The organism is Stenotrophomonas sp. Marseille-Q5258 (assembly GCF_946900935.1).
Lineage (GTDB): Bacteria > Pseudomonadota > Gammaproteobacteria > Xanthomonadales > Xanthomonadaceae > Stenotrophomonas > Stenotrophomonas nematodicola.
This window is the reverse complement of record NZ_CAMPPN010000019.1, coordinates 1-92,249: the sequence shown is the minus strand read 5'-3', so window position 1 is coordinate 92,249 and position 92,249 is coordinate 1. Positions and strand designations below refer to the sequence as shown.

General features: G+C 68.1%; 82 protein-coding genes. 34 read left to right on the top strand and 48 right to left on the bottom strand.

The window, feature by feature from the left end:
* Positions 1-849: 849 nt before the first annotated feature.
* From OC534_RS14040 to dnaA, 17 genes are all read right to left on the bottom strand, one after another.
* Positions 850-1,317 carry a hypothetical protein gene (locus tag OC534_RS14040; protein WP_166472390.1) on the bottom strand — a complete coding sequence of 156 codons (468 nt, stop codon included), beginning with the start codon at positions 1,315-1,317 and terminating at the stop codon, positions 850-852.
* A complete protein-coding gene (locus OC534_RS14035) occupies positions 1,314-2,090 on the bottom strand; it encodes an RHS repeat-associated core domain-containing protein (protein WP_262071997.1) in 777 nt (258 codons plus the stop codon). The genes OC534_RS14040 and OC534_RS14035 overlap by 4 nt, the downstream gene beginning before the upstream one ends.
* Before the next feature lie 157 nt (positions 2,091-2,247).
* Positions 2,248-3,339, bottom strand: coding sequence for a PA0069 family radical SAM protein (locus tag OC534_RS14030; protein WP_262071996.1), 1,092 nt, complete (start codon positions 3,337-3,339; stop codon positions 2,248-2,250).
* A gap of 217 nt (positions 3,340-3,556) precedes the next feature.
* Complete coding sequence (locus OC534_RS14025; protein ID WP_136005788.1) at positions 3,557-4,300, bottom strand: pyridoxine 5'-phosphate synthase; 744 nt, start codon at positions 4,298-4,300, stop codon at positions 3,557-3,559.
* Between the two features lie 4 nt (positions 4,301-4,304).
* Positions 4,305-4,562: a hypothetical protein gene (locus OC534_RS14020; RefSeq protein ID WP_017356927.1), complete on the bottom strand. Its 258-nt coding sequence runs from the start codon at positions 4,560-4,562 to the stop codon at positions 4,305-4,307.
* A 67-nt stretch (positions 4,563-4,629) separates the two neighbouring features.
* Positions 4,630-6,090 carry a cardiolipin synthase gene (gene cls, locus OC534_RS14015; protein ID WP_017356926.1) on the bottom strand — a complete coding sequence of 487 codons (1,461 nt, stop codon included), beginning with the start codon at positions 6,088-6,090 and terminating at the stop codon, positions 4,630-4,632.
* 101 nt (positions 6,091-6,191) lie between these two features.
* Positions 6,192-6,605 (bottom strand): biopolymer transporter ExbD, encoded by a 414-nt coding sequence (locus tag OC534_RS14010; RefSeq protein ID WP_017356925.1) that lies wholly within the window; start codon positions 6,603-6,605, stop codon positions 6,192-6,194.
* A 3-nt stretch (positions 6,606-6,608) separates the two neighbouring features.
* On the bottom strand, positions 6,609-7,034 hold the full coding sequence (locus tag OC534_RS14005) for a biopolymer transporter ExbD (protein ID WP_017356924.1): 426 nt from the start codon (positions 7,032-7,034) through the stop codon (positions 6,609-6,611).
* 58 nt (positions 7,035-7,092) lie between these two features.
* The gene (gene exbB / locus OC534_RS14000) at positions 7,093-7,854 is read right to left on the bottom strand and encodes a TonB-system energizer ExbB (RefSeq protein WP_017356923.1); all 762 of its coding nucleotides are present in this window, start codon (positions 7,852-7,854) and stop codon (positions 7,093-7,095) included.
* A gap of 85 nt (positions 7,855-7,939) precedes the next feature.
* Positions 7,940-8,560: an energy transducer TonB gene (locus OC534_RS13995; RefSeq protein ID WP_262071995.1), complete on the bottom strand. Its 621-nt coding sequence runs from the start codon at positions 8,558-8,560 to the stop codon at positions 7,940-7,942.
* A 146-nt stretch (positions 8,561-8,706) separates the two neighbouring features.
* A complete protein-coding gene (locus OC534_RS13990; protein WP_136005793.1) occupies positions 8,707-9,900 on the bottom strand; it encodes a tetratricopeptide repeat protein in 1,194 nt (397 codons plus the stop codon).
* Positions 9,901-10,033: 133 nt separating this feature from the next.
* The gene (locus OC534_RS13985; RefSeq protein WP_017357102.1) at positions 10,034-10,840 is read right to left on the bottom strand and encodes a M48 family metallopeptidase; all 807 of its coding nucleotides are present in this window, start codon (positions 10,838-10,840) and stop codon (positions 10,034-10,036) included.
* A 73-nt stretch (positions 10,841-10,913) separates the two neighbouring features.
* Positions 10,914-11,765 carry a CPBP family intramembrane glutamic endopeptidase gene (locus tag OC534_RS13980; protein ID WP_017357101.1) on the bottom strand — a complete coding sequence of 284 codons (852 nt, stop codon included), beginning with the start codon at positions 11,763-11,765 and terminating at the stop codon, positions 10,914-10,916.
* A 73-nt stretch (positions 11,766-11,838) separates the two neighbouring features.
* Positions 11,839-14,298 carry a DNA topoisomerase (ATP-hydrolyzing) subunit B gene (gene gyrB / locus OC534_RS13975; protein WP_136005795.1) on the bottom strand — a complete coding sequence of 820 codons (2,460 nt, stop codon included), beginning with the start codon at positions 14,296-14,298 and terminating at the stop codon, positions 11,839-11,841.
* Positions 14,299-14,411: 113 nt separating this feature from the next.
* Complete coding sequence (gene recF / locus OC534_RS13970) at positions 14,412-15,509, bottom strand: DNA replication/repair protein RecF (RefSeq protein WP_262071994.1); 1,098 nt, start codon at positions 15,507-15,509, stop codon at positions 14,412-14,414.
* Positions 15,510-16,338: 829 nt separating this feature from the next.
* On the bottom strand, positions 16,339-17,439 hold the full coding sequence (gene dnaN / locus OC534_RS13965; RefSeq protein ID WP_019184048.1) for a DNA polymerase III subunit beta: 1,101 nt from the start codon (positions 17,437-17,439) through the stop codon (positions 16,339-16,341).
* 276 nt (positions 17,440-17,715) lie between these two features.
* Complete coding sequence (dnaA, locus tag OC534_RS13960) at positions 17,716-19,050, bottom strand: chromosomal replication initiator protein DnaA (RefSeq protein ID WP_017357097.1); 1,335 nt, start codon at positions 19,048-19,050, stop codon at positions 17,716-17,718.
* 252 nt (positions 19,051-19,302) lie between these two features.
* Here dnaA and rpmH point away from each other — a divergent pair, with 252 nt between their 5' ends.
* The 5 genes from rpmH to OC534_RS13935 all read left to right on the top strand — a co-directional run bounded on the left by rpmH (position 19,303) and on the right by OC534_RS13935 (position 24,285).
* Complete coding sequence (gene rpmH / locus OC534_RS13955; RefSeq protein ID WP_006404565.1) at positions 19,303-19,443, top strand: 50S ribosomal protein L34; 141 nt, start codon at positions 19,303-19,305, stop codon at positions 19,441-19,443.
* Between the two features lie 5 nt (positions 19,444-19,448).
* Positions 19,449-19,940 (top strand): ribonuclease P protein component, encoded by a 492-nt coding sequence (gene rnpA, locus OC534_RS13950; protein ID WP_017357096.1) that lies wholly within the window; start codon positions 19,449-19,451, stop codon positions 19,938-19,940.
* Positions 19,940-21,634 carry a membrane protein insertase YidC gene (yidC, locus tag OC534_RS13945; protein WP_136005798.1) on the top strand — a complete coding sequence of 565 codons (1,695 nt, stop codon included), beginning with the start codon at positions 19,940-19,942 and terminating at the stop codon, positions 21,632-21,634. Before rnpA ends, yidC begins: the two co-directional genes overlap by 1 nt.
* Before the next feature lie 113 nt (positions 21,635-21,747).
* Positions 21,748-23,091 (top strand): tRNA uridine-5-carboxymethylaminomethyl(34) synthesis GTPase MnmE, encoded by a 1,344-nt coding sequence (mnmE, locus tag OC534_RS13940; RefSeq protein WP_136005800.1) that lies wholly within the window; start codon positions 21,748-21,750, stop codon positions 23,089-23,091.
* Between the two features lie 159 nt (positions 23,092-23,250).
* Positions 23,251-24,285, top strand: coding sequence for a glycerophosphodiester phosphodiesterase (locus OC534_RS13935; protein ID WP_051008647.1), 1,035 nt, complete (start codon positions 23,251-23,253; stop codon positions 24,283-24,285).
* A gap of 12 nt (positions 24,286-24,297) precedes the next feature.
* On the opposite strand, the gene OC534_RS13930 is transcribed toward OC534_RS13935, so the two are convergent.
* Both OC534_RS13930 and OC534_RS13925 read right to left on the bottom strand, forming a co-directional pair.
* Entirely contained in the window at positions 24,298-25,071 is a 774-nt protein-coding gene (locus OC534_RS13930; RefSeq protein WP_136005802.1) for a rhomboid family intramembrane serine protease, read from the bottom strand.
* A gap of 97 nt (positions 25,072-25,168) precedes the next feature.
* Entirely contained in the window at positions 25,169-26,128 is a 960-nt protein-coding gene (locus tag OC534_RS13925) for a TerC family protein (protein ID WP_262071993.1), read from the bottom strand.
* A gap of 280 nt (positions 26,129-26,408) precedes the next feature.
* On the opposite strand from OC534_RS13925, the gene OC534_RS13920 reads away from it, so the two are divergent.
* Positions 26,409-27,581: a class I SAM-dependent rRNA methyltransferase gene (locus OC534_RS13920; protein WP_017356972.1), complete on the top strand. Its 1,173-nt coding sequence runs from the start codon at positions 26,409-26,411 to the stop codon at positions 27,579-27,581.
* A 129-nt stretch (positions 27,582-27,710) separates the two neighbouring features.
* The gene (locus tag OC534_RS13915) at positions 27,711-28,955 is read left to right on the top strand and encodes a dipeptidase (RefSeq protein WP_262071992.1); all 1,245 of its coding nucleotides are present in this window, start codon (positions 27,711-27,713) and stop codon (positions 28,953-28,955) included.
* Between the two features lie 589 nt (positions 28,956-29,544).
* On the opposite strand, the gene OC534_RS13910 is transcribed toward OC534_RS13915, so the two are convergent.
* Both OC534_RS13910 and OC534_RS13905 read right to left on the bottom strand, forming a co-directional pair.
* Entirely contained in the window at positions 29,545-30,957 is a 1,413-nt protein-coding gene (locus OC534_RS13910) for an amino acid permease (RefSeq protein ID WP_017355178.1), read from the bottom strand.
* A 182-nt stretch (positions 30,958-31,139) separates the two neighbouring features.
* Positions 31,140-32,135, bottom strand: a complete 996-nt coding sequence (locus OC534_RS13905; RefSeq protein WP_017355179.1) for an aldo/keto reductase — start codon at positions 32,133-32,135, stop codon at positions 31,140-31,142.
* A gap of 120 nt (positions 32,136-32,255) precedes the next feature.
* Between OC534_RS13905 and OC534_RS13900 the strand changes: the two genes are divergently transcribed.
* Positions 32,256-33,158 carry a LysR family transcriptional regulator gene (locus tag OC534_RS13900; RefSeq protein ID WP_262071991.1) on the top strand — a complete coding sequence of 301 codons (903 nt, stop codon included), beginning with the start codon at positions 32,256-32,258 and terminating at the stop codon, positions 33,156-33,158.
* Between the two features lie 12 nt (positions 33,159-33,170).
* Here OC534_RS13900 and OC534_RS13895 read toward each other — a convergent pair whose 3' ends face one another.
* The 3 genes from OC534_RS13895 to OC534_RS13885 form a co-directional block, all read right to left on the bottom strand.
* The gene (locus tag OC534_RS13895) at positions 33,171-33,536 is read right to left on the bottom strand and encodes a hypothetical protein (RefSeq protein ID WP_262071990.1); all 366 of its coding nucleotides are present in this window, start codon (positions 33,534-33,536) and stop codon (positions 33,171-33,173) included.
* A gap of 189 nt (positions 33,537-33,725) precedes the next feature.
* Positions 33,726-34,352 (bottom strand): leucine efflux protein LeuE, encoded by a 627-nt coding sequence (leuE, locus tag OC534_RS13890; protein ID WP_017355182.1) that lies wholly within the window; start codon positions 34,350-34,352, stop codon positions 33,726-33,728.
* 60 nt (positions 34,353-34,412) lie between these two features.
* Positions 34,413-35,336 (bottom strand): LysR substrate-binding domain-containing protein, encoded by a 924-nt coding sequence (locus OC534_RS13885; RefSeq protein WP_316044085.1) that lies wholly within the window; start codon positions 35,334-35,336, stop codon positions 34,413-34,415.
* A gap of 92 nt (positions 35,337-35,428) precedes the next feature.
* Here OC534_RS13885 and OC534_RS13880 point away from each other — a divergent pair, with 92 nt between their 5' ends.
* The 6 genes from OC534_RS13880 to OC534_RS13855 all read left to right on the top strand — a co-directional run bounded on the left by OC534_RS13880 (position 35,429) and on the right by OC534_RS13855 (position 40,214).
* Positions 35,429-36,436, top strand: a complete 1,008-nt coding sequence (locus OC534_RS13880) for a zinc-binding alcohol dehydrogenase family protein (protein WP_136006829.1) — start codon at positions 35,429-35,431, stop codon at positions 36,434-36,436.
* A gap of 35 nt (positions 36,437-36,471) precedes the next feature.
* Positions 36,472-37,125 carry an oxygen-insensitive NAD(P)H nitroreductase gene (nfsB, locus tag OC534_RS13875; RefSeq protein WP_262071988.1) on the top strand — a complete coding sequence of 218 codons (654 nt, stop codon included), beginning with the start codon at positions 36,472-36,474 and terminating at the stop codon, positions 37,123-37,125.
* 91 nt (positions 37,126-37,216) lie between these two features.
* Entirely contained in the window at positions 37,217-38,800 is a 1,584-nt protein-coding gene (gene rmuC, locus OC534_RS13870; protein ID WP_017355186.1) for a DNA recombination protein RmuC, read from the top strand.
* Positions 38,801-38,811: 11 nt separating this feature from the next.
* A complete protein-coding gene (locus OC534_RS13865) occupies positions 38,812-39,195 on the top strand; it encodes a hypothetical protein (protein WP_136006830.1) in 384 nt (127 codons plus the stop codon).
* Between the two features lie 55 nt (positions 39,196-39,250).
* Positions 39,251-39,811 carry a glutathione peroxidase gene (locus OC534_RS13860; protein WP_017355188.1) on the top strand — a complete coding sequence of 187 codons (561 nt, stop codon included), beginning with the start codon at positions 39,251-39,253 and terminating at the stop codon, positions 39,809-39,811.
* Between the two features lie 112 nt (positions 39,812-39,923).
* Positions 39,924-40,214, top strand: coding sequence for a hypothetical protein (locus tag OC534_RS13855; protein WP_017355189.1), 291 nt, complete (start codon positions 39,924-39,926; stop codon positions 40,212-40,214).
* Here the strand turns inward: OC534_RS13855 and OC534_RS13850 are convergent.
* The 4 genes from OC534_RS13850 to OC534_RS13835 are packed head-to-tail and all read right to left on the bottom strand — an operon-like array spanning position 40,207 to position 42,412.
* Positions 40,207-40,758 carry a GNAT family N-acetyltransferase gene (locus OC534_RS13850; protein WP_262071987.1) on the bottom strand — a complete coding sequence of 184 codons (552 nt, stop codon included), beginning with the start codon at positions 40,756-40,758 and terminating at the stop codon, positions 40,207-40,209. The two genes, OC534_RS13855 and OC534_RS13850, sit on opposite strands and share 8 nt — an antisense overlap.
* The gene (locus OC534_RS13845) at positions 40,755-41,288 is read right to left on the bottom strand and encodes a tail fiber protein (RefSeq protein ID WP_153165521.1); all 534 of its coding nucleotides are present in this window, start codon (positions 41,286-41,288) and stop codon (positions 40,755-40,757) included. Before OC534_RS13845 ends, OC534_RS13850 begins: the two co-directional genes overlap by 4 nt.
* 32 nt (positions 41,289-41,320) lie before the next feature.
* Positions 41,321-41,851 (bottom strand): tail fiber protein, encoded by a 531-nt coding sequence (locus OC534_RS13840; protein ID WP_017355192.1) that lies wholly within the window; start codon positions 41,849-41,851, stop codon positions 41,321-41,323.
* 21 nt (positions 41,852-41,872) lie between these two features.
* Positions 41,873-42,412 carry a tail fiber protein gene (locus tag OC534_RS13835; protein ID WP_136006839.1) on the bottom strand — a complete coding sequence of 180 codons (540 nt, stop codon included), beginning with the start codon at positions 42,410-42,412 and terminating at the stop codon, positions 41,873-41,875.
* Between the two features lie 291 nt (positions 42,413-42,703).
* Between OC534_RS13835 and OC534_RS13830 the strand changes: the two genes are divergently transcribed.
* Entirely contained in the window at positions 42,704-49,339 is a 6,636-nt protein-coding gene (locus tag OC534_RS13830) for a putative Ig domain-containing protein (RefSeq protein ID WP_262071986.1), read from the top strand.
* A 45-nt stretch (positions 49,340-49,384) separates the two neighbouring features.
* Here OC534_RS13830 and OC534_RS13825 read toward each other — a convergent pair whose 3' ends face one another.
* The 6 genes from OC534_RS13825 to OC534_RS13800 all read right to left on the bottom strand — a co-directional run bounded on the left by OC534_RS13825 (position 49,385) and on the right by OC534_RS13800 (position 53,529).
* The gene (locus OC534_RS13825; RefSeq protein ID WP_136006845.1) at positions 49,385-50,401 is read right to left on the bottom strand and encodes a VacJ family lipoprotein; all 1,017 of its coding nucleotides are present in this window, start codon (positions 50,399-50,401) and stop codon (positions 49,385-49,387) included.
* Between the two features lies 1 nt (position 50,402).
* Complete coding sequence (locus OC534_RS13820) at positions 50,403-50,714, bottom strand: STAS domain-containing protein (protein WP_136006848.1); 312 nt, start codon at positions 50,712-50,714, stop codon at positions 50,403-50,405.
* Positions 50,704-51,366 carry an ABC transporter substrate-binding protein gene (locus OC534_RS13815; protein WP_136006851.1) on the bottom strand — a complete coding sequence of 221 codons (663 nt, stop codon included), beginning with the start codon at positions 51,364-51,366 and terminating at the stop codon, positions 50,704-50,706. The genes OC534_RS13820 and OC534_RS13815 overlap by 11 nt, the downstream gene beginning before the upstream one ends.
* Entirely contained in the window at positions 51,363-51,890 is a 528-nt protein-coding gene (gene mlaD, locus OC534_RS13810) for an outer membrane lipid asymmetry maintenance protein MlaD (RefSeq protein WP_136006853.1), read from the bottom strand. The genes OC534_RS13815 and mlaD overlap by 4 nt, the downstream gene beginning before the upstream one ends.
* Positions 51,891-51,991: 101 nt before the next feature.
* Positions 51,992-52,741, bottom strand: coding sequence for an MlaE family lipid ABC transporter permease subunit (locus OC534_RS13805; protein WP_262071985.1), 750 nt, complete (start codon positions 52,739-52,741; stop codon positions 51,992-51,994).
* Complete coding sequence (locus tag OC534_RS13800; RefSeq protein WP_136006856.1) at positions 52,741-53,529, bottom strand: ATP-binding cassette domain-containing protein; 789 nt, start codon at positions 53,527-53,529, stop codon at positions 52,741-52,743. Before OC534_RS13800 ends, OC534_RS13805 begins: the two co-directional genes overlap by 1 nt.
* Before the next feature lie 222 nt (positions 53,530-53,751).
* Here OC534_RS13800 and recC point away from each other — a divergent pair, with 222 nt between their 5' ends.
* From recC to recD, 3 genes are read left to right on the top strand one after another with little or no spacing between them, the layout of a single operon-like run.
* Entirely contained in the window at positions 53,752-57,099 is a 3,348-nt protein-coding gene (gene recC / locus OC534_RS13795) for an exodeoxyribonuclease V subunit gamma (RefSeq protein WP_262071984.1), read from the top strand.
* Positions 57,096-60,740, top strand: coding sequence for an exodeoxyribonuclease V subunit beta (gene recB / locus OC534_RS13790; protein WP_262071983.1), 3,645 nt, complete (start codon positions 57,096-57,098; stop codon positions 60,738-60,740). Before recC ends, recB begins: the two co-directional genes overlap by 4 nt.
* On the top strand, positions 60,737-62,644 hold the full coding sequence (gene recD / locus OC534_RS13785; protein WP_262071982.1) for an exodeoxyribonuclease V subunit alpha: 1,908 nt from the start codon (positions 60,737-60,739) through the stop codon (positions 62,642-62,644). Before recB ends, recD begins: the two co-directional genes overlap by 4 nt.
* A gap of 9 nt (positions 62,645-62,653) precedes the next feature.
* Here recD and OC534_RS13780 read toward each other — a convergent pair whose 3' ends face one another.
* Positions 62,654-63,049 (bottom strand): hypothetical protein, encoded by a 396-nt coding sequence (locus OC534_RS13780; RefSeq protein WP_262071981.1) that lies wholly within the window; start codon positions 63,047-63,049, stop codon positions 62,654-62,656.
* 479 nt (positions 63,050-63,528) lie between these two features.
* Between OC534_RS13780 and OC534_RS13775 the strand changes: the two genes are divergently transcribed.
* The 7 genes from OC534_RS13775 (at position 63,529) to OC534_RS13745 (ending at position 67,146) form a co-directional block, all read left to right on the top strand.
* Entirely contained in the window at positions 63,529-64,116 is a 588-nt protein-coding gene (locus OC534_RS13775) for an AraC family transcriptional regulator (RefSeq protein WP_017355686.1), read from the top strand.
* A gap of 120 nt (positions 64,117-64,236) precedes the next feature.
* Positions 64,237-64,743, top strand: a complete 507-nt coding sequence (locus OC534_RS13770; protein WP_026070722.1) for a DUF2589 domain-containing protein — start codon at positions 64,237-64,239, stop codon at positions 64,741-64,743.
* 32 nt (positions 64,744-64,775) lie between these two features.
* On the top strand, positions 64,776-65,408 hold the full coding sequence (locus OC534_RS13765) for a DUF2589 domain-containing protein (protein WP_017355688.1): 633 nt from the start codon (positions 64,776-64,778) through the stop codon (positions 65,406-65,408).
* Between the two features lie 89 nt (positions 65,409-65,497).
* Positions 65,498-65,755, top strand: a complete 258-nt coding sequence (locus OC534_RS13760; protein ID WP_017355689.1) for a hypothetical protein — start codon at positions 65,498-65,500, stop codon at positions 65,753-65,755.
* Between the two features lie 19 nt (positions 65,756-65,774).
* The gene (locus OC534_RS13755; RefSeq protein ID WP_037591072.1) at positions 65,775-66,197 is read left to right on the top strand and encodes a hypothetical protein; all 423 of its coding nucleotides are present in this window, start codon (positions 65,775-65,777) and stop codon (positions 66,195-66,197) included.
* A 2-nt stretch (positions 66,198-66,199) separates the two neighbouring features.
* The gene (locus OC534_RS13750) at positions 66,200-66,379 is read left to right on the top strand and encodes a hypothetical protein (RefSeq protein ID WP_136006864.1); all 180 of its coding nucleotides are present in this window, start codon (positions 66,200-66,202) and stop codon (positions 66,377-66,379) included.
* Between the two features lie 29 nt (positions 66,380-66,408).
* Positions 66,409-67,146 (top strand): hypothetical protein, encoded by a 738-nt coding sequence (locus tag OC534_RS13745; protein WP_262071980.1) that lies wholly within the window; start codon positions 66,409-66,411, stop codon positions 67,144-67,146.
* A gap of 48 nt (positions 67,147-67,194) precedes the next feature.
* On the opposite strand, the gene OC534_RS13740 is transcribed toward OC534_RS13745, so the two are convergent.
* From OC534_RS13740 to OC534_RS13700, 9 genes are all read right to left on the bottom strand, one after another.
* Positions 67,195-67,695 carry a lysozyme gene (locus OC534_RS13740; protein ID WP_017357512.1) on the bottom strand — a complete coding sequence of 167 codons (501 nt, stop codon included), beginning with the start codon at positions 67,693-67,695 and terminating at the stop codon, positions 67,195-67,197.
* A gap of 61 nt (positions 67,696-67,756) precedes the next feature.
* On the bottom strand, positions 67,757-68,842 hold the full coding sequence (locus OC534_RS13735; protein ID WP_037591828.1) for a hypothetical protein: 1,086 nt from the start codon (positions 68,840-68,842) through the stop codon (positions 67,757-67,759).
* Positions 68,843-68,934: 92 nt separating this feature from the next.
* Positions 68,935-69,750, bottom strand: a complete 816-nt coding sequence (locus OC534_RS13730; RefSeq protein ID WP_153165512.1) for a hypothetical protein — start codon at positions 69,748-69,750, stop codon at positions 68,935-68,937.
* On the bottom strand, positions 69,747-70,658 hold the full coding sequence (locus OC534_RS13725; RefSeq protein ID WP_051008663.1) for a 2OG-Fe dioxygenase family protein: 912 nt from the start codon (positions 70,656-70,658) through the stop codon (positions 69,747-69,749). Before OC534_RS13725 ends, OC534_RS13730 begins: the two co-directional genes overlap by 4 nt.
* A gap of 135 nt (positions 70,659-70,793) precedes the next feature.
* On the bottom strand, positions 70,794-72,839 hold the full coding sequence (locus OC534_RS13720; RefSeq protein WP_262071979.1) for an FUSC family protein: 2,046 nt from the start codon (positions 72,837-72,839) through the stop codon (positions 70,794-70,796).
* A gap of 3 nt (positions 72,840-72,842) precedes the next feature.
* Positions 72,843-74,312 (bottom strand): efflux transporter outer membrane subunit, encoded by a 1,470-nt coding sequence (locus OC534_RS13715; protein ID WP_262071978.1) that lies wholly within the window; start codon positions 74,310-74,312, stop codon positions 72,843-72,845.
* Positions 74,309-75,217 (bottom strand): HlyD family secretion protein, encoded by a 909-nt coding sequence (locus tag OC534_RS13710; RefSeq protein ID WP_017354741.1) that lies wholly within the window; start codon positions 75,215-75,217, stop codon positions 74,309-74,311. Before OC534_RS13710 ends, OC534_RS13715 begins: the two co-directional genes overlap by 4 nt.
* Positions 75,214-75,423, bottom strand: coding sequence for a DUF1656 domain-containing protein (locus OC534_RS13705; protein WP_017354740.1), 210 nt, complete (start codon positions 75,421-75,423; stop codon positions 75,214-75,216). Before OC534_RS13705 ends, OC534_RS13710 begins: the two co-directional genes overlap by 4 nt.
* Positions 75,424-75,508: 85 nt before the next feature.
* Positions 75,509-75,964, bottom strand: a complete 456-nt coding sequence (locus OC534_RS13700; RefSeq protein ID WP_017354739.1) for a MarR family transcriptional regulator — start codon at positions 75,962-75,964, stop codon at positions 75,509-75,511.
* Between the two features lie 160 nt (positions 75,965-76,124).
* Here OC534_RS13700 and folE point away from each other — a divergent pair, with 160 nt between their 5' ends.
* From folE to OC534_RS13680, 4 genes are all read left to right on the top strand, one after another.
* Entirely contained in the window at positions 76,125-76,727 is a 603-nt protein-coding gene (folE, locus tag OC534_RS13695) for a GTP cyclohydrolase I FolE (RefSeq protein ID WP_017354738.1), read from the top strand.
* Between the two features lie 94 nt (positions 76,728-76,821).
* Positions 76,822-78,291, top strand: coding sequence for a DUF3375 domain-containing protein (locus OC534_RS13690; RefSeq protein ID WP_017354737.1), 1,470 nt, complete (start codon positions 76,822-76,824; stop codon positions 78,289-78,291).
* Positions 78,278-78,979, top strand: coding sequence for a DUF4194 domain-containing protein (locus OC534_RS13685; RefSeq protein WP_017354736.1), 702 nt, complete (start codon positions 78,278-78,280; stop codon positions 78,977-78,979). The genes OC534_RS13690 and OC534_RS13685 overlap by 14 nt, the downstream gene beginning before the upstream one ends.
* Before the next feature lie 18 nt (positions 78,980-78,997).
* Positions 78,998-82,369 carry an SbcC/MukB-like Walker B domain-containing protein gene (locus OC534_RS13680; protein WP_017354735.1) on the top strand — a complete coding sequence of 1,124 codons (3,372 nt, stop codon included), beginning with the start codon at positions 78,998-79,000 and terminating at the stop codon, positions 82,367-82,369.
* 79 nt (positions 82,370-82,448) lie between these two features.
* Here the strand turns inward: OC534_RS13680 and OC534_RS13675 are convergent, their stop codons facing one another.
* Complete coding sequence (locus OC534_RS13675) at positions 82,449-83,225, bottom strand: TSUP family transporter (RefSeq protein ID WP_136006881.1); 777 nt, start codon at positions 83,223-83,225, stop codon at positions 82,449-82,451.
* A 130-nt stretch (positions 83,226-83,355) separates the two neighbouring features.
* Here OC534_RS13675 and OC534_RS13670 point away from each other — a divergent pair, with 130 nt between their 5' ends.
* A complete protein-coding gene (locus tag OC534_RS13670) occupies positions 83,356-83,745 on the top strand; it encodes a YchJ family metal-binding protein (protein ID WP_017354733.1) in 390 nt (129 codons plus the stop codon).
* On the opposite strand, the gene OC534_RS13665 is transcribed toward OC534_RS13670, so the two are convergent.
* The gene (locus tag OC534_RS13665; protein WP_262071977.1) at positions 83,724-85,031 is read right to left on the bottom strand and encodes a GGDEF domain-containing protein; all 1,308 of its coding nucleotides are present in this window, start codon (positions 85,029-85,031) and stop codon (positions 83,724-83,726) included. The genes OC534_RS13670 and OC534_RS13665 overlap by 22 nt on opposite strands.
* 170 nt (positions 85,032-85,201) lie before the next feature.
* Here OC534_RS13665 and egtB point away from each other — a divergent pair, with 170 nt between their 5' ends.
* From egtB to OC534_RS13645, 4 genes are all read left to right on the top strand, one after another.
* Positions 85,202-86,485 (top strand): ergothioneine biosynthesis protein EgtB, encoded by a 1,284-nt coding sequence (gene egtB / locus OC534_RS13660; RefSeq protein WP_262071976.1) that lies wholly within the window; start codon positions 85,202-85,204, stop codon positions 86,483-86,485.
* Positions 86,482-87,456 carry an L-histidine N(alpha)-methyltransferase gene (gene egtD, locus OC534_RS13655; RefSeq protein ID WP_153165505.1) on the top strand — a complete coding sequence of 325 codons (975 nt, stop codon included), beginning with the start codon at positions 86,482-86,484 and terminating at the stop codon, positions 87,454-87,456. Before egtB ends, egtD begins: the two co-directional genes overlap by 4 nt.
* Positions 87,457-87,543: 87 nt before the next feature.
* Positions 87,544-89,691, top strand: a complete 2,148-nt coding sequence (locus OC534_RS13650) for a lytic murein transglycosylase (RefSeq protein ID WP_262071998.1) — start codon at positions 87,544-87,546, stop codon at positions 89,689-89,691.
* Positions 89,692-89,747: 56 nt separating this feature from the next.
* Complete coding sequence (locus OC534_RS13645) at positions 89,748-90,494, top strand: GYF domain-containing protein (protein WP_262071975.1); 747 nt, start codon at positions 89,748-89,750, stop codon at positions 90,492-90,494.
* Positions 90,495-90,500: 6 nt separating this feature from the next.
* Here OC534_RS13645 and OC534_RS13640 read toward each other — a convergent pair whose 3' ends face one another.
* Together OC534_RS13640 and OC534_RS13635 are read right to left on the bottom strand one after the other, a co-directional pair.
* The gene (locus tag OC534_RS13640; protein ID WP_262071974.1) at positions 90,501-91,691 is read right to left on the bottom strand and encodes a benzoate/H(+) symporter BenE family transporter; all 1,191 of its coding nucleotides are present in this window, start codon (positions 91,689-91,691) and stop codon (positions 90,501-90,503) included.
* A 32-nt stretch (positions 91,692-91,723) separates the two neighbouring features.
* Positions 91,724-92,249 (bottom strand): hypothetical protein (locus tag OC534_RS13635; protein ID WP_262071973.1); only part of this gene is annotated, 526 nt, incomplete at its 5' end.

The following is a 92,249-nucleotide window of genomic DNA, read 5'->3' as shown; positions in this document are numbered from 1 at the left end:
CCTTGATCGGCATGCCGGCCTCCGCCTCGCGCAGGAAGCCGATGATCTGTTCTTCGGAAAAGCGCTTCTTCACGTCCAATCTCCTTGTCGTTGAGGATTGGACTCCAAACCGTCGTGCTACTCAATCCCGGGGGGACGTCGCAGCTTCAACGTCCGCTCCCCCCCAGTAGTCGCTGCATCCCACCATGACGGTTGCGACAACGATCGCGCAGATCCAGTGTGCCCACGTCCGCGACAACGGAAACGCAGAGGGGTTGCCTCAACGCGAGCCAGGTGTTGAGCATGCCGGCACCATCAACTGCAGTAGGTGCCGGCTCGCGCCGCGGTGCAGGGCGCGCCACCGCTTCCCCCTGACATAGGCATAGGCCAGCCCCTACATATAAGGACGCACACGCTCAAACGTGTGCGAACACTTCATGATGATGTACTCGGCGCCTCCCCCCTTCACCGTGCCTCCCGGATACGCCGAGGGCGTGAAACGAATAGTGTAGTGGTCCCCTTCAAGGCTGATTCTTATCTGATAGTTCTCCGTGCGAGCAAGAAATCCCCTTAGACCTTCTTGCGCCCCCACACGCATCGTCTTCGACAGATCCTGATCAAAGTGCTCACAGGCGACCCTATGAGCTGAAGAAGCGTCCGCACCATCTCCTCCAGCACATGTCTTTTCAGCACTGGCAAATGGGATAACCCCCATGAGAAGCGCAGCGAAACCAAGACAGTAAACTCTATGCATCCCTGTGCCCTCCCGGCTACTTGCATCCACATCTATCGCCCGGCTTCGGCTCGACCAGTGGCATGCCAGTCGACCTATACCAACTTGATGCAGCGGCTGAAAGACTCGAACGGCTTCTAGAGTTCCTTCTTCCACACATGGGAGAAAGTGCCGAATTCAATCTCGATCTCACCTGAGTGATCAAGCACGATTCGGTGCCTGAAGCGGCCAGGCGAAACGATTGAGAACTCGTGAACCAACACGTCCGCATGCAGATGTGTATCTGAGTCTGTTTCCTTGAAGAGGTACGAAGAGACATCGCCGTACCGCAATGTGGTTTTTCCTTGGAACATCTGATCAATGAAGCTCAGCTCGACGGACGAAACAACATTTGAGTACTTCCCGTCGTACTTCTTGTCAAGAATCGCTGACAGCAGCCTGGCGTCATGGAGTGTCTTGGTTCCACTAAGGGCATAGGATTCCCAATCAGTCGAATAGTCTCCAAGCGGCTGCGGCATCAGGTGCGCAACACTTCTGATGTACTCAAAATACTCGGAAAAATCCCAAGTTGTTCCGTCGAAATGGATTCTATCCAGCTTTATCACATCGCCTCACATCCAGGATACCCTGGAATATTCTCGCAAACTCTGTCTGGGCTCGGGGCAGTCATTTCAATCAGGGGCCCTATAAGTGGCCATCCTTTGAAGAATGATTTAAGTCGTGAAGCTCTCTGCGATGCTCTTCTAGCGGTTATTGCAGCCCGACGGGAGTAGTCGTCCGAGATAGTCTTACATTGAGCTTCCACACCATCGGGAAGACCATTGGGAGCGCCCTTGTGCCCATGCTTATTGAGCCATCCATCAGGTCCATATACGCCAGCCTCTACGCCTTTTGAATTGTAGACATGAATCTCAAATGAAGCGTTCCCGCCATAGTTAAAGGTATCGACTCGCCCCCAGAAGCCGTTACCGAGATCCACTGTAGCCAGATCCAACGAATCAACGGAGTTAATCGGATTGCCCATAACATCCGCATAGCTATTGAGGCCACCGCTTAACCCAATCGGATCGCTCTGCACATACCTCGCAATGCTCGCATCGTAGTCGCGGAAGCCGTTGTACCAAAGCCCCGACTCCGCATCGTGGTACTGTCCGGGGAAGCCGATGTTCAGTCCGCCAATATCATCCTGCTGAACACTTCGTCCATATGCATAGTTGTATGCCTTCCAGACCGTCTGCCGCCCTGCGTTGGTCACGAAGTCCGGCCGGCCAAGGTGATCGGTATGGACGAAGTTCAACTGTCCGTTTCGCGCCAGGCCCACCAGCTCGCCATCGAACCAAAGGTAGTTGGTCCAGGTGCTGTCGGTCAGCTCGGACATCAACTGGTTCTAGTCGGCATAGTAGTAGCGGCTGGTGGCGTTGACGGCGGTGGTAACCGCCGTAGTGGCACCGATGTTCATGTCCTTTCCCCTGGAACGCCCCTCATGGGCGACAGCGGATTGTTGGCGTAGGCCGGCCGGGTGTCCAGCCGCCGACCTAGAACAGCGATCCCTGCGGCGAATCCTCGCGCGGCGGCAAGGGGCGCTGGAAGCGGCTGCAGTCCAGGCGTGACCAGTGGCTGTTCTGCGCATCGAAGCCCAGCCGCCGGCGCGCGAGTTTGAAACGATTGGAGAGCAGGTCGGCGTAGACGCCTTCGCCGCGCATGCGGGTGCCAAAGGCGCTGTTGTAGTCCTTGCCGCCGCGCAGCTGGTTGATGGTGCTCATCACGTGGGCGGCGCGGTCGGGGTGATGGGTGTCGAGCCAGTCTCGGAACAGCGGGGCCACTTCCAGCGGCAGGCGCAGCAGCACGTAACCGGCGGTGGAGGCGCCGGCGTCGTGGGCGGCCTCGAGCACGGCCTCCAGTTCGGCGTCGTTGATCCACGGAATCACCGGAGCCACCATCACACCCACCGGGATGCCGGCGTCGTGCAGCCGCCGCATCGCGCGCAGGCGGGCGTGCGGGGCCGAGGCACGCGGTTCGAGCCGGGCCGACAGATGGGGGTCCAGCGAGGTCACCGAGAAGTGCACGCTCACCAGGTTCTTCTCGGCCAGCGGCGCGAGCAGGTCGATGTCGCGCTCCACCAGCGCGTTCTTGGTGATCAGCGAGAACGGGTGCTGGGTTTCCAGCATCACCTCGATCAGCTGCCGGGTGAGCTTGAGCTTGCGCTCGATCGGCTGGTAGGCATCGGTGTTGATGCCGAGGGCAATCGGTTGCGGCACGTAGCCGGGGCGAGAGAGTTCCTTGCGCAGCAGCTGGGCGGCGTTGGTCTTGGCGAACAGCTTGGTTTCGAAGTCCAGGCCGGGCGACAGGTTGAGGTAGGCATGCGAGGGCCGCGCGAAGCAGTACGAGCAGCCATGCTCGCAACCGCGGTACGGATTGACCGATTGGCTGAAGCCGACGTCGGGCGACTTGTTGCGGCTGATGATGCTGCGCGCAGTCTCCGCACGCACTTCGGTGCGCAGGCGCGGAGTAGCGAATTCGTCGCTGTCGTCCGGCTCCCAGCCGTCGTCCACGGCTTCGCTGACGGTGACCTCGAAACGGCCCGCCAGGTGCGTCGTGGAACCTCGGCCTTTGATCGCGATACCCATGATCACAGGCTAGCCGGACGGGGTCTCAGCGATTGAGACCCCGCAGCCAGGCGAGGGGCTGGCAACGGCGTGTGCATGGTTAGCAGTATTACTAACCACAACCCAAAAGGGAAGCAGAACCCTTGTGCCTGCTGGGTTTGCGGGCCCTGGGCGCGGGTTGATCCCCAATGTTGTCCACAGGCCACGCTGACGGGTCACGCCACGTCAGCGATGGGTCTCAGAGCAGCGCCAGGTAGCCTTTCACTGTGGCGTCGAGGCCGTCGTACAGGGCTTCGCTGATCAGCGCATGGCCGATCGAGACTTCCAGCACGTCAGGGACGGCGCGCAGGAAGTCGGCGAGGTTGTCCTGCGACAGGTCGTGCCCGGCGTTGACCCCCAGGCCCACCGCCTGGGCCCGGCGGGCAGCGTCGGCGAACAGGGCCAGCATGGCGGTGGCATCGCCGGCGGCGTGGGCCTCGGCATAGGGGCCGGTGTAGAGCTCGATGCGGTCGGCGCCGATGGCAGCAGCCTGGGCCAGGTCCGGGTTGCCGGCATCGACGAACAGGCTGACCCGGCACCCGTAGGACTTCAGTGCGGCGATCAGCGGGCGCAGGCGCTCGGCGTCACGGGCGAAGTCGAAGCCGTGGTCGGAGGTGAGCTGGCCGTCGCCATCGGGCACCAGCGTTGCCTGCGCGGGGCGGGTCTGCTCGCACAGCGGCAGCAGGCCCGGATAGCCCTCGCGCGGCGGGGCGAAAGGATTGCCTTCGATGTTGAACTCGATGCCACGCGCGGTGGTCAGCGCCGACAGCGCCAGCACATCCTCGGCGTGGATATGCCGGCGGTCCGGGCGCGGGTGCACCGTGATGCCATGCGCGCCAGCGTCCAGGCAGGCGCGGGCGGCCTGCAGGACATCCGGATCGGTGCCGCCGCGCGAGTTGCGCAGGACGGCGATCTTGTTCACGTTGACGCTGAGCTGGGTCATGGGACTACAGGGGGTCGGGGTCGTCGGTAGCCGGCTGCTGGCGGGCCTGGGCCTGCTCGCGCAACCGGCGCAGTTCGAGGGGATCGATAAGCTGGCTGGTATCGCGCTGCAACCCACCGAAGCGGGCAACGTACAGACCGCGCACCCAGGCCAGCAGGAACAGCAGCGTGCCGGCCAGTGCCAGCATCATCCATCCCATCTGGGATGCCTTGAGCGCGAGGGCGAAGCAGCCCAGCGCGAGCAGCAGGAACAACCAGTACATGTCAGCACTCCCCGTTTGACCCGGCCAGTGTAGCGCCGAGGCCAAGCGCGGTTCCACGCAGCCGGTCTCAGAGCAGCGGCGAGGCCAGGCGGGCGAAGGCTTCGGGCACCCGGTGACGCCACAGGGCGCGCTGGCGGTCGTTGCGCACCGGCACAGCGGCGTCGAACTCGGCACTGAGCAGGGCGGCGAGGGCCGCCACGCGGTCGGCGTCGCCGAGCATCATCGACAGCTCGAAGTTGAGGCGGAAGCTGCGGTGATCGAAGTTGGCGCTGCCGACGATGCAGACATCGTCGTCGGCGATGAAAGCCTTGGTATGCAGCATGCGCGGGCCGTACTCGTAGATCTTGACGCCGGCCTGCAGCAGCTCGTCGAAGTACGAGCGCGCAGCCTGGGTGACGAACCAGGAGTCGCTCATCTTCGGCACCAGCAGGCGCACGTCCAGACCACCGAGCGCGGCCGAGGTCAGCGCCATGCGGGCGGCCTCACCGGGGACGAAGTACGGGGTGACCAGCCAGACCCGTTCGCGCGCCTCGTGGATGGCGGCCACATGCAGGCGGTGGATCGTTTCCCAGGACGAATCCGGGCCGGATACCAGCACCTGCGCATTGATGCGGCCATCGCCCCGACTGGGCATGTCGTTGGGCCACAGTTGGGCGATGTCGAAGCGCTCGGGCGGTTCGCCGCTGGCGTAGATCCAGTCTTCGATGAAGACAAGCTGGAGGCTGCGCACGACGTGGCCGCGAAGGCGCATGTGCAGGTCGCGGTACGCATCGGCGCGGCGGCTCTCATCTTCCTCGTCGGTGATGTTGATGCCGCCGGTGAAGGCTTCGCGGCCGTCGATGATGACCAGCTTGCGGTGCGTGCGCATGTTGAGCCCTGGCCGCTTGAACGGCTTGAGCAGCTGCCGTGGATGGAACCACACCACCTCGGCGCCTGCCTCGCGCAGCGGCGCCAGGAAGCGTTTGCGGATCGCCGAGGAGCCCACCGCATCGAGCAGAAGCCGCACGCGTACGCCGGCGCGGGCGCGCTCCACCAGTGCGTCGCGCAGGGCGGTGCCGGCGTGGTCGGGGTTGAAGATGTAGTACTCCAGGTGCAGGTGGTCACGCGCCTGCGCGATGGCCGCCAGCAGGGCCCGGTAGGTGGCCGCGCCATCCACCAGCCATTCGACCTCGGTAGCCGAGCTGGGGGCCAGGCCGGTGGTGGCCTGGGCGATCTTGGCCAGCTCGGTGCAGTCGGCATCGGGCGGACACACGCTGCTGTAATGCTCCATGCCTGACCGCGAGCGCCCGCGGCGCAGGCGCTGGCGCTTCACCTTCTGCGGGCCGAGCAGGTAGTAGATGAAGAGGCCGAGGTAGGGCAGGGCGGCCAGCGACAGGATCCAGCTCAGCGTGGCCACCGGCTCGCGCTTCTGCAGCATGATCCAGCCGGTCAGCCAGAGCAGGTACAGCACGTAGGCCACGGCAAGCAGCGGGCCCAGGTGGGGAATGCCCGCGATCCAGTCGCGGAGGGTATGGAAGGTGGCGAGCATGTGCGGATGATAGCGGGCTGTGCCTCCAGCGCGGCGCCAAAAAAAAACGCCCCTGTCTCCAGGGGCGTTTTCCAGTCGCGTCATGACTGTGGTCTTGCGTATTACTGCTGTACGAAACCGATCTTCTTCATCTGAGCATTCTTCGCGGCAGCCAACACCTTGGCCATCACGTCGTACTCGGAGTCCGGGCTGGCGTCGATGCGCAATTCCGGCTGGTTCGTCGGGTCCTTCTGGACCTCCTGCTCCATGCGCTGCTGCAGCTCGTGCACGGGAACCGGACTGTTGTTCCACGTCACCTGGTTGCTGGCATCCACCTTCAGCTCGATCGGCGGCGGCGGCTCGACCAGCTGCGGCGGTGGGTTGAGCACACGCTGCGGCAGGTCCACGGCGATCGGGTAGGTCATGATCGGCGCGGTGACGATGAAGATGATCAGCAGCACCAGCATCACGTCCACGAGGGGCGTGACGTTGATGTCGGCCATTGGGCCCTTGTTACCACCGGTACTGAATGCCATGACTTACTGCCCCTTCTCTTTGGTGGCAACGAAGCCAACATCGAGCATGCCCTGTTCCTGCGCAACCTTGGTCATCTCGTTGATGACGCGCATCTTGGTGGTGCGGTCACCACGCAGGTTGAGCGGCGGCTGCGGGGTCTGCTGGGCGGCGGTCGCCAGGCGAGACTCGAGGGTCTGCTTGTCGATTTCCTCGTCGTTCCAGTAGATCGAGCCGTCTTCCTTGACTGCCAGGGTGATCGGGCCCGAACGCTTTTCAGCGTCTTCCGGGTTCTGCACCAGGTTGGCCTCCGGCAGATCCACCTTGACCTTGTGGGACATCAGGGGCGCCGTGATGATGAAGATGATCAGCAGCACCAGCATCACGTCCACGAGGGGCGTAACGTTGATGTCGGCCATGGGGCCGCCGCTGTTACCACTACTGAAAGCCATAACGGGCTCCGTCTAGATCGTGTTGACTACGTTCTCGCCTGGGTACAGCGCGTCGCAATTAGCGGACGCGCGAACCGGTGGCGAAGAAGTCGTGCAGGTCGTGAGCGAACGTATCGAACTTGCTGATCGTGGCGCTGTTGATCTTGCTGAAGAAGTTGAAGGCGAACACGGCCGGGATTGCCACGAACAGACCGATGGCGGTCATGATCAGGGCTTCACCCACCGGGCCGGCAACGGCGTCGATGGAGGCCGAACCGGTTGCACCGATCTTGATCAGCGCGCCGTAGATGCCCCACACGGTACCCAGCAGACCCACGAACGGAGCGGTTGCGCCGACGGTGGCCAGCAGGGTCATGCCCGACTGCAGGTTGTTGCTTTCGCGGGTCACGGCCTGACGCAGGGCGCGGTCGACGAACTCCGAACGGCTCAGGTTCTCACCCAGGCCACCGGTGGCGCCGCCTTCGGCACGCTGGTGGTGGGCAGCGGCCTGCGCAGCGTCCAGGGCGATCTTCGAGAAGGGCTCGGAAGCCGGCTGCTCTTCCATCGCACGGATGGCGTCCTGGGCGTTCGGGGTATCCCAGAACAGGCTCACGACCTTGTCAGCAGCGCTCTTCAGGCGGGTAGCGCGGAAGATGTTGATGACGGTCCAGTACCAGGACATGGCGGACATGATGACCAGGGTCAGCAGCACGACCCAGGAGACGGCGAAGTCGCCCGGCTTGGTGGTCATTTCGTGGATCAGGTGCTCGAAGCCCATCTGCGAGAGGGCGTTCGACGAGTTGCCCCCGGCAGCAGCGGCGATGAAAATTTCCTGCAGCATGACGCTTACCTTTGTTGTGTGTGGTGATAAAGGGTGTGGCTAGAAACAACCGATGGAACGGTGGCCGGCGGGCCACCGGCGACCATCAGTTCAGCGCAAAGTTGACCGGGACGCGAACGCGACCTGCGACCTTCTTCCCGCCCGACTCCGCAGCACGGAAGCTCCACTTGCGAGCTGCTTCCATCGCGGCGCGGTCAAGGTCACGGTTACGGCTGGACTTCTCGACCGAGACATTGGTGACGTTGCCGTTGGCATCGACATCAATGATCAGGATGACTTCACCCTGGATACCTGCGCGGAACGCGGCCGGCGGGTAGCGCGGGGGGTTCATGTTCTTCGACGAGATGTCGACGCTTGCCTCGATCGACGTCGGCGGAGCCGGCGGCGAGGGGGGCGACGGCGGCGTGACGATGTCGTTCGGACGCGGTTCCGGGACGTCGACCACAGGCGCCTGCGGCGGCGGCGGCACCGGCGAGGGCTTCGGCGGCGACAGGTTCTTCCCCGGCGGCGGCGGAGCGTCGACCAGGGTCACCATGATGTTGCGTTCCTTCTCCGCAGCGGCCTTGGGAGCCACAGCCGGGATCAGAAGCATCATGAAGGCGGCGAGATGCAGTGCGATTACAAAAGCGATACCCACGATACGCGGCCAGCTGAAGCCGGTGTCATCGCGTTGTTCGTACCTGTGAACGACTAGTTGTTCCGTCATGCGCCAAGAGCTCATTAGTGGGGCCGGGATACCCGGGGACAGGTAGCCCATGATCAGCGGTGCATGACACCGCAGGAACCTCCAAGCTTATACCAATCCTGAGCGCCTGCGCATCAATCGCGCGGGCGTTCAGGCGTTATTCCTACTTACTTCAGGTTGATGATTTTCTTGGCATCCGCCTGGTTCTTCACACCCTTTGCCAGCGCCTGCTGGGCGGCCTGCTTGGCCTCCGGGATGCGACCTTCACTGTGCAAAACACGTGCCAGATTCAGGTAGGTTTCACCGTCCTTGGAAAGCGGGGCGGCCTTCTGCCACGCCTCGATGGCCTGCGGCACCTGGTCGGAGTAGTAGTAGGACTGGGCCAGCGCCAGGTACACCTGGTAGTCCGGCTTCAGGATGCCCTTCTGCAACCCTTCGTTGATGACCGCGATGACGTCCTTTTCCTTGTTGTCGGTGTTGGCATAGATCGAGTACAGCTGCTTGTACTCACGCTCTTCGGTGAGCTGGCCGGAGGCGCGCAGCTTGTCCATCACCGAGGCGGCCTTGTCCATCTGGTCGGCCTGCATGTACATGCTGGCCAGGTTCAGCTGGGCTTTCTTGTCGTTCGGGTTGCGGGCGGCCAGCGCTTCGGCCTGCTTGACCGCTTCACCGGTCTGGCCGGCTTCGGACATGGCGGCCATCAGCAGCTGGTTCCAGCTGTCCTTCGGTTCGGTGGCACCGGCGATGGCCTGCTGCAGCACCGGGATGGCATCGGCGTAGCGCTGCATCTGGTACAGGGCCTGGCCCTTGATCACCAGTTCTTCCGGCTTGGCCGACTTGCTCTCGGCGAAGTACTTGTCCAGCGTGGCCAGGCCTTCCTGGAGCTGGTCGTCCTGCAGCTGCAGCTGGCCGAGCATCAGCATCGACTGGAAGTAGCCGTTGTTGTCCAGGCCGTTGAAGTCCAGCGCCTGCTGCAGATACTTCTTGGCCGCTGCGTTGTCTTCGGTCTGGTAGGCGGCCTGCGAGGCCAGCTGCGCAGCCAGCGACTTGTCGTAGGCATTGGCGTCGGCGTTGGCGAGGATCTCGTCAGCCTGGGCGCGGGTTTCCGGGAACTTCTGCTTGTTGTAGTTGTCTACCAGCTTCTGCAGCTTGCTGCCCATCTTGGCAGAGGCCTTGACGGTCGGCTCCTGGCGGGTCGCGTTCGGGAAAAGCACTTCGGCCTTGGCCTGCTTTCCACCGCGGCGATCACTGGAACGATCGGTCGAACGCGTCTGGGCGACGGCATCGGTGACGACCACGCCACCGAGTGCGGTCGCGATGAGGACGGAAAGCACGGCTTGCTTGTGGTTGCTGAAAATCATCTTTCACCTCGATCGGAACCGCCGTGGCGGCATCAAAACGGACTGTCAGAAAAATCTGAGCCGCCAAACGTATCAGAAACCGATGGCGTGAGAAATCGTTTCCGATGCTGCAATACAGCATCCTTTGGTCGAATCATCCGCACCGTGGACGCCGCCCGGCCGCCTGGGCCTGCTGGTACACGTCTGCGAGGGCGGGCGCGTCGCGCTGCAGTTCCCGGATCCGGTTGCTGGGATCGGGGTGGGTGGACATCCACTGCGGTGAGCGCCCGCTGCTGGCCGCCATCATGTTCTGCCACAGATTGACCGCCTGCGCCGGATCGAAACCGGCCTCGGCCATCAGGCGCTGGCCCAGCACGTCCGCTTCGGATTCCTGGGTGCGCGAGCCGGGCAGCAGGAAGGCGGTCTGCGCGGTCATGCCGCCGAGCTGGTTGACCGTACTGGCCGCAGCATCGCCGTACGCAGCGCCGGCGAGCATGCCGAGCACGCTCAGGCCGGTCTGCGCGCCCATCTGGCGGGTGATGCGCTCCTCGTGGTGGCGGGCGATCACGTGCCCGATCTCGTGCCCGATCACGGCGGCGAGCTGGTCCTGGTTTTTGGCGACGGTGAGGATGCCCGAGTTCACCCCGACCTTGCCGCCGGGCAGGGCGAACGCGTTGGGTTCGCTGTCGACGAACACGGCCGTTTCCCACCGTACGCCACGGTACTGAGGCGGCAACTGTGCGACCAGCGCATCGACCACGCACTGCACGTAGGAATTCTGCCGGCCGTCAGTGCTGACTTTTTCCTTCTGCTTGGTCTGGGCGAACGCCTGGGCGCCGAGCTGGTCCAGCTCGGCCTGGGACACGCCGCCCACCATCTGACGCCGACCGGTCGGCGAGGTGGTGGTCGCGCATGCGCTGACCAGCAGCGCGATCGCAAGTCCCAACAGAACTGGTTTCATCAATGCGTCCCCCGTGTTCATGTCCGCAGTGTCGTATGTGACGGCTTAATTTTTCGTCAATCGGCCCAGCGGTTCAGTGCAGGCCGAGGAATACCAGCGCTGCCAGGGCGATCGCGTTGTTCAGGCCGTGCGCGACGATCGGTGCCCACAGGGTGCCGGTCTTCTGGTACAGCCAGGCGAAGGCCGCACCCATGCCACCGTAGACCAGCCACAGCTGCGCGATTTCCAGCGGGCCGTTGGCGCTGGTGCCGGGAATCTCATGAACCAGGGCGAAGGCCAGGCTGCTCAGCAGCATGCCGAGCAGCGGCCGGCCGGCCTGCCACAGGCGCCCGAACAGGACCCGGCGGAACAGCAGTTCTTCATAGGCCGGCGCAAGCACGACAGCAAACAGCGCCAGGAAGAGCGGAAAGCGCGACAGCGCCTGTTCCATCAGGCCAAGGTTGGTCGGGACCGGCTCGATGCCGGCCTGCTTGGCCAGGAAGGCAATGCCGTTGCTGCCGATCACGACGCCGGCAGCGACGAGGACGGTCCAGCCCCAGGTGCCGGGGCGGCGGGCGGCGCTGCGCGACGCGGCCTGTTCCACGGGGGTGGCGCGACGGCGCCAGAAGTACAGCAGCAGGGCGGCACCGCCGGTGGCGATGAGCGCCATCAGAATCTGGGCGAGTGCGCCGGGTTGGCCCAACTGTGCGGTGAGGTCGGCGGCCGAACCCACCGTATCGCCACTCTTGGCGGCGGCATAGCCGACCATGATGCCGCGATACACGCCCCAGACCAGGCCGGCCATCAGGCTCAACCCGAACAGTACGATCGCGGCGATGCCCAGATCGATGAAGAAACCGGCCAACGGGGAGCCGGGTTTGCTGGTCGCCGGCGGAACCGTCGGCGGCAGGGGAGGCGTCATGGACGCCGGGGCGGTAGCGGACATCGGATTCCTGGCATCGGGAGACGATGGCCGGCCAGGGTGCAGGTCGCACCCGGCCGGCCTTGCCCCGATTGTGTCAGATATCCAGGTTGGCGACCTTCAGCGCGTTGTCTTCGATGAAGTCACGGCGCGGCTCGACCACATCGCCCATCAGGGTGCTGAAGATCTGGTCGGCGGCGACCGCGTCTTCGATGCGCACCTGCAGCAGGCGACGGGTATCCGGATTGACCGTGGTGTCCCACAGCTGTTCCGGATTCATTTCGCCCAGGCCCTTGAAGCGCTGGATCTGGCGGCCCTTCTTGGCTTCGTCCAGCAGCCAGTCGCGTGCCTGCGAGAAACTCTCGACCTCCACCGACTTGGCGCCACGGCTGATCTTCGCGCCAGCACGGACCAGGCCGTGCAGCAGCAGCGAGGACTGGTGCAGGGCGCGCAGTTCGCCGGTTTCGAAGGCACTCAACGGCAGTACCTGGATCAGCTCTTCGCCCATGTGGCGACGCGTGACCAGCACGGCCGCCGGACGCTCGTCGGTGGGTTCCTGCAGCTGCAGGCTGTACCGCGGCGAGCCCAGGCTGCCCTGGTTGAGGCGGGTGGCCAGCGCGGCCAGGCCTTCTTCGGCACCGGCCTTGCGCAGGTGTTCCAGGTCCATCGGGGTGAAGTCGATCAGGGCTTCGAGCAGCTGGCGATCGTAGCGATGGGCATTGCGGCTGATCGCGTCCTGCGCCGCAGCGTAGGTGAGCAGCAGCTTTTCCAGACCCACGCCTTCGATGCCGGGCTCGCCATCGGCCGGCACCAGCGATGCGTTCTCCACGGCGCTGCTGGCCAGGTAGGCGTCCAGCGCAGGATCGTCCTTCAGGTACAGCTCCTGCTTGCCCTGCTTGATCTTGTACAGCGGCGGCAGACCGATGTAGACGTGACCGCGCTCGATCAGCTCCGGCATCTGACGGTAGAAGAACGTCAGCAGCAGCGTGCGGATGTGCGCGCCGTCGACGTCGGCGTCGGTCATGATGATGATGCGGTGGTAACGCAGCTTGTCCGGGTTGTACTCGTCCCGGCCAATGCCGGTGCCGAGCGCGGTGATCAGCGTACCGACCTGGTCGGAGGCGAGCATGCGATCGAAGCGGGCGCGTTCCACGTTGAGGATCTTGCCGCGCAGCGGCAGCACCGCCTGGTTCTTGCGGTTGCGGCCCTGCTTGGCCGAGCCACCTGCCGAGTCACCCTCGACAATGAACAGTTCGGACAGCGCCGGGTCCTTTTCCTGGCAGTCGGCGAGCTTGCCCGGCAGGCCGGCGATGTCCAGCGCGCCCTTGCGGCGGGTCAGGTCGCGGGCCTTGCGGGCGGCTTCGCGCGCACGGGCGGCGTCGACGATCTTGCCGGCGATCGCCTTGGCTTCGTTCGGGTTTTCCTGCAGGAACTCTTCCAGCCGCTGGCCGAACGCGCTTTCCACGGCCGGACGCACATCCGAGCTGACCAGCTTTTCCTTGGTCTGGCTGGAGAAGCTCGGATCGGGCACCTTCACCGACAGCACCGCGATCATGCCTTCGCGCATGTCGTCGCCGGTCAGGTTGATCTTGGCCTGCTTGGCGATGCCGTTCTGCTCGATGTAGTTGTTGAGCACACGGGTCAGCGCACCGCGGAAACCGGCCAGGTGGGTACCGCCGTCCTTCTGCGGGATATTGTTGGTGAAGCAGTACATCGTTTCCTGGTAGGAATCGGTCCACTGCAACGCCACTTCCACGGTGATGCCGTTGGACTCGCCGGTCACCGAGATCACGTTCGGGTGCAGCGGGGTCTTCAACTGGGCCAGATGCTCCACGAAGCTGCGGATGCCGCCTTCGTAGTGGAAGTCGTCGCGCCGGCCATCGCCGCGCTCATCGATCAGGACGATCTTGACGCCGGAGTTGAGGAACGACAGTTCGCGCAGACGACGGGCCAGGATCTCGTAGTGGAATTCCACGTTGTCGTGGAACGCCTTCACCGACGGCCAGAAGCGCAGGGTGGTGCCGCGCTTGCTGCTGGGCTCCACCTGCGTGAGCGGGACCAGCGCCGCACCGTCGCTGTATTCCTGCTGGTAGTGGAAGCCGCCCTGATAAATGTCCAGCAGCAGCTTCTGCGACAGCGCGTTGACCACGCTGACACCGACACCGTGCAGACCGCCGGACACCTTGTAGCTGTTGTCGTCGAACTTGCCGCCGGCGTGCAGCACGGTCATCACGACTTCCGCCGCGGAGACCTCGCGATCGAGCTTCTTGCTCATCTGCTCGTGCTTGCCGGTCGGGATACCGCGACCGTTGTCGGACACCGACACCGACCCATCGGCGTGAATCGTCACCGCCACGTGATCGGCATGGCCGGCCAAGGCTTCGTCGATGGAGTTGTCGACCACCTCGAACACCATGTGGTGCAGACCGGTGCCGTCATGGACGTCACCGATGTACATGCCGGGACGCTTGCGGACTGCCTCCAGGCCTTCCAGGGCGGTGATGCTGTTGGCGTCGTAATTGCCGGTAGTTGCCGGGGTGTTCTGTTCTTCAGTCATTGCGCTTGCCGTAGGCTCCGCAGGTCGGGCCACCGCCGTGAGGCAGGGCGCCGAGAGATAAGGGGTTGCAACAGCAATTATACCAGTCGGGGGACGGGGCCCCTTGCCGACCACTATGGCACAGGCTGGACCTGCCCATGTTCCACGTGGAACCGGGCGATGTCGCTGACATCCGCCAACGCCGCCGGCGTCTCCGTGGCAGTGATGAATATCTGGGCGGGCCCGGCGCGCAGGCGATCCAGCACCCGCGCCTGATGGGTGCGATCCAGCTCCGAAGCCAGGTCATCCAAGGCGATCACCGGCCATTCGCCGCGCTGCTCGGCATAGTCTTCGGCCTGCGCCAGCAGGCAGGTGAGCGCGGTGAGCTTGGCCTGGCCGCGCGACAGTGCATCGCGCCCGGGAATGCTGGCAAAGCCCACACTCCAGTCGGCACGATGCGGTCCCACCGAGGTGTAGCCGGCCATGCGGTCACGTTCCCGCGCCAGCAGCAGCGCATCGGACAGCGACAGGTCCTGCTTGCGCCAGCCGGGGTTGAGACTCAGCGACTGGATGCCGAGGTTCGGCGCCAACGCGTGCGCCAGCTCGATCGTACGGTCCTGCAGCCGCTCCAGGTAGTGCTGGCGCCGCGTGGTCAGCGGCTCACCCGCCTCGGCCAGCTCGTGGTCCCAGGCATCGAGGGCATTGGTATGCCCACCTTGCTTGAGCAGGGCGTTGCGCTGCTTCAGGGCCCGCGAATAGCGCCGCCACAGCGCCAGAAAGTCGGGTTCCACGTGGAACAAGCCCCAATCGAGGAACCGACGGCGTGGTTCGCCCCCGCCGCTGACCAGCGCGTGGCTGCCCGGCTCGAAGGTCACCACCGCCAGGGCGGCACACAGGTTGCCGAGCTGGGCGACGTCTTCGCCATCCAGTCGACCCCTCCATTCCTGGCCACTGTGGCGAAGCCCGGCCTTTCGCCGCGTCGGCGCCACGGCACCGCGGCGCTGCTCGTCCCATTCGACGAATACATCCAGCGCTTCCTGCCCCTGACGCACCAGGCCGTCGCGAACGCGACCGCGGAAGCTGCGGCCGTATGCCATCACGTGCAACGCCTCGAGCACGCTGGTTTTGCCCGCGCCGTTGTCGCCAGTGATCAGATTGATGCCCGGTTGCGGTGCCAGGTCCACGCTGTCGAAGCGGCGGATCTGGTGCAGGGACAAACGACGGATGTGCATACGGACGATCTGGGCCGACGGCCGGGAAGGGTAGGGGTAATCAGTCAGCTTACTGCATCGGGCAGGTTCCACGGCCCCGTACCCACTCGGGTCCACCGGACACTCGATCCGGCCGCATCGACCACGTGGAACGTCCTCGAATTCGTTGAAATCTGCGCCGGCATCTGGGGTGCAGCCGTGCAGATTTCAAGAATTTCGGGCCATGTGGGGGCGTTGATTTCTTGAAATCTGAGGGACCGCCCAAGGGTTCGGTGAGCAGATCGCAAGGGATTCACGGGTACCGGCATTGGCTGTCCACAGGGCCTCTGTATGACTTATGCACAATCTCTGCGCAACCTGTGGATAAAAAAGGTCCCTCCGGGTGCCCTTAAAGATATCCACAGGTTCAACCCCAGGCTCAGGGCCTGTTTTACCGGGGGTTTCGAGGTCCATTTCCCCTTTACTTTCAATGAGATAAGGTACTTTTCAACCAAATCTGGCCCTACCATCACCACCTAGCTTTAGATTTATATACAGTTTTTAAAGCATAGAGCTGTGATCCAGACGCTGGAAGAACCACTCCTACGGCAGCGTCAAATCTGCTGCCGCGTGAATCGAGAAGAACGTTGAATCGCGCCGTCCCGACGCCGCCGGATGTGCTCACCTCTGCCCGCGCTCGCGCTGCCGTCCTCGAGAGGGTCGTGTGGAACTCGGAGTGAACTGGAGCCGTGTTGCCGATGCAGATACGGTTCGCGAATGCTCCACGTGGAACAACACTGCAGCCAAAAGAAAACCCGGCGCTCGGCCGGGTGTTCCTGATCAGTCTGTTCCACGTGGAACCGTGCATCGGTCAGAGGCGAAGCGGCATCACCACATGGCGCGACTTCTCGCTGCTGGCTTCACGCACCAGCGCCGACGAGTTGGAATCGCGCAGCTGGATCACGACGTGCTCGTCGCGCAGGGCCGACAGTGCATCCAGCAGATAGTTCACGTTGAAGCCGATGGCCAGATCGCTGACCGTGGTGTCGGCCTCGATCTCTTCCTGGGCTTCTTCCTGCTCGGGGTTGTGCGCGCTGATCTTGAGGTTGCCCGGCGAAACTTCGACGCGGATGCCGCGGTACTTCTCGTTGGACAGGATCGCGGCGCGCTGCAGCGAGGCACGCAGCGCTTCGCGATCAACCTTCACTTCGCGGTCGGCGCCAATCGGGATCACGGCCTCGTAATCCGGGAAGCGGCCGTCGATCAGCTTGGAGGTGAACGTCACATCGTCGCGCTTGACCCGCACGTGGCTGCGGCCGACTTCCAGCTCGATCTCGCGATCGCCGCTTTCCAGCAGCCGCTGCAGTTCGGTCACGCCCTTGCGCGGCACGATGATCTGACGCTTGGCACCACTGGCTTTTTCCAGTTCGGTTTCGCACAGCGCCAGACGGTGACCGTCGGTTGCCACGGTCCGCAGGGCATCGCCGCGCAGGTCGAACAACAGGCCGTTGAGGTAGTAGCGCACGTCCTGCTGGGCCATCGCGAATGCAGTGCGCTCGATCAGCTCCTTCAGGGTGGCTTCGCCGATGGCGACACGCTCGGTGGCTTCGACTTCGTCGACAGACGGGAAGTCGTTGGCCGGCAGCGTTGCCAGGGTGAAGCGGCTGCGGCCTGCCTGCACGGTGATCTTGTCACCGGTCTGCGAGACGGTGATCCGGCTGCCGTCGGGCAGGGCGCGGATGATCTCGAACAGCTTGCGGGCGGGGATGGTGGTCTCGCCGTCCTGGGCATCTTCCACCGCGATCCGCGACACCATCTCCACTTCCAGGTCCGTGCCGGTCAGCGAAAGCTGTCCGTTCTGGACCTGGACCAGGAAATTTGCCAGAACCGGCAGGGTCTGGCGGCGTTCGACCACGTTGACGACTTGTGCCAACGGCTTGAGAAAGGCTTCGCGCTGCAGTGTGAAACGCATGTGGTTCCGTGCCCCTATGCTTTAAAAAAATGTGGAATAAATCAAAAGCCTGGTGGTGCTGGTAGCGCCAGAATCGCTGGAAAACACAGCTAAGTCTTTGTAAATAAAAGAGTTTCCGACCGCGAAACCCTCTGCATTACTGCCCCTCAAGGGGTGGGGAAAGCTGTGGATAATTCTGCCGCAGATTCAGCGGGCTTTTTTATCCACAGCCTGTCCCGTGCTTGCTACCGGATTCTGCACCGTTTTATGCGATGACGCCTCAGCGGCGTACATGCATCATTCGCTCAACTTCCGGATCAGCTTGTCCCAGTCTTCCCTCAACTTGCCGTCGGTCTCCATCAGCGTGCGGATCTGGCGGCAGGCATGCAGCACCGTGGTGTGGTCCCGGCCGGCAAACGCGTCGCCGATTTCCGGCAGGCTGTGCTCGGTCAGTTCCTTGGTCAGCGCCATCGCCACCTGGCGGGGACGGGCCAACGACCGGGTCCGGCGCTTGGACAGCAGATCCTTGATCTGCAGCCCGTAGTAGTCGGCAACGGTTTTCTGGATGTTGGGAATGCTGATGGCCTGCTGCTGGGCACGCAGCAGATCGCGCAGGGTTTCCTGGGCGAAGTCGGTGGTGATCGCACGGCCGGTGAAATTGGCGCGGGCGGTCAACGTATTCAGCGCACCCTCGAGGTCGCGAACATTGGAGCGCATCTTCTTGGCAATCAGAAACGCCACATCGTCGGGGATCTCAGCACCGCGCTCGCGGGCCTTGGCGAGCACGATGGCCGCGCGGGTCTCGAAGTCCGGTGGCTCGATGGCCACCGACAGGCCCCAGGCCAGCCGCGACTTCAGCCGTGCTTCCAGGCCCTCGACTTCGCGCGGGTACCGGTCGCAGGTCAGGATGATCTGCTGCTTGCCGTCGAACAGGGCGTTGAACGTGTGGAAGAACTCTTCCTGGGTCCGATCCTTGCCGGCGAAAAACTGGATGTCATCGATCAGCAGCGCGTCCACCTGCTGGAACTGGCGCTTGAACTGATCCATGGTCTTTTCCTGCAACGCACGGATCATCGCGCTGAAGAACTGTTCCGAACGCAGGTAGAGCACCTTGGCGGCCGGGTTGGCCTGGCGCATCGCATTGCCGGCCGCGAACATCAGGTGGGTCTTGCCCAGACCGGTGCCGCCGTACAGCAACAACGGGTTATGGGCGCGATCGCCGGGTTTCTGCGCCGCCTGGAACGCCGCGGCCAGACCCAGCTGGTTGCTGCGGCCTTCCACGAAGTTGGCGAAGGTGTAGTGCGAATCCAGGTTGCCGGCGAACGGTACCAGCGGCTCGGCCGGCACCACCGGGGCGGTGAAGCCCGAAATCGGCGCAATCTGCGGCTCCACCGGGCGCGGACGCGAGCCGATTTCAAGAAAAACGTCGCCGAAACCGGCGAAGTGCGTCAGCAGTTCCTTGATGCGTGCCAGGTACAGCTCGCGCACCTGGTCGACGATGAAGGCGTTTGGCGCATAAAGCACCAGGCTGTCCGCGCGCAGATCTGCCTGCAGCGGCTTCAACCAGGTGTGAACATCCTCAGGCGGAAACTCCGCTTCAAGGCGTTCGAGACAACGGGACCAGGCATCCATCGGCAATAATCGTCTGGGGCCAGCGCATAGGCGTAAAAAACCGCCGCACCGCAGGCCGGAAGGGGGAAGAATGGATGGCGCAGACTACCACCGACGAGGGAGGCCGGGAATGGTTGTCCCGAAGTTATTCACAAAATGATCCACAGCTATTGCACAGGCCGATGAAATCCCGTAGTGGGCAGGACTTGACGGCACCGCAGCCAGGTCTATAGAATTTCCGGTTCTTTCCGTCCCCTTCATATAGAGGCCCGCATGGCCACCAAGCGCACTTTCCAACCCAGCAACCTCAAGCGTAAGCGCGACCATGGCTTCCGTGCCCGTATGAAGACCGCTGACGGCCGCAAGATCCTGTCGCGTCGCCGCGCCAAGGGCCGCAAAGTCCTGAGCGCTTGATTGCAATGCCGCTTCCCGCGGCAGACGCAATCCAGACTGTGAGCAGTTCCGACCCGCGCAAGCGATTTCCTCGCTCTGCGCGGGTTCGTACGCGTGCCGAATATACAACGGTCTTCAACGGCGCCCGCCGTGTGTCCGATCCGCTGATGACCCTGCACTGGCTGAAGAGCGATTCTCCGGCCAGGCTGGGTCTTGCGGTGTCGCGCAAAGTCGATCCCCGAGCCGTGGGTCGCAACCGAGTGAAGCGTGTGCTGCGCGATGCCACACGCCATCTACGGCCGTGGATGAGTGCCGGCGATTACGTCGTCGTCGCCCGTAGCGCTGCCCGTACCGCCAGCAATGCCGAGATCCGCCAGGCCTTCGAGCGCCTGTTGCGCCGCCTTGGCACATTGCCCATGCCGGGCGCGGACGGCACAATGCCGCCGCCCCTGGGCGTTGCATCCCTTTCCCAGTCCGAGCCGGCATCGCGTGCCGGCCACGCCGAGCCTCCACGCTGATGAACCAGACCCGCGTTTTCCTGATCTTTGCCTGGCTGATGGTGGCCGTGTTGCTGTGGATGGAGTGGGGCCGCGACAAGGCCGCCCCGGCGACCGCGCCGGTGGCCGCCCAGACCCAGGGCCCGGTGCCCGCCGCCGGCGCCGTACCGGGCGCCACGGTGCCGCACGCGCCGGGCAGCGCCCCGGCCCCGGCGACCGCCCAGGCTGCCGCCGGCGCCCCGCGCGTCACCGTTACCACCGACGTGCTGCGTCTGGTGCTGGATGGCGGCACGGTGCTGGACGCCGAGCTGCTGCAGTTCCCGCAGACCAAGGACGATGGCAGCCCGCCGGTGCGCCTGCTGACCGAAGAGGCCACCCACCCGTATCGCGCGGTGAGTGGCTGGACCAGCCAGGACAAGAGCATGCCGGTGCCGGAAGCCAACGGCTTCACCCTGGTCGGCGACGCCAGGACCTTCGAACTGGCCAAGGGCCAGAACGAACTGCAGATCCCGTTCGTGTGGAATGGCCCGAATGGCGTCAGCATCCGCCGTACGTATACGGTCAGCCGCAACGAGTACGCGGTGAAGATCAAGGATGAAGTGATCAACGCCGGCACCACCCCGTGGAACGGCTACGTCTACCGCACCCTGGACCGCACCCCGACGATCCTGTCGCGCAGCATGACCAACCCGGACTCGTTCAGCTTCAACGGCGCGACCTGGTTCGATGCCGAGAAGAAGTACCAGCGCCGCGCCTTCAAGGATTATCTGGAAGACGGCCCGCTGAACCAGCAGGTCACCGGTGGCTGGATCGCCATGCTGCAGCACCACTTCTTCACCGCGTGGATCCCGCAGGCAGATCAGGCCGCGAACTACGCGCTGTCCCAGCATGACGGCCGCGACCAGATCCAGGCCACCGGCCCGGCCTTCACCGTCGCACCGGGCCAGCAGGTCAGCTCCGAGGCACGCCTGTGGGTGGGCCCGAAGCTGGTCAACCAGATCGCCAAGGAAGACGTGCCGGGCCTGGACCGCGTGGTCGACTACAGCCGCTTCTCGCTGATGGCCATCATCGGCCAGGGCCTGTTCTGGGTCCTGAACCAGGTGCACAAGGTCGTCAACAACTGGGGCTGGGCGATTGTCGGCCTGGTGATCCTGCTGAAGCTGGTGCTGTACCCGCTGTCGGCCGCGCAGTACAAGAGCGGCGCCAAGATGCGTCGCTTCCAGCCGCGCATCGCGCAGCTGAAGGAACGCTATGGCGATGACCGCCAGAAGTTCCAGACCGCGATGATGGAGCTGTACAAGAAGGAGAAGATCAATCCGATGGGCGGCTGTCTGCCGATCCTCATCCAGATGCCGATCTTCTTCGCGCTGTACTGGGTGCTGGTGGAGTCGGTGGAACTGCGCCAGGCACCGTGGTTCGGCTGGATCCAGGATCTGACCGCACGCGACCCGTACTTCATCCTGCCGGTGATCAACGTGGCGGTGATGTGGGCCACGCAGAAGCTGACCCCCGCGCCGGGCATGGACCCGATGCAGGCCAAGATGATGCAGATGATGCCGCTGATCTTCGGCGTCATGATGGCCTTCATGCCGTCCGGTCTGGTGCTGTACTGGGTGGTCAACGGTGGCCTGGGCCTGCTGCAGCAGTGGTGGATGACCAAGCGCCACGGCAGCGACCCGGTGCCCGCCACCGCCGCACCCGCCAACAAGAAGTAACCGGGCAACCGGACCCGGGAAACCCGCCGCAAGGCGGGTTTCCCGCATCTGCGGCCCGCGCACCGGTGTGATCCGTAGAATGCCCCGATCCACCGCACACAGCAGCCCGCCCCATGTCCGCAGCCCCCGACACCATCGTGGCCATCGCCACCGCACCCGGCGCCGGTGGCGTGGGCATGCTGCGCCTGTCCGGCCCCCACGCAGCGACCATCGCCCAGGCGATCGGGGTGCGCGCGCTGCGCCCACGGCACGCGCATTACGCGCGCTTCCGCGATGCACAGGGGGAGGTGATCGACGACGGCATCGCGCTGTGGTTCCCGGCACCGCACAGCTTCACCGGCGAGGACGTGGTGGAGCTGCAGGGGCATGGCAGCCCGGTGGTGCTGCAGCAGCTGGTCGCGCGCTGCATCGCGCTGGGCGCGCGGCAGGCGCGGCCCGGGGAGTTCAGCGAGCGGGCGTTCCTCAACGGCAAGCTCGACCTGGCCCAGGCCGAGGCCATCGCCGATCTGATCGCCGCCGGCGATACCCGCGCAGCGCGCGCGGCCCGGCGCTCGCTGGACGGGGTGTTCTCGCGCCGCGTGGAGGAGGTCGCAGAACAGCTTGTTCTGCTGCGCATCCATGTGGAAGCGGCCATCGACTTCGCCGACGAACCGCTGGATACCCTCGGTGGCGAGCAGGTGCGCGGCGGCCTGGGCGAGGCGCTGCGCGCGATGGGGCGGCTGCGCGACGACGCCGAACGCGGCCGCAAACTGCGCGACGGCCTGCACGCGGTGCTGGTCGGACCGCCAAACGCCGGCAAGAGCTCACTGCTCAATGCGCTGGCCGGCAGCGAACGTGCCATCGTCACCGACATCGCCGGCACCACCCGCGACACTCTGCGCGAAACCATCCGCATTGACGGGCTGGAACTGACCCTGGTCGATACCGCCGGCCTGCGCGACGGCGGTGACGCGATCGAACGCGAAGGCATGCGCCGCGCGCGCGCGGAGATGCAGCGCACCGACCTGGCGATCATCGTGCTGGATGCGCGCGATCCGCAGGCCGGACGTGTCGCCATCGGCGATGCCGTCGATGCGGTGCCGCAGCAGCTGTGGATCCACAACAAGAGTGACCTGCTGGCCCAATGGCCCGCTGATGCAGCGCCGGATGTGGTGCACGTGTCGGCAGCCACGGGTATGGGGCTGGACCGCCTGCACGCGCGGCTGCGCGAGCTGGCCAGCGGCGGTGCCGGCGAGAGCGTGGACGGCGAGTTCTCCGCGCGCGCGCGGCATGTGGAGGCCATCGTCCAGGCCATCGGCCATGCCGGGCGCGCCGAGGCCGAGCTGGTGCATGAGCACCTGGAACTGGCCGCCGAGGAACTGCGCCTGGCCCACGAGGCGCTGGGGGAGATCACCGGGCGGATGAGTGCGGACGATCTGCTGGGACGCATCTTCTCCAGCTTCTGCATCGGCAAGTAGCCGCGTACTTCCCGCTGTCACACCGCATCGCCACACTACGCCCGTCCTTTCCACGCCCCGCCGCGCTGGCGCGGGCCGCATCAACAGGGGTTTGCGGTGTCGAAGTCGTTGTGGGGTTGTGCGTTGCTCTTGTCGCTGGCCGTGGCACCATCGGTGGCCATGAGCGCTGAATCCTCTCCCGCGCCGCTCAAGGCGGCCGTGTACGGCCACCGCGGTGCGAGCGCGCTGTTGCCCGAGCACACCCTGGCGTCGTACGCCCAGGCCATCGCCGATGGTGCGGACTACATCGAGCCGGACCTGGTGATGACCAAGGACGGCGTGCTGGTGTCGCGGCACGAGAACGAGATCGGCGGCACCACCGATGTCGCCGCACACCCGGAGTTCGCCAGCCGCAGGACGGTCAAGACCATCGACGGCGAGCGCATCGAGGGCTGGTTCACCGAAGACTTCACCCTGGCCGAGCTGAAGACGCTGTACGCCCGCGAGCGGCTGCCGCAGCTGCGCAGCACCGCGTTCGACGGGCAGTTCCGCATCGCCACGCTGGACGAGATCATCGCCTTCCTGGTGCAGCAGGCCGGCCGCGCCAACCGCGGCATCGGGCTGGTGCCGGAGATCAAGCACGGCACCTACTTCGCGAGCATCGGCCTGCCGATGGAAGACTCGGTGCTGGCCGCGCTGCAGGGCAATGCCTACACCCGCGTGGCGCCGGTGACGATCCAGTCCTTCGAGGTCGGCAACCTGCGCTACCTGCGTGGCAGGATCGGCCGCGCGTCGAACATCCGCCTGCTGCAACTGCTGGGCGACCCGGCGCAGCAGCCCGGCGATGTGCTGGCCGCCAAGGGCAGCCAACGCTATGCAGACCTGATCACACCGGCGGGCCTGCGCGAAGTGGCGACCTATGCCGACGGCATCGGACCGAACCTGCGCATGGTGATTCCGCTGGATGCGGCCGGGAAGCTGGGCACGCCGACCGCGCTGGTGCGCGACGCGCATGCGGCCGGGTTGATGGTGATCCCGTATACCTTCCGACCGGAGAACGCCTTCCAGGCCGCCGACTTCCGCACCGGCGATACCACTGCGCGCAACGCCGCCGGGTCCGTGGCCGAGATGCGTGCCTACCTGGCGACCGGCATCGATGCGTTCTTCACCGATGACCCGGCGCTGGGCCGCCAAGCGGTCGACACCGAACGCTAGTCATTGCCGGCACTACCGTCGATCTTCGGGTCTACGGAACGGGATCACGACGTAGTCCTGGCCTTCGCGCGGCTGCCACAGCACCGGCACGCCTTGCGGGGAGGGAGGTTCCAGGTCGTTGTCGCGCATGGGGGCGAGGTCGTCTTCGTCCTCGTCCTCCCAGCTGTAGCGCTTGCGCGGCGCCATCGGGTCGGACAGGCGGAACAGCAGGGCGCCAACGATGCCGGCAAAGGCACCGCCCATGTGCGACTGCCAGGACACGCCCGGCTCGTGCGGAAGAATGGTCAGCAGCATGCTGCCGTAGAACAGGAAGGCGATCAGGCCGGCGGCGATGGCGGGCCGGTCGCGGCGCAGCAGGCCGAGGACGAACACCAGAAACATCAGGCCGTGGGTGATGCCGCTGGCACCGAGATGGCGGCTGCCGATGTCGCCGAGCAGCCAGGCGCCCAGGCCCGAACCGATCCACAGCAGCGGGAATGCGCGCAGGGTTGCCTTGGGATAGACGCTGCCGGCGAGGGTGCCGAGGATCAGCAGGGCTGCCGCGTTGGCGCCCAGGTGCTGGACCGAACCGTGCAGCAACGGCGCGCCAAGAATGCCGAGCAGGCCGGCCTTGTCCAGCGGGGCGACTGCCCACGGGCGCCAGTCGAAATGACCTTGGGCGGTGAACACCGCCACCAGCACCAGCACGAAGGCCAGGCTGAGGTTGAAGGCCCGCATCACACGACCGCGGTCGGTACGGGACGGAGCCGGCGGCTCGCCGGCAGGCAGGGGCAGGTTGGCGTTCATACCCTTAGGGATTGCGTCGCCCGGGCTGAACACAAGGGCAACGCGATGGGAGAGAGAGGTGCCGCCTGCGGGACAATCCCGCAGGCGGCAACCGGGGTCAGGCGTGGCCGTCCTGCTTGGGCGGGTTCTTCAGGCTCAGCACCACCGTGGCGGCGATGATGACGGCCACCACGCCCAGCGAGATCGGGGTGGGGATCTTGAAGATGTCGATCAGCATCATCTTGGCGCCGATGAAGGCCAGCACCAGGGCCAGACCGTAGGGCAGCAGGTGGAAGCGATCGGCCATGCCGGCCAACAGGAAGAACATCGCGCGCAGGCCCAGCACCGCGAACACGTTCGAGGTCAGCACGATGAACGGGTCGGTGGTGATGGCGAAGATGGCCGGGATGCTGTCCACGGCGAAGATCACGTCGGTGACGGCAATCAGGATCAGCACCACGAACAGCGGGGTGTACCAGCGTTTGCCGTCGCGCATCACGCTCATGGCATTGCCGGCATAGTCGGGCAGCAGGCGCAGGTGCCTGCGCATCCAGCGCAGGGCAGGGTTGGTCTCCAGGTCCGGCTCCTGGCCGGCGGAGAACCACATCTTCCAGCCGGTGAACAGCAGGAACGCGCCGAACACATAGAGCAGCCAATGGAACTTGGTGAGCAGCACGCTGCCGGCGAAGATCATGATCGTACGCAGCACGATCGCGCCCAGGATGCCGATGATCAACACCTTCTGGCGCTGTTCTTCCAGCACCGCGAAGTAGCCCATGATCATCAGGAAGACAAAGATGTTGTCCACCGCCAAGGCCTTCTCGACCAGGTAACCGGTCAGGAACTCCAGGCCGACCTTGTTGGCCACGACCTGGCCCGCGGTCTCGTTCAGGTAGTACCAGAGGCCACCGTTGAAGGCCAGGGCCAGGGCGACCCAGCCGATGGACCACCACAGGGCCTCCTTGAAGGTGACCTTGTGCGGGCCGCCGTGGCGCATCAATACCAGGTCGACCAGCAGCGCGATGACCACCACCGCGCCGAAGCCGCCCCACAACCACAAATTACCGATCGTCTGCATGGGTTTATCCGTTGGGAAAAGAAAAAAGCCTCAAGCCGGACGGCGAGGATCTGCAACGGAGGATCGGGGGGATCCGGGGACAGAGCTTCGCCATGCGGCGAAGGTCTCGCTCGCAGTCCCGATGGGTGGGACTGCCGTTGCACCGGAGCCTGCGGGCTCGAATTGACGGCGACAACGTCTGGGAGCTACTCCCCTTCTGGCGCCGATTCTGCGGGCTGTTCGGGCCGGCGTCAAATCGCCGGCCTGCCGGGCCGGGGCGGCGCCCGTTTACAATAGGCCGATGAACAATGCCCCCGCCCCCGTAGTCCGCCTCAAGAACGCCTGGCGCTCCAGCCACCCGTGGATCTTCCAGAAACTGGTCGAAAAGCCTGCCGTCCGGCCCAAGCCCGGTGCCATCGTCGATGTGGTCGGCGTGGATGGGGAGTGGATCGGCCGGGGGTTCTACAACGGTCATTCGCGCATTGCCGTGCGTATCCTGGAAACCGATCAGCGCATCCCGGTGGACGCTGGCTGGTTCTCGCGCAAGATCGCCCAGGCGGTGTCGCTGCGTCGTGACGTGCTCAAGCTGGATGATGTCTCCAACGCCTGGCGCGTGGTGCACAGCGAAGGCGATGGCCTGTCCGGCCTGGTGGTGGACCGCTATGGCGACCTGGTGGTGGTGGAGTTCTTCGCCGCCGGCATGTTCCGCCACCGCGAATGGATCTACGAGGCGCTGCGCGAGCAGTTCCCGGGCTGCCGCTTCCACAGCTTCGCCGACGAACACGTGCAGAAGCAGGAGAGCTTCGACTTCCACGGCAACACCACCACCGAAGCGTCGGTGATCACCGAGTACGGGGTGAAGTTCCGTGCCGATCCGGCCGGGGCGCACAAGACCGGGTTCTTCGCCGACCAGCGCGAGAACCGCGAGTGGCTGAGCCGGCAGGTGGAAGGCAAATCCGTGCTGGACCTGTGCTGCAACACCGGCGGCTTTGCGGTATATGCCGCGGTGCGCGGCGCGTCCGAGGTGGTCGGCATCGACATCGACGAGGATGTGATCGACATCGCCAAGGGCAACTCGCGCCTCAACAATGTGCGCCCGAAGTTCGTGCAGTCCGACATCTTCCCGTGGCTGCGCGATGCGGCCAACCGCGGTGAGCAGTACGACGTGGTGATCCTGGACCCGGCCAAGATGACCCGTGACCGCGACCAGGTGATCACCGCCCTGAAGAAGTACCTGGACATGAACAAGCTGGCGCTGGGTGTGGTCAAGCCCGGTGGCCTGTTCGCCACGTTCTCGTGCACCGGCCTGGTGGCCGAGGACCAGTTCCTGGACATGCTGCGCCGCGCGGCCTTCTATTCCGGCCGCACCATCCAGATCCTCAAGGTAGCTGGCGCCGGTCCCGACCATCCGTTCATGGCCCACGTGCAGGAATCGCGCTACCTCAAGGCCGTGTTCTGCCGCGTCCTCGACTGACGCAGGGCCGGCGGCAGGTCGGCTCTTTGGGCACCACCGGGGATTGCAGGTGCCGGCCAGCGGCCGGCACTACCGTTCCCTGTGCCTGCGGCGCTATGGTCTGACGCTTCCCGAATGTTGAGAGGCGTCATGACGTTGCGCAGTCTGTCCCTGCTGGTGTCGCTGGCGTTGTGCACGCCGTTGGCCGCCCACGCGATCGAGTTCACTCCGCAGGAACTGGCCCGGGCCTCGGCGCTGCAGCGCACGCTGCTGACGCTGGACAGCCACCTGGATACGCCGGCCAACTTCCACCGCGAGGGCTTCGACATCGCCCAGCGCCATGACCACAACGCGTTGTCGCAGGTGGATTACCCGCGCATGGTCGAAGGTGGGCTGGATGGCGGTTTCTGGGCGATCTACACCGACCAGGGCGACCGCAGTGCGGCCGCTCACCAGCAGGACCGCGACGCCGGTCTGCTGCGGTTGATGGAGATCCGCGAAATGCTCGCCGCACAGCCGGAGACCTTCCAGCTCGCGCTGACCGCTGCCGATGCCGCCAGGATCAAGGCGGCCGGCAAGCGCGTGGTCTACATCAGCATGGAGAACGGCAGCCCGCTGGTGGATGACCCGACGCTGCTCGGTTTCTATCACCGTGCCGGGCTGCGCCTGCTCAGCACGGTGCACTTCGCCAACAACGAGTTCGCCGATTCGGCCACCGATCCCAAGGGCGCCGAGTGGAAGGGGTTGAGTCCGGCCGGCAAGGCGCTGGTCGACGAGGCGGTGCGGCTGGGCATCGTGATCGATCAGTCGCATGCCTCCGACGCGGTGTTCGACGACCTGATCGAGCGCATGCCGGTGCCGTTCGTGCTGTCGCACAGCTCGGCCAAGGCGATCTACGACCACCCGCGCAACCTGGACGATGCGCGTCTGAAGCGTCTGGCCAAGGCCGGCGGCGTGATCCAGGTCAACGCCTACAGCGGGTATCTGATCGACATCGGCAAGAACGAACCCCGCGCGCTGGCCGAGAAGACCGCGATCGACCAATGGGGGGGCTACGATGCCCTGAGCATGGCGCAGGGCGTCAAGCTGGCCCAGGTCCAGGCCGAACTGGACCGCCTGCATCCGGTGCGCAAGGCCACGCTTGACGACTTCTTCGCCCACTTCGAGCACATCCTGACGGTGGTCGGCCCCGATCACGTGGGCATCGGCCTGGACTGGGATGGCGGTGGCGGCCTGGCCGATCTGCAGGACGTGAGCGAACTGCCGAAGATCACCGCGTGGCTGCTGCGCAAGGGCTACACCCGGCAGCAGATCGCCGCCATCTGGGGCGGCAACCTGCTGCGCGTGATGCAGCAGGCGCAGGACCACGCCACCGCACTGGCCGCAGCCCCGTAGAGCCGGGTTCTACCCGGCTTGGTACCGGCGCCGATGGTCTCACGGTCAGGCACAAGCAGCCCGCCGTAGAGCCGGGTTCTACCCGGCTTGGTTCCGGCGCCGGTGGTCTCACGGTCAGGCGAAAGCAGCCCGCCGTAGAGCCGGGTTCTACCCGGCTTGGTTCCGGCGCCGATGGTCTCACGGTCAGGCACAAGCAGCCGGGCAGAGCCCGGCTCTACGGGTGGCTTGGTTCCGGCGCCGCGGACCTCATCGGCAGGCAAAAGCAGCCCCGCCGTAGAGCCGGGTTCTACCCGGCTTGGTTCCGCAGCCGATGGTCTCACGGTCCGGCACAAGCAGCCGGGCAGAGCCCGGCTCTACGGGTGGCTTGGCTCCGGCGCCGTGGACCTCATCGGCAGGCAAAAGCAGCCCGTCGTAGAGCCGGGTTCTACCCGGCTTGGTACCGGCGCCGGTGGGCTCACGGTCAGGCACAAGCAGCCCGCCGTAGAGCCGGGTTCTACCCGGCTTGGTTCCGGAGCAGGTGGGCTCACGGTCAGGCACAAGCAGCCGGGCAGCGCCCGGCGCTACGGGATGTGGGCACGCCGTTTGCCTGTCAGGCGTTGCCCAGTACTGCGTTGCGGCGGCCGTAGGCGAAGTAGGCGATCAGGCCCAGGATGTTCCAGCCCAGGAAGTACAGCTGGGTGGTGGTCGGCAGGCTGAAGAACAGGTACACGCAGCCGATCACCGCCAGCGGGCCGACGACCCAGGCCAGCGGCGTGCGGAACTTGCGCTCGCGGTTGGGCTCGCGTGCGCGCAGTACCACCAGGCACAGGCCGACGGCGGTGAAGGCGGCGAGCGTGCCGGCGTTGGCCAGCGCGGCGATCTCGTCCAGGCGGGCCACACCGGCCAGCGCAGCCACGAGCACCGCGGTGAACAGCGTGGTGGCGATCGGGGTGCCGGTGCGCGCGCTGACCTTGGACAGGCCGCGCGGCAGCAGGCCGTCGCGCGACATGACAAAGAAGATGCGGCTCTGCCCGTACAGGAAGGCCAGCAGCACGGTCGGCAGGGCGATCACCGCCGCCGCGCCGATCCACTTGGCCGCGCCCGGGCTGCCCAGCTCACGCAGGATCAGCGCCAACGGCTCGGCGCTCTGGCCGAAGATGGTGTAGCTCATCGCACCGACGGCGGCGAGCGCGACCAGCACGTAGATGATGGTGCAGCCGACCATCGAACCGATGATGCCGATCGCCAGGTCACGGTCGGGCTTCTTGGTTTCCTCGGCGGCAGTGGAAATCGCATCGAAGCCGTAGAAGGCAAAGAAGATGATCGCCGCCGCCGCCATCACGCCGCGCTCGACGCCGCCTTCGCCGACCGACTTGGCGAAGCCGAACGGCATGAACGGGTCCATGTGGCTGGTGTCGAAGTGCGGCAGCGCGATCGCCACGAACACGGTCAGCGCAATGATCTTGACCACCACCAGGACCGCGTTGAGGGTCGCGCTCTCCTTGGTGCCGGCCATCAGCATGCCGGCCACGACGAAGGTGATCAGCACCGCCGGCAGGTTGATGAAGCCTCCCTCCACATGCGGGCCGGCGGTCAGCATCAGCGGCAGATCAATGCCCCAGCCGTGCAGGAAGCCGACCGCGTAGCCGGACCACCCCACCGCTACCGTACTCACCACCAGCGAGTACTCCAGGATCAGGCTCCAGCCCACCACCCAGGCCACCATTTCGCCGAGGGCGGCGTAGCTGTAGGTGTAGGCGCTGCCGGCGGCCGGCATCATCGTGGCCAGTTCGGCATAGGACAGCGCCGCGCAGGCGCACACCGCGCCGGCGATGGCGAAGGAGATCAGTACGGCCGGGCCGGCCAGGTTGGCGCCCACGCCGATCAGCGTGTAGATGCCGGTGCCGACGATGGCGCCGATGCCCAGCGCGATCAGGTGCGGCCAGCTCAGGGTGGGGATCAGTCGCCTGCCGGCTTCATGAACGGTGACGGTGTCTAGGGACTTGCGCCGGAGCAACGACATGGGGCCTCGCGGTGGGTGACTGTTAACGACAAGTCTGCGAGTTTTACCGAACGCGGTGCAGCATTACTACTGCCAAGCGTCCCCCGGTCCGTGCATGAGCACATGACTGGGGGAAGCTTGACGAAACCGGCACAAAGCACCGCGCCCTGGGGGCTGGCGCGGGCAGGGCCGGACGAACGCGCTCAGCGATCCAGCGTGGCCATTGCCGCGGCGGCATAGCGCGGGCCGGCAGCGGCATCGGGCGGGAAGATCGCATCGATGCGGGCGAGGTCGTCCGCGCCCAGCTGCACCTGCAGCGCGCCGAGGTTTTCCTCCAGGTAGGCGAGCCGCTTGGTGCCCGGGATCGGCACCAGGTCCTGGCCCTGTGCCAGTACCCACGCCAGCGCCAGTTGCCCCGGGGTGATGCCTTTGGCGCTGGCCATCGCGGTGACCGCGTCGACCAGGGCCAGGTTGCGCGCGAAGTTGTCGCCCTGGAAGCGTGGCGACTGGCGGCGGTAGTCGTCGGCGTCGACGTCGGCCGGGCTGCGGATCGCGCCGGTCAGGAAGCCACGGCCCAGCGGCGAGTAGGGCACGAAGCCGATGCCCAGGTCGCGGACGGTCTGCAGTACGCCGTTGTGCTCCGGATCGCGCGACCACAGCGAGTACTCGGTCTGCACGGCGGTGATCGGGTGGACCGCATGTGCGCGGCGGATCGTGGCCGCCGCGGCTTCGGACAGGCCGAGGAAGCGCACCTTGCCCTGTTCGACCAGCCGCGCCATCGCGCCCACGGTGTCCTCGATCGGCACGGTGCCGTCCACGCGGTGCTGGTAGTACAGATCGATGTGGTCCACGCCCAGCCGCGCCAGGCTGGCCTCGCAGGCGGCGATCACGTACTCGGGGCGGCCATCCACGCTGCGCGCCCGGGTGTCGGTGGGCTCCAGTTTGATGCCGAACTTGGTGGCCAGAAACACCTGGTCGCGACGATCGGCAATGGCCTTGCCGACCAGCACTTCGTTGGTGTGCGGGCCGTACATGTCGGCGGTGTCGAGCAGGGTCACGCCGCGCTCCAGCGCGCGGTGGATCACCGCGGTCGCGTCGGCATCGCTGCCACGGCCGCCGTAGAAGGCGCTCATGCCCATGCAGCCCAGGCCGAGTGCGGAAACAGTGGGGCCGTGGCGGCCAAGGGAACGGGTCTGCATGGGAATGCTCCGGAAGCGGGGGAAGGGCGGCGCCTGCACGCGCCGGACCCACAGCATCCTCCGCTGTACCATGTGGATAAACCGGTGTTCGCCACATCGACCTTGAAGTCAGGCTTCACAATGTCCTCCCAGCCGCCGTTGTCTGCCGTGGTCGCGTTCGCCCGCGTGGCCCACCATGCCAGCTTCACCCGTGCAGCCGACGACCTGGGCATCTCGCCCTCGGCGCTGTCGCAGACCGTGCGCGCGCTGGAAGCCCGCATGGGCGTGCGTCTGCTGCACCGGACCACCCGCCGGGTCGGCCTGACCGAGCACGGTGCGCGCTTCCTGGCGCGGGTGCGCGACGGCTTGGCGCAGATCGACGCGGCGTTCGAGGACCTGGACAGCGTGCGCGACGTGCCGGCCGGAAAGCTGCGCATCAACGTGCCGCGGATCGCGGCGGAACTGCTGGTGCTGCCGCACCTGCCCGCATTCATGGCGCGCTATCCGCAGGTGGAGGTGGAATTGTTCGTGGAGCCGGCGCTGGTCGACCTGGTCGCCGGCGGCTTCGATGCCGGCATCCGGCTGGGCGAATGCCTGGCGCGGGACATGATCGCGGTGCCGATCGGTCCGCTGGAGCGGCAGGTGGTGGTGGCCACGCCGGGCTACTTCGCCGCCCACGGCACGCCGGACACGCCGGCCGATCTGGTCGGGCATGCGTGCATCGTGCACCGGCGCAGCAACGGCCGTCTGATGGCCTGGGAATTCAGCCACGCCGGCCGCGACTTCGAGGTGGAGGTGAGTGGCCGGCTGGTGTTCAACGATGCGGCGTTGATCCACGCCGCCGTGCGCGCCGGCCTCGGCATGGGGCAGGCGTTCGACGCCGTGGTGGCCAGCGATGTCGCCGAGGGCCGGTTGCAGGCGGTGCTGCAGGACTGGCAGCCGCCGTTCGCCGGATTCCACCTGTACTACCCGGCGCGCGAACAGATGGCGCCGAAACTGCGGGTGTTCATCGACCACCTGCGCCAGGCCCGACGCACCGACTGAGCGCGCTGCGCATCAGCCCGATGCCTCGGCGGCGGTAACCATCAGCAGGCGCAGCCACTCGTCGTCGCGCGGCAGCCCATGCGGAACGATCACCTGGGCATCGCCCGGGAAGCGCTTGCAGCGGAGTACGCCGTGCTCGTCGAACATCCGCCAGCCCTGCGCGGCATCCTCGGCGTCGCGGATGCGCCGGTGCAGCGCCTGCGCCAGGCTGGCCTGGCAGTCGAAACGGCAGGCGCGCAGGTCGATCCGGTCCAGCGGCTGCAGGTCCGCCAGGATGCGGCAGACGGCAGGATGGGCCAGATCGATACGGCCGGTGTCCATGCCGAGAAGGCGCTCGTCATGCCCGGCCAGGTGCTGCACGAAGTACACGGGAGGCATCGGTTACTCGCGTGGGGCGCGCGGCCGCAACGCAGCGGCCGTGGGGCGATGGCGCCGATTGGACACCCCGTGAGGGGGGTGGGGGAATCTCAAGTTATTGATTGAAGTGCAGCGTCTGGATGACCGTGACTATTTCCCAGCGCAGGCAGCACCGCCCAGGCGACGCGCATCGGCCCACGTGGCGGGGCGTCAGCCGCTGACGCCGAGGCGCACGCCAAATCCGATCAGGAAGATACCGGCGACGCGTTTCAGCAAAAGTCCTATGCGGGGATGCTGAAGAATCCGACGGCGCAACAGGTTGCCCACTCCGATCAGCACCGAGCAGTAGGCCAGTCCCATGACGAAGATGATCACCGCCATGCTCGCGAACGTCATCACGCCCTGGTGGCGCGTCGGGTCGATGAACAACGGCAGGAATGCCATGTAGAAGATGATCGCCTTGGGGTTGAGCAGGTTGATCAGCAGCGCCTGCCGGAAGTAGTGCCCCGGCCGCAGGCGGATGCCGCCTTCCTCGCCTGCCGGCCGTGGACGCCGCAGCAGGCCGATGCCGACCCAGACCAGATAGGCCGCGCCGAGATACTGCACCGCGTGGAACACCAGTGGGTTGGCCTTGAGCAGCGCGGCCACGCCGGCCACTGCCAGCCACATCAGGATCTGGTCGCCGAGCAGCAGGCCGAACAGGGCGGTGTAGCCGCCGCGGGCGCCGCCGCGCCCGGTGGCGGTCAGCAGGGTGAACGTCCCCGGGCCGGGCAGCGCCAGGAACACCAGCACGGCAGCAACGAAGGTCCACAGATCCTGGATGCCCATCCACGGCATGGCGGCGACTCGACAACGGGGGAGCGCCATTGTCCGGCACCGCTGCGGTTCCCGATAGCGTCAGCCCGCCGGCTGCGGCAGATCCTCCAGCAGGGGCTGCAGGCGGCGCTCGAACAGCGCGTGCAGCTGCCGGATCGCCGGCGAGAACTGCTTGCGATGCGGGCACACCAGGTTCAATGGCAGGCTGTCGCCGGCGCCATCGAGCAGCACCTGCAGGCGCCCGGCGCGCACGTCCTCGCGGAGATCCAGCCACGACTTGAACACGATGCCTTCGCCGGCCACGGCCCAGCGCCGCACCACGTCGGCATCGTCGCAGATCATGTTGCTCCGCACCGGCACCACCACCCGGCGGCCGTCCGCCTCGAAGTTCCAGCGGTCGTAGGCACGGCCGGCGAGCTGGTAGAGCAGGCAGTGATGGTCCTTGAGCGCCTCCAGGCTGGTGGGCGTGCCGTGCCGGGCCAGGTAGCCGGGTGCGGCCGCCAGCACCCGGCGGTTGCCGGGCAGCAGCGGCAGCGCCACGTAGCTGGCGTCATCGAAGCGACCAAGGCGGAAGGCGATGTCGACCGGATCGCGGAACACGTCGGCGACCTGGTCGGACAACCGCAGCCGCAGCTGCAGCTTGGGATGCGTGGCGCGGAACTCGGTCAACCACGGCAGCAGCAGGTGGCGGCCCAGGTCCGACGGCGCGGCCACCTGCAGTACCCCGCGAAGTTCGGCATCCTCGCCGCGCACCCGTGCCTGGCCTTCGCTCAGGGTGGCCAGCACATCCTGGGCGTAGGGCAGGTAAAGCGCGCCTTCGGCGGTCAGGCGCAGGCTGCGGGTGGAGCGCACGAACAGCCGCAGATCCAGTTCGCGTTCCAGCCGCGCCACCGCCGCGGCAACCTGGCCGGGCAGCAGGTCGGCTTCGCGCGCTGCATTGGAGAAGCTGCCCAGTGCCGCGGTGCGGACGAACAGGGCCAGGTCGTCAACACGGACCATTTTCATTCCAGGAGTGAAAGTGCTGAACGATTTTGCGCCTTTTCCGGCGCGCCGGTGAAGCGCACGCTGTGCGCCTCTTTCCAACGGACCGCGCTTCGATGAAAGCCGTCGCCTACACCCAACATGGCCTGCCGATCAGCGACCCGCGCGCGCTGGTGGACATCACCCTGCCGCTGCCCGAGCCGGGGCCGCGCGATCTGCGCGTGCAGGTCCGTGCGATCTCGGTCAACCCGGTCGATACCAAGGTACGCAACGGCGTGGCCGTGGACGGGCCGCGGGTGCTCGGCTGGGACGCGGTCGGCATCGTCGACGCGGTCGGCAGCGAGGTCCGCCTGTTCCAGCCCGGCGACGCGGTCTTCTATGCCGGGGCGATCGGCCGGGCCGGCAGCAATGCCGAGTACCAGCTGGTGGACGAGCGCATCGTCGGCCGCAAGCCGGCCAGCCTGGACGATGCCGCCGCCGCGGCGCTGCCCCTGACCGCGATCACCGCCTGGGAGCTGCTGTTCGACCGCCTGCGCATCGCCGAGGGCGATGGCGAGGGCCAGACCCTGCTGGTGGTCGGCGCGGCCGGTGGCGTGGGCTCGATCCTGGTGCAGCTGGCGCGCCAGCTGACCCGGCTCACGGTGATCGGCACCGCCTCGCGACCGGATACCCAGGACTGGGTATATGCACTGGGCGCGCACCATGTGATCGACCACACCCAGCCGCTGACCGAGGGCCTGGCGCGACTGGGCATCGCGGCGGTGGACCATGTGGCCAGCCTCACCCATACCGACCAGCACTACGACCAGATCGTGGCCGCGCTGGCGCCGCAGGGCCAGCTGGCCCTGATCGACGACCCCGGCCAACTGGATGTGATGGCGCTCAAGCGCAAGAGCCTGTCGCTGCACTGGGAGTCGATGTTCACCCGGTCCAGCTTCACCACGCCCGATCTGGAGCGCCAGCATGCGCTGCTCGACCGCGTGGCCGACCTGGTGGATGCCGGCGTGCTGCGCACCACCCTCGGTGAGCACTACGGCCGCATCAATGCCGCCAACCTGCGCCGTGCCCATGCCCTGATCGAGAGCCACCGCGCGCGCGGCAAGCTGGTCCTCGAAGGCTTCTGACCCCCCTTACCGACCCTGTACCGGACCCTGTTCCCATGACCCTCGCTTCTGTTGCCCTTCGCCGGCACACCACCAAGGCCTACGACCCCACCCGCACGCTGCCGCCGGCGGTGCTGGAAGACCTGCTCGAGGTGCTGCACCACGCGCCGTCGTCGGTGAACGCGCAGCCGTGGCACTTCCTTGTGGCGGGCAGCGCCGAGGCGCGCGCCCGCATCGCGCGCGCCACCCAGCCCAACCAGCCGTACAACACCGCCAAGATCACCGATGCCTCGCACGTGATCGTGTTCGCCACGCGCACCGCCATTGACGATGCGTACCTGGCGCAGGTGATCGAGCAGGAAGCCGCCGATGGCCGCTACCCGACGCCGCAGGCGCGCGAGGGCCAGCGCGGCGCGCTGCACCACTACGTGGACCTGCACCGCCACACGCTGGGCGATGTGCAGCACTGGATGCAGAAGCAGACCTACCTGGCGGTGGGCACGCTGCTGCTGGCGGCGGGGGTGCACGGCATCGACGCCACGCCGATGGAAGGGTTCGATGCGGCCGTGCTGTATGCCGAGCTCGGCCTGGCCGAACGCGGTCTGACCAGTGTGGTGCTGGTGGCGCTGGGATACGGCAGCGAGGCCAACTTCAACGCCCACCTGCCGAAGTCGCGGCTGCCCCGCGACCAGGTGATCACCCACCTGTAACCCGGCTGCGCCTGCGGTGACGGCTGCGGCCCGGTTCGCCGGGTCCGCAGCGGCGCAGCCATTGAGACCGGCACGGCCTACACTTGCCGGCATGCAAACCGAATTCCTTCTGCTTGGCGGCCTGCTGTGCGCCGTCCTCATCCTGCAGCTGATCCTCCTGCTGCGGCGTTCCCAGCACGGCGGCCTGGAGCAGGCCCTGCGCGATGAAGCCCGGGTCGGGCGTGGCGAGCTGCGCGAGCAGCTCGAAGGGCTGGGCCGGCAACAGGATGCGCGGCTGGAGAGCTTCGCCCGCGCGCTGACCGATCTATCCACCCGCACCGACCAGCGCCTGGACCTGCTGCGCGACGCGCTGGGCGAAGACGCGCGCAAGGCGCGCGAGGAACATGGCCTGGCCCAGCAGCGCACCGGCGATCTGCTGGCGCAGCGGCTGCACGACGTGCGCCTGCAGCTGGAAGCGTTCGGCCAGCAGCAGCAGGCGCGCATCGACGCGTTCGGCCAGCAGTTGCTGGAGCTGACCACGCGCACCGATGGGCACATGGCCGCGCTGCGCCAGACCCTGGCCGAGGACGCGCGCAAGGGCCGTGAGGAGAACGTACAGTCGCAGCAGCGCCTCGGCGACACCCTGGGCCAGCGCCTGCAGGACATGACCCAGCGCAACGAACAGCGCATCGGCGAAATGCGTGCCACCCTGGAGCAACAGCTCAGGAGCCTGCAGACCGACAATGCCGAGAAGCTCGACCAGATGCGCGTGACCGTGGACGAGAAACTGCAGACCACGCTCGAAGCGCGCCTGGGCGCATCGTTCCAGCTGGTCTCCGACCGGCTCGAGCAGGTCCAGCGCGGGCTGGGCGAGATGCAGCAGCTGGCCACCGGCGTCGGCGATCTCAAGCGCGTGCTGACCAACGTCAAGAACCGCGGCAGCTGGGGCGAAGTGCAGCTGGACAACATCCTCGAGCAGACCCTCACCCAGGAGCAGTACGCGCGTGGGGTGAAGGTGCGTCCGGACAGCGGTGAGATGGTCGACATCGCCGTGCGCCTGCCCGGCCGTGGTCATGAGGACACCCCGGTGTGGCTGCCGATCGACTCCAAGTTCCCGCGTGAGGACTACGAGCGCCTGCTTGATGCCCAGGAGCAGGGCGATGCCGAGGGCGTGCGCGTGCAGGGCGCGCAGCTGGAACGCGCGATCCGGGTCCAGGCCAGGTCGATCTGCGACAAGTACATCGTGCCGCCGCACACCACCGACTTCGCGGTGATGTTCCTGCCCACCGAAGGGCTGTATGCGGAGGTGATCCGCCGCCCGGGCCTGGTGGACCTGCTGCAGCGCGAGCACCGCGTGGTGGTGGCCGGGCCGACCACGGTCACCGCGCTGCTCAACAGCCTGCAGATGGGCTTCCGCACGCTGGCCATCGAACAGCGCTCCAGCGAGGTGTGGAGCCTGCTGGGCGCGGTGAAGAGCGAGTTCGGCAAGTTCGCCGGCATCCTGGAAAAGGCCGAAAAGCAGATCAGTACGGTCGGGCGCAGCCTGGGCGAAGCCAGCCGCAAGACCCGCACCATCGAACGGCGACTGCGCGGCGTGGAATCGCTGGGCAGCGAGCAGACCGACCTGCTGCTGGCCGATGCGGCCGGTGATGACGACGACACCGGCGTGGACGACACCACGTCGGCACCGACATGAGGAATGCGCCGATGCGCAGTGTGTTGATGATGTTCCTGCTGTGGGTGCTGGCCGGGTGCAGCAGTGCGCCACATGCCACCGGTTCCGGCGTGCCTGCGGCCAGCGTGGAGACCGCCGCGACGACCGCCCAGCGTGCCGAATGCGAGGCCGCCGGCGGTGACGCCAGACCGCTCGGCCGCCTGCAGCATGTCCACTGCGTGGTGCCCTATGCCGATGCCGGCAAGGCCTGCGGCGGCAAGGCCGACTGCAACGGCCAGTGCCTTGCCCCGGAGGGCGCCGGGCTGGTGGCCGGTGCCACCGCGCGCGGTGTCTGCCAGCGCGACATCAGCCAGAACTTCGGCTGCCACCAGCGCATCGACAACGGCGTGGCACAGGGCACGATCTGCGTCGACTGACCCGTCGCCGGCACGGGTATGCTGTGCCGCCAACCTGCCATTGCAAGGATCTCCCGTGAGCCAGACCGTCTACGACATTCCCGTCACCACCATCGAAGGCCAGCCGTCCTCGCTGGCCGATTACCGCGGCAAGGTGCTGCTGGTGGTCAATGTCGCCTCCAAGTGCGGCCTGACCCCGCAGTACGAAGGCCTGCAGGCGCTGTATGCCGAGAAGCAGCCGGCCGGCCTGGAAGTGCTGGGTTTCCCGGCCAACAATTTCCTGGCCCAAGAGCCGGGCAGCGAGTCGGAAATCCAGCAGTTCTGCCAGCTGGAATACAACGTCGGCTTCCCGCTGTTTGCCAAGATCAGCGTCGCCGGTGATGACATCCACCCGCTGTACCAGCAGCTCACCGCCGCCCAGCCGGCTGCCACGGGCGAAGGCCCGATGCGCGAGAAGCTGCAGGGTGCCGTGGCCAAGTACCCGGATCTGGTGGTCAATCCGGCGCCGGCCGTGCTGTGGAACTTCGAGAAGTTCCTGATCGGCCGCGACGGCCAGGTCATCGCGCGCTTCGCCCCGGATGTGCCGGCCGATGACGCCCGTCTGGTGGCGGCGATCGACGCTGCGCTGGCCGCGTGATGCCCCTGCGTGCAGGCGCACCACGCGCCTGCACGCACCTTGCGCGCGGCACGCGCAGCAACGAGGATGATCGCCGCCGCGACGCGCGCGGTGTGCCGACAGGGGACAGGGCATGGAACTGCTGACGCTGGAACATTTTGCAGGCTGCGTGGATGAAACGTTCGCCGTGGACCTGCAGGGCATGCAGGTGGACTTCGTGCTGGTCGAGGCGCGGCCGCTGAAACACGCACGCCCCGATGCGCTGCGCGTGCCGTTCTCGCTGCTGTTCCGCAATGCGGCCCCGATCGTGTTCCCGCAACAGATCTTCGCGATGCGCCATGCGCGCGTGGGCGAGGTGGGCATCTTCCTGGTTCCGATCGCGCAGGAGCGCGCCGGCTTTCTTTACCAGGCCGTGTTCAACTGAGGCCGGACCAGCGCATCGCCACATGGGTCTGCTGGCCTGAATCGCCGCCGGCAACGAAGCCCAGCCGTTCGTAGAGTCGGCGTGCCGCCGGATTGTGGACCTGCACATGCAGGCGCAAGCCGCGTCCCCGCGTCGCCGCGGCCTGCTGCAGCCGCCGGATCAGCGCCGTGCCCAGCCCGCGCCCACGCCAGGCCGGCAACAGGCTGATGTCCACCAGCAGATCATCCTCACCGCATTCGTCGAGATACACGCGGCCCACGGCCTGCCCGTCGACGTCGATGGCCAGATAGTGCGCCTGCGGGTACTGGCCCAGGTAGTGCTGGTGCTGAGCCACGAACTGCTGGGCCAGAAACTGCTGCTTGACCGTCTCCGGCCAAGGCACGGGCTGCAGTTCCTGCGCGCGGGTGGTGGCGTACAGCGCCACCAGCCACGGCAGGTCGGCGCGGCCCAGCGCGCGCCAGGCCCACGTCGTGTCGCCGGCGACGCCGGCCAGTGCAGGGCGCCGTTCCGGCGGGAACGGCGCCAGGGTGTCCGCCTGGATCATTCGAAGTAGGGGAACTGGCCTTCAAGGGCGATGCAGAAATTGACCGCCAGGTACGGCTGCCGGTTCTCATGTGCGCCACCGCCGCCGCTGGGCGCCAGCATGTTGGGCGCCATTGACGTATTCGGCGGCGCACTGCTGAAGGACTTGATGGCGTTTGAGCCAGGCATCGACAGCGCGCCGTTGGCGACCGGCGTCGCCACGCGCTTCGCCGCGGCCTGCGCGTAAGCGACCAGGTCATGCGTGTGGGCGGGCAGCTCGTTGAGCGTCAGGCTGACGCCGGCGACGCCGAACGCCTCGCCCATGTCGCGCTGGGTCAGCCCGGGGCCGCTGCCCTGCGAGGTGGCCGCGCGGGTGGTCAGGTTGGGCAGTTGGAACGTGTTCTGCCCATCGCCGCCGAAGCGGGTGCCGATCAGGGAGTACAGGGCCGGATTCTGCCGGAGCGGTACCATCGCACCGTTGCAGAAGGCCCAGCCACTGGGGTTGTAGGGGAATCCGAACATCTGGATTTCGCCGAGGAAGCAATCGCTCATGGTGTGATCTCTGCGCCTTGCGAAGGAGGAAGTCAGCTCTGCGTCGGGTAGATGCCGAGGGTGGCGATGAAGTACTGCACGGTGAGGGTGGGCATGCAGTTCTCATGCGGCAGGTTGCCGCCTGCAGCGGTCACCGACGCTGGCGCCAGTGTCATTGCCAAGCCGCCGGTGGTATCGCTGACGTAATAGGTTTCGCCGCTGACAGAGCCGGGTACCACGGAGGGCGAGGGCAGGTCGGCGGTGGCGGCTGCGGTGGTCAACGACAACGCATGGGTATGCGCGGGCATCTGCGCCTGGGTCAGAGTGACCTGCTCGGCGCCGCCCACCTGGCCGATGGAACGGGGCGTGAGACCGACACCGGTTCCCTGATGGAGGGGCAGGCGGCCACGCAGGTCGGGCAGGGCGAAGTTGGTGGAACCGTTGCCGCCGTAAGTGGTGCCCAGCAGCGTGTACAGCACTTCATTGTCCGCGATGGACAGGACGCGGCCATCGCAGGGCAGCCATCCGGCAGGAACGCGGTTGAATCCGAACATGCGGATTTCGCCGACAAAAGGCGTGGTCATCGGTGCGTGCTCCTGGAAAGATCAGCTGCGCGGCGGATAGATGCCCGCCTGCGCGCAGATGAAGAAGTTGATGACCGCGAACGGCTGCATGTTCGTGTGCGGCTGGGTGCTGCCGGCCAAGCCCACCGTTTCCGGGGCCTGCGCAACCCGCGTGTTGCCTGGCGCGGCATACAGCTTGGGGCCGGTACCGGTGCCGGCATAGACGCCGCCGGTCGGATTGCGGACGGTACCGGGGGCGTTCACACCAAGGACCGGGTGCGAATGGGCCGGCATCTGGGTCGAGAGCAGGGTGATGTTCTCCGCGCCGCCGCTATTGCCGGCCTGGAGAGGTTGCGGTTGCCAGGTGGCATCGACGGAAGGACCTGCCGACACCGGCACCCGGCCGCGAAGATCCGGCAGGCCGAAGGTCGTGCGTCCATCTCCCCCGTACTGGACGCCAAGCAGCGAGAACAGGGCCTGATTGGTCGAGATCGGCAGCAGCTGGCCGTTGCAGGGCAAAAAGGACCTCGGTGCAAAATTGAAGCCGGCCATGACAATCTGGCCCAGATAGTATTCGCCCATCTATTCCCCCTTGGATGGTGAGCGCGCGGCGCCGGACTGGCGCCCGCGTACTCTGAACGCCATTCAGGTTGTTCACAAGTCCCTGCCGTTGCAGCGATGCGACCGTACGTTGCACCTATCTTCCACGCCGGGAGTCTGTTCCAATGGCGCCAACGGGGGAGGCGTGGATGGCCTACCGCTGGCAGCGCCGGGGATCGGCAGGGGATTGGGTTCTCCGGAAGCACGCCAGTTGGGACGCGCACCTCGATGTTGTTCCGCATCCAGGTGGGATTCTTCTAAGGGGGAAGAGTCATGTCGTTCCTTTCCGGTACCGCGCGTTCCGCGCGTCTGCTCGCCTTCGTCTCGTTGCTGTCCTGTCTGGCGCTGTTCTGGCCCGGCGCGGCGCGCGCGGCCCATACCTCGCTGCTGTGCGGACCGCAGACGGTCCATGTGCCCAGCGGCGGCAGCGTGGCAATCAACGTCACCGCGTGTGCAGGCGGCAACATCTTCCTGGCCGGCGACGGCGTCGTGGACGGGCCGCTCCTGCCACAGCGCGGCAGCGCCATCCTGCGCGTCGATGATCCCAACTGGTATGTGGACTACAGCCACAACGGCGTCAACACCACCGGCGATGTTTTCGAGTTCTCCGACACGGCCAACCGCACGGTGCGGGTGACGATGATCGTCGACCCGCCGGCCTCGTCGATCGTGGTCAGCCCGGCCACCCTCGACACGATGACCGCCGGCACGGCGTTTGCGCAGACCCTCAGCGCCACCGGCGGTACGTCGCCGTACACCTACACCACCAACACCGCGCAGCTCCCGCCAGGGATCACCCTCTCCAGCGCCGGGCTGCTGTCGGGTACCCCGTCCGCACGCGGTGCCTTCAGTTTCACCGTGCGTGCCACCGACAACACGGGCGCCGTGGTCGACAAGGCGTACGCGTTGACGGTGCAGAACCCCAGCCTGTCGCTCAGCCCGAGCTCGGCCACCGCCGTGCAGAACGTCCCGTTCTCGCTGACGCTGGGCGGCCAGGGCGGCGTGGCGCCGTACATCATCGCGCTGGAAAGCGGTTCCCTGCCCACCGGCATTTCGCTGGCCGGCGGCGTGCTGTCCGGCACGCCGACCGGTGCCGTACAGGGATACCCCGTGACCTTCCGGGTCACCGACAGCAGTGCCGGTGCCGCGCCTTACTACGAACTGGAGAGCTTCACCTTGACGGTCAGTTCGGCGCCGTCGGTCAGCATCGCCGTGGCACCGTCCAGCGTGCTCGAGGACAGCGGCCTGCCGCTGGTCTACACCGTCACGCGCAGCGCCAGCCTGCCCACGCCGACCACGGTGACTCTGGCCACCTCCGGCACGGCGACCAGCGGTGACTACACCGGTGCGGTACCGAGCGTGGTCATTCCGGCCAACGCCACCAGTGCCACGGTCAGCATCACTCCGGTGGCCGATACCGCAGTGGAGGCCAATGAAACGGTGATCGTGACCGTGGCGGCCGGTGCCGGCTACACCGTGGGCGCGCCGGCGTCCGCGACCGGGACCATCCTCAACGACGACCTGCCCGTTGCGAGCATTGCCGTCTCGCCCGCCTCGGTGGATGAAGACAGCGGCACGCCGCTGGTCTACACCGTCACCCTGGACCGCCCCAATCCGGTTCCCCTCACGGTGCCGATTTCGGTGGGCGGCACGGGTACGTTCGGCGTGGACTACACCGGTGTCGTGGCAGCGGTGGCGATCGCCGCCGGCAGCACCACCGGCACGCTCACGTTGTTCCCCATCGCCGACAGCGTGGCGGAATCCAACAAGACCGTCGTGGTCACTCTGCTGCCGAGCGCCGGTTACACGATCGGCACGCCGGGCAGCGCCACCGGCACCATCCGCGATGATGACCTGCCGGTGCTGCGCGTCAACGACGTCACCGCCACGGAAGGAGACAGCGGGGCCAGCGCCTTCATCTTCACTGTGTCGCTGGACGTACCCGCAGGCCCGGGCGGGGTGACGTTCGACATCGCCACCGCCGATGGCACCGCCACGGCCGGCTCGGACTACGTGGCGCGCAGCCTGGTCGGCCAGACCATTCCGGCCGGCGCCCAGAGCTACACCTTCGCCGTGCAGGTCAACGGCGACACGCTCTATGAGCTCAACGAGAGCTTCACGGTGAATGTGAGCAACGTCGTGGGCGCGACCGTCGCCGATGCGCAGGGCGTGGGCACGATCGTCAACGACGATCCGATGCCGACGGTGTCCATCGCCGATCTCGCCCTCAACGAAGGCAACAGCGGCTCCACCCCCGCACTGCTGACCGTTACGTTGTCGGCTCCCAGCTCGCGGCCGGTCGCGGTCCAGTACGCCTCCGCCGACGGAACCGCCACGGCGTCCAGCGACTACACGGCCGTGAGCGGCATCCTGGTCTTCCCGGCCGGGACCACCACGATGTCGATCAGTGTCCAGATCCACGGCGATACCACCGTGGAGCTGGATGAGACCTTCCAGGTGAACCTGAGCAATCCGGTCAACGCCGTCCTTGGCGACGCGTCGGCCGTGGTGACCATCCTCAACGACGACCAGCCGGTGGTGCTCTCGCCCGGCAGCCTGCCGATGCCGACGGCGGGCGTTCCCTACGCGCAGGCGGTCTCGGCCAGCGGGGGTACCGCGCCGTACTCCTACGCCATCATCGCCGGCAGCCTGCCGCCCGGCATCAATCTCAACACCGCTTCGGGGGCCCTCAGCGGCACGCCCACCACCGTGGGCAGCTACGCATTCCAGGTACGTGCCACCGACAACAGCGCGGTACCGAATTCCAGCATGCAGCCCTACACGCTGCTCGTCGCCGCGCCCACGTTGACGCTGCCGGGCGCCGCCCTGCCGCAGGCGATCCGAGGCCAGTCGTTCACCAGCGACCGCGGCCCAGTCGATGGCGGCAACGGGCCGTACACCTTCAGCGCCATCGGCGTGCTGCCGCCGGGACTGAGCCTGAGCCCGACCGGTGTGCTCAGCGGCACGCCGACCCTGGCGGGCAGCCATACCTTCACCGTCAGCGCGCAGGACAGCACGCTCGGGCTTGGTGCGCCGTACCGCGTCAGCGAGACCCTCACGCTGACCGTGGCAGAACCGGTGCCGCTTGCTGGCAACGTCACGCTGCTGACCAGCTACAACGCCCCGGCCATCCCGGTGAACCTGGCGCTGTCCGGTGGTGCGGCCACCACGGTGACGGTGGCCACGGCCCCGCTGCACGGCACGGCGGTGATCATCAATGCCGGCGTGATCTCCTACCAGCCGACGACCGGTTACGCCGGCCCGGACAGCTTCACCTACACGGCCACCGGCCCGGGCGGCACCTCCACGCCGGGTACCGTCGACATCACGGTGGGCAACCCCGTCATCTCCGTCACTGCCAGCGGCAGTCTGGCTGCCGAGGCCGGCACGCCGTACAGCCAGACGTTCACCTGGACCGGTGGCGCGTTGCCGTATGGCAGCCACCAGGTGGCCAACCTGCCGGATGGCCTGTCGATTACCGCCACCAGCGCCAACAGCGTGACCGTCAGCGGCACACCGACCCGCTCGGGCAGCTTCTCCCTGGTGACCAGCGCCACGGACAGCAGCACCGGCGCGGGCCCGTTCACCGTGGACGGCACCTTCACCCTGGTGGTGGGCAGCCCGGTGCTGTCGGCCACGCCGGCCGTCCTGCCTGCCGGCACCGCCGGCAGCGCCTACCAGCAGACGATCGCGGCCACCGGCGGCATCGCGCCGTACCAGGTGGCGCTGAGCGGCACGCTGCCGGCCGGCCTCAGCTTCAACGCCGCCACCGGCACCCTGTCCGGCACGCCGACCCAGTCGGGCAGCTTCGCGCTCACGGCCACCCTCACCGACAGCACGGCCGGCACCCCGGCCAGCCTGGTGCAGAGCTATACCCTGGTGGTGGCCAGCCCGACCCTGTCGGCCACGCCCGTCGCGCTCCCCGCCGGCACCGCCGGCAGCGCCTACCAGCAGACGATCACGGCCACCGGCGGCATCGCGCCGTACCAGGTGGCGCTGAGCGGCACATTGCCGGCCGGCCTCAGCTTCAACGCCGCCACCGGCACGTTGTCCGGCACGCCGACCCAGTCGGGCAGCTTCGCGCTCACCGCGACCGTCACCGACAGCACCAGCGGTACGCCAGCCAGTGTTGCCCAGGGCTACACCCTGGTGGTGGCCAGTCCGACGTTGTCGGCCACCCCGGCCGCGTTGCCGACCGGTACCGCCGGCAGTGCCTACCAGCAGGCGATCACGGCCACCGGCGGCATCGCGCCGTACCAGGTCACGCTGAGCGGCATGCTGCCGACCGGCGTCACCTTCGATGCGGCCACCGGCACGCTGTCGGGCACGCCGCTGCAGTCGGGCACCTTTGCCCTGACGGCGACGATCACCGACAGCACCGGCGGCACCCCGGCCAGCACCACCCAGGCCTACAGTCTGGTGGTGGCCAGCCCGGTGCTGGTGGCCACGCCGTCGGCGCTCGCCGGTGGCACCGCGGGAACCCCATACCAGCAGGCGATCACCGCGACCGGTGGCATCGCGCCCTACCAGGTGGCATTGAGCGGCACGCTGCCGACCGGCGTCAGCTTCGATGCCGCTACCGGCATGGTGTCGGGCACGCCGCTGCAGTCGGGCACCTTCGCCCTGACGGTGACGATCACCGACAGTACCGGCGGCACCCCGGCCAGCGTCACCCAGCCCTACAGCCTGGTCGTGGCCAGCCCGGTGCTGGCGACCCCGCTGACGGCCCTGCCGGGCGGCACCGCCGGCAGCGTCTACCAGCAGGCATTCACTGCCACCGGCGGCATCGCGCCGTACCACGTGGCGCTCTCCGGTGCGCTGCCGGCCGGCCTGTCGTTTGATGCCGGCACCGGCACGCTGTCCGGCACGCCGACCCAGTCGGGGACGTTCGCGCTGACGGTCACCATCACCGACAGCACGGGCGGCACCCCGGCCAGCCTCACCCAGCCCTACAGCCTGGTGGTGGCCAGCCCGGTGCTGGTGGCGACGCCGGCGGCACTGGCGGCTGCCACGGCAGGCACGCCCTACCAGCAGGTGTTCTCTGCCACGGGCGGCATCGCGCCGTACCGCGTGGTGCTGTCCGGCGCCCTGCCGGCCGGCCTGTCGTTCGATGCCGGTACCGGTACGCTGTCCGGTACACCGACCCAGTCGGGCAGCTTCGCGCTGACCGCCACGGTCACCGACAGCACCGGTGGCACCCCGGCCAGCCTGGTACAGGTCTACACGCTGACCGTGGCCGCGCCTGCCCTGTCGTTGAGTCCGGTTGCCGGCGCGCTGCCGGCGTCCACCGCCGGCAGCAGCTACACGCTGGCCTTCACCACCCAGGGCGGGCTCGCGCCTTACCGCTACACGCTCGCCACCGGTGCACTGCCGACGGGCCTGGTGCTCGACGCGGCCACTGGCCGGGTCGCCGGCACACCGAGCGTGGCGGGCAGCTTCGCCTTCAGCGTGACCGTCACCGACGCCACCGCCGGCGGTGCCGGCTCGCTCACCCAGGCCTACACGCTGAGCGTGTCGGCACCGGCGCTCGTGCTCACCCCGGCCTCGCTGCCGGCCGGGCTGTTCGGCAACCGTTACGAGCAGGGCCTGACCGCCACCGGGGGTACCGCACCGTACCGCTATGCGGTGAGTGCCGGTGCGTTGCCGGAAGGGATGACGCTGGAGGCTGCCGGACTGCTGGCAGGCACGCCGACCGCAGCGGGCGCGTTCGCGTTCACCATCACCGCCACCGATGCGCTGGGCTTCACCGGCAGCCAGAACTACGTTGTGCAGATCGCCCAGCGTCCCGATCCGACCCGCGATCCGGAAGTGCGGGGTCTGCTGACGGCCCAGCGCGATGCGGCACGCCGGTTCGCGCACTCGCAGATCGAGAACTTCCAGCAGCGCATGCAACGCCTGCACGGCGCCAGCGGCAGCAACGGGTTCAGCAACAGTCTGAGCCTGTCCTACGCACCGCGCCGCTGCGAGCCGATGGTGGGCAACGTGCCGGGGCCGGACTGCGACGCGCAGCGCCGCCAGCCGTTCGACCGCGAGACCGGGCTGGAGCAGCCGGCATCCCGCGTCGATACCGGCTCGCAGGCTCCGTTGGGGCTGTGGGTGGGCGGCACCCTGCGCTCCGGCCGCAGCGAGGGCGGCCAGCGTGCCGGTACCGACTTCGAGACCGATGGCGTCACCGTCGGTAGCGACCTGCGGATCAGCGAAGCCTTCGCCGTCGGCGCCGGGCTCGGCTACGGCCGCGATCGCAGCGACGTCGGCGAAAGCGGCAGCCGCAGCGATGGCCAGGCCTACAGCATGGCGGTGTACGCCAGCTACAGCCCGGGCCGCAGCCTGTTCGTGGACGCCCTGCTGGGCCACCAGCTGCTGGACTACAGCCTGCGCCGCTACGTGACCGGCGACGGCGGCTTCGTGCATGCACGTCGCAACGGCAGCCAGTGGTTCGGTTCGCTCGCCTTCGGTGCCGATCTGGCCCGTGGCAACTGGCAGTTCACCCCGTACGCCCGCCTGGATGCATCGCAGGGCTCGCTGGACCGCTACGTGGAGCAGGGCAACGACCTGTTCGCGCTGCGCTACGGCGACCAGGACGTGGACGCCACCACCGGCAATGCCGGCCTGCGCGTGGAAATGCGCCAGACCGCCACATGGGGTGCATGGACACCGCAGCTGCGCGTGGAATACCAGCACGACTTCAGCGGCAGTGGCCTGGCCACCCTGCAGTACGCCGATCTGGTCGACGTGCCGTTCTACCGCACCCCGCTGGACGGGTTCGACCGCAGCCGCTGGATGCTGGGTGCCGGGGTGATGTTCGACGTCGGCCGCACCTGGGGTCTGCGCGTGGACTACCGCGGGTTGGTGGGCAGTGGCAACGACCGCGACCACGGCGTGCAGATCAGCCTGGACAAGGAGCTGTAAGGAGTACAAAAAAAAACCCCGCCAAGGCGGGGTTTTTTACTTTCTTCAGTTGCTCCAGTCCGGCATCGGCATCGCATCGACCGGGATCGGGGCGGTGTCGTCGGCATCCTTGCCGCGCGCGTGCTTGCCGCGCAGGTCGTTCTCGATCTGGTAGTTGCGGCGCTGCAGCCAGGCATCCCGGGTCAGGGCGTACTCGTCCACCGCGTTGTCGCGGATGTCGTCCAGCGCCATCAGCTGCGAGCGCATGTCCACCAGCTGCAGACCCTGCAGGCCGATGCGGACCTTGTCCTCTTCGATCGTACGGATCGGCGAGAGCGGGATGTCGCCGGCCAGGCCGAACACATCGCGCACGGTACGCGGCCCGAAGAAGGGCAGCTCCACGTAGCGCGACCGGCGCCAGCCCCAGGCACCCAGGGTCTGGCCGAAGTCTTCGCTGCGACGCGGCACCAGCGCCTTGCTGGCCGGATCGAACAGGCCACCGATACCCAGCGTGGTGTTCATCAGGAAGCGGCCCAGGGTGTCCCACGCATCGTCCGCGCGCCCCTGCAGCAGCTGGTTGGTCATGGTGACCGGTGCACGCAGGTTGCTGAAGAAGTTGGTCACGCCGGTACGGGCGAAGCGCGGCACCACCTTGGTGTAGGCCGTGGCCAGCGGCCGGGCGACCGCGCGGTCGACCACGTTGTTGAAGCTGTGCACGCGGCGGTTGAACGGTTCCCACGGATCGTACGGCGCGCTGGCCGCCAAGGTGCCATCGGCGCTCGGCGCCGGGCCGCCGTACAGCGCGGCGAAGTCGTCTTCGGCATCGGTCGGGGCCGTGCCGCCCGCGCTGGCCGGCGACGTGCCGTCGGCTCCGGACTGCGCTGGATCCCCGACGGCATCGGCCGGCACCGGCGCCGGCACTTCGGATTGCGGCAGGGCGTCGGCGGGTGCGTCGAGCGCTGCATCGGCGGCGGTCGGTGTCACCGGCACGCTGGTCGGCGCACTGTCGCGCGCGGGCTTGCCGGCACACGCGGTCAGCGCCGTGGCGAGCACAAGGAGGGGAAGGGTGCGTAGGACGTTCATGTCAGCTCGCCGCAGAAGGGGCATTGAAATCCAGGGTGGGCGCCAGCCGGTAGGCGGCACACAGTTCGTTGAAGCCGGCCGGCGAACCGACGATGGTCGGCGCACCGCCGCGGTCGCGCAGACGCGCGGCCAGTTCGGCCAGCAGCGCCACACCGGCGCTGTCGACCCGCGTCACCGCGGTCAGATCCAGCTGCAGCACGCCGTCGAGCGAGGTCAGCGACGGCCACAGGGCCGTTGCCGCCGCGCGGTCGAGCACCCCGCTGAACACCAGCGCGGTGCCGTCGCGACGGGCGCTGGCCGCATTACTTGCCACGGGGCGCCTGTCCGGCCTGCATGGTGCCGTTGCGCAGTTCTGCAGCCACCTGCTGGATGGTCTTCTGGCGCAGCGGGGCGTCGAACTGGGTCTTGAACGTCTGCACGTAGGAGATGCCCTCGATCATCACGTCGAAGATCTTCCACTGGCCGCTCACGTTGCGCATCAGGTAGTCGACCGGGGTCGGCTCGCTGCCGGCGCGGATCAGCTCGGTGGACACGCGCACGCCGCGGTTGCCGGGCAACGGGGACTCGGACTTCAGGCGGAACGTCGGCTTGCCCTGGATTTCCAGCAGGGCCGAGCCGTAGCGCTGCATCAGGTTGTCGGCCATCGCGTCGGCAAACAGCTTCACATCGGCATCGGACGCGCCGCGGCCGTGCACGCCGAGGACCAGGCGCGCGGCATAGTCGCGGTCGAAGGTCTTGTTCAGCTCGCTGTTGATGAAACCGCGCAGCGCGGTCGGATTGCCGCGGAACTCGGTGCGGCGCGCCTGCAGCGTGGTCAGGATGCGGGTGCTGGCGTCGAGTACGGCGCTGCCGGCCTGGCCCTGCTGGGCGCCGGCGGCGGCCGGGGCGGCCTGGGCCATCGACAGCGACGGCAGCGAGGCGAGCAGGGCCGTGGCGAGCAGGGCGGGGATCAGTCTGGTTTTCATGGTTGCGGTTCCTTTGCAGGCGCCTGTGCGCCATTGCCCTCGTGGGAATCAGCGCCGCCGGCGTTGCCCGGGCCACTGAACATGTATTTGCCGACCAGTTGCAGCAGGTCTACCGCCGGCTGGGTGAAGACGATCTCATCGCCGGACTTGAGCACGTCCGGATCGCCGCCCGGCTGCAGACCGATATAGCTCTCGCCCAGCAAACCGCTGGTGAATATGCCGGCGGAGGTGTCGGCCGGCAGGTCCTTGAACTTGCCGTCCAGCGTCAGGGTGACGATCGAATCGAACTTGGTCGGATCCAGCTCGATCTGCGCGACCTGGCCGACGGTGACGCCGCCGATCTTGACCGGCGCCTGTTTGCGCAGCTGGCCGATCTGGGTGAAGCGCGCCTTCAGTTCGTAGCCGCTGCTGCCCAGCCCCCACCGCTGGTTGGTGGACGCCACGGCCAGCACCAGCAGCGAGGCCAGCGCCAGCAGCAGGAACGCGCCGACGGAAAATTCGAGTCTGGGACCGCGGATGGCCATGTCGTGTCTCACTGTTCTTTGTCAGGTGCCCGGACAGCTCGCCGGGCGGGAGGATCTGCATGCGTGAAGCAGTACCGGCCGGTTCAACGGCCGGTGGGTATCTACTGGAACATCATTGCCGACAGCACGAAGTTGAACATCAGCACCAGCAGCGAGGCGTTGACCACCGCACGCGTGGTGGCCACCGAAGTACCTTCGATGGTGGGCTCGGCGTTGAACCCCACGTACGAGGCCACCAGCGCCGCCGTGCCGCCGAAGATCGCCGACTTGAGCATCGCCACGCCGAAGTCGTCCCAGAAATCCACGCTGTTGCTCAGCGCCGACCAGAACACGCCGTTGTCCAGCCTGAGCACGTGCACGGCCTCGAAGTAGCTGGCGCTGATCGCCAGCGAACAGAAAATGCCGGTCAGCAGCGGCACGGTCAGCACCGCGGCCCAGAAGCGCGGCGCCACCGCCTTGGCAATCGGGTCGATGGCCATCAGCTCCAGCGCCTTGATCTGGTCGGTGGCACGCATCAGGCCCAGCTCGGCGGCGATGGAACTGCCCGCGCGGCCGATGAACAGCAGCGCGGTCAGCACCGGGGCCAGCTCGCGGTACAGCGACAGGCCGAGCAGCGTGGACAGCGCATCGGCGGCACCGAAGGTGGTCAGTGTGCGATAGCCCTGCAGGGTCAGCACCAGCCCGACGAAGGCGCCGCCCACGGCGATGATCGGCAGCGAACGCGCACCGATCTTGTAGATCTCGCGGGTCAGTTCGGCGAGGAAATCGGCGGTCGGCACCGAGCCGCGCAGTACCGTCAGGGAGAACAGGCCGGCGCGGCCGAGCGAACGGGTGGCTTCAACGAACGGCATCAGGCAACCCTCGCGCGCGGTGCGGCATCGAATGGAATCGGGCCATCCGGTTCGCCGTGCAGGAACTGGCGCAGCAGCGGGTCCTGGCTGGATTCCAGATCGGCCGGGCTGCCCTGGAACACGATCCCACCGTTGGCGATCGCGATCACCTGATCGCAGATCGGCAGGGTCTCGTGCACATGGTGGCTGACAATGATGCTGGTCAGCCCCAGGCTGTGGTTGAGGCGCTGGATCAGGCTCATGATCACCCCGCTGGCGATCGGGTCCAGCCCGGTCAGCGGCTCGTCGTAGATCATCAGCGGCGGATCCAGAGCCAGCGCGCGGGCCAGCGCGACGCGGCGCGCCATGCCGCCGGACAGCTCGCGCGGCCAGGCATCGGCGGCGGCCAGCAGGCCCACCGCGTGCAGCTTCATCTGCACCAGGCGGCGCAGCACCGGCGTCGGCAGGCGGGTATGGGTGCGCAGCGGCAGCGCGACGTTTTCGGCCACGGTCAGGTCGGTGAGCAGGCCATTGCCCTGCAGCAGCACGCCGACGCTGCGGCGCATCTCGCGCAGCGCGCTGCTGCCGGTGGGGATCGGCTTGCCGAACAGCGTGACGCTGCCGGCCACCGGACGCAGCTCACCGGTCAGCGCGGCCAGCAGGGTGGACTTGCCGCTGCCGGACGGGCCAAGCACGGCGGTGATGCTGCCACGGGGTACGGACATCGAGACGTCGCGCAGGATCGTGCGCCCGCCGCGGTCGATCCGCACGTTGGACAACTGCACCAGATCATCTTCGGAAGCCGTCATGGGCACCATTAACAAATTTCCAACGTTGTAAGATCGTGGTGAACGGCTGAACATAACCGAACTGGACCGTGCAGTATTGTCGCACGCCCCCATGCCGGAACAACGGCCGTGGCCCTGACGGGCGCTGCAACACACCGTGTCGGCCGGCGATGGGACACGCCATTCCTCCTCCGTGCGTGCCGCCGCGCTGCGTCGGTGCGCCCGCTGCGGCACACTCCTGCGATGACCCACGCTGTTTCCGATTTCCGCCTGTACCACTCCAACGCGCTCGATGTGCTGGCCGCCCTGCTGGCTGCCGAAGTGCGCACGCCGGTACCGGGCCAATCCGTGCTCGAACCGGAGGTGGTGCTGATCCCGCAGGTGGCCATGCGCCGCTGGCTGCAGTCCACGCTGGCGGCCGAGTATGGCATCGCCGCCAACCTGACCTTCCTCACCCCGGGTGAGTTCGTGGCGCGCGCGCTCAACGCCAACGTGCCGGGCGAACACGACGATCTCAACGCCGAAGGGCTGCGCTGGCGGCTGTACGCGGCGCTGCAGGACGCCACGCTGATGGCGCGCCCGCCGATGCGCGCGCTGCAGGCGTACCTGTCGGCGGCCGATCCGCTCAAGCCGTGGGCGCTGGCCGGCGAGCTGGCGGCGGTGTTCGAGAAGTACCAGGCCTGGCGTCGCGATTGGCTGCTGCGCTGGGAAGCCGGTGCCGAACCGAACGATCCGCAGGCCATCCTGTGGCGGCACATCGCCAGTGGCGAGCAGTACCGCGCGCGCCGCATCCACGCCTACCTGGAGCGGTTCGAGGGCGCAGGCAAGCCGGTGCCGCAGGGCCTGCCCGCGCGCGTGTTCGCCTTCGCCACGCTCAACATCTCGCCGGACGTGCTGCGGGTGATGGCGACCCAGGCGCGGGTCGGCACGATGCATTTCTACCTGCCCACGCCGACCCAGGCGTACTGGGGCGACCTTCAGACCCTGGGCGAGAAGCTGCGCAGCGGCGCGGCCGATCCGTTCGGCGGCAGCGCCGGAGAGAACCGCCTGCTGCAGGCGTGGGGTGCGGCAGGCCGCGACTTCATGGCCGTGCTGGGCAGCTACGAGGTGGTGCACCCGGCCGGTGAGATCGCCGCCTACGACGATCCCGAGGACGATACCGGCCCCACGCTGGACCAGGGCGGGCTGTCGGACAGCCTGCTGCATCGCCTGCAGCGCGACCTGTTCCACCGCCGCGGCGAACCGGCCGGCGCGCGTCGCCAGGCGCTGCGCCATGACGATCCCAGCCTGCAGGTGCATGCCTGCCATACGCGCCTGCGTGAACTGCAGGTGCTGCATGACCAGCTGCGCGGCCTGCTGCAGGACAACCGGTTCGATCCACCGCTGCAGGCCCGCGACATCGCGGTGCTGGCCCCGGACATCGACCCCTATGTGCCGTACCTGGAAGCGGTGTTCGGCGGGCGCAGCGGTGGCGAAGAGCACATTCCCTATGCGCTGGCCGATACCAGCCCGCTGGCCGGTGAGCCGCTGGCCGATGTGTTCGTGCACCTGCTCGGCCTGCCGGTGTCGCGCTTCGGGGTGAACGAAGTGCTCGACCTGCTCGCCAGCGCGCCGCTGGCCGACGCCGCCGGTCTGGACGCAGCGGCGTTCGACCGCCTGCACGACTGGCTGGACGCGGCGGGCGCGCGCTGGGGGCTGGATGCCGCGCACCGCCGCGAGCACCAGGCACCGGACGATGACGCTTTCACCTGGCAGTTCGCGCTCGACCGGCTGCTGCTCGGCCATGCCAGCGGCAGCGACGACGACATCGCCGGCGTGGCGCCGTGGCCGGAGCTGGAAGGCAGTGCGCTGGACGCGCTGGACCGGCTGCTTGGCCTGCTGCGCGTGCTGGCGCGCTATCAGAAGGCGCTGGGCCAGGCGCTGTCGCCGGCGCAGTGGCGCCAGCGGTTGCTGGCCATGCTGGATGCGCTGCTGCCCGACCCGCCGCAGGCGGCCAACAGCCAGCGCGCGCTGGAGCGCCTGCGCAAGCTGATCAACGACTTCGCCCGTGACGCGGCCACCGCCGGCTATCAGGGCGAGGTGCCGCCGGAGGTGGTGCGCGCGCACTTCGCCGGCGCGCTGGCCCAGGCCGATACCCGCGCACCGCTGCTGACCGGCGGCGTCAGCTTCGGCCGCATGGTGCCGATGCGTCTGCTGCCGTTCCGGGTGATCTGCGTGCTGGGATTGAACGACGGCGACTTCCCGCGGCGCGATCCGGCCGCCGGCCTCAACCAGCTCACCGCCGAACTGGGCACGGACAAGCGCCGGCATGGCGACCGATCGCTGCGCGAGGATGACCGTTTCCTGTTCCTGCAGCTGTTCGCCTCGGCGCAGGACGTGTTCTACCTGAGCTACCTTGGCGCCGACCCGCGCGATGGCAGCGTGCGCGAACCGTCGGTGCTGGTCAGCGAACTGATCGACGCGGCGGCCGAGTACCACCAGGCGCCGGCGACGGTGGCCCGGCAGATGACCGTGCGGCATTCGCTGCAGCCCTTCGCCCCGGCTGCCTTCGGCGGCGGCGATGAGCCCCGGCGCTTCAGCTACCGCCAGCAGTGGCACCCCGCGGCCGGGTCGCTGGGCGGTACCCGCCGCGCGCTGGCGCCGTGGTTCGCCCAGGCGCTGCCGCCGTCGGAGACCGCAGGCCTGGAAGCCGACCTGGGCCTGGACGCGCTGCGCCGCTTCCTCACCGATCCGGCCAGCCAGTTCCTGTCCCAGCGCCTTGGCCTGCGCCTGCCCGACGAGGTGGGCAGTGCCGACGACGTGGAGCCGCTGGTGATGGCGTCGCGTGGCCACGACAAGGTCCACCTGCAGCACGCGGTGATCGCCGCCACGCTGGCCGGGGACGAAGCGCCGTTGTATCCCCGCCTGCGCGCCCGCGCTCTGGTGCCGTCCGGCGCGCTGGGCGAGCGCCAGTTCGCGGCGCTGCAGGCGCAGACCGAACCCTATGCAGACGCGTTGGCGGCCTGGCAGGCCGGCAGCGTGGCCGACAGCCGCCGCTACGAGGTGGACATTGATGGCATGCGCCTGCACGGGCGCGTGGATGACGTGTACCCGCATGGGCTGGCGCGCCTGCGCGCGGATCGCCTGAACGGTCGCGCGGCCATCCGCCAGGGACTGGACTGGCTGCTTGCCAACGCGGCGGGCGATGCGTTGCCGCTGGTCCAGTTCCACGATGCCGGCGACGAGGGGCTGGGCCCGCACGTGCTGGCGCCGCTGCCTGCCGACCAGGCACGCGCCGCCCTGCGCCGCCTGCTGCAGCTGCGCAGTGAGGGCCTGCGTGCGCCGTTGCTGTACGGCCCGTCCACCGGCTGGGCGCTGTACACCGCCGCGGAGGCCAAGCGTGCCACCGAGGGCTATGCCAAGTGGCATGGCAGCGAGCGCAGTTGGGCCGAATCCAGCGGCGCCAGCTACCAGCTGGCCCTGCGCGGTCGCGATCCGTTCGCCACCGCCGACAGTTACCGCCAACTGCTGCACACCAGCTTCGTGGTGTTCACCGCGGTGCGCGAAGGCCGGGTCTTCCCGGGCTTCGATGAGGAAGGAGCCGCGCAATGACCGACCACACCCTGCTCGATGATCCCTACCTGGCGCTGCCGCTGGACGGCGTGCGCCTGATCGAGGCCAGTGCCGGCACCGGCAAGACCTTCACCCTGGCCACGCTGTTCACCCGCCTGGTGGTGGAGAAGGGCTGGCGCATCGGCCAGATCCTGGCGGTGACCTTCACCGATGCGGCCACCCAGGAACTGCGCAAGCGCATCCGCGAGCGGCTGGCCCTGGCGGCCCAACTGGTCGAGCGCGCGCCATCCCCCGACGACGGCCCCGACGTGGTGCTGACCCGCGCCCTCCTGCAGCGCCAGCTGGCGCGCGGCGAGGAAACCCCGGCCGCACTCGCGCGGCGGCTGCAGACCGCGGCCGACGAAATCGACCTCGCCGCGATCTTCACCATCCACGGCTTCTGCACCCGTGTGCTGCGCGAGCACGCCCTGGAGAGCGGGCACACCTTCGACCCACCGACGCTGCTGCCGAGCGAACGCGAGCTGCACGACGAACTGGCGGCCGACCTGTGGCGCGTCCATGCCAACGACCCGGCCACCGTCGAGGCGCTGACCTGGCTGTGGTCCACGCCCGATGCGCTGGCCGGCGATCTGGCGACCCTGATCAAACCGTTGCCGCTGCTGCCGGCGGCACCGACCCAGACCTGCCCCGATCCCGCGCCGCAGCTGGACGCCGCGGCCGCCGCGCTGGCCGAGGCGATCCCGGCGCATGCAGAAGACGCGCAGGCGCAGATCGCGAGCGCCTTCGACCGCAAGGTGTTTGATGGCCGCCGCGCGAAACGGCCGAGCTTCGACAAGGCCTTCGGCGAGCTGTTCGCCGGCGTGGCCACGCAGCACTGGGCCCGCGGCGACAAGACCCACCTGGGCAAGCTGCTGCCGGTGAACCTGCTGGCGTTCTGCCGGGACGCCGAGCAGGGGCAGTGCCCGAGCTCGCCCCTGTTCGACGCGCTGCAGCGCTGGTGGCATGCCGCCGATGCCCGTGAACAGTGGCTGCGGCAGGCGGCCATCGTGTTCCTGCACGCGTTGCGCGCCGAGGCGCGCGCGCGCCTGGCCGAGCTCAAGCGGATCGGCCGCGTGCAGACCTACGACGATCTGATCGAGGGCGTGGCCGATGCGCTCGACGGCCCGCACCGCGCCACGCTGGTGCGGCAGCTGCGGGCGCAGTACGCGATCGCGCTGGTGGACGAATTCCAGGATACCGACGATCGCCAGTGGGGCATCTTCCAGCGGGTGTTCGGCCGCTCCGAGGAGACGGAGGACGCCGGACTGGCCCCGGCGCTGTTCCTGATCGGCGATCCGAAGCAGGCCATCTACGGGTTCCGCGGCGGCGATATCCACACCTACCTCAAGGCCAAGCGACAGGCGGACGCCGCCCCCGCGCTGGACCGCAACTTCCGCTCGCGTCCGGCCGTGCTGCATGCGATCGAAGCGCTGTACGCCCATGCCGGCGAGCGCGCGTTCCTGGAAGAGGACATCGCCTTCGAACCGGTGCACCCGGGCAGCACCCGCAGCGACGACGACTTCCTGCGTGACGGCGCGCCCGCACCGGGCCTGACCGTTCGCGTGCTGCACAACCCCGACGGTGGCGCGCTCAAGGCCGATGCGTCGCGCCAGCAGGCCAGCGATGCCTGCGTGGCCGAGATCCACCGCATTCTCGTCCAGGCGCGGCAGGGCCGCGCGCTGCTGCGTGGGCATCCGGTACAGCCCGGCGACATCGCCGTACTGGTGCGCTCGCACAAGGAAGCCACGCGCATCCAGCAGGCGCTGGGCGCGGTTGGTATTCCTGCCGTGGCCGCCGGCAAGCAGAGCCTGTACGCCACCGACGAGGCCCACGAACTGCGCCTGCTGCTGCTCGCGCTGCTGCAACCTGCCGATGAAGGGCGCCTGCGCGCGGCGCTCTCCACTGTGCTGCTGGGCGAAGACGCGCAGGCCATCGACGCGATGGAACGCGAGGGTGAGTCGCAGCGCACCTTCCAGCTGCGCCTGCTGCTGTGGCGCGAGCGCTGGCAGCGCGGCGGCCCGTTCGCGGTGATCGCCGATCTGTGCGCCGAGCACGCCGAGCGTCTGCTCGGCCTGCTCGATGGCGAGCGTCGCCTGACCAATTACCTGCAGCTGGGCGAACTGCTGCAGCAGGCGGCCGGGCACACCCTGGGCATGCATGGCCTGCTGGACTGGCTGCAGGTCCAGATGGCGCACGCCGACCAGAACGACGAGCAGCAGCTGCTGCGGCTCGAATCGGATGCGCGCCGCGTGCAGATCATCACCCTGCACAAGAGCAAGGGCCTGGAGTATCCGCTGGTGTTCCTGCCGTTCGTGGGCATCGACGGCGGTGGCAACCGTGCCGATTCCAACTGCACCGTGCACGCCAACGGCCGCCGCGAGCTGCACTGGAAACTGGACCGCGACGAGGCGTGGAACGCGGCCGTCGAGCGCGCCGCGCTGGAGCAGAACGCCGAAGACGCGCGGCTGCTGTACGTGGGTCTGACCCGGGCCGAACACGCGCTGTGGATCGCCGCCGGCGACCTCACCGGCCTGGCCAGAACCCGCCTGGCACCGATGCTGTCGGACCTGGATGCGCTGCGTTCGCACCCGGACATCGCTGTGGTCGAGGGACCCGCCGAGCCGCGCCCGGCCCAGCTTGCGTTCGTTGCCGAGGGCGAACTGCCGCCGGTGCGCGCGCTGACCCGGCGCGTGCCGCACGATTGGTGGGTGTACAGCTTCACCCAGTTGGCGCACGCCGACGCCGGGCACGACACCGAAGCCGCCGCGACCGAAGCGCCGGCGCCTGCGGCAGACGAACCGGCCGGCATCGACCCGGCGGTCGAGGCCGGGCCGGACACCGTCGCCGGCGCGGACCCGGTCGACCCGCGCTTCACGGGCAGCCGCTTCGGCAATGTCCTGCACGATGCGCTGGAGAACACCGACTTCGCGCGCTGGGCGGGCTGGCAGCCCGGGCAACCGGCGCCGGAAGAACAGGCGCAGGTACTGCGCGATGCGCTGGCGCAGGAAGGCTATGCCGACGAAGACCTCGACGATGGCGTGGACATGCTGACCGCACTGGTGGGGCAGACGTTGACCGTGGCCCTGCCCGAGGGGGGCGCGCTGCACGACGTGCCTGCCGACGCGCGCCGCGCCGAAATCGAGTTCCACTTCGCCATGCAGCCCACCGCCGTGCCGGCACTGCTCGACCTGCTGCACGCGCACGGCCTGGTGCGCGAGCGGCGGGGCTTCGGCACGCGGCGCCGGCTGGAGGGCCTGATGACCGGCAAGATCGATCTCACCTACGTGCGCGATGGTCGCTGGTACGTGCTCGACTACAAATCCAACCGGCTGCCCGGCTACGACCCGGCACGGCTGGCCACCGCCATGCAGCACAGCGAGTACGACCTGCAGGCGCTGATCTACACCGTGGCGCTGCACCGGTGGCTGCGCTTCCGGCTGGGCGCGCAGTACGACCTGGCGCGCGACATGGGCGGCATCCGCTACCTGTTCTGCCGTGGCCTGGATGCCACCCGCGCCGACAGCCCCGGGGTGTATGCGCACCGATTCGACCCGGTGCTGGTCGATGCGATGGACGCCCTGTTCGCCGGGGGCGAGCATGCCCAGGCACGCATGGCCGCACGCGCACGGGGGGAGGCATGAGCCTGCTCGCCGCGCTCTACCGCAGCAACGCGCTGCGTACCCTCGACCATGCATTGGCGAACAGCCTGCGCCGGCTGCGTCCGGACACCCCGGACAGCGTCCTGGCGGCGGCCGCGCTGGCCTCGCTGGCGGTGTCGCAGGGCCACGCCGGCTTCGACCCTTGCTGTCCGCAGCGGCTGGTGGACACGCCCGCCGATTGGCCCCCCGCAGCGGCATGGCTGGCGCAGCTGCGCGCCTCGCCCTGGGTGGAGGTGCCCGACACGGCCGATGCCGACGCGGGCGATGTTCCGCTGGTGCTGGAGAATGGGTTGCTCTACCTGCGCCGCTACCGCGAGTACGAGCGCCGCCTGGCCACCGGCCTGCAGCGCATCGCCTCGCACACGCTGGCCACGGACGAACCGGCCGCGCTCGCGGCGCTGTTTGCCCAGCTGTTCCCGCAGGCGCACGATGGCATCGACCACCAGGCGCGCGCCGCCGCCATCGCGCTGCGCCACCCGCTGGTACTGGTCACCGGTGGACCCGGTACCGGCAAGACCACCACCATCGCGCGGCTGCTGGTGCTGCTTGCCGCACAGGCCGTGCAGGCCGATCGACCGGTGCCGCGCGTGGCCCTGGCGGCACCGACCGGGCGCGCCGCCGAGCGCATGGCCGAGAGCCTGCGGCTGGCCGTGCAGCGCCTGCGCCTGGTCGGCATCGCACCGGCCCTGTGCGATGCCATGCCCGCGACCGGCACCACCCTGCATCGCCTGCTCGGCGTGATCCCCGATTCGCCGCGCTTCCGCCACCACCGCGACAATCCGCTGCCGTTCGACGTGGTGGTGGTCGACGAAGCGTCGATGATCGATCTGCCGTTGATGACCAAGCTGGTCGACGCGGTGGCCTCCGGCACCCGGCTGGTGCTGCTCGGCGATCCGGACCAGCTGCCCTCGGTGGAAGCCGGCGATGTGCTCAGCGCGATCCTGCGTGCCAGCGGCGATGGCCTGGGCACCCAGGCCGACGATGCGCAGGCCCTGCGCACGCTGCTGGCACCGGCCGCCCTGCAACCGCTGGCGGCGGCCACGCCGTTTGCCGGCCGCCGCGTGCAGCTGCAGCGCGGCTACCGTCAGACCGACGCGCTTGACCTGGCACCGCTGGCACATGCCGTGCGCGAGGGCGACAGCGCCACCGCCGTGGCGCTGCTGCGCGGCCGCGCGCTGGCCGGCGTGCACTTCCACGACGACCAGAGCGATCCCCTGCAGCACCACCGCGAGCACCTGCTGGCGCATTGGCGCGGGCTGGGTGAGGCGGCCGACCCCGGCCAGGCGCTGGTCAATGCCGGTCGCATCCGCCTGTTGACCGCAGTGCGTGAGGGGCCGCAGGGCGCACGCGGGCTCAACGCGCGCATCGAAGCGATGCTGGCCGGCGTGCCGCGCCCGGGCGCGGCGCCCGGCTACTTCCACGGCCGCCTGCTGCTCATTACCGAGAACAGCTATCGCCACCGTCTGTTCAACGGCGACATCGGCATCTGCCTGGGCGACCGGCATGGCGCGGTGACGGCCTGGTTCCCCGGCGAGACCGCCGACCAGCCACGCGGCTTCCATCCCGGTGCGCTGCCGGCGCACGAGAGCGCTTTTGCGATGACCGTGCACAAGGCGCAGGGCTCGGAGTTCGACGAGGTCTGGCTGCAGCTGCCGCGCCGCGACAACCGCGTGCTCTCGCGCGAGCTGATCTACACCGGCATGACCCGCGCACGCCACGCCCTGCACGTGCTGGGCAGCGCGGAGGTCATGGAGGCCGCACTGGCGCGGCATGCCAGCCGCCTGTCGGGGCTGGCAATGCGGTTGCAGGGAGAGAACACCGATACGGCGGCGGTGCCACCGGGACAGCATGCCGAGCCGCCGCCGTCACAAGGCGCGTTGTTCTAGACCGACGGCTTACGCCGGGATCAGGGTGGTGCCATCGGGATACACGATGGCACCGTCGCCACTCACGTCGAAGAAGCCCAGGCCGTGCTGGTGGGCAAGTTCCTGCACCCGGCCGTGCGCATGCTCGGCCACCGAGTGCGCGAAGGCGGCGTAGATCACCTGGCGGCCGACGCTGTAGTCGGTGACCTGCGGCCGATCGTCGTCGTCATCGGCGAGCGGTCCGTTCATCGGCGGATACTCGGTGGTGATATCGGTGTACCACGCCTGCAGCGCCGGCGCACTGACCGACGCGTCGTCGTAGTCGTGCTCTTCATTCCACTCGGCCTGGCGTTCGAACCAGGCGATGAAGGCGGCCACCTCGCGCGGGGCGGCTGCGGGATCAAAAACCATCACGTCATAACTCATGGGGCGTCCTTCACATCGGAGAATGCGGCGGCGTTGGTCCGCCGCCGCGCAAGCCTAGCTGACGGCGGCGCCTTCGCCCATCGTGCGCTGCAGTGATGCCTTCACAACGCCTGCGATCACGCGAGGCGCGCCCCTCTTCACAGAAGCAAATGTGCTGAAATGCGCACTTCACAGGTGCTCTGCATCACAAATGATGTCAGGGCCTCGCGATGCAGATACCCAAAGCCGATCCAGTATCGCGGCGGATCTGCCGATAAAGAAGCGCCTGCAACGATCTGACAAGTATCTGCAACGCGTCGCCAAATCTGCGAACGCCGCTCCGGTTACACCGGTACTCAAGGAACTGCGATGTCGTTTTCGACGCACTCGCAGTGGGGATCCCGCGTAGTCGCGCATGCCCGGACGCGCCATCGGCCGCCCGTGAGCGGGGTCCGTCGATACACCGGCCCGGCTTATCAGCAGAAGGAAGCGGCAATTCTATGGACGTGATCGAGCGTGGATTGAATCTCCCCGACAGCAGCGCGACGCCCGGTGCCGGGTACGTGGACGGGGCCGATGATGGGGATGGTCATCTGCTGGCGTGGAGCCTGGCGCTGCTGACCCGCATGCGGCACTGCAGTTGCCACGGCACGTTGGGCGAAGGCGTGGGAGGCAGTCGCGAAGAGGTGTTGGCGCGTGCACGGATCCGGCCGCAGGGCGCTGCGGCGTCGCGCCTGGTCGAGCGCGCCCGCGACTGGATCGAACGCCACATCGATGATGAAGACCTGTCGGTGGACCGGCTTGCCTTCGCGCTGAACATGTCGCGCACCAGCCTGCATCGCAAGCTGGTGGCGAGCATCGGCCATCCGCCGGGAGAGTTGATCCGGCTGGTGCGTCTGCAGCTGGCGCACCGGCTGCTGCGCGATGGCGAGGGCAATGTATCGGAGGTGGCCTACGCGGTGGGCTTTGTGAGCCTGTCCGGTTTCAGCCGCGCCTATCGCCATCACTACGGTGAGCCGCCCTCCAGCATGCGCGGCGGCTGCTGCGCGCGACCGGCACCGCGTCGCGCCGTTGCAACGGACGGTTGAACCCCCGCAACACCGCGCCGCGCGTGCGCGCGGCCTGCCCGCTATCAATAACCCTGTGGCTTCGCACTGCCATCGCATCACCGCGGTGGGCAGTGCGCCACGACCAGGAGCAGAGGCGAAATGAGCCGGACCATGTCGTTCCACACATTGATCGAAGCGCTGGCCGGGGCCGTCATCGAGGCCCAGGACAGCGTGGAGATGCATCAGATTTCCCATCTGCGCCATTACTTCGACGAAGACAACCGGCCCCGGAGCGTCACCATCCGCCTGCCCTCGCTGCACCCGCAGGCCGAGGAAGGTGATGAAGACCTGTACCGCGCCCCGCTGTTGCCGCTGGTCTCCACCAACACCCTGCGCATCCGGGAAGTGGAGATCAGTTTCGACGCGGACCTCGCGGACCTGGGCCACGAGGACCCTGAAGCGCCTGCGCCGGGCGCGACGGAGGCCTGGGAGTCGCCGCGGCCGGCGGCGCGACACGTTGGACTGGATACCGGCCGTGGCAAGGGCGTGGGCAACGTACACGTGCAGCTGCGTGTCGAAGGAACCGAACCGACCGATGGCGCGGCGCGGTTGATCAACCACCTGGCGCAGTGCCAGGGGGTGTTCAAGACCATCAAAGCCACTTGACCCACACCGCCAACCAACAGGAGTAATCCGCAATGAGCGACCTGGTCAATATTTCCAGTCAGTTCAAGGGCCTGCCGATGGGCGATCTCATCGGCGGCCCGCTTACCGCCGCCTGCGATTCGCAGATCAAGCTCGCCCAGGCCACCGCCAGCTTCATCCGCTCCGTCGGCTTCCTGCCGCCGGACCCGGCCAACACCGATCCCAACGCAGTGGGGGCCACCCGCACCGCGCTGTTCCGCTTCAAGCGTCCGGTCGACAACCTGGACCCGGCCACCAAAGCCGCCCAGCCGTTCGCCGAGGAAGAAGTGGAACTGGAAGTGCCGCTGCTGGCGATCGTCAAGGTGCCCAACCTGAGCATCCAGAAAGTGGACATCAACTTCGAGATGGAAGTGAAGTCCTCGTTCTCGACCAAGGAATCCAGCGACTACGCGGCCAGCATGCAGGCCGAGATGAAGGTCGGCTGGGGCATCTTCTCGGCCAAGGTGAACATCCAGGGCTCGGTGGCCGCGCACAAGGAAACCGCGCGTGCCTCGGACAACTCGGCCAAGTACACCGTGTCGGTGCTGGCCGAGGATCGCGGCATGCCCGAAGGCCTGGCCCGGGTGATGGACATCCTGCAGACCGCGTCGGCACCGCGCAAGGTGGGCGCTCCGGTTCCGGTGTGAGGCCGCCGTCGCCCCGCCTGGCAGCGTCATGGCCCGTCGTGTCGCGATGATGCGGCGGGTCCGTTTGTTCCATCGCAGCGGAGTCTTCCATGTTCGACCTCAACGACGTCAAGTTCGTCAAACGCATCGTGGTGGGCAGCAACAACCCCACCCAGATGCTCACCGACGATGACCTGGCCAGTGCCCAGGACCTGCTCAACCGCTGCCTGAGCGACACGCCCAAGGGGGCCATCCTCGGCATCGAGCGCAGCTTCACCATCCTGCAGATCGGCGAGCACCAGGTGGTGCTGCAGTGGCTGGCCTACCACGTGGGTTTCCCGCGCAAACCGATCTGGATGGTTGATTGACCCTACCTGGAGCACGCGCATGGCCGACCACCGGCTGGATGATCTGATCGAGACCCTGGCCCACGCCCTGGCCCGCACCCGCGGACGCTGCGCGCGCGAGCACCTGCACCGCCTGCAGCAGCGCTGGGGCGCACGCGGCCTGGACGTGGCGACCCTCGTCGATGGGCACTGGGAGCAACGCACGCTGCCGCTGGCCGACCTGGTCAAACCGCGCGGCATCATGGCGATGGCGCTGGAAGTCCAGATCGACTGCCGCATCGAAGAACTGCGCGGCACGCGCGGCCAGCCGCCCGGACTTGCCCTGTGCCCGTGCAGCGACCGGGCCGACCACCGCCTCACCATCTGTCTGCAGGGCGGCAACCCGATGCATGGGCAACTGCTGCTGGACGGGCAACCGCTGCGGACCTTCAGCGTGCCCCTGGATACCGGCGGGGCGGCCTGACCGTGGCCCGCCGCGACCGGGTGCGCCTGCTGCTTTCCGCTGACGACACCCAACAGGTGCAGCAGTGGCTCGGCCCGCTGCTGGCGCGCCGCCGTGCCGCCGCCCGGCGCCGCCGCCAGCGCCTGCTGGCCACCTTGTGGCTGACCGCGCTGGCGGTGGCGCTGCTGACCCGCGGCTTCTGAGCCGCCGTCCCTTCACCCTGGAGCACCTGATGAACACAGTTCTTTCCTCACGCGTGTGCGGCCTGCTGGCACTGCTGGCCCCCGCGCTGGTCACGGCGCAATCATCCTCGCCCCCTCCACTGACCTGGGTCGGCACCGATCTGGTGGACGGGCGGCCGTCGTCGGTGCGCTTCACTGCGGCCGATGCCGCCGCGCCGGCACTGATCGCGTTCGGTGCCGGGCGCGCGTGCCGCCTCGAGGCACGCTTCGTCACCCACGATGGCAACCAGTTCCACTACGACGTGACGGCCGGCAACGGCGGCTGGTGCGACCGGTTCCAGCCGGGACGCGTAGTGCTGCGGGTTGACGGCCGGAAGGCGACGCTGCAGGTGCGAACCCAGGGCGCGCCCCTGCAGGTGGCGATGTGGCCGGTGGGCGATGCCACGCGCGCGCCACCGCCGCGCGGTACGTGGACCGGTCTGGCCAATCCGGCCGATCCGGACGCGTCGCTGGCGTCGCTGCAACTGGCCGACCACGATCCGGGCGACACCCGCAGCCGCCTGGTGTTCGGCAGCCCGGACAGTTGCCGGCTCAGCCTGCGCTACGAGGGCGCCCCCCCCGCCGGTGCGTGGTACGCGCCGTTGCCGGGCAATGGCGGCGCCCGCTGCGATCGCCTGCTGGATCAGTGGGTGGTCGTGCGCGAGGCCGGGGATGCCGCCACCGTCCATGTCGAACCGACACCCGGCGACTGTGCAGACGGCTGTCGCTGGACGCGGTCGTCGCGTTGAGGTCGCGTGCCGCCACGGTCGCGTATGACCGTGGCGGCACGCAGGGCCTCACCAGTGCGCGTAGCTGCCGCTGTCGTACATGCGCCATTCGGCGGCGCGCCGGTTGACCAGGCCCTGCATCACCTTGCCCTGCGAGCGGGTCCAGGCCATCCACGCGGCCTGCAGGCTTGCGTAGGACGTCGGGGCCTGCGGGCGGTTGATCATCCGCACCACCGAAGACGCCTTGAAGCTGCCGCCGCCGATGTTGAAGCACAGGATGGTCAACGCATCGAACTGGCATTGGGTCAGCGTGGTGCCGATGCAGCCGCGCACGGTCGCCTCGAAGGGCGCCAGGTCCTGGCGCAGCAATGCCTCTGCTTCCTCGAGCGTGATCACCCTGCCGAGCGTCTTCCATTCGGTTGCCACGATCAGATGGCCGTAGCCCACGGTGGCGCCGGGTACCCAGGCGGTGATCGCCTTTCCGGTCTGGTCGTCATAGGGTTGCAGGCGTTGGCCTTCCACCCGCTTGAGCCAGTCGATTCCCTGCTGGCTGAGTGTCATCGTGTTCATCGTGGATCCTCGTGTGGTCTGGGTGCATCCAGGGGGAGGGGCCACGCCGGGGGGCGCGGGCTCATGTGCGGTCGGGGAACTTGAAGCCGATGTAGGTGCCCGAGCTCAGGCCCATCAGCCCCAGCAGCGTCGGGCTCAGCTCGGGCATGCTCAGGTTGTTGTAGACGTCGGCGATGAAGATCACGCCCAGAATCAAGGTGAACGCAAAGATCTGGAAGCGATCGAAGCGGTAGCCCTGCGTGTCCGAGAGCAGGTCGTGCAGCAGCCCCTGCGAGCGGGCCGGCGGAGGTGTCGGCACCGGCGCTGCCGCGGGCGGATCGGCAGCCGGGTCGGTGTGCTGTGCTGACCGGCGCTGCGCGCTGCCGGCATCGATCATCGCCTCGCTGAGCGCGGTGCCGGCACTGATGCCCAGCAGAGCCAGCAGCGAGGCGTGGATGGTGTCGGTGGCGTCGGTGACCAGCCAGATCGCGGTGTAGGACACGTAGATCAGGAAGAACCAGACGGCCATCTGGAAGCGCCCGAGGTCGTAGGGCTGGTGCGGGCCCGGGCCCGGCTTGCGGATGATGCTGGTGGTGCGCGCCAGGTGCACGAAGACCGCCAGCATCAGCACCACCAGCACCAGCGCGATGGTGCCGTACACCGGGGAGATCACCGTCAGCAGCACGCGCTGGCTGGCATCGTGGTGAGTGTCGAACGGCGAGCCATCCACACGTCCCACACTGAACGTCACCGGGCGCCGCAGTCCGGCCGGCGAGCCAAGCAGGTCCATCCACACCGCGCGGTTGTCATCGGTGATGCGCAGGTGGAACAGCAGCCGCCCGTGCGCCAGGTCGATTGCCTCGGGCGCGTTGCCGGGCAGGGCGCGTCCATCGATGTACGGCACCAGGTGGCGCGGGTCGTTGTGCTCGGCCCACGCCGCCAGGTTGTCCACGTGTACTTCCACGGTGTAGTCCAGCTCCAGGTGGCCATGCAGGCGGGTGACGCGGGGCAGGTCGTCGGCGTGGGCCGGCGCGGGCGGCGCGCACAACCCGAGCAGGACCGCGCACAACAGCGCGGCGATGCGTACCAGCGCCATCCGCACGAACGCACGCCGCCGGCGCGCGGCATCCAGGGTGTCGGCGGGCGTCGGGTTGGCGGGCAATGGCATCGCGGCACTCCTTGCGGAAACGGATTCGGTGCGCCTGGCGTGCGCCAGCACAGATATAGGGCGCCGCCCAGCGCCGCGCCGGTCGTCGTGTTTCAGGGGTTTGCCGCGTCGTTCCAGCGGCGTGCGCGACGGGGCGTCGGCGTGCTCGCGGCGGGCATGGACCGCGCCGGCCGGCTGTCGGAGAGGATCACCACACTGGCCGCGCTGTACGGAAACACGCCCAGGTCGGAGATCTCGTCCGGGCCGGACTCGGGAAACACCTGGCGGCGTCGCCCGGCGATGATGCGCTCGACGGTGATCTGGTCGGCCATTGCGCCCATCTGCAGCGGCTGGGTGAACACTTCCACGGTGATGCCCAGCCGTCCGTGGCCCTGCACCGGCTGGGCGAACACCAGGTCCACCGAACGCCCCGGGTCGATGACGTGCCAGCCCGACGACTCCGCACCGAATGCGAAACGCGCGCTGCGCCCATCCCGCCCCGCTTCCAGGTGGAAGGGACGCAGTCCGATCGGCAGTGCGCCGGGTGTTTCCTGCAGCAGCGTGCTCTGCAGCCACGGCGCCTGCATGCCGTCGGCCAGCAGCAACCCGATCTGCACATCAAGCACCGCAAAGCTCAGCTCGCCCACGTTGCTGATGGTGATGGTGTGGCGGGTGTCGATCCCGGTGGCGTCCTCGGCCTCCAGTTCGCTGGCGATCGACAGCGACGCCAGCGCGCGCTGGTGCTCCCACAGCACCGGCCGCGCCGCCAACCATGCGTCGAGCGCGATCACGAACGAGACGCCGGCGATGGTCAGCGGCAGCGCCTGTTCGGCGACCAGATGCACCAGCCGCAGCAGCCGCGCGCGCCAGACCGACGGCGTGCGCCCGCGCCGCCCGGATGGCGGCCTCGCACGGCGCGGCGCGCTCATGCAGTCGCGTCGGGCAGGAGGTGGGCATCCACCCCGAGGATCATCCGATAGCCCTCGAACGCAGCCGCATCGGCATGGATCGTGCTGACCTCGTGCCACCAGGGCGAGCGCGTGTCCGGCTGGAAAATGCCTTCGCCTTCGGCCAGCGCGCGTTCCAGGTGCACCGGGCCGGTCGGACCGCGGCGCACCCGCGACACCCCGCCGTGAATGCCGCGCCGGCGCACCACCAGCGCCGACACGATGAAGTCCGCCCCGTCCTGGTGGATGCCTTCGGGGGCGGGTTCGGTGCCGCCGGCGAGGCCGGCGACCGTCAGCATCTGGTGCACCACCAACCGCAGCCGGGTGGCGGCGCGGCGGGCATGCACGGTTTCGGCGACGCAGGTGAGCAGCCGCAGCAGGCCCGGATGGTTGCTCAGCACGGGCGAGAGCGGCGCGAACTGCCGGCGCGCGATGCGATCGGCATTGCCGGGTTGCTCGAAGACCGTGTCGGGCAGGGGTTGCAGCCACCAGCTGCCGTCCACACGGCGATCGGCCAGATACGTGCGCATGGCCCGTCGCCGGTGCGGTGCGACGCGGCGCAGGGCGTCGGCGAGGATGCCCGGCAACCCGTCCAGCAGGACCGGCCAGGCCGGGTGGCCGGCATCGCCATCGCAGGCATCAAGCAGGTCGCGCTGCGGCGCGGCCAGAATGCAGCGGTATCGCTGCAGGACACGGCGCCGCCGCACTTGTACGTCGTAGGGATCCCAGCACAGGCTGTCGGCGTGGCTGGCGACGTCATCCAGAAACGAAGCGGGCAGGCCGAGCGTGTCCAGGGTGAACAGCTGTGGGCCCGGCGCGGCCGGCAAAGGCGCGGCCAGGCAATGCGCCGCGCGCAGCGGCGGGGGAGCGGGAAGCGGGACGGCGTGCATGCGCAGGTCTCCGGAAAGAGTCGCATCGCAGGCAGCGCGGTGCCCGATGCACCTGCTGTATAGCCAGCCCACGGCAGCGCCGGCGGGCAGGGCGTTGCACGCCGTTGTCGGCATCTGCCAACCCGTGCCGGTGACTCAGCGTGCGGCGGGTACCGCGCCCACCGGCGGCGGGGCCGGCACCGGCATGCGTTCGGGGAACAGGCCGTAGCGCAGGCCCAGCACGCCCATCAGTGCCTCGTCGCGGGCCTTGCCCGGGTCCACGGTCTGCACGCGCTTGAGCGAGGCATCCAGGCGCGCCTGCAGGCCTTCCGGCGCCGGCAGCGGACGCCGCTGCGCCACCTGCGCGCGGTAGTGCGCGGCCACATCGTCCAGGATCGCCTCGATCGCCTGCGCGCTCGCCTCGGGCAGGCCATGCCGGGCGCGGCGCAGCTGCAGGATGTTCAGGCCGACGCGCGCTTCGGTGAGCATATCCACCGAGGCGATGTCGCTGCCCTCCGGCGTGGCGGCCAGGCGCGGGGCGAGCAGGCCCAGCAGGTCCAGCATGCGTGCGGCAAACTGCTGGCGGTCCTGCTGGCCGCGCCCTTCGGCCGCTTCGGCCAACGTACTCCAGCCCTGGCGGACCAGTCGTCGTGCGGTCCATTCGGCACCGACGGAGCGGAACAGGCGGGTCATCACCACCGCGAACCCGATGCCGATGAACATCGCCACCGAAGAGTTGATGAAACTCTGGATGTTGGCGTTGTAGGTGTTCTGCACATTGAGCAGCGCCACCAGGTTGACCGTCAGCGGCAGCCCGATCAGGGCCGTCTGCGGCCGGTGCAGCAGCAGCCCCAATGGCAGGAAGATCACCGCCAGCACCAGGGCCAGGCTGCCGAAGTCGTGCACCGCCGGGAAGATGCCGAACAGGTACACGCCGGCGACCAGGCTGGCCACGATCGCCCACAGCAGGAAGGACAGCATGCTCGGCGCGGGGTCGTCCTGCGCGGCGAAGAAGGCGGCGGCCACCGCGGCCATCATCGCGCCGTTGCCACCGCCCTCCCAGCCCAGGCCGATCCACAGCGCGCAGTAGGTCATCAGCGCCACCCCGGCGCTGGCGGCCGAGAACAGCGCCATGCCGTAATCGACATGGCGCGCATCGCCGCCACGACGCGCACGGATGCGGTAGTGGGTGGCGTCGCGCGGCGCGCTGCCCGCTTCGATGGCCTGCTGCAGGGACGTGCAGTCCTGCCACAGGTCCACCAGCTCCTCCAGCCGCAGCAGCAGCGTGACCAGCAGCAGGTGGTCCAGTTCGCCGTCCACCGCCGGCTTCAGCGCGCGGATGCGCTCGCGCAGCGCCGCATACCCGCTGGCGCTGGAGCGCTCGGGGTGTTCCAGCCACTGCGCGATGTCGTCCACCAGCGGTTCCAGGCCCGGCGGCAGCGCGCGCCCGCCGGCGCGCAACGCGCCCAGCCGGTCGGCGATGGATGACAGCACCGGCAGCATCAGCAGCATGCGCTCGCGTAGGCGCTCCATCGACACGGCAGCCCCCGCGTGGCGCGGGTCATCGCGGCGCAGGAACTCGATCAGCGCCTCGAACTGCACCAGGTCAGCCGCCAGCCGGTTGCGTGGCGCATGCGCGTGCCCCCGGGTGAGGATCTGGCGGCACCACTGCGCCGCATCGCCCATCCAGTTGCCGATCCGCGAGCGCAGCATCGGCCGCACCGACGTCGGGAAGAACAGCGAAGCGAACAGCACCGCCACCACCGTGCCCAGGATGATCTCCTCGCTGCGCGCCACCACGGTGTCGAAGATGGTGTCCGGCGAGGTCACCGCCGGAAAACCGATGAACGCCGTGGTGTAGCCGGCCAGCAGGAACGCGTAGCCGCGCGGGCCCCGGTTGAGCAGGGCGATGAACAGGCAGGCCGACAGCCACAACGACATCGCCGCGCTCAGCAGCAGCGGCGTCTCCACCAGGTGCGGCAGCATCCACAGCGTGGCCGCGCCGGCGATCAGCGTGCCGACGATGCGGTACACGCCCTTGGCACGCGTTGGCCCGAGCATCGGCTGGGTCACGATGTACACCGTGGCCATCGCCCAGTACGGGCGCGACAGATTGCCGGCCAGGCCGATATAGAGCGCGACGAGTGCGGCCAGGAAGGTCTTTACCGAGAACAGCCAGGCTTGGCGGTCGAGCAGCAGCATGGGTCAGTCCTGCCGACCAGCAACCGGCGCCTGGGCTACCGCATCGGCGTTCCAGCCGCCACCGAGGACCAGGAACAGCTGGATCTGGTCGCGCGAGACCTGCGCCTGCTGCTGTGCGAGCGTGGCGTCGGCCGAAACCAGGGTGCGGTCGGCGTCCAGGCTGGACAGGTACGGCGTGCGCCCGCCCTGGTACAGCCGGTGGTTCTGCTCGGCGGCCAGCGCCGCCTGGGCCTGCGCCTGCTGCAGCGACTGCAGGCGCTGCAGGTCGTGTGCGTAGCGGCTCAACGCGGTCTGGGTTTCGCGCAGCGCCTGCAGCACGCTGTGGTCGAACTCGGCCAGCGCCGCATCTGCCCCGGCTTCGGTGGCGTGGATGCGCGCGTGGGTACCCGAGGACGGCAGCGTCCACGAGATCAGCGGGCCGAACGACCACTGCCGGGTCAGCGGCTCGCCGACATCGGCGAGCAGGCCGGCCGCGCCAAGCGACGCGCCCAGGCGGATGTCCGGGTACAGCTCGGCGGTGGCCACGCCGATCCGCGCGGTGGCCGCAGCCAGCTTCCGTTCGGCCTGGCGGATGTCGGGGCGGCGCTGCAGCAGCGCGCGGCCATCGCCCACCGGCAGCGGCTGGGCCAGGGTCGGGGCGTGGTCGCACGCGTCCACGCCCTCGGGCAGCTGGCCCGGGGTGCGGCCGAGCAGGGCGGCCAGCTGATACTCCGAGGCCTGGCGGTGCGCGCGCAGCGGCGGCAGCGCCGCCTCCAGCATCGCGACCTGTGCGTTGGCGCGGGCCAGCTCCGGCGGCGTGCCGCGCCCGGCGCTGATCAGCCGCTGGGTCACCTCGCGGCTGCGCTGCTGCAGCTGCAGGGAATGTTCGGCCACGTGCAGTTCGTGGTTGGCGTGGCAGATCTCCACGTAGCTGCCGGCGACCTGGGCCACCAGCGAGACCCGTGCCAGGTCCATCGCCGCGGCCACCGACTGCTCATCGGCCCGCGCCGCTTCGGAGGCGCGCTTGAGCTTGCCGAACAGGTCGAACTGGTAGGACACCGCGAATGTGCCGTCGGCCAGGTTGATCGGCGGCAGCTCGTGCTCGAGCAGGAACGATTCCGCCGACAGCTGCGCGCGGCTCACCCCGGCCTCGGCTTCGTACTCGAAACCACCGGCATCCAGCGCCTGCTCGTACACGGCCGCAGCGCGACGCAGGTTGGCATCGGCGACCTTCAGTTCCACGTTGTCGCGCAGCGCCTGTTCCACCAGTCCATTGAGCGTGGCGTCCTGGTACAGCTCCCACCAGCGTGCCGGCAACTCGGCGCCAGGGGCCACCTGCGGGTTGGCGGTGTCGATGAACGCTGCGTTGGCCTCGGGGCGCTGGAAAGCCGAACCGGCCGGTACCGCGTAATCCGGGCCGACCGTGCGGCATGCCGCCAGGCTGCTGGTCAGCGCCAGGGCGAAGGCGATGCGGTGCAGGGCCGGGCGGTTCACAGTGCCGCCCGTGCCGGTTGCGCCGGGGTGGGAGTGGCGACGTCCGGCTCGATGGTCACCGTGGCGGTGCGCCCGGCGATCAGGTTCACGCCGGCCGGCACGCGGTCGATATGGATGCGCACCGGGATGCGCTGGGCCAGGCGTACCCAGTCGAACGCCGGGGTGACGTTCGGCAGCAGGCTGCTGCCTTCGCTGCGGTAACGGTCCTCGATGCCGGCGGCGATGCTCTGCACGTGGCCCTGCAGTGGCTGTGCCTCGCCCATCAGGCGGATATCGACCTTCTGCCCGGCATGCACGCCGCGCAGGCGGGTTTCCTCGAAGTAGCCGTCGATGCGGAAGGATCCGGTGTCCAGTACCGCCATCACCGGTCGCCCGGCAGTCACGTAGTCGCCGGCGCGCACGGTGCGGTCGTTGACGTGCCCGTCGCTCGGGCTTCGCACCTCGGTCCGGGCCAGGTTGAGCCGGGCCAGGTCGACGGCGGCCTGCGCGGTGGCCATCGACGCCTGCGCGGCCTGCAGCCTGGCGCGGCGCACTTCGGCGTCCTCGGCGGCCACCAGGTCGGCCAGGCTGCGGTCGCGGGCGATCTCGCGGCGCAGCTGTTCCAGCGTCGCGCGGCGTTCGCCGAGCGCGGCCTGCGCCTGTTCCAGCGCGATCCGGTAGCGCGCCTGGTCAACCACGAACAACACCTCGCCGCGCTTTACCGGCTGGTTGTCGGCCACCTTCACCGCTTCCACCAGCCCGGACACGTCCGGGGCCACCTGCACCACATCGGCGCTGACGTGCGCATCGCGCGTCCACGGCTCATCCATGTAGTACGCCCACAGATGGCGCAGCACCAGCACGGCGGCGAGCACCGCCACAACGGTCAGCACGACCGGGAAAGCACGCTTGAGGGTCTTGTTCACGATTGCATCCAACGCATCAGGGAGAACAACCCGCCAAGCACGATCACGTACACGGCCAGGTTGAACAGGGCGGGGTGCCAGATGTGGCGGTAGGCGCCGGTGCGCTGCAGAACCAGGCGCAGCCCGCTCTTGAGCAGGTAGGCCAGCAGCATCAGCCCGAGCAGAGTCGGGACGAACACACCATAGAGACTGAATTCACCGTACATCGAGGCAAGGGATTCGCAGGGAGAGCGGAAAGGGGATTGCCCGGCGTCGCAGGACGGCACCGGGCGGCACAACGGGGAAAGCGGCTTACGTCACGCGTTCGGCGGCATCGGCCAGCAGCTGCCAGAGCTTCAGCACGGTGCGCAGTTCGTCCATCGACAGCGCACCGAACACGTCCTCGCGCAACCCGATCAGCTGCGACTCCAGCTCGCTGACCAGGGCCTCGCCCTTGTCGGTCAGCCACAGCAGGTTGGCGCGGCGGTCGCTGGCATCGCATTCGCGGCGCACCAGATCGCTGGCTGCGAGTTTGTCCAGCAGACGCACCAGTGACGGGCCTTCCATGCCCAGTTGCTGGGCCAGCGTCACTTGGCGGATACCCCCACCGGCGCGCCCGATCATCAGCAGCGGCATGGTGCACGCGGCGGAAATGCCATAGCTGCCCAGGGCCTGGTCGGCCAGACGCTGCCACTGCCGCCCTGCGTAGAGCAGGCCGGAGCTGAGCTGCATCTGCAGCTGGGTACGTTCGTCGAGGATGCGTTTCATGGCAGATAGATAGGATACTACTAATTTCCATCCTATCAATAGCCGTGCCCCAACCGCCGCCCAACGGCAGCCCACCGGAACCGGGCGCCGGCGGCATGGCGGGGGACGCCCGAGGGGTCTCTCGGGTACGATGCTCGCCCCCCTTCGGGTGCTGTATGTAATGAGCGAAAAAGACAACGACGCCACCCCGGTCACCCAGGCCGATGCCGAATCGGCCGTGCGCACGCTGCTGCGCTGGGCCGGTGAAGACCCCACCCGCGAAGGCCTGTTGGATACGCCGCGGCGTGTCGCCGAGGCCTATGGCGACTGGTTCAGCGGCTACCGCGACGACCCGCGCGCCTACATGGAGCGTACCTTCGAGGAAGTGGCCGGCTACGACGAACTGATCGTGCTGCGCGACATCGAGTACGAAAGCCACTGTGAACACCACATGGCGCCGATCATCGGCCGCGTGCACGTCGGCTACCTGCCGGCGGGCAAGGTGGTGGGCATCAGCAAGCTGGCCCGCGTGGTCGAGGCGTATGCGCGCCGCTTCCAGGTCCAGGAAAAGATGACCGCGCAGATCGCCCAGTGCATCCAGGACGTGCTGCAGCCGGTCGGCGTGGGCGTGGTGGTGGAAGGTGCGCACGAGTGCATGACCACCCGCGGCATCCACAAGCGCGGCGTCAGCATGGTCACCTCCAAGATGCTGGGCAGCTTCCGCGAGGACGCGCGCACCCGCGCCGAGTTCCTGCGCTTCATCGAAGTGGGCGGCAAGCGCTGAACCTGCCGCGCGCCCGGCACCTTGGTGCCGGGCCGGTACCCTTCCTGCTGCGCGGCGTCTGGCTGCGCGGTGTTCTTCCGGATGTCCTGGCTGCATGAAGCACCGCGAACGCATCACCCGTTACCGCGCCCTGCGCGAACAGCCCCAGTGGAAGCTGCTGGCCGCTGCCAACGCCCCGGAGATCATCGGCCTGCTGCAGAGCCTGCTGATGGACGGCGAACGCACCCTGCCGGCGGCCGCACTGCATGAACGCCTGCAGCGCGCGCTGGACCAGCTCAACGGCGAGGAGCTGTCGCGCGAGCTGCCGCGTACCGCCCAGGCCTACATCGCCCATTGGCTTGCCCAGGGCTGGCTGGAGCGGCGCCTGCCCGACGGCGCCGACCAGGAGCAGTACGAACTGTCCACGCAGGCACTGCAGGCGATCCGCTTCGCCGACAGCCTGGAACAAAGCCGCGTGGCGGCCACCGAAAGCCGCCTGGCGCTGGTGATCGAGCAGCTCTCGCAGCTGGCCGCCCAGACCGAATCCAATCCCGATGCGCGCCTGTCGGCGCTGCGCGACGAACGCGACCGCATCGATGCGGAGATCGCACGGGTGGGTGAGGGCCGGGTGGTGGCCCTGGACGGCAAGCGCGCGCTGGAACGTGCGCGCCAGATCATCGGCCTGGCCGACGATCTCACCGAGGACTTCCGCCGCGTCCGCGATGATTTCGAGCGCCTCAACCGCGAGTTCCGCGAACGCATCATCGACGATGAAAGCGAGCGTGGCGACGTGCTCTCCAAGCTGTTCGAGGGCGTGGATGTGATCGGCGACAGTGATGCCGGGCGCAGTTTCCAGGCCTTCTGGCGGCTGCTCAACGACGCCGAGCAGAGCGCCCAGCTCGATGCCGCGCTGGAGGCGGTGCTGGCACGCGGCTTTGCCCGCAAGCTGGACCGCAACGAGCGCGCCTTCCTGCGCGGCTTCACCGGCACCATGCTCGACCGCGGCGGCCAGGTCCACGATGTGCTGCAGCATTTCGCGCGCAGTCTGCGCGGGTTCGTACAGAGCCGTGGCTACCTCGAGCAGCGCCGCCTCAACCAGCTGCTGAAGCAGGCGCAATCGGAGGCCCTGGCGCTGCGCGATGATTTCGCCGCCCAGCGCCCGATCGGCCGCGATCTGCAGCTCACCACCAGCCGCCTGCGCTCGTGGTCGCAATGGAAGCTGCACGACCCGCGCAGCGCGCAGGTGGACGGCAGCGTGCAGCGCAACGACGCGGCCAGCATCAGTCTGGAAAGCGTCGGTGACCTGGTGGCGTCGTCGGAAATCGACTTCCGCACCCTGCGTCGCGACCTGCACGAACTGCTTGGCGCGCAGCCGCGGCTCAGCATCGCCCAGGCCCTGTCGCAGCGCGAGGCGCCGCAAGGGCTGGGCAGCGTGATCGGCTACCTGTCGCTGGGCACCCGCCACGGCACCGTGGTGCACGGCGAACAGGAAACTGCCCATTGGCGTGGCGGCGATGGACAGTGGCGACGCGCCCGCATCCCGCTGGTTTGGTTCACCCAGGAGAAACGCCATGAACTGGCATGAAGATTCCCATGACGTCGCCCCCATCGACGGGGCCGCAGACGATCACGATGCCGAACCGGTGGTGGTGACGCCGCTGCCGCGGCGAAGCAATGACGTGTTCTACATGGGCGACACCGGGCGTCTGCCGCTGGATGGGCGTCGCGCGTTGTGCCAGCTGCTGATCGGCCCGAGCATCGACCAGCTGCGCCACGCCAAGCTGTGGCCGGCGCTGATCCGCAATGAGGCCGCGATCCGCTCGGCGCTGTCGGACCTGTTCCTGGAACTGGTGCTGGATCGCGACAGCGGCGTGGCCTTCACCCGGCAGGCCGACACCGAGGACATCGATGCACCGGTGCTGCTGCGCAGCTCGCCGTTGACCTTCATCGACTCGGTGCTGCTGCTGTACCTGCGCCAGCAGCTGGCCGAGGCCGATGCGCGCGGCAACCGCGCGGTGGTGGCCGACAACGAGATGGCCGAGGCTCTGGCCATCTACGAAAAGAACCTGTCCACCGATCGCGCCGGCTTCAATCGACGCGTGGCCGCGGCGGTGCAGAAGATGAAGGAGAACCACATCCTGACCCGCCTCGCCGGACAGGACGACCGCCACGAAGTGTCGCCGGCATTGAAACTGCTGTTCTCCGCCGAAGACGTCTCCGCGCTGTCCCATGTGTACCGCCAGTTGCGCGACACCCCCGCAGCAAAAGCCTGAACGGACCACCGATAACGCATGGCCATTTCCAAGCACACCCCCGCCCTGTTCAATGACGGGCTGCCCGATCCGCGGCTGCAGCAGTTCCGCATGCGGCGCCTGCAGGTGCACAACTGGGGCACCTTCAACGGCCTGACCGAAGTGCCGATCGCCGAGCGCGGTTTCCTGTTCGTGGGCCGGTCCGGCTCGGGCAAGTCGACCTTGCTCGATGCCATGTCGGCGATGCTGGTGCCGCCGTCGATCGTCGACTTCAACGCCGCCGCGCGCGAAGCCGAACGCAGTGGCCGCGACCGCAATCTGGTGTCCTACGTGCGTGGCGCGTGGGCCGACCAGCAGGACCGCGGCACCGGTGAAATCGCCACGCAGTACCTGCGCAAGGGCGCCACCTGGACCGCCCTGGTGCTGGAGTACCGCGCCGGTGATGGCCGCGTGGTCAGCCTGGTGCGCCTGTTCTGGATCGCCGGCAACGGCGCCGCCGCCGCCGACGTGCGCAAGCACTACCTGATCGCCGAACGGCCGTTCGACATCGCCAAGGACCTGGGGGGCTTCGACCTGGACCTGCGCAAGCTCAAGCAGCGCCTGGGCGACGTGCACCACTTCGACAGCTTCACCGGCTATGCCGAACGCTTCCGCCACCTGCTCGGCATCGACAACGACATGGCGCTGCGGCTGCTGCACAAGACGCAGTCGGCCAAGAACCTGGGCGATCTGAACGTCTTCCTGCGCGATTTCATGCTGGATACGCCGCGGACTTTTGATGCCGCCGAGCGCCTGGTCAGCGACTTCGCCGAGCTGGACGGCGCCCACAAGTCAGTCGTCACCGCCCGGCGCCAGGTCGAAACCCTCCTGCCGGCACGTGCCCTGTACGCCGAGCTGAAGGCCATGAACCTGCAGCGTGCCGATGAGGAAACGCTCAAGCTCGGCCTGGACAGCTTCCGCGAATCGCGACTGCAGCAGCTGCTGGAAAAGCGCCTGCAGGCCATCGACGTGCGCCACCGCGGGCTGCTGGGAGAAGAAACCCAGCGCCGCCAGGCGCTGGCGAACCACGAGGAGCACCTGGCCGGCCTGGAACTCCAACGTCGCCAGCAGGGCGGCGAGCGCATCGAGGAGCTGGAACGCGAGCATGGCCGCGCCCAGGCCGAGCGCGACCGGCGCCAGGCCAAGCGCGGGCAGGCGCAGCAGGCAGCCGAAGCGCTGCAGGCCGTCGTGCCCGATGACGCCCACGGCTTCGCACAGCTGATCGCCCGCGCACAGGCTGAGCTGGACAATCGCCAGCAGGCGGCGGCCGCGCTGGACGATGCCATCACCGAACGCCTGGCCGGCAAGCAGGACGACACCCGCCGCTTCGGCGAGGTCCGCGCCGAACTGGAGGCGATGGAGCGCAATCCGTCGAGCATCCCCGCGCCACTGCAGAAGCTGCGCAGCCGACTGGCCGAGGAAACCGGCGTGCCCGAGGCGGCGCTGCCGTTTGTGGGCGAACTGATCCAGGTCCGCCAGGAGCAGGGCGCCTGGCAGGGCGCGATCGAGCGCGTGCTGTTCGGCTTCGCGCAGTCGCTGCTGGTGGAAGACAAGCACTACAACGAGGTCAACGCATGGGTGAACCGCACCCAGCTTGGCATGCGGCTTACCTATTACCGGGTGCGCCGCAACGACGACGCGATCGCCCGCGAGCCCTCCGCGCGCTCGCTGCTGCACAAGCTGGAGTTCCGCGACAGCGTGTTCGAGCCGTGGCTGCGCCGTGAACTGGGCAAGCGCTACGACTACGAGTGCGTGGACGCGAAGCAGCTGCGTGATGTGGACCGTGGCATTTCCCGCGAAGGCCAGGTCAAGCATCCGGGCGACCGGTTTGAAAAGGACGACCGCAACGCCATCAGCGACCGCCGGCGCTGGCTGCTCGGCTTCAGCAACAGCGACAAGCTGGCGCTGTTCCGCAAGGAAGCGCAGGCGCTGGCGCAGCGCATCGCCGAATGCGACGAGGATATCGCGCGGCTGCGCAGCCAGCGCGACCGCGACAACGACCGCCGCCTGGCCTGCAACCAGCTGGTCAACTTCGTGTGGGAGGAAGTGGACGTCGCCACGGCACTCCAGCGCCTGGACGACATCGCCTCCTCGCTGCGCGAACTGAAGGAAGGCAACGCCGATCTGGCCCGCCTGGCGCAGCAGATCGACCAGGCCCGCGCGGACATCGCGCAGGCCCGCCGCACCTACGAAGACACCCGCGTCGAACTCATCCAGCTCTCCCGCGAACGCGACAAGCTCGATGCCCAGCGCCAGCGCAGCCGCGCCCTTGTACTGCCGGCGCTCGGCGCCACGCAGGAAGCAGGGCTGCAGCAGCGCCTGGACCTGCTGGGTGGGCTCAGCCTGGAAACCCTCGAAGCGCACATGCGCGAGATCAGCAAGGGCATCAACGAAAGCCTGGCCGCCTCGCAGCACGAGGTGCATCGTGTCGAGACCCAACTGGTGGCCTGCTTCCGGCGCTTCGCCCAGGCGTGGCCGGAGGAATCGGGCGACTTCACCGCGTCGGTCGCCTCGGCCGACGACTTTCTGGCCCGCCTGCAGCGCCTGGAGCGCGACGGCCTGCCGCAGCACGAAGAGCGTTTCTTCGACCTGCTGCAGAACCAGAGCAAGAACAACCTGCTGGCCCTTCAGCGGCACAGTGCCGAGGCCCGCAAGTCGATCGGCCAGCGCCTGGACGAGGTCAACGCCTCGCTGGAGCAGGTGCCCTTCAACCGCGGCACCCTGCTGACCATCGAACTCAGTGACCGCCGCCTGCCGGAAGTGCTGGAGTTCCACCAGCAGCTGCGTGAAGTGCTCTCGCACCACCAGACCGAAGAGCGCGAGGTGGCCGAGGCACAGTTCGCCGTCCTGCGTGAGCTGGTCAAACGCCTTGGTTCACAGGAGGGCGAGGACCGGCGCTGGCGCGAGAACGTGCTCGACGTGCGCCTGCACGTGGAGTTCATCGGCGTCGAGCTGGACGCGGCCACCCGCCAGCAGGTGGAGATCTACCGCAGTGGCGCCGGCAAGTCCGGTGGCCAGCGGCAGAAGCTGGCCACCACCTGCCTGGCGGCCGCGCTGCGCTACCAGTTGGGCGGTGCCGAGAGCCAACTGCCCAGCTATGCCGCCGTGGTCCTGGACGAAGCATTCGACAAGGCCGACAACGAGTTCACCGCCCTGGCGATGAACATCTTCGAGAACTTCGGCTTCCAGATGGTGGTGGCCACGCCGCTGAAGTCGGTGATGACGCTGGAGCCGTTCATCGGCGGCGCCTGCTTCGTCGAGATCAGCGGCCGCCACGACTCCGGCGTGCTGCTGATCGAGTACGACGAAGAGGCCAAGCGGCTGAAGCTGCCCGAACGCAGCCGCCAGCAGGACGCCGAACCGGTCGCCTGACCGGCCGGCCACGCCCGCGCACCCCGGGGAGAGCCGACCGATGGGAGGCTCCAACCGGGCGGCGCCCCGCGCGACGGGGTTATCCGCCGAAGGTATCCCAGCCCATCCGGGCGATCAGCACCACTACCAGGCCGACGAACAGCTTGCGGATGAACGGCGTGCCGCCGCGCAGCGCCAGCCGCGTACCGACCACCGAGCCGACGATGTTGGCGGCGGCCATCGGCACCGCGAACAGCCACAGGATGTTGCCGGTGGGCACGAAGAACGAAATGGCCGCCAGGTTGGTGGCCAGATTGACCACCTTCGACGCGGCCGAAGCGCGCAGAAAGTCCAGCCCGAAGAAGCGCACGAACAGGAAGATCAGGAAGCTGCCGGTGCCCGGTCCGAAGAAGCCGTCGTAGAAGCCGATCACCGCGCCGATGGCCAGTGCGGCGGCCAGCTCCCTGCGGCCGATCTCGCGCGGCCGGTGCAGTGCGCCGAAGTCCTTCTTCCACAATGTATAGCCCAGCATCGCCACCAGCAGCACCAGCACCAGCGGGCGCACCGCATCCTTGGGCAGCAGGCTGACCGCTGTGGCCCCGGCAAACGAAAACACGAAGGCGGTGCCTGCCGCGAACAGCACCGGTCGCCACGGGAAGCGCACATTGCGCGCATAACGCACGGCCGCGGCTGCGGTGCCGAACATTGAACTGAACTTGTTGGTGCCAAACAGCATCGCCGGTGTCTGCTGCGGCAGCACCGTGAACAGGCCCGGCAGCTGCACCAGCCCGCCGCCACCGACGGCGGCATCGACCAGACCGGCGATGAAGGCAATCGCCACCAACCACAACAATTCAGGGGGAACCAGCTCGAACACGGCAGGGCATCGTGGCGTAAAGCGCGCCAGCATACGCCCGGCAGGACCCCGCAGGTAGAGCCGGTCGTTGGTCGGCAGCTCACCGGCGATGACGGTGGTCGACGCAACAGCGTCGCGTCACAATGTCCGCATGACCCATTCCGACCCCTGTCCCTGCGGCCGACCACTGGCGTATGCCGCCTGCTGCGGCCGCGTCCACGCCGGTGAGGCCGCAGCGGATGCCGAAGCGCTGATGCGCTCGCGCTACAGCGCCTATGTAAAGCAGTTGCCGGACTACCTGCTTGCCAGCTGGCACCCCGATACCCGCCCCCCCACGTTGTCGCTGGACGACGCGGACGGCCAACGCACCCGCTGGCTGGGCCTGACCGTCCACGAGCACACCGTATCGGACCCGGACCACGCCCGGGTACGTTTCACCGCACGCTACAAGGTGGGTGGCGGCAGCGCGGTCAAGATGCTCGAACACAGTCGTTTCGTCCGCGAGGACGGCCGCTGGTACTACCTCGACGCGCTGCCCTGAGCCGCCTCGCTGCTGCGTACCGCCACGGGGCGCTGCTGGCCGTGCGCGCGCACGCAATTGCGGCCGGCGTCCTTGGCCGCATACAGCGCCTGGTCGGCGGCCTTGATCACGGCCTGCGGGCTGTCGCCAACGCGGCTGTCGGCCACGCCGATGCTGACCGTCACCTGCACCACTTCGCCACCGCCGCCACGGCCGCGCTGCAGGCGGCCCACCGCGTCGTCGCGGGTCCGCGCCGCGCGGTCGCGCAGTGTCATGCGGGCGTCTTCCACCGTCGCCCGGATCGCCTCCACCGCTGCCACGCAGGCCGGGGCAGTGCGGTCCAGGAACACCAGCGCGAATTCTTCGCCGCCGTAGCGGAAGGCCCGCCCGCCGCCGCCCACACCTGCCAGCCGCGCCGCGACCAGCCGCAGCACGTCATCGCCGATGTCATGGCCGTGGGTGTCATTGAAGCGCTTGAAGTGGTCCACATCGACCATCGCGATCGTGTACGTGGCGCCCACGCGCTGCAGGCATTCGTTCAGCGCCCGCCGGCCGGGCAGGCCGGTCAGCTCGTCGCGGAAGGCCATGTGGAACGATTCCTGCACCATCGCCGATACCAGTGCCAGCAGCGCCACGCTGGTCAGCGCGGGCAGCAGCGCCGGCGACAGGAAGATCCGCGGCAGCATCGCCCACACTGCCAGCAGCGCCAGCAGCATCGCGGTATGCAGGGCGCGTGGTGCGCGCACGGCCTGCACCGACAGCGTGATCGCAGCGACCACGAAGGCCAGCGTCGGCAGTTGGGCCAGTCGGCTCCATCCGGTCGGCAGCCACGCCCAATGGCGGTTGGACAGCAGATCGTGCATGCCCTGCGGCCCCTGCGCGGCCAACAGCGCGAAGATGCCCAACGCCAGGCCGCTCAGCACCGCGCGCAGCAGCAGGTCCTGGCGCAGGCGTCCGCGCTCGGGCCAGAGTCCATGCAGCACAAACAGAACGGGCAACCACAACGCGACCGCATGGAAGGTCAGCGGCGTGGTGGCAGAGACCACGCCATCGCGCAGGAAGCCGGCCACCAGACCGTGCAGCAACGCGAAGGCCAGCGCGATCGCCAGCAGCAGGCACAGCGCCCGCACCCGGTTGTAGACCAGGGCCACGCCCACGCCAAGGCAGGTCAGCAGCAGGGGCAGCAGGCGGTGCACCGGGCTGCCGACCTCCTGCGCCGGGGTGGCCGACCACAGCACCAGCCCGGCAAGCACGGCGGGCAGTACGAACAGATAGTGGCTGGGCTGGCGTAGCAGGTGATTCCGCAAGGACGGTTCCACAGAGCGGGCCGGCGCGCCGTGGCTGCATCGTGCAAACCGGACCACACAGGCGATGGTCCTCCCGGTAGCGGCCGATGCGCATTCAACTTGAGCTGCGTAACGCGGCGTGAGCCGTGCCATGACGTTGCGCTCACCCGCGCTGTTCGATCCTGATCGCGATGAATACCGCCGTCGCCCCACCGCCGCCGACCACCGACCCATTGGCCGCGGCACTGGCCGCCCGCTACGCCGGCATCCGTGCCCGCAGCGTCGCGCTGGCCGCACCGCTCAGCGCCGAAGATGCGATGGTGCAGAGCATGCCGGACGCCAGCCCGACCAAGTGGCACCTGGCCCACACCACCTGGTTCTTCGAGCGCTTTGTGCTGGCCAACCGCCCGGGCTATGCGCCGTTCAACCCCGACTGGCATTACCTGTTCAACAGCTACTACCAGAGCATCGGCCCGGCGCACGCGCGCCCGCAGCGCGGCCTGCTCTCGCGCCCGTCGCTGCAGGAGGTGCTGCACTACCGTGCCGAGGTCGACCAGCAGGTGATCGCTCTGGTGCAGGCCGGTGTGCTCGATGCCACCACACACCATCAGCTGCTGCTCGGCCTGCAGCACGAACAACAGCATCAGGAGCTGCTGCTGACCGACATCAAGCACGCGCTGTGGTGCAACCCGCTGCAACCGGCCTACCGTGATGATCTCGCCTGTTCGCCCAGCACGGCCGTGCCGCTGCGCTGGCAGGAAAGCCCCGAGCAGATCGTGGAGATCGGCGCCCCGGCATGGCCAGCCCACGCCGGGTTCGCCTACGACAATGAGTCGCCCGTGCACCGGGTGCTGGTGCCCGCACACGCGCTGGCCAACCGGCCGGTGAGCAACGACGAGTACCGCCAGTTCGTGGCGGCCGGTGGCTATCGAGAGCCGGCGCACTGGATGAGCGAGGGCTGGGCGCTGTGCCAGGCCGAGCACTGGCAGCATCCCCTGTATTGGGACGATGCCCTGCAGCGCGAGTTCACCCTGGGCGGCTGGCGTGCGCTCGACCTGCACGCGCCGGTCTGCCACCTCAGTTATTACGAAGCCGATGCCTACGCGCGCTGGCGGGGCCTGCGCCTGCCCACCGAGTTCGAATGGGAGGCCGCCGCCGCAGGTCAGCCGGTCGACGGTCACTTCGCCGACGCCGATCGACTGCACCCTGCCGGCGGCCGCGAGGCCCCGCTGCAGCAGCTGTTCGGTGATGTCTGGGAATGGACCAGCAGCGCATATGGCGCCTATCCCGGCTTCCGCCCCTTCGCGGGCCATCTCGGCGAATACAACGGTAAATTCATGAACGGTCAATGGATCCTGCGCGGCGGCAGCTGCGCCACACCGGCCGGACACGTCCGCGCCAGTTACCGCAACTTCTTCGCCCCCTCGGCGCGCTGGCAGTTCGCCGGCCTGCGCCTGGCCCGGGACGCCGCATGAGCACGGTCAGCGACGCACTCGAAGCGCTCACCGACCTGCAGCCCGACCGCGCCCGCATCACCGCCGATATCGTGCAGGGCCTCTCCATCCGGCCGCGCCAGTTGCCGTCCAAGTACTTCTACGACACCCGTGGCTCGGCGCTGTTCGAGCAGATCACCCGCCAGCCCGAGTACTACCCGACACGCACCGAGCTGAAACTGCTGCAGGACTGCGCGCACGACATCGCCAAGGTGGTCGGCCCGCGCCTGCATGTGGTCGAGCTGGGCAGCGGCAGCGGCCGCAAGACCGAACTGCTGTTGCACGCGCTCACCGATCCGGTCGCCTATACCCCGATCGAAATCTCGCGTGCCGCCCTGCTGGCCAGCATCACGCGGCTTGCCCAGGCCTTGCCGGACATCGAGATGCTGCCGGTCTGCGCCGACTTCACCCGCCCGGTGCAGGTGCCGGCGCCGCAGCGCCCGCCGGCCCGTCGGCTGCTGTTCTTCCCCGGCTCCACGCTGGGCAATTTCGCCCATGCCGATGCCGTGGCGCTGCTGCGGGCCATGCGACAGACAATGGGCGCTGATGGCCTGGCCCTGATCGGCATCGACCTGCACAAGGACCCGGTGCTGATCGAATCGGCCTACAACGATGCCGCGGGTGTCACCGCCGACTTCACCCTCAACCTGCTGCGCCGGCTCAACCGCGAGATCGGCAGCGACTTCGACCTCGACGGCTTCCGCCACCGGGCCCGTTACAGCGTGCCGCGCCTGCGCATCGAGACCGAACTGGTCAGCACCCGCGCCCAGACCGTGCACGTCGACGGCCGTGCGTTCGACTTCGCCGACGGCGAGGCGATGACGGTCGAGTACAGCCACAAGTACACCGATGCGTCATTTGCGTCATTGGTCGCCGAGGCCGGCCTGCGCGCGAGCGCGGCGTGGAACGCGTTTGAGCCGGCCTTCGGCCTGCGACTGCTGCAGCCGGCTTGAACTGCGCGCGCACCGTTATGATGCAGGTCCACTTGGCTGCAAGGATTTCCGCCAATGAGGCTCTACACCGGCTGGCTGCTGGGCGCGATGTGCCTGGCCAGCGCCTCGGTTGCCGCCGCGCCGCAGGACGATCTGGACCGCTGCCTGGCCACACTGGAACCGCAGGCGCTCAAACAGGGCATCAGCGCTGACGGATTCACACGCCTCACCGCCGGTCTCACCCCGGACCTGAGCGTGTTGCCGCTCCTGGATGCCCAGCCCGAGTTCACCACGCCGCTGTGGGACTACCTCGCCGCGCTGGTGGACACCCAGCGCGTGGACGATGGCCGTGCGCGTCTCTCCCTGCATCGCGATCTGCTCGCCACGGTATCGGCGCAGTACGGTGTCGATCCCGCCACCATCGTGGCCGTGTGGGGGGTGGAAAGCGACTACGGTCGCGTCTTCGGCAAGCGCCCGCTGCTGCAGTCGCTGGCCACGCTGTCCTGCAACGGCCGTCGGCAACCGTTCTTCCGCGGCGAGCTGCTGGCCCTGCTCAGGCTGCTCGACGCCGGTGAGCTCCAGGCAGAGGGACTCACCGGCTCCTGGGCCGGTGCGTTCGGGCATACCCAGTTCATGCCGTCCACCTACGCTCGCATCGCGGTGGACGGTGATGGCGACGGTCGCCGCGATCTGGTCGCCAGCATCCCCGATGCCCTGGCCTCCACCGCCAACTACCTGGCCAAGGCCGGCTGGCGGACCGGCCAGCCCTGGGGCCTGGAGGTCAAACTCCCGACCGGCTTCAACGCATCGCTGGCCGGCCGCACCCAGCGCAAGCCACTGGCCGCCTGGCGCGCGCTGGGCATCGTCCCCGTGGCCGGCGGCGCGCTTGCCCCGGACGGCCTGCCCGCCGACAGCAACGCCGCCCTGCTGCTGCCGACCGGCGCCACGGGACCGGCCTGGCTGGTGTTCCGCAACTACGACGCGATCTACGCCTACAACGCCGCAGAGAGCTATGCCCTGGCCATCGCCACCCTGTCCGACCGTCTGCGCGGCGGGCCGGGCATCGTCGCGGCCTGGCCCACTGACGATCCCGGCATCGGCCGCAGCGAGCGCCGTGAGCTGCAGACCCTGCTGCTCGCACGTGGCCACGACATCGGCGCCGCCGATGGCATGATCGGCACCGCCACCCGCCGCGCCATCCAGATCGAACAGCAGCGCCTGGGCTGGACCACCACCGACGGCCGCGCCGGCCAACGCATCCTCACTGCATTGCGCAGTGCGCCTCCCATTCCGATCCCTTCGACCACCACCATGCCCGCATCCACTGTGTTCACCCTCCCGCCCAACCACGCCCGCCTGGTGCAGTCTCCGGCCGGCCCTGGCGCCGCCCTGCCCAAGGTCGAGGGCCTGAGCCTGGGCACCGTGCAGGGCTTCCCCGTCTGGAAGGTGGACACCCCGTTTGCCAGCGCCGCCATATCGGTGTTCGGCGGGCAACTGCTGTCCTATGTTCCCAAGGGCGGCCAGGATCTCCTGTGGCTGTCTCCCAGCGCGCAGCCGATGCCCACCCCGATCCGGGGCGGCAGCCCGGTGTGCTGGCCGTACTTCGGCCGCCAGGGGCAGGGCACCGATGTGCCCTCGCATGGGTTCGTGCGCAACGTGGCGTGGACGCTCAAAGAGGCGCGCCGCGAAGCCGACGGCACCGTACTGCTCACCTTGACCCCGCCGCCGCTGGACAACCTGGCGCTGCGCCTGACCATGCAGTTGCGCATCGGCCGCACGCTGGAGCAGCGCCTGATCACCGAGAACAGCGGCAGCCAGCCGGTCAGCTTCACCCAGGCCCTGCACAATTACTTCCGGGTGGAAGACGCCACGGCCGTGGACGTGCAGGGGCTGGATGGCCTCACCTATCTGGACAAGTTCGAGAACTACGCCACCCCGCGCGTGCAGCAGGGCGACTGGAACCTGCGCGACCCGCGCGATCCCGGCCGCAGCGACCGCATCTATACCGGCGCTGGCGGCCGCTACGTGCTCAAGGACCCCGGGCTGAAGCGGCGCATCGAAATCACCACCCAGGGCAGCCGCTCGCTGGTGGCCTGGAACCCGGGCCAGGCGGGGGCGGCAGGCATGGCCGACGTCGGGGCAGGCTGGCGCAACTATGTGTGTCTGGAGGCCGCCAACGCCGGTCCGGATGTCATCACCCTGCCGGCCGGCGCCAGCCACACGCTCACCCAGACCTTCCGCGTGCTGCCCCTGTAATCCCCCAGCCGACGCCCGGACGGGCGAACCGGTGCTTCTCCCTCCAGGAACGAGTCATGTCCGATACCCCGTGGTACTACGCCGATCACCAGCAACAGCGGCAGGGACCGCTGCCCGCTGTGCAGCTCCAGCACCTGCTGGGGCAGGGCCAGATCACCGCCGACACCCTGGTCTGGCGGCAAGGCATGCCGCAATGGGAGCCCCTGCACAGCGTGGCCGAGCTGGCGATGACCGCGCCGACGCCGGTCGAGCCGTCCCAGGATCCCTATGCTGCGCCGGCATCTGCCGTCGATGCCCGCGCCATGCCGGCGCACGCACCACTGGTGGACGGGCAGCAGGCGTATGCCGCCTTCGTCGGCAGCAACTTCCCGGTATACCGCCGCAAATGGCGGCTGGACCTGGCGCCCGACGGTCAGGCGGCCAGCGCCACCGCCTGGAGCTGGCCGGCCTTCCTGTTCGGCGCGTTCTGGATGTTGTATCGCCGCATGTACGCGCAGGCCGCCATGTGGATCGGCGCGCTCACCGTCCTGTCCATTCTGGAAACCCTGGCCGGGGCCAGCGACAGCGTATCGCTGGTGGTCACCGTGGCGACCAGCGTCGCGGCCGGTTCCGTGGGCAATTACCTGTATCTGCGGCATGCCCAGCGGATGATCGCGTTGGCCCAGGCACGTCATCCCGGTGACGCGACGGCCCAGCACGCCGCACTGGCTGGCCTGGGCGGCACCCGCTGGTCGGCGGTGTTCGTTGGCATGGCCATTTATGTGGTGCTGATCGGCGCGTTGACCTTCCTGCTGGATCCCTGATCCGGCTCAGCCGCGCGCTGCGGACGGCCGCAGCACCAGCAAGCAGATACCCCCGGCCACCAGTCCCCAGAAGGCCGAACCGATGCCGGCCAATGACAGCCCCGACGCGGTGACCAGGAACGTCACCAGGGCCGCTTCGCGGTCGGCCTCCTCCCGCAGCGCCATCGACAGGCTGTTGGCGATCGTGCCGAACAGGGCAATGCCGGCCACGCAGGCCACCAGCTCCTTGGGGAAGGCCGCGAACACCGCCGCCACCGTCGCACCGAACAGGCCCACCAGAATATAGAAGCCGCCGGCGGCCACCGCGGCGGTGTACCGGCGCGCGGGATCCTCATGCGCCTCCCGGCCCATGCAGATCGCGGCGGTGATCGCCGCCAGGTTGAGTCCGTAAGCACCGAAGGGCGCCAGCAGCGTGTTCACCACGCCGATCCAGCCGATCACCGGCGACACCGGTGTGTCGTAGCCGGATGCGCGGATGACGGCCACGCCGGGGATGTTCTGCGAAGCCATCGTCACCACGAACAGGGGCAGCGCAACGCCGATCACCGCCGCCCACGACAACGTGGGCCAGGTGAACACCGGCGTGGCCAGTTGCAGGCGGACATCCTGCAACTGCAGCAGTCCTTGGCCGGCAGCCACGGCAATACCCACGCCCAGCGTGGCGATCACGGCATAGCGCGGGAACAGCCGGCGCCCGATCAACCAGGTGGCGAACATGGCCAGTGCCATGCCCAGCTGCGTCTGCATGGACACGAACACATCCAGCCCAAAGCGCAGCAGCACACCGGCCAGCATGCCTGCGGCCAACGCCGTCGGTACCCGCTGCATCAGCCGCGCGAAGATCCCCGAGAAGCCGGCGATCATGCCCAGCACCGCTGCCAGCACAAAGGCACCGATCGCATCGCTGTAGCCCACCGCACCGGCACCGACCACCAGCATGGCCGCGCCTGGCGTCGACCATGCTGTCACCACGGGCACGCGGTAGCGCAGCGACAGGCCAATACAGGTGATGCCCATGCCCAGTCCAAGCGCCCACATCCACGAGGCGATCTGCGCCTGCGATGCGCCCATCGCGCGCGCGGCCTGGAACACGATCACCGCCGAGCTGGCAAAGCCCACCAACACCGTAATGAAGCCGGCCATCACCGCAGGCAACGACATATCGCGCAACAACGAACGCTTGGCTACCGCAGACATCGCATGCATCCCTGACGACAAGACATGCATTGTTAGCAAGCCTGCGGCAGCACGCGCAACGCGCGTGCTGCCGCGGCTGCAGATGAGCAGCACGCATTGATGACGCGTCGATGAAAAAGATCGAAGAAAAGCCTTGACGAATTTTCAGAAGTCTTTAGTATTCGCTCCCTCGCTGCGACGCGGTCTTCACCCCGGTGAACACCCAACCAAGGCGGCGGCAACATCCTTCGAAAGAAGGTGTTGACGGAAACGAAAAGCCTGACATAATAGGCGGCTCGCTTCGACGAAAAGACCTCCGGGTCGCACGGCGAAGCAGCATCGGCAACAACGTCCACTTCGGTGAGACGGCCTTGAAAAAAGGTGTTGACGAGGCGGAAAAGCCGGCTATAATGGGCGGCTCGCAACGACGGAAACGTCGGGGCACACGGAGAAAGGCGCTGAGGCCGACTCCAAGGTTCTTTGACAGTATGCGCAGGTATCTTGTGAAGGCGCCTGCAGGAAGGATGATTTGTCCATCTTGCAGACGTTTGATCAAGCAACATATCAATTGTTTTAAAG

What these genes read in the sequence shown, in the direction of transcription:
- OC534_RS14035 (WP_262071997.1), bottom strand. Translation starts at nt 2,090, where the DNA reads ATGTCCGAGCTGACCGACAGCACCTGGACCAACTACCTTTGGTTCGAT.
- OC534_RS14030 (WP_262071996.1), bottom strand. Translation starts at nt 3,339, where the DNA reads ATGGGTATCGCGATCAAAGGCCGAGGTTCCACGACGCACCTGGCGGGC.
- OC534_RS14025 (WP_136005788.1), bottom strand. Translation starts at nt 4,300, where the DNA reads ATGACCCAGCTCAGCGTCAACGTGAACAAGATCGCCGTCCTGCGCAAC.
- OC534_RS14020 (WP_017356927.1), bottom strand. Translation starts at nt 4,562, where the DNA reads ATGTACTGGTTGTTCCTGCTGCTCGCGCTGGGCTGCTTCGCCCTCGCG.
- cls (WP_017356926.1), bottom strand. Translation starts at nt 6,090, where the DNA reads ATGCTCGCCACCTTCCATACCCTCCGCGACTGGATCGCGGGCATTCCC.
- OC534_RS14010 (WP_017356925.1), bottom strand. Translation starts at nt 6,605, where the DNA reads ATGGCATTCAGTACCGGTGGTAACAAGGGCCCAATGGCCGACATCAAC.
- OC534_RS14005 (WP_017356924.1), bottom strand. Translation starts at nt 7,034, where the DNA reads ATGGCTTTCAGTAGTGGTAACAGCGGCGGCCCCATGGCCGACATCAAC.
- exbB (WP_017356923.1), bottom strand. Translation starts at nt 7,854, where the DNA reads ATGCTGCAGGAAATTTTCATCGCCGCTGCTGCCGGGGGCAACTCGTCG.
- OC534_RS13995 (WP_262071995.1), bottom strand. Translation starts at nt 8,560, where the DNA reads ATGACGGAACAACTAGTCGTTCACAGGTACGAACAACGCGATGACACC.
- OC534_RS13990 (WP_136005793.1), bottom strand. Translation starts at nt 9,900, where the DNA reads ATGATTTTCAGCAACCACAAGCAAGCCGTGCTTTCCGTCCTCATCGCG.
- OC534_RS13985 (WP_017357102.1), bottom strand. Translation starts at nt 10,840, where the DNA reads ATGAAACCAGTTCTGTTGGGACTTGCGATCGCGCTGCTGGTCAGCGCA.
- OC534_RS13980 (WP_017357101.1), bottom strand. Translation starts at nt 11,765, where the DNA reads ATGTCCGCTACCGCCCCGGCGTCCATGACGCCTCCCCTGCCGCCGACG.
- gyrB (WP_136005795.1), bottom strand. Translation starts at nt 14,298, where the DNA reads ATGACTGAAGAACAGAACACCCCGGCAACTACCGGCAATTACGACGCC.
- recF (WP_262071994.1), bottom strand. Translation starts at nt 15,509, where the DNA reads ATGCACATCCGTCGTTTGTCCCTGCACCAGATCCGCCGCTTCGACAGC.
- dnaN (WP_019184048.1), bottom strand. Translation starts at nt 17,439, where the DNA reads ATGCGTTTCACACTGCAGCGCGAAGCCTTTCTCAAGCCGTTGGCACAA.
- dnaA (WP_017357097.1), bottom strand. Translation starts at nt 19,050, where the DNA reads ATGGATGCCTGGTCCCGTTGTCTCGAACGCCTTGAAGCGGAGTTTCCG.
- rpmH (WP_006404565.1), top strand. Translation starts at nt 19,303, where the DNA reads ATGGCCACCAAGCGCACTTTCCAACCCAGCAACCTCAAGCGTAAGCGC.
- rnpA (WP_017357096.1), top strand. Translation starts at nt 19,449, where the DNA reads ATGCCGCTTCCCGCGGCAGACGCAATCCAGACTGTGAGCAGTTCCGAC.
- yidC (WP_136005798.1), top strand. Translation starts at nt 19,940, where the DNA reads ATGAACCAGACCCGCGTTTTCCTGATCTTTGCCTGGCTGATGGTGGCC.
- mnmE (WP_136005800.1), top strand. Translation starts at nt 21,748, where the DNA reads ATGTCCGCAGCCCCCGACACCATCGTGGCCATCGCCACCGCACCCGGC.
- OC534_RS13935 (WP_051008647.1), top strand. Translation starts at nt 23,251, where the DNA reads ATGAGCGCTGAATCCTCTCCCGCGCCGCTCAAGGCGGCCGTGTACGGC.
- OC534_RS13930 (WP_136005802.1), bottom strand. Translation starts at nt 25,071, where the DNA reads ATGAACGCCAACCTGCCCCTGCCTGCCGGCGAGCCGCCGGCTCCGTCC.
- OC534_RS13925 (WP_262071993.1), bottom strand. Translation starts at nt 26,128, where the DNA reads ATGCAGACGATCGGTAATTTGTGGTTGTGGGGCGGCTTCGGCGCGGTG.
- OC534_RS13920 (WP_017356972.1), top strand. Translation starts at nt 26,409, where the DNA reads ATGAACAATGCCCCCGCCCCCGTAGTCCGCCTCAAGAACGCCTGGCGC.
- OC534_RS13915 (WP_262071992.1), top strand. Translation starts at nt 27,711, where the DNA reads ATGACGTTGCGCAGTCTGTCCCTGCTGGTGTCGCTGGCGTTGTGCACG.
- OC534_RS13910 (WP_017355178.1), bottom strand. Translation starts at nt 30,957, where the DNA reads ATGTCGTTGCTCCGGCGCAAGTCCCTAGACACCGTCACCGTTCATGAA.
- OC534_RS13905 (WP_017355179.1), bottom strand. Translation starts at nt 32,135, where the DNA reads ATGCAGACCCGTTCCCTTGGCCGCCACGGCCCCACTGTTTCCGCACTC.
- OC534_RS13900 (WP_262071991.1), top strand. Translation starts at nt 32,256, where the DNA reads ATGTCCTCCCAGCCGCCGTTGTCTGCCGTGGTCGCGTTCGCCCGCGTG.
- OC534_RS13895 (WP_262071990.1), bottom strand. Translation starts at nt 33,536, where the DNA reads ATGCCTCCCGTGTACTTCGTGCAGCACCTGGCCGGGCATGACGAGCGC.
- leuE (WP_017355182.1), bottom strand. Translation starts at nt 34,352, where the DNA reads ATGCCGTGGATGGGCATCCAGGATCTGTGGACCTTCGTTGCTGCCGTG.
- OC534_RS13885 (WP_316044085.1), bottom strand. Translation starts at nt 35,336, where the DNA reads ATGAAAATGGTCCGTGTTGACGACCTGGCCCTGTTCGTCCGCACCGCG.
- OC534_RS13880 (WP_136006829.1), top strand. Translation starts at nt 35,429, where the DNA reads ATGAAAGCCGTCGCCTACACCCAACATGGCCTGCCGATCAGCGACCCG.
- nfsB (WP_262071988.1), top strand. Translation starts at nt 36,472, where the DNA reads ATGACCCTCGCTTCTGTTGCCCTTCGCCGGCACACCACCAAGGCCTAC.
- rmuC (WP_017355186.1), top strand. Translation starts at nt 37,217, where the DNA reads ATGCAAACCGAATTCCTTCTGCTTGGCGGCCTGCTGTGCGCCGTCCTC.
- OC534_RS13865 (WP_136006830.1), top strand. Translation starts at nt 38,812, where the DNA reads ATGCGCAGTGTGTTGATGATGTTCCTGCTGTGGGTGCTGGCCGGGTGC.
- OC534_RS13855 (WP_017355189.1), top strand. Translation starts at nt 39,924, where the DNA reads ATGGAACTGCTGACGCTGGAACATTTTGCAGGCTGCGTGGATGAAACG.
- OC534_RS13850 (WP_262071987.1), bottom strand. Translation starts at nt 40,758, where the DNA reads ATGATCCAGGCGGACACCCTGGCGCCGTTCCCGCCGGAACGGCGCCCT.
- OC534_RS13845 (WP_153165521.1), bottom strand. Translation starts at nt 41,288, where the DNA reads ATGAGCGATTGCTTCCTCGGCGAAATCCAGATGTTCGGATTCCCCTAC.
- OC534_RS13840 (WP_017355192.1), bottom strand. Translation starts at nt 41,851, where the DNA reads ATGACCACGCCTTTTGTCGGCGAAATCCGCATGTTCGGATTCAACCGC.
- OC534_RS13835 (WP_136006839.1), bottom strand. Translation starts at nt 42,412, where the DNA reads ATGGGCGAATACTATCTGGGCCAGATTGTCATGGCCGGCTTCAATTTT.
- OC534_RS13830 (WP_262071986.1), top strand. Translation starts at nt 42,704, where the DNA reads ATGTCGTTCCTTTCCGGTACCGCGCGTTCCGCGCGTCTGCTCGCCTTC.
- OC534_RS13825 (WP_136006845.1), bottom strand. Translation starts at nt 50,401, where the DNA reads ATGAACGTCCTACGCACCCTTCCCCTCCTTGTGCTCGCCACGGCGCTG.
- OC534_RS13815 (WP_136006851.1), bottom strand. Translation starts at nt 51,366, where the DNA reads ATGAAAACCAGACTGATCCCCGCCCTGCTCGCCACGGCCCTGCTCGCC.
- mlaD (WP_136006853.1), bottom strand. Translation starts at nt 51,890, where the DNA reads ATGGCCATCCGCGGTCCCAGACTCGAATTTTCCGTCGGCGCGTTCCTG.
- OC534_RS13805 (WP_262071985.1), bottom strand. Translation starts at nt 52,741, where the DNA reads ATGCCGTTCGTTGAAGCCACCCGTTCGCTCGGCCGCGCCGGCCTGTTC.
- OC534_RS13800 (WP_136006856.1), bottom strand. Translation starts at nt 53,529, where the DNA reads ATGACGGCTTCCGAAGATGATCTGGTGCAGTTGTCCAACGTGCGGATC.
- recC (WP_262071984.1), top strand. Translation starts at nt 53,752, where the DNA reads ATGACCCACGCTGTTTCCGATTTCCGCCTGTACCACTCCAACGCGCTC.
- recB (WP_262071983.1), top strand. Translation starts at nt 57,096, where the DNA reads ATGACCGACCACACCCTGCTCGATGATCCCTACCTGGCGCTGCCGCTG.
- recD (WP_262071982.1), top strand. Translation starts at nt 60,737, where the DNA reads ATGAGCCTGCTCGCCGCGCTCTACCGCAGCAACGCGCTGCGTACCCTC.
- OC534_RS13780 (WP_262071981.1), bottom strand. Translation starts at nt 63,049, where the DNA reads ATGAGTTATGACGTGATGGTTTTTGATCCCGCAGCCGCCCCGCGCGAG.
- OC534_RS13775 (WP_017355686.1), top strand. Translation starts at nt 63,529, where the DNA reads ATGGACGTGATCGAGCGTGGATTGAATCTCCCCGACAGCAGCGCGACG.
- OC534_RS13770 (WP_026070722.1), top strand. Translation starts at nt 64,237, where the DNA reads ATGAGCCGGACCATGTCGTTCCACACATTGATCGAAGCGCTGGCCGGG.
- OC534_RS13765 (WP_017355688.1), top strand. Translation starts at nt 64,776, where the DNA reads ATGAGCGACCTGGTCAATATTTCCAGTCAGTTCAAGGGCCTGCCGATG.
- OC534_RS13760 (WP_017355689.1), top strand. Translation starts at nt 65,498, where the DNA reads ATGTTCGACCTCAACGACGTCAAGTTCGTCAAACGCATCGTGGTGGGC.
- OC534_RS13755 (WP_037591072.1), top strand. Translation starts at nt 65,775, where the DNA reads ATGGCCGACCACCGGCTGGATGATCTGATCGAGACCCTGGCCCACGCC.
- OC534_RS13745 (WP_262071980.1), top strand. Translation starts at nt 66,409, where the DNA reads ATGAACACAGTTCTTTCCTCACGCGTGTGCGGCCTGCTGGCACTGCTG.
- OC534_RS13740 (WP_017357512.1), bottom strand. Translation starts at nt 67,695, where the DNA reads ATGAACACGATGACACTCAGCCAGCAGGGAATCGACTGGCTCAAGCGG.
- OC534_RS13735 (WP_037591828.1), bottom strand. Translation starts at nt 68,842, where the DNA reads ATGCCATTGCCCGCCAACCCGACGCCCGCCGACACCCTGGATGCCGCG.
- OC534_RS13730 (WP_153165512.1), bottom strand. Translation starts at nt 69,750, where the DNA reads ATGAGCGCGCCGCGCCGTGCGAGGCCGCCATCCGGGCGGCGCGGGCGC.
- OC534_RS13725 (WP_051008663.1), bottom strand. Translation starts at nt 70,658, where the DNA reads ATGCACGCCGTCCCGCTTCCCGCTCCCCCGCCGCTGCGCGCGGCGCAT.
- OC534_RS13720 (WP_262071979.1), bottom strand. Translation starts at nt 72,839, where the DNA reads ATGCTGCTGCTCGACCGCCAAGCCTGGCTGTTCTCGGTAAAGACCTTC.
- OC534_RS13705 (WP_017354740.1), bottom strand. Translation starts at nt 75,423, where the DNA reads ATGTACGGTGAATTCAGTCTCTATGGTGTGTTCGTCCCGACTCTGCTC.
- OC534_RS13700 (WP_017354739.1), bottom strand. Translation starts at nt 75,964, where the DNA reads ATGAAACGCATCCTCGACGAACGTACCCAGCTGCAGATGCAGCTCAGC.
- folE (WP_017354738.1), top strand. Translation starts at nt 76,125, where the DNA reads ATGAGCGAAAAAGACAACGACGCCACCCCGGTCACCCAGGCCGATGCC.
- OC534_RS13690 (WP_017354737.1), top strand. Translation starts at nt 76,822, where the DNA reads ATGAAGCACCGCGAACGCATCACCCGTTACCGCGCCCTGCGCGAACAG.
- OC534_RS13685 (WP_017354736.1), top strand. Translation starts at nt 78,278, where the DNA reads ATGAACTGGCATGAAGATTCCCATGACGTCGCCCCCATCGACGGGGCC.
- OC534_RS13680 (WP_017354735.1), top strand. Translation starts at nt 78,998, where the DNA reads ATGGCCATTTCCAAGCACACCCCCGCCCTGTTCAATGACGGGCTGCCC.
- OC534_RS13670 (WP_017354733.1), top strand. Translation starts at nt 83,356, where the DNA reads ATGACCCATTCCGACCCCTGTCCCTGCGGCCGACCACTGGCGTATGCC.
- egtB (WP_262071976.1), top strand. Translation starts at nt 85,202, where the DNA reads ATGAATACCGCCGTCGCCCCACCGCCGCCGACCACCGACCCATTGGCC.
- egtD (WP_153165505.1), top strand. Translation starts at nt 86,482, where the DNA reads ATGAGCACGGTCAGCGACGCACTCGAAGCGCTCACCGACCTGCAGCCC.
- OC534_RS13650 (WP_262071998.1), top strand. Translation starts at nt 87,544, where the DNA reads ATGTGCCTGGCCAGCGCCTCGGTTGCCGCCGCGCCGCAGGACGATCTG.
- OC534_RS13645 (WP_262071975.1), top strand. Translation starts at nt 89,748, where the DNA reads ATGTCCGATACCCCGTGGTACTACGCCGATCACCAGCAACAGCGGCAG.
- OC534_RS13640 (WP_262071974.1), bottom strand. Translation starts at nt 91,691, where the DNA reads ATGTCTGCGGTAGCCAAGCGTTCGTTGTTGCGCGATATGTCGTTGCCT.